The sequence below is a fragment of the Mesorhizobium sp. WSM4310 genome (assembly GCF_007003935.1).
Taxonomy (GTDB): domain Bacteria; phylum Pseudomonadota; class Alphaproteobacteria; order Rhizobiales; family Rhizobiaceae; genus Mesorhizobium.
Window position 1 is genome coordinate 112961 of record NZ_VFTA01000008.1, and the last position, 100816, is coordinate 213776.

The following is a 100816-nucleotide window of genomic DNA, read 5'->3' on the forward strand; positions in this document are numbered from 1 at the left end:
AGCCAGTCGGCCTTGTTCCAGCCGGTTCGGCGGCCAAGATGGGTGATCTGGATCATCACCTTGCAGTCATGCTCGTGGCAGGCATCGGCGAGTTCGGCCAGCCACGGCACGATGCGGTCATCATAGACATGCAGATTGCCGAAGGCCGCTGGACTGTCGCGCGAAACGATGGCCGAGCCGGCGGTCATGGTCAGCGCCATGCCACCCCTGGCCTTCTCGGCATGGTAGAGCCGATAGCGTTGTTTCGGCATACCGTCCTCGGAATAGGCCGGCTCGTGGCTGGTCGACATCACCCGGTTCTTCAGCGTCAAATGCTTGAGCTGGTAGGGCTGAAGAAGCGGGTCGTTGCTGGTCATCGTCTTCCTGCGGTTTCAAATTGCGCTGGAGCAGGTGCTGCAGCATTCCCTAATTTAAGCATCGGATTCGTCTGAAAACCGCTGCGCATGTTTCGGTCCGATGCTAATGAGCGGAAAATTCGAAGGAACCCTGCCCATGATCGATACCAAAACCCTTACCCAGCTCGGCGCGCACGTCGAGACGCCACAGAGCCCCGAAGCAGCGGTCCTGGAAACCGTGCCGTTTTCGCGCGGCGACGGCCCGCCGGCGATCGTGCGCTTCACCTGCCCGGAGTTCACCTCGCTGTGCCCGGTGACCGGCCAGCCGGATTTCGCCCATATCGTCATCGACTACGCACCCGATGCGGCTTTGGTGGAATCGAAGTCGCTGAAGCTGTTCATGACCTCGTTTCGCAACCACGGTGCCTTCCATGAGGATTGTACCGTCATGATCGGCCGCCGCATCGTGGCAGCAACCAAGCCGCTGTGGTTGCGCATAGGCGGCTATTGGTATCCGCGCGGCGGCATTCCGATCGACGTTTTCTGGCAGACCGGCACTCCACCTGAAGGCGCCTGGCTGCCGGACACGGGCGTCGCCCCCTATCGCGGGCGCGGCTGAGCCCCTCATTCGCACTGATATTGGCTGAGCGCCCATTCGCCGGTCACCGACAGAAGATCGGAAATCTTCCAGTCACCGGCTACCTTCTTGAGCTTCCATTCGAGACGGTGCTGGTGACCTTCGACAACGAACGCGACGACCACCTTGGCCTCGTCGTCGTTGACGGCCTCGACCGTACGCAGACTCCGGTCGACGGCGAGCTTGTCGTAGTCGGCGTTGTCGAGTGCCATGTTGGGGTCGAGGCATTCGCCCTCACCCGAAGCGCGCAGCGCGTCACTCTTGTCGAGCACGGTTTTCGCTGGATCGATGAAGTTCTTGCGTTGGGCTGGATCGAGTTCCAGCCCGGGATGTTCGTAAAAGGGCTTCACCACTGCCGTCGGCGATCCCGGCAGAACGGGCGCCGCCGGCGGCAACTCGACCGGCTTTTCCTGCGGCGCCGGCGTTGCGGCAGGAGGCGTAGCGGTGCTGTCTGGAGGCTGGCCGCCGGCGGACGGCGCGTTCGGCGGCGGTGAGCCGAACAGACCTTGAGCGGCTGCGGCGCAGGTCAAAACGCACACGATCACCAGGGCCATAAGACGGGCCATCGCATCACTCCAGGCTTCGAAAGGTCATGCGTTCAGGCCGGCGGAATGTCCAGCCTTTGGTCGTCGAAACCTAGTCACAAAGATGCAGAATTTGAGGAAGCCAACAAGCACTTCGAGGCGAACGGTTCGCGCGGCTGCCCGCGCCAACCGTTCAAGAACAATCGTTTCAGCGGAACTATCGGCAGATCATCGGCGAATCATCGGCAACGCAAACGACGCCAATGCCTGCCGGCACCAAGAAACCTACAGCCATGTCTGGCTGGCGGGTTTGCGTATATTGTGCCAGTACCCTTGCAGGTTCCGTCAACAAGGAAGACCGTCTCTTGAACTATCTAGACGCCTTGGGGCTAACCCATGAAACGCTTCGGCCGGCCAACTATTGCGAGATCGGCTGCAGACTGGGCTATAGCCTGGCTCTGTCAAGAGTTCCGGCCATAGGCATAGATCCCGACTACGAGATCAAGGTCGCGTTGACCGCCCCCACGCGGTTGTTCAACACCACCAGCGACAGTTTCTTCGCACGCGACGACGTGGCGCAAATTCTCGGGGCACCCATCGATTTGGCGTTCATCGACGGGTTGCATCTTGTCGAATTCGCACTGCGCGATTTCATGAATCTGGAGAAGCATGCCAGCCCAGACAGCGTCATTGTCATTAATGACCTGCTGCCGCAGCACATGGATTACGCGTCACGGCAACGCAATACAACGATCTGGACTGGCGATGTCTATCGCCTGATACCTATTCTTCGCCACTACCGGCCCGATCTGGACATTCGGGTTTATGATGTCGACATGAAGGGTTTCGGCCTGGTGACCCGGCTCGATCCGTCGTCGGACGTGCTCACCGCCAACTATGGCGCCATCGAAGCCGACATACTGGCTGGGAAGTGGTCATTTCCTAGCGTCGCAGCCATCCGCGACCACATGCAACCACGCGCCACGGATCTGTTGGCTAACGATCTTGGGATCATCGCGGCACTGCGCGCGACCAAGGCTTCGATGCAATCGGACCGGCGCGTGGTGCCAGCATTGTCGCAGCGCAGGCCGCGCCTCTCGGTCATCATCTGTGCCTACGAGATGGCGCGCGAGGCACCCCGCACGATCCTGTCCGCGACCGCTCCCTATCAGAAGGGACTGAGGTCGGATGAATACGAAGTCATCGTCGTCGACAACGGCTCAAGCACGCCGCTCACATACGAAAATCTGCCACCAAATGCGCAAATCGTAAGAGCACCAGACCCCAGGCAATCCCCGGTGTTTGCTCTGAATTGGGCTGCGCGCGAAATCGCCAAGGGGGAGATTTTGTTGTTTGCCATCGATGGTGCCCGCATATTCTCCGAACGACTGATCGATGAGAGTGTAAAAGCTCATGGCAGGATGGAGGATGCCTTTGTGTTCTCGCTGTCCTGGCACATTGGTCCCAAGGTGCAGATGCAGTCGGTGCCGGAAGGATATGGGGCGGAGATCGAAGATGGATTGATCCGTGCCGTGCGCTGGCCCGACGAGTCGGACGGGCTGTTCGGGATTTCGGTATTTGCCGGCTCCTCAAGCAGTGGTTTCTTCGGCGGCATCACGGAAAGCAATTCTTTCTCGATAAGCCGCACATTGTTCGACCGACATGGCGGCTTCGACGAACGTTTCACGTCCCCAGGCGGCGGCTTGGCAAATCTCGAGATATTTCGTCGCTACGTGACGCGCCCTGACGCGCGCAATGTCTGCCTGCTCAGCGAGGGGACGTTTCACCAGGTCCATGATTCCGTGGCGACCTCGGGCAAAAACAGGTGGGAGGCTTTTGCCAGCGAATACGAGGCAATCTTTGGCGGTCCCTATCTCAGGCCTTCATATCATTGCTTTTATCAGGGAAAGCCGCGCGCCGGTATGGTTCCATTTATCCTGCAATCGCTTCAGGGTTGATTGCCGGTCGCCGGCGAAACGCGATCGATCGGGTTTCAAGATGTTGCTTGCGGCCAGGCAGCCTGAAGGCTGCCAGCGCGGCGCCATGCAACACCGACACCGCGTGGCTAGCTGAAGCACGCCCAAAGTCCGTGGAAAGCTTGGTCTTCAGGTCTTACTGCATTCCACCGGACAGCGAGCACGGCCCGGTGGAATGGTGTGTCATGCAACAGAGCGCTTATTGCAGCGGTGCGCCTCCAGGTCCAGGGAATGCCGTCAGCGGCGTGCCATCCGAGACATTTCCGGAAATCATGTTGTTCTTGAAAGACTGCACCACACCCGATCCGCTAGAGCCGACACCGGTCACGTTGGCGAACACGGTCGATCCGCCAAGAGTGACGATCGAACTGCCGGCGCCGCTGGCAGCCGCACCATTGGCATTCACGCCCACGCCGGCATTGGACGACACCGTCGTATTTGTTACCGTGGCGCGGACCTGGGAGGCTGCGGCAACCGTCTTCACGGTCACGCCGTTGCCGCCGTTCCCGCTGACCAGGCTCGCTGTCAACGCCATATTTATGGCCAGGGTGTCACCCGTGCCATCGACGGTGATGCCGGCGCCGTTGTTTGTGACCTCCGTTCGCGTGAACGCAGCATTTATCCCAACGGCGCCAGTCGTCTTGATCAGGATGCCATTCGTGGCTGCCTCGGATATCCGGGTATTGCTGATATAGATTTCGGTGGGTCCGTTCGGCGCGACTTCCACGCCCTGGCCAGTGACCCGCTGGATGATCGAATCCTCGATATGCAGTTGGCCCTGACCAAGGAAGCGTACGCCATTTAGGCCTGTGCCTACGCCATCGATATCCAGCCCCCTGAGATGCACAACGCTTCCAGCCGGAGCGTTGACAATGACACCATTGGTTCCGGCGGAGAGAACCCCGCCTTCCGTATAGACACAGTCGATCGTAATCGACTTGGTGATTGTCACCGTACCGAAGCCACCGGGATCGAGGCAGTTGATCTCCCCGCTGACGGCCGTCTTCGAGATCGCGCCGGCAAAGGTCTTGCAAGGCGCCGTGCGGCTGCACGGATTGGCGTCGTCGCCGACGCCGGAAACCCAGGTCCGGGTCGCTTGAGCGGAAGCCGGCGTGGCGATCACCGCCGTCGCCAAGGCGAGAAACAGCGAAGATAATAGGTAGCCCAGAATTTTCATGATCATTCCCCCTAAATGGAACAAGAGATTCGTTCACAACCAAGCGGAGGAAGTCTAGCGCTTCGCCTCGTCAAAAGCAACGTGACGTCAAAACCGGATTGCTGATTTGAATTTCTCGTGCGCGTGGCGATCCGCCAAGCTACACGACCGCCATCATGCCATTGTTACATCGCCTTCACACTACATTCGAAGCGCTTGGCGTTCCACGAAATTTAGAAAACTTCACGCCCCGGGGATGCCGAGCGGCGACACGAAACCGTCGATTCGACACCCGCAGGAACGGCCAAGGCCCATGGCATCACTCCGGATCTTGGCCCGCCATGCATTCGAGCTGGCTCAGCGTCCAGTCGCTGGTCTTCGAAGCAATGTCCGATACCTTCCACTTGCCGTCGACCTTCTGCAATGACCAGCGCATTTCGCGTTGCGAATCGTCACCGTCCGAAAACAGCCTGAAGCTTGCCACCACTTGTGCCGTGTCGCCATCCACCGTTTCGGACAATTTCAGGGTCTTGGAGACCGTCTTCTGGTCGAAATCCTGCGCATCAAGACCGGGATCGAAGTCGATGCAGGCGACCTGGTCGGGATTCTTCCTGGTCGCCTGGTCGTTGAGATCGAACAGTCTCGTCACCGGCGCGGTGAAGCGATCCCGATATTGTGCATCGGCCTCGAATTTGACCGCCGGAACATAGAAGAACTTCACGGCGTCCGACGCCGGTCCGGCGAAGGCGGCCGCGGGTAAGGCTATCGCGAGGGCGGCAAGGAGCACTGTCCGTCTCATGCAGAATCTCCGGCTTTTGATGGCTTGACGCAATCAACACCAAGCATCCTGCATACCGGCTTTTTTGCCGCTCATGAAGCCCCTGCCCGGCCTCCTTTCAGCCGTCGAGCCAGACGTTCTGGAGGTCCATCTCGAAGGTCTGGTGGACGCCGTAGTTCTTCACCTTCTTGCTGGTGTGGCTGTAGAGCTTCTGCCAGAACGGCTGGATGATGACTCCGGAGTCCTGCAGGATCTGCTCGACATCCTTCATTACCTCCTTGCGCTTGGCGACGTCGATCAGCGAGAGCGCCTGTTTGAGCTTGGCGTCGAAATCGGGATTGGAATAGGCCGACTCATTCCACGCCTCGCCGCTGCGATAACCCAGCGCCAGCACCTGGACGCCGAGCGGACGCATGTACCAGATGGTCATCGAATAAGGATATTTCGTCCAGTCGTTCCAGAAGGTCGACCCCGGCAGCACCGTGCGCTTCACCTTGATGCCGGCATCGCGCAATTGACCGGCGATCGCGTCGCCGGTGTTCTTCTGCCAATCGTCCTCGATGGTGATCAGTTCGTGCTCGAAGTCGGCCTGACCGGCTTCCGCCATCAGTTTCTTGGCACCGGCGGCGTCACGTTCCTTTTTTGGCAGGGGATAATATTCCGGATGGATCTGGCTGACATGATGGTTCTCGCCGACCGTGCCGCGCCCGGCATAGCCGAGCTGCAAGACGGCATTGTTGTCGACGGCCATCTGCAGAGCGTTGCGCACCCGCTTGTCGTCATAGGGCTTGTGCGTGATGTTGGTGCGGGCAACTAGTGTCGTTGCCGTCGCAACCTCGGATTTCTGCAGGCCCATCTTGTCGAGAATGTCGATGAAATCGGCCGGGCTCTCGAAATTGAGGTCGATCTCGCCGGAATCGAAAGCGTTCACCGTGGCATTGAAGTCGGTGCCGTAGTCGACGAATTCGACGCCGTCGAGAGGCGCCTCGCCACCCCACCATTTGCCGTTCTCGCGGCGCTTCACCACCGCCTTCTGGCCGACATCGTAAGAGACGAGTTCGAACGGACCCGTGCCGATCGGCTTCTTGACCGGATCGGCGCCGTCGCCATCGAAGTTGCGGTGGACGACGAGCGCGGGATAATCGGTGAAGTTCGGGATCAGCGAAATGTCGGGTTCGCTAAGCTTCAGCTTGATGGTGTGGTCGTCGACCTTGGTGATCGCGCCGTCCCTCGCCTTGCCGGTTTTTGCGTCGATCAGCGCGCCGACGCGTGCGGCCATCGAATTGCCGGCGACGCCTTTCTCGCACCAGCGCGCCAGATTGTGGGCGACGTCATCGGCATTGAAGGCATCGCCATTGTTCCAGGTGATGTCCTTGCGCACATGCAGGACATATTCGGTGGCGTCGTCGTTGATATCCCAGCTTTCGAGCAGCACCGGCTCGAAGGTGAATTGCCTGGTGTAGCGCACCAGCGGCTCCAGCCAGCTGCGCGAAATGTTGGCCAGTTCCACCCAGTCGTAGGTGCGCGGGTCCTTCTGCGCCTTGACCGACATCGAGACGCGCAGCGTGCCGCCCTTCTTCGGCTCCTCGGCCTGGGCCTGTCGCGGCACGGCAAGACCGATCATGCCATAGGCGAGAGCCGTCGACGCACCGAAGGCGCTTGCCAGCGCCAGGAACTCACGCCGGTCCATGCGGCCGGCACGCGCCTCCTGCGCCATGGCCTCGATAGCGCTGGGGACGCGATCGCCGTTGCTTGTGAAAAGTGTCATTTTCTTCCTCCCTTATGGTCCCCGTCGGGTCTTCGCCCTTTGCGTCAACTCACCGTATCCGGCAGTTTCTCCTCGCGCCGCGCGATCAAATCCCTGAGACCCTCGGCAATGCCCTCGTCGAGCTTCGGCTCCTCGTAATCGGCGAGCATGTTGCGCGCCTTCTCGCGGCCGCGCGTGTCGTGGTCCTTCGCCCCTTCGGCATTCCATTGTTCGTAGGAGTTGAAGTCCATGATCGAGGGCATGAAGAAGGCGGACTCGAAATGTTCGAGCGTGTGCTGGGTGCCGAGGAAATGGCCTTGCGGTCCGACCTCGCGGATCGCCGCCATGGCCTCCTTGAAATCGTCGAAGGACACCCCCCCGGCGTATTTGTACCAACCGACGAGCTGCTCGCAGTCCGTCGCGAATTTCGAATAGCCGCAAGTCAGGCCGGCTTCCAGCCAGCCGGCGGAATGCCAGATGTAGTTGGCGCCGGACAGGATGGCGGCATGCATGAGCATGTTCGATTCGTAACCCGCCTGAGCGTCGTTCAGCTTCGAGCCGACATGGAATCCCGAGGTGCGCCACGGCAGCCGGTATTTCCGAGCCAGCGCGCCCATAAGATACATCATCTGGGCGGCCTCCGGGGTGCCGCCCATCGGCGCGCCGGTCTTCATGTCGACCGTGACCATGAACTGGCCGTATATTTGCGGCGAGCCTGGGCGGATGAGCTGGGTCAGCGCCACGCCGGCAAGCGCCTCGGCATTGACCTGCGCCACCGCGCCGACGGCAGAAGCCGAGGTCGAAGCGCCGCACAGCGCGAAAGGCGCCAGGATCAGCGGCTGGTTGTGGCTCGCGTAGACCCGCATGGCGTCGATCATGGTGGCGTCCCATACCAGCGGCGAATTGCAGTTGGTGATTGCCACCAGCACAGGGTTGTCGCGTACGAACGCCTCGCCGAAGACGATGCCAGCCATCGCCATCGTATCCTCGGCGCGCTCCTTCGACGTCACTATGCCCATGAACGGCTTGTCGGAATGCTTCAGCGCCGAGTGGATGATGTGCAGATGCCGTTTCGGCACCGCGATTTCCATCGGCTCGCAGATGACCGAGCTCGAGGAATGCAGCGCCGGCGCCATGTAGGCCATTTTGTGGAAATTGTTGAGGTCGGCGAGCGTGCCATAGCGCCTGACATTGTCGAGGTCGCGGACGTAGGGCGCGCCATACATCGGCACGAAAATCGAGTTCTTGCCGCCGACGCGCACGGTGCGCTCGGGGTTGCGTGCATTGAGCGTGAACTCCGACGGAACCTTCGAGACGAGCTCCATCAGCAGCGCGCGGTCGATGCGGACACGCGTCTCCCTGACGTCGGCACCGGCCGCCTTCCAGAGTTCGATCGCGCCGTCGTCGCGGAATTCGCAGCCCACCTCCTCGAGGATCTTGAGCGATTCCTCGTGGATCAGTTCCACCGCCTCGTCAGGCACAATCTCATAGACGGGGATGTTGCGCACCAAGGTCGGAAAGGAAGCGATCGGCGCGCTTCTGAGCGCCTTGCGGCCAACACGGCCACCGCCGCGGCGGTGGGTCTGTTCGGTCAATTCGACGGCCGGTACGTTCATGGAGCCTCCTTCTTCCGGCCACCACGTTAGCGACCCGAAATATGGCTGTGACGCTGGAAAATCCTGATCTTCTGTATAAGCTGTGCTTATGCGAAGCCTGCGCCACCTCCTGCCCTCCGCCGGCAGCCTGATCGTCTTCGAGGCGGCCGGCCGGCTGTCGAGCTTCACCGCCGCCGGGCGCGAGCTCGGCATGACGCAGGCAGCCGTCTCCTACGCGGTGCGGGGGCTGGAAGAGCAGCTCGGCGCCAAGCTGTTCCAGCGCCGCCACCGGCAGGTCAGCCTGACCGAAGCCGGCGAACGCTTCCACGCCGATGTCTCGCTGGGGCTGTCGCATATCCGCAAGTCGGCCGAGGATCTGCGCCTGCAGGCGACCGGCGGCCACGTGACGCTCGCCGCATCGACCGCCTTCGGCTCGTTCTGGATGATGCCGCGCCTGCAGCAGTTCCGTGACGAATTGCCGGGCATCGACCTGCGCATCCAGACCGCCGACCGCGACCTCGACATCATCGCCGAAGGCATCCCGCTCGCCGTGCGCGGCGGCGAGCCCCGGGACTGGCCGGACTACCATTCGTTGCCGCTTGCCGATGAGGAGATCTTCCCCGTCGCCGGCACCAGCTACCTGGCCAAGTTCGGCATGCCGAAGACCGTCGGGGAATTGGCCAAGCACCGTCTCATCCATCTGGAGGAGCCGTATCGCGAGGCGGCGAGTTGGGACGAATGGTTCCAGTCGGCCGGCGGCAGCCTCGGCGACGCCGCGCGCGGCCTGCGCATCAATGATTATGGCCTGGTCATCCAGGGCGTGATGGAGGGGCAAGGCATTGCGCTCGGCTGGCGGCACCTTGCCGAGCGGCTGCTGGCGACGGGACTTCTGGTGCAGGTGACGGACCACGTGCTCAAGACCGGCAAGGCGTTCTACGTCGTGTGGCCGAAGAACCGGGAGCTCAGCGACAATGTCCGCAAGGTAAGAGACTGGCTGGCGGCGCAGGCATAAAGCCGTTTCACCGTTCCACCGCAGTTCGCCCTCGCCCGCACGACACGAATCCTCCTATACTGTCGCCATGCCCATTCGCCAGCTTTCCGAAACGATGATCAACCAGATCGCCGCCGGCGAAGTCATCGAGCGTCCGGCGAGCGTGGTCAAGGAACTGGTCGAGAATGCGCTCGATGCTGGCGCATCACGCATCGAAATCGTCACCTCAGCTGGCGGGCTGAACCTGATCCGCGTCACTGATGACGGTTCCGGCATCCCCGAGCCGGAGCTTTCGCTGGCGATCGCGCGCCACTGCACCTCCAAACTCGCCGAGGATATCAACGACATCCGCTCGCTCGGCTTTCGCGGCGAGGCGCTGCCGTCGATCGGCTCGGTATCGCGGCTGTCGATCCGCTCGCGCACGGCTTTGGGCGACAGCGCCGCCGAGATCGGCATAGAGGGCGGCCGCGTGCTGCCCGTCAGACCGGCGGCAGCCAACCGCGGCACAACCGTCGAGGTGCGCGATCTGTTCTTCGCCACGCCGGCGCGGCTCAAATTCATGAAGGGCGAGCGGGCTGAAAGCTCGGCGACCAGCGATGTCGTCAAACGCATCGCCATCGCCTTTCCGGCCGTGCGGTTCACGCTCGCCGGTTCCGACCGCTCGACCCTGGAATTGCCGGCGACCGATGACAGTCCGGAAGGCAGCCTGCGCCGCGTCGCCCAGGTGATGGGGGCGGAATTTCCCGACAATTCCATCGCCATCGACGCGATGCGCGAAGGCGTGCACCTGACCGGCCATGTGTCGATCCCGTCCTTCACCCGCGCCAACGCGCTGCAGCAATATGCCTATGTCAATGGCAGGCCGGTGCGTGACAAGCTGATCGCGGGCGCCATCCGCGGCGCCTTCGCCGATGTGCTGCCGCGCGACCGCCACGCGGTGACGGTGCTGTTTCTTTCGCTCGATCCGGCCATCGTCGACGTCAATGTCCACCCGGCCAAGGCCGATGTGCGCTTCCGCGATCCGGGCCTGGTGCGCGGGCTGATCGTCGGCGCCATCCGCCAGGCCCTGGCCGATGCCGGCATCCGCTCGGCCACGACGGGAGCCGCGGGCATGGTGGCGGCGTTCCGGCCCGGTGCCGCGCCTTACAATCATGGCGGCCCGGCCAATGGCCATCGCAGCTACGAAGCAGCATTCCATGCATCCGGCTCCGGTTTCGATCCCTCGCGCTCGCCGCAGCGGCCGCTGGACATGCAATTCGAAGGTGCGGGCTTCGAGCGCGCCGGCGAAAGGCATGGCGGGTTTGGCGAACCCGATCAGGCGGCGTTCGATACCGGCGCGCTTGCCAGTGCCGACGCGCGCGCCGGGCAGAGCGAGGCGGCCGAGACGCTGCTCGGCACGGTGCTCGGAGCGGCACGCGCGCAGGTGCATGAGAATTACATCGTTGCCCAGACCAGGGATTCGCTCGTCATCGTCGATCAGCACGCGGCGCATGAGCGGCTGGTTTACGAAGCGCTGAAGAACGCCCTGCATTCGCGCCCCGTGCCCTCGCAGATGCTGCTCCTGCCTGAGATCATCGACCTGCCGGAAGAGGATGCCGAGCGGTTGGCCATGCATGCCGAAACGCTCGCCCGCTTCGGCCTCGGCATCGAGCGTTTCGGTCCGGGTGCTGTTGCCGTGCGCGAGACGCCGTCGATGCTGGGCGAGACCAATGTCCGGCAATTGGTGCGCGATCTCGCCGACGAGATCGCCGACAACGACACCGTCGAGACACTCAAGGAAAGGCTGGACAAGATCGCCGCCACCATGGCCTGCCATGGCTCGGTGCGTTCAGGACGCCTGCTCAAGGCCGAGGAGATGAACGCGCTGCTGCGCCAGATGGAAGCGACGCCGGGATCCGGCACCTGCAACCATGGCCGCCCGACCTATATCGAGCTCAAGCTGGCGGATATCGAGCGGCTGTTCGGGCGGCGGTGATGAACACCAGGGACTCACTGCAGCAATTTGGCCTCGTGCCGAAAGATGAGGATTTGCCTCGCATTCGCGATCTCTTAGCGCATGAAGCCGATCGCGAGCGCAAAGGCGATGGACGGGAAGATGACTTGGCATTGCTCTGTTGTGTTCAGCTCTTCAGCAAAGCAATGGACGAAGACGTCCTGCGAATTTGGGACGCCAAGTCATCAGGTTTCGATCTGTTCAGCTCCCTGGATGTCCAATTTCTTTGCGGCAATGGTCTGCAAAACACCAAGAATTTCCTGATGAAGCAGTCTGGCGAGGTTGCCACAAAGGCGCTTGCCTATTTGAAAGAATGCGAGGCTGCCGGCGACTTCGAGGAATTTTCCGCGGCGGCTCACCTGGAGCACTATCGTGCTTACTTCGGAGTACCCGAGTGAGCGGTTTCCCAGTGGCGGTGAGTCTGTGAGCGGCGAGTTGACGGTCCGGTTCCAGGTCGAAGCCGTGGTGATCCACTGGAGGGGCCCTTCGCCATACTTCTTCGCGCCAATACCCGAGCAGCATGGGGAAGAGATCAAAAAAGTCGCGAAGTTCGCGACCTATGGCTGGGGGGTGATACCTGTCGAGGCGACCATTGACGACTTCATGTTCGGCACATCTCTGTTTCCCAAGGACGGAAGCTATCTTTTACCCCTGAAGGATGACGTCCGGCGCAAGTGCAATCTAACGGCAGGCGATTCGATTTCCGTCTCCATCACAATACGCCTTCGCGGCCGATAACGCGGCCCCGTGGGCCATCTTGTTGATGGGAACCGTCTCATGTCCTCGGGCGGTACTTCTCGGCCTTGCGGTCAAAGACATAACCTCCTCATACGCCGCACGGCCATCGCGGAAACTCACGGAGATGATATCCCTGCCCCGCTCCGTTTCTTCTGCACATTCCAGTAGATCGGCGTCATCAGCCTATGACGCGAGGCTCTCGTCCTGATTCGGGAAAGACAGCCAACCTTTGGTCTAGCGCTTCAAATTCACCACGATGACGCCGCCGAGTGCCAGCGCGCCGCCGAGGATGCCGAGCAGTGTCGGCACTTCGCCCAGCCAGAAGAAGCCGATCAGGGCAGACATCGGCGAAACCAGATAGAGGAAGTTCGAGGCTCGTGCGGCCGGCAGACGCGATAGCGCTGTTGCCCAGGCGGCATAGGCGATCAGGCTGGGCACGATGCCAAGAAAGATGACGGCGCCGAGACCGGCGGTGTTGGCGACGGCTGCCTGCGCAAAGCCGCTCGGCAGAAAGGGGGACAGACAAAGCGCTCCGAGCACCATGTTGGAGGCCGAGATGGTCAGCGGGTGATGGCGGGCAAATAGCGGCTTCTGGACGATGGTGTTGACGGCCGAACAGAGCGCGGAGCCAAGCACGAGCAGTGCGCCAGCATTGAAATGCAAGCCTTGTCCGTCTGCCATTGCTATGACGCCGATGCCGGCGAAGGATATCGCCGTGCCAGCCCAGGCCCACCTTGAAAAGCGTTCGCCCAGAAGCGCCATCGCCATGATGGCGGTGAAGATCGGGCTGACATTGATGATGAAGCCGGCGGCTCCAGCCGAGACGGTCAGCTCGCCGAAATTGAGCATGGCGGTGTAGAGCGCGACGAAAATTGCCCCGCCAAAGACGAGGCGCCACAACTCGTCGAGCCTGGGCAGCGCCGGACGCTTGACTGCAAGGAAGATCGCCGCCGGCACCGCGGCGATGGCAAAGCGCAGGGAGCCCAGTTCCAGCGGCCCGAAGGCGGCAAGGCCGGCGCGGATGGCCGGAAAAGCAGAGGCCCAGCCGACCACCGTCAGCGCCACGGCGATGGCGGCCGTGGTGTCCATCCGCTGTGTCTGATTCAACGTGCCCGTCATCGCGCTCATCTCACCGTCCTCATGCTGTTCCCGTCCTGGAGGCCACAAAACGCCTTTTCCCGCCTGTTGACAAACGACCAAATCGAGGATCACCTGTGACTATGGATCACAGCTCAGACACAATGGTGCCGCTCGAAACCCTGCGTGCCTTCGACGCGGCGGCACGAACCGGCAGTTTTTCCGCGGCCGCCGAAAAGCTCAACATCACCCACGGGGCCATCAGCCGTCAGATCGCCAAGCTCGAGGACTGGCTGGGCCTGAAAGTGTTCGATCGCGGCGCGCGCGGCGTGACGCTGACGATCGAAGGCAACCGGCTGCATCTGCGCACGTCGGAGGCTTTCGCGCTGATTTCGAGCCATTCCGACCGCTGGGTCGAGCCGCGCGGCACGGCGGTGGTGCGGCTGACCTCGATCCCCTCGGTCAGCGGGCTGTGGCTGATGCCGCGCATGGCGGCACTGGAGAACAATCCGACCAAGCTGCGCATCGTGCTCGATGTCGACATCCGCCAGGCCGACCTTGCCGATGAAGGCATCGATCTGTCGATCCGCTGTGGCCGTGGAGTCATTCCGGGCCGTGTTTCGGTGCAGCTGTTCGAGGAACATGTCTTCCCTGTCGCATCGACCGAGCTGGCACGGGACATCGGCCGCGGCGACCCGGCCCGGCTGCTCAAATTCCCGCTGATCAACGATTCCGACGCTTCCGGCTGGCGCGCCTGGTTCGCCGCGCAGGGCATGGACTATCGCCCGCGCCCGCAGGATCGCCGCTTCGAGGACTACAATCTGGTGCTCGATGCCGCCGCCTACGGGCTCGGCATTGCGCTGGCGCGTCCGCCGCTGACCGGACATCAGTTGCAGTCGGGCCGGATCACCGCGGTCGACGAGCGTACCGCGCTCAACCCGGTTTCCTATTGGCTCGACCGGCCGCTGGGGCGGCCGCGCACGGCGGCGGCCGACCTTGCCCGCCGCATCGCGCGGCAGGCCGGATTGGCGCCGGACAAGATCGAGGCGTTCATCGAAGCGGAGCGATAGGTCTCCCGGCCTATCTTCGATTCGTTCAGCGAAGCAGCAGCAGAACGAACCCGAACATCATTGTTGCCAGCAAACCGGTCATGATCGAAACAAAGCCGATTCTCACCAGCAGGCCCTCGGGATTGGGTACGGCGGCGGCGTGAGATTGATTGGCTGGCCTTCGCCGTCCCGACGACATCCCCATGGCGGCGTTTTGCGGCACCGGAACCTGCGACGGGATAAACGACAACAAGGACACCCCGGCAGCCCTGGCGGGCGCGTTGTCATTGGCCGTTGCCGAAGGCGGCACGGCGCCGCGCTGCGTTTCGGCTTCGGGCGCCGTTCTCCTCGCTACGGTCGTTGCCAACACCGCCTCGTCCCGTGTGTCGAGCTGGGCCTGATAGGCCTCGACGATGCCGGAAGAAGCAATCTGCTGCGATTTGACGGCCATCGGCGCCGCCGGCATCGCCAGCAAAGCGGGCGCCGTGCGTTGCGCGAACAAAGAGGGCGCGGCGGGCTGGACCAGTTCCCTGACCAGCGCCGTCCTGACCGGATCGGCCTTCGCCGACGGCACGGGTTGCGGCGTCATCGCCTCCTTGAGCAAGGAAGCCAGGCGGGCGGAAGAAATATCCATCATGCCCCCGATAAAAGCGCTTTTCGCACCTGTCCTAGTGCCTCAGCATTGTCCGAGGCTTGTCGCAAGCTTGACCCGGCCGCGGATTTGTGGCGATGAAATCTGTATGACACTTGGCACCACCGCATGATGAACCGTTTCGAAGGCCCGGGCGGCAAGGAAGCCCGCATCCGCTATCTCGATGGCGATTTCCAGGTCACCAGTCCCGGCTCGTTCGTGCGCTGTGCGGTGACCGGGGAAAACATCCCCCTGGACGAGCTGAAATACTGGAGCGTCGCCAGGCAGGAGCCCTACGTCAACGCCACCGCTTCGCTGCGCCGCGAAATCGAGATGCATCCGGAGCTGCGCAAGCGTAGCTAGCTTCTCAGCCTGCGCTGCCGCCAGGCATCGAGCGTTTCCTCGATGATGCGCTCGGGCACATGGTCGAGATCGAAAACCGTGTCGATTTCCAGCACCTCGAGCCTGTCGAGAAAGTCCTGCGAGGCGCCGTGGCGCAACCGGGCGGCGTCCTTGGCCGTGGTGATGAGCCCCAGCCCTTCGGCGCGCGCCGTCACCGCCAGTTCGCCGAGTTCGTCCTCGGCGTAGAAATGATGGTCCGGAAAGGGTTTTGAGAGGACCACCTCACCGCCGGCCTCGCGCACCGTGTCGAAGAATTTGTCGGGATGGCCGATGCCGGCGAAGGCCAGGAACCGCTTGCCGGCAAGCCCGGTCTTGCTGCGGGGCTCCGTGTGCGCCTCGAAGATTGGCCGGCCGGCACGCGCCGCCTGGCGCACCACGGCATCGGCGGCGGTGCCCTCGCCCATCTTCAACAGCCCGCTGGTGAAGACCAGTTGGTCAACGATCTTTGCCCTGAGCGGGCCGCCCGGAATGACGCGGCCATTGCCGATGCCGTAGCGGGCGTCGACGACGATCAGCGCATAGTCGATATGGATGCGCGCGCTCTGAAAGCCATCATCCATGATCAGGAAATCGCAGCCATGCTTTGCCAAGAGCAGCCGGGCGCCGGCGGCGCGGTTCGGCGTCACCGCGACCGGGGCGTGTTCGGCCAGCAGCAGCGGCTCGTCGCCGACATGCTTGGCGGCATCGTGATTGATATCGACGACATGCGGTTCGGCGAACGAACCGCCATGGCCGCGCGACAGGAAGCCGGGCTTCAGCCGCATGCGCTTGGCCTGTTGGGCGAGCGCGATGGCGACCGGTGTCTTGCCGGTGCCGCCAACGGTGAAATTGCCGACGCACAGGACCGGTGCCTCGATCTTCTCACGCCTGGCCCGCCGCATGCCGCGGCCGGCAACGAGCGCATAGACGGCCGACAGCGGCGACAGCGCCAGGACTTTCCAGTCCGGCTCTTCCCACCAGAATGGTGGTGCTTCGGAGGCCACGCTAGCGCCCGTTGGCGCCCTTCAGGCGCGACTTGACGACCAGCGGCTGGATATAGGGTTCGAGCGATTTCAGCGTGCGCGCCAGCGCGCCGCGCATCTCGTCGACGGTCGCCACACCGGCCGCCATCATCTCATGGCGCGCCACTTCGTTGGTCAAAAGGAAGTTGACGGCCCCGGCCAGCATGTCGCGATCGCGCACCAGCTTGGCGCCGCCGCTGTCGATCAGGCGCTGATAGGCCTCGCGGAAATTCTGCACATTGCGGCCGGCCAGAACCGCTGTGTCGAGCATGGCCGGCTCGAGCGGATTCTGCCCGCCCTCGGAGGTCAGCGAGCGGCCGACGAAAGCGATTTCGGTCAACCGGAGATAGAGCCCCATCTCGCCGATCGTGTCGCCGAGCAGGATATCGGTGTCGGGCCCGATACGGTCGCCCTTGCTGCGGCGCGCGACCTTCAGCCCCATGCCGGAAATCTGCGCGGCAAGGCTTTCGGCGCGATCAGGATGGCGCGGAACGACGATCGTCAACAGACCATGGTGACGCTTGTGCAGCATCGCATGGACTTCCGCTGCCACCACTTCCTCGCCGTCATGGGTCGAGATCGCCGCCCAGGTCGGGCGGCCGCCGACCTGCCGCTGCAAGCCGGCCAGCACCCGTTCGTCGACGGGCGGCGGGTTGGTGTCGACCTTGAGGTTGCCCGACACCGTGACCGGCCGGGCGCCAAGCACGCGAAAACGCTCGCCGTCGACATCGGACTGGGCAACGACATGGGCGAGATTCTCGAACAGCGCCTCGGCGATGTTGGCGCGCTTCTTCCACGAGGTGAAAGAGCGGTCGGACAGCCTGCCATTGACCAGCACCTGCGGCACGTGGCGCGCGCCAAGCTCGAGGATGGTCATCGGCCAGATCTCGGATTCAGCGATGATCGCAAGGTCCGGCTGCCAGTGATCGAGGAACCGGCTGACCGCCGGCTTGAGGTCGAGCGGCACATATTGGTGGATGATGCGGTCGCCGAGCCGCTCGTCGGCGACCTGGGCCGATGTCACCGTGCCGGTCGTCAGCACGATGTTGACGCCATAATCGAGAATGCTCTCGACCAGCGGCACCACGGCCAGGGTCTCGCCGACGCTCGCGGCGTGGATCCAGATCACGGGCCCTTCGGGGCGCGGGCGGCCGGCGACGCCATAGCGCTCGCGGCGACGGTGGCGGTCTTCCTTGCCGCGCGAGGTGCGCCAGGCGACATAGGGCCCGACCAGCGGATAGGCCGCGGCACCGGCGAAACGGTATGCGGTCAGCATGGCGCGCGCCCAGCGACCGCTCATCGCCGGCCATCCACGAGACGATAAGCCTCTGCCGTCGCGGCATTGAGCGCGGTGGTGATTTCCTGGCGCTTGCGCTCCATTTCGGCGTCATCGGCGTCGGCCGCGACAAAGATCGGCGCGCCGATGGTCACGGCGGACCGGCCGAAAGGCAGGTTGATGGTGGTCTTGTCCCAGCTCTTTTCCAGCACCTTGCGGCGGCTGGTGGCGATGGCGACAGGCAGCAGCGGCCGGCCCGAGAGGCGCGCCAGGAGAACGATACCGAGCCCTGCGTCGCGCGGCGTGCCATGCGGAATGTCTGCGATCATGGCGACGTTCTTGCCGGCGGTGAGCGACTTTTTGAGGGCAATCAGGGCCTTGGCGCCACCCTTGTCGAGATGGCGGGCATTGTCGCGCCCGCCGGACCCGCGCACCGCCTCGATGCCGAATTTCTCCAGCATCAGCGCGTTGAGCTCGGCATCGGCGCTGCGCGACACCATGGCGACCAGCGGCTTGCGCTTGGGGTAGTAGGCCGGCGTCAAAAGATGCTGGCCGTGCCACAGGGCGATGATGCCGGGCTCGAATTCGGCATAGGCGCCGCCCGCAAAGCGCGCCGATCCGGCGACCAGGGGGCTGGTCAGGCGAACCAGCCGTACGAACTGCGCGAGCAGGCTGGCAATGGCGTTCTTGACGAATCGTGACTGCGCGAGCGGTTCGCGCACCTTGCGCCAGAACGTTTTGGTCGCGCGGCTGCCGCCCCTGCGAGTCGGCGCGGTGTCGCTGGCTGGCCCTTTCGCCAGGTCATGCTCCATCGAAGTCAACCGGCAGCCTTGTTGTCGGGGTCAAGCAGACGGTGCAGATGAACGACGAAATAACGCATATGGGCATTGTCCACGCTGGCTTGCGCCTTGGCCTTCCACGCCGTGTGCGCGGATTGATAATCGGGATAGATACCGACAATGTCGAGCCCGTCGAGATCGCGGAACTCGGTGCTCCCAAGCTTCTTCAGTTCGCCGCCGAACACCAGATGCAAAAGCTGTTTCTTCCCGTCTTCCGCGGTCATGTCGGTCCTTCACATATTGTGAGTTTGTGACAGGTCTAGACCAAAGCCGCCGACTTTGGAACCTGCGAATGTGCTTTCACGCATCCAGCCCGGCGATGACATCGACGAGCACCCCCAGCAATTCTCCGCTGCCGGCGGCGAGCGCGCCGTGACGGGTCACCTCGCCGGCATAGAGCGGCGCGCGGCCAAGCGGGTCGAGCAACAGCCCGCCGGCCTCGCGCAGGATGAGATCGGCGGCGGCGATGTCCCAGTCATGCGCATTCGGCTTGACGAAGGTGGCGTCGAGCGCGCCGTTGGCGATCATCGCCAGGCGGTAGGCGAGCGAAGGGCTGTAGGGCGCGCGCACCAGCCGCTTCTGCCAGCCGGCCGGCACCAGCTCGATCAGCTGCTTCAATCCTGAAATCTCGGCCTTGTCGCCAAGCGTGCGCACGCCAATGCGCTTGCCGTTGCGGAACGCGCCCTGGCCGGGCAGCGCCCAGTAGGTCTCGTCCATCGCCGGGCATTCGAGCACGCCGGCAAGCGTGCGGCCCGCTTCGACCACAGCGACGCTGACGCACCAAGTGCGCTGTCCCTCGAGGAAGCCGCGCGTGCCGTCGATCGGATCGACGACGAAGGTGCGGCGCGCCGAAAGCCGCGCTGGATCGTCGACCGTCTCTTCCGACAGCCAGCCATAGTCCGGCCGCGCCGCCAGCAGCGTGCGGCGCAGATAAGCGTCCGCGGCATGATCCGCTTCGCTGACCGGCGAGGTGCCGCCCTTCATCCAGACTTGTGGGCTGTTGCCGAAGTACTGCATGGCGATCAGACCGGCCTCGCGGGCGGCGTCGCGCAGCAACGGCAGATCGCCAATGGCGCCGGAAGAGGCAGCGGTCAGTTCAGGCTCCGGCAAGGGTCATGCCTTCGATCAGGAGCGTCGGCGCGGCGGTGCCGAAATTGCGGTCGAGGTCATCAGCCGGCACCATGTTGAGGAACATGGTCTTCAGGTTCGAGGCAATGGTGACTTCGGCGATCGGATAGGCAAGTTCGCCGTTCTCGATCCAGAAACCCGAGGCGCCGCGGCTGTATTCACCGGTCACCATGTCGACGCCCTGGCCGAACACTTCGGTGACATAGAAGCCGCTCTTGAGCGACTTGATCAAATCCTCCGGCGAGCGTTCGCCCGGTTCGATGGCGAGATTGGTGGAGGATGGCGACACGGAGGAGCCGCTGCGCGATCCGCGGCCGTTGGTGATCAATCCCAGTTCCCGCGCGGCCGAGGTCGACAGGAACCAGTGGTTGAGCACGCCCTTTTCGACCATGAGAAGCTTTTCGCCCTCGACGCCCTCGCCATCGAACGGGCGCGAGGCCTGGCCACGCGGCCTGAGCGGGTCGTCGGTGACGGTGACTGCGGACGCGGCCACCTGCTTGCCCATCATGTCGCGCAGGAACGAGGTCTTGCGGGCGACGGACGCGCCGTTGATGGCGCCGGCAAGATGGCCGGCGATGCCGCGCGCGACGCGCGGGTCGAACACCACGTCGACCGGCCCCGTCGCCGCCTTGCGCGCGCCGATGCGGCGCACGGCGCGTTCGCCGGCCTTGCGGCCGATATCCTCCGGCGCGTCGAGATCGGCAAAGTGCTGACGCGAGGAGAATTCATAGTCGCGCTCCATGCCGGTGCCCTCGCCGGCGATGACGCTGGCGGAGCGCGAGAAGCGCGAGCCGACATAGTGGCCGATGAAGCCGTGCGAGGTGGCCAGCACGATACCGCCCAGCCCGGCACTGGCGCCGCTGCCGGCCGAATTGGTCACACCCTTGACGGCAAGTGCCGCCGCTTCGGCCGCAAGGGCTGCTTCCTTCAACTGGTCGGCCGACACGTCGGTGGCGTCGAACAGGTCGAGATCGCGTGTCTGTTTGGCCAGCAGCGCGGGATCGGCGAGACCCTGATAGGGATCCTCGGGCGAGACTTTCGCCATGGCGACGGCGCGCTCGGCCAGTGAGCGCGGGTCGGATGCGGCAGTGGCCGAGACGCTCGCCACTTTCCGGCCGACGAAGACGCGCAGCGAGACATCCTCGGCCTCCGACGATTCGGTGGCCTCGACCTTGCCGAGCCGCACCGACACACCGGTGGAGCGGCCGCGCACAGCGACCGCGTCGGCGGCATCGGCGCCGGCCTTCTTGGCGGCCTCGACCAGCGCCGCGACGCGGTCGGTCAGTTTTTTAGCGTCTGATGTGTCGGCCATGCCTGTGATCCTGGTTGTCGCGGCCAGCTTGCGGCCGCGCCCACCCATCTATTGTTCCGGTCCGGCTTGTGCAATGGCATAGGCTTCAATCAAAATGCATCACTACATGGTTCCCATCGCGAACCCTGTGACGCAAAAACAGGCCGCAGCCCGCACGGAGCATCCTTCATGACGCCTTTCCATCTCGCCTTCCCGGTCCGTGATCTCGATGAAACCCGCACTTTCTATGGCGAAGTGCTGGGCTGCGCGATCGGCCGCTCGTCGGCGACCTGGGTGGACTTCGATCTTTACGGCCACCAGATGTCGGCGCATTTGCGGCCGCAGGCCGCGCAAGCCGCCAGCGACGGCAAGGTCGACGGCATTCTGGTGCCGATCCCGCATTTCGGCGCCGTGCTGCTGATGGATGACTGGCAGCGCCTGGCGACCCGGCTGGAAGCGCGCGACGATATAGACTGGCTGGAACGGCCGATGGTCCGCTTCAAGGGTGAGCCCGGCGAACAGGCGACGCTGTTCATCCGCGATCCCTCCGGAAACGCCCTGGAATTCAAGGGTTTTCGCTCGCTGGAGCAGGTTTTCGCGCACTAAGACGGGGCACCACGACGCCTGTGGCTCAAGAGCCGGCGACCGGCGTCCAGATCACGTCCTCTATTTTCTGCGCGCCAGTGGCCAGCATAGCCAGCCGGTCGAAGCCGAGCGCGATGCCGCTGGCTTGCGGCATGATGGCAAGCGCGGCGAGAAAATCCTCGTCCAGAGGATAACGCTCGCCATAGATGCGCTCTTTCTCGTCCATTTCGACCATGAAGCGCCGGCGCTGCTCCTCGGCATCGGTGAGTTCGCCAAAGCCGTTGGCGAGTTCGACGCCGCAGCAATAGAGCTCGAAGCGCTCGGCGACGCGCGGGTCGCGCGGGCTTGGCCGGGCAAGCGCCGCCTCGGCGACCGGATATTCGCAAAGAATGGTGGCGCGGCCGAGGCCGAGATTGGGCTCGATCTTTTCCACCATCACCCGACTGAACAGGTCGGCCCAGCTATCGTCGGGCGCAGTACGCAGGCCGGCTCGACCCAGCGCGGCGTAGAGCGCGTCCCGGTCGGTGCCGCCATCGGCGGCGACCGTGGCCAGCAGATCGATGCCGGCATGGCGCAAGAAGGCATCCGCCACCGTCAGCCGTTCCGGCTCACCGAACGGATCGCAGTCGCGGCCCCGAAAGGAAAAGCGCGTGGCCCCTGCCCTCGTCGCGGCCAGCGCCAGCAGGTCGGCGCAATCGCGCATCAGGCTCTCATAGGTCTCGCCCACCCGGTACCATTCGAGCATGGTGAATTCGGGATGGTGCAAGGGGCCGCGCTCGCGGTTGCGCCAGACGGCGCCGAGGCTGAAAATCCTGTTCTCGCCGGCGGCGAGCAGCTTCTTGCAGGCGAATTCCGGCGAGGTGTGGAGATAGAGTGGCGCGCGCGCGCCATCCGGCCCGACCGCTTCCGTGGCGAAAGCCGCCAGATGCGCCTCGTTGCCGGGCGAGACCTGCAGCGTCGCGGTTTCCACCTCGACAAAATCGTGACGAGCGAACCACTCGCGCAAGGCTGACGTGAGCCCATTGCGCAGCATCAGGCGCGGGCGGCGGTCGGCATGGACATGCGGCGTCCACCAGGGCGAAGCGGCGGTCATGGGCGATTTGAAGGCGTGCCGAGGCACCTGGGGGGCTGGCGGTTCGCGCCAAGATGCGCTAGGCCCCCATCCAGCGCCGCACAAGCCGGCAAACGCCCACTAACTCTCGCAGGATTTAAAACCGTGGTGAAAGTCATCGCCAGTTCGCTCCGCAAAGGCAATGTCGTCGACAAGGACGGCAAGCTTTATGTGATCCTCTTTGCCGAAAACATCCACCCAGGCAAGGGCACACCCGTGACCCAGCTCGACATGCGCCGCATCGGCGACGGGGTGAAGGTTTCGGAGCGCTACCGCACCACCGAGCAGGTGGAGCGTGCCTATGTCGAGGAGCGCGAGCACACCTTCCTCTACGCCGACGGCGAAGGTTTTCACTTCATGAACCCGGAAACCTACGACCAGGTGGCGGTGAGCGAAGCCGTGGTCGGCGACGCGGCACCCTATCTGCAGGAAGGCATGCCGGTGCAGGTTTCCCAGTTCAACGGCATCGCGATTTCCCTGGTCCTGCCGCAGCGCGCCACTTTCGAAGTGGTCGAGACCGAGCCGACGACCAAGGGCCAGACGGCATCGTCCTCCTACAAGCCCGCCGTGCTTTCCAACGGCGTGCGCACCGCAGTGCCGCCGCACATCGCGCCCGGCACCCGCGTGGTGGTGATGACGGCCGATGGGTCCTATGTGGAGCGCGCGAAGGACTGAGGGGGACTCTCCAGTCTGCCAGCCCAGGCCGGCAACTACTCGTCACCTCACTGCTTGAAGCAGTGCTCGCGGTGCCATCGCAGGAAATGAGGATGCGGGCGTTCGAGCTGTCGGCGAGGCGGAAGCGCGCGGCGGGTCTTGTTTATGAACCCTTGCACGCTCTCGAGGTCATTGACCTGCCGCGAGATCAGGATTTCCAGATCGTCGGAGAGGCTGATCAATCCACGATCGAACATCCAATGCGCCGTACCTGATAGTGCGAGCCCATTGTTGACGACATCGGGCCCGTTCGCTTCGACGGGTCTAATATGTGCAGCGGCAACTTCCGCCCGACCACCGCCATTTATCAATTTGAGTCCCGTGATCGCGCAACGCTCGTCATAGGCGCGCAAGACGATGCGACGGAAAATGCGGTCCCGCACGATTCGCGATCCGATGTAACTTATGCGGTCGCGGCTGTGCTCGAACTGGAATGGCGCCTCTTCATCCTGAAACCCGGATGAAATGCCGATTTCATCGACGCGTGGCAGCAGTGGCTCACGAGCGTCAAGGCCCAGATCGAGAATGCGGTTAAAGTCGCTCGGACTGATCGGTCGGACGGCCGATTGAGCGCGACCAGAAATCCGTCCTTGGTCGTTAAGCAAACCTCGCTCAGCGAGCCCGTCCATCCCATTGAATGGAACGGGATTGGCGAAATCGAGGTATGATCCCGGCTCGATCAAAGCGAGATACATACCAGGCGCCACGGGATCAGGGATAACCTGCTGGACTTTCGCCAGGGCGAAATAGCCACGAGTATCTTCTACCTTGCTAGGTTCATAGTAGATGATCCAATCGCCGACACATGCTTCCACACGGCGCAGATACTGGCTGGGGAACTGATATCGCTCAGCGGGGCTGTCATCGTAGATCGAATCAGAGCGGTGGACGAATACCCCGAATCCCATGATCTTCCTGCAGCTTTGGGAATATCGGCTGAGATGTAGCACCAAAATTCGACTTTGGAGCCTGGTTTAGGCTTGGGAAACTCCTTCTGTGACAAACCACCCGCGATTTTTCCAGAGCATGTAGCAAAAGGCCCATGCGGTTCGTCCTTTGAGCGAAGCAGGAGAATGCCATGCGAAAACTCATCGTCACCGAATTCATCAGCGTCGATGGCATTGCCGAGGTCGAAAAACTGCCTGGCGTGACCTGGAATGACGAGATGAACAGGTTCAAGGAGGATGAACTCGCCGACAGCGGCGCCATGCTTCTGGGGCGCACGACCTATGAGATCTTTGCCGGCTCATGGCCCAAGGAAACCGGGGATTTTGCCGACCGGTTCAACGCGCTGCCGAAATACGTCGCCTCGACCAGCCTGAAGGCGCTCGACTGGAAACCGGCCGAATTGCTCACAGGCTCGCTGCCGGACGCGGTGAGGACGCTGAAGCAAGGCAGCGGCGGCAACATCTATGTGCATGGCAGCCTCAGCGTGGCGCAGGACTTACTGCGCCACGGGCTGGTCGACCGCGTCAGGCTGCTCAGCTATCCCGGCGCTGTCGGCCAGGGCAAGCCGCTGTTCCCGCCGGGCGAACAAGTGCCGCTCGAGCTGATTTCGGCCACGCCCTTCAGCAACGGCGTTGTTGCGCTGGAGTATGCGCCGGTGACGGCGAAGTCATAGCGGGCTTTCCAGGCTGGATGACACAGAGTTCGACACAGGACTGCCAATTGCGGCGTCCCGTCACTCAACCGGCCTTTTTCCCTCGCCTCCCCTTGATGGCAGCGCCATTGCGCGCCTCAACCACCCTCGCCACTTCGCGCTTCAGCTGATCCTTGATGTCCGCCGTCTCGTTCATCAGGGCGTCGATCTTCAGGAAATCGAGCACGCGGTATTTCGAGACCGCTGGGCGGACCAGGATGTCGGGCTGGCACTGTTTCAGCTTGTTGGCGATGATCGACTGCATCATCAGCTGGGTGGCGCCGAACATCAGGTCGACGGAGGTGGGATGCTTGCGGTCGGCCTCTTCCGGCGCGCCGACGACGTCAACGCCGATGATGATGTCGGCGTCGTTCTCGATGAGATCGAACGGCACGGGGTTGTAGATGCCGCCGTCGATCAGCAGCCTGCCGTCGCGCGTCACCGGGCGGAACACGGCGGGGATAGCGGCCGAGGCGGCCAGGGCCGAGTGCAGATCGCCTTCATCGAACACGGCGAGCTTGTGGCCGAAATAATCGGTCGCGGTCACCTTCAGCGGGATTTTCAGATCGGCGAAGGTTTCGGGAATGGCCTCGGGCAGGAACGCCTTCAGGATGCGCTCGACATTGAACTGGCTGACCCGGATGCCATTCTGCATGGCCTCCGCGATCGTGCCAGGCCGCGCGCGCCACATGCGGCTCGCCACTTCGGCGCGGCGGCCGAGGATCGAGCGGGCATAGTCGTGGATCTCCTTGCCGGTCATGCCCGCGGCCATGCCGGCGCCCATGATGGCGCCGATCGACGAGCCGGCGATCGCCACCGGCTTGATGCCGAGTTCGTCCAGCGCCTCGATGACATGGATATGCGCCAGGCCGCGCGCGCCGCCGCCGCCAAAAGCTATGCCGAAGGTTGGGCTCATCCCTTGCCGGCTCCGGCCAGCGGCGGCCCGACCACCATGATGGTCGGCTCGGCCGTCAGCAGCTTTTTGGCCGCCGCCTTGACCTGGTCGAGCGTCACCGCGTTGATGTAACCGGCACGGCGCTGCATGTAGTCGATGCCGAGATCGTCGAGCTGCAATTCGACCAGCGTCGCGGCGATGGAACTCGAAGAGTCCAGATTGGTGATGGCATAAGCGCCGATCAAATATTTCTTGGTCGCCGCCAGTTCAGCCTCGGTCGGACCATCCTCAGCCAACCGCCTGGCGACATCGCGCACGATGCCGAGCGTCTCGGCCGCGCGGTCGGAGCGCGTGCCGGTGGTGACGATCAGCGCATTGGCATGGTCCTGGTTTACCAGCGAGGAATTGACGCTGTAGGCCAGCCCGCGCTTTTCGCGCACCTCCTCGAACAGGCGCGAGGTGAAGGTGCCACCGCCAAGAATCTCGTTCATCAGCACGGCGGGGAAGAAATCCGCCGACTTGCGCTTCACGCCCGGCCAGGCGAGCTGAAGCGAGGTCTGCGGCAGGTCGTAATTGACCTCGACGCGCTGCGCCAGCTTCGGCTCGACATCGGCGACCGGGGCGAGCGCCTGGGTCTGCGGCAGGTCGCCGAACACCATGTCCAGCTTCTTCTTCAGCGTCTGCGCGTCGATGGCACCGACCACGGCGACATGCAGGCCGCCGCGCGCGAACACCGCCTTGTGCAGGGCCTTCAGATCGGCCTGCGTGATGGCGGCGATGCTCTGCCTGGTGCCCTGGTCGGAGCGCGAATAGGGATGGTCGCCATAGATGGCGCGCGCCCATTTGTTCTGCGCCACGGTGTCGGGATCGTTCTCGTTGGCGATGATGCCGGACAGGATCTGGGCGCGGATGCGGTCGATTGGCGCCTGGTCGAAGCGCGGCTCGTTGACCGCCAGCCGCAACAGATCGAAGGCCTCGTCGCGCTGTTCGGCCAGCATGCGCATGGAGCCATAGACGCCGTCGCGGGTCTCTTCGAAGCTCATCTCGGCGCCGGCATCGTCGAGCCTGACCTGGAAGGCTTCCGAATCGAGGGGGCCGGCGCCCTCGTCGAACAGGCCGGTCATCAGATTGGCGACGCCCTCCTTGCCCACCGGATCCTGCGTCGAACCGCCGCCGAAGACGAAACGGACGGCGACGATCGGTACGGAATAATCCTCGACCAGCCAGGCGGTGATGCCTTTGGAGGAGGTCACCTGCTGGATGTCCATGGCGCGGGCGGCCAGTGCGGGCAGGATCAGGAAGAGGATGGAGAGGAAGAGGGTTGCGAGGGCGTGCAGGGCCTTCCCCTCTCCCCTTGTGAGAGAAGGTGGATCGGCGCGCAGCGCCGAGACGGTCGAGGGGTCGGTGAAGGATCGCCGTTCTTGCCAAGCTGGAACACCCCTCATCCGACCTCGCTTCGCGAGGCCACCGCCCTGGGGCGAGCCACGGGTCTCACCCCGGCCTTCGGACCGCACGAGGGGAGAAGGGACAGAGACGCGGTGCTGGTTCGTCATCATCAATTCCCCGCCTGTTGCTGCGGCAAGAGATAGCCGGTCGTCGAACGGGACAACACCAGATAGCGCGCGGCGACGGCCTTGACCTCGTCCGTCGTGACCTTGCGGATGCGGTCCGGCCATTGCTGGACATCCTGCACATTGCCGCCGGTGGCCAGCGTCGAGCCATAGATTTCGGCCATGGAGTCCTGCTTGTCGCGGGCAAAGACCATCGACCTGATGTAGCGGTCCTTGGCCTTTTCCAGCTCATCCGGCGTGACGCCGCCGCTGGCGACGCGCGCCACCTCCGCATCGACCGCGGCCTCGACGTCGGCCAGCCTGGCGTCGCCGCGCGGCGCGCCATAGACGGTGAAATTGGTGTCGTCGAGCATGGTGCCCTGGAAATACGCGCCGGCGTTGGAAGCGATGCCTTGCTTGACCACCAGCGCCTGGTAGAGCCGGCTGCGATTGCCGCCGCCGAGGATCTCGGCCAAGAGGTCGAGCGCCTCTGCCTCGCCCGGCCTGGCTGTGTGATAGGACGGCACCACCCATTGCGTCGAGAAACTCGGCACGCTGACGCGGGCGTCGGTGAGGGTGACCGTGCGCTTGGTGTTCTGCTCCGGCTCGACGGGGCGGATGCGCGGCGGCAGGTCGGGCCCGCGCGCCACCTTGCCATAGGTCTTTTCGGCCAGCGCCTTGACCGTCTCCGGCTCGACATCGCCGGCCACGATCAGCACCGCGTTGTTGGGCCGGTAGTATTTGTCATAGAAAGCGACGGCGTCGGTACGGTTGAGCTGCTCCATCTCCTGCATCCAGCCGATGACCGGAATGCGATAGGGCTGGTTCTGCCACAGCGTGGCATCGACTTCCTCGTCGAGCACGGCCTGCGGATTGTTGTCGATGCGCGAGCGGCGCTCCTCGAGGATCACATCGCGCTCGGTCTTGATGACGTCATCGGTGAGGATGAGGTTGCGCATGCGGTCGGCCTCGAAGCCCATCATCTGCTCGAGCGCCGAGGGCGCCACCGTCTCGTGGAAAGCGGTGTAGTCGTAGGAGGTGAAGGCGTTGTTGGAGCCGCCAATGTCGGAGACGGCGCGGTCGAACTCGCCGGCGGCGTGATTTGTCGTCGCCTTGAACATCAGATGTTCGAAGAAATGGGCGATGCCGGATTTGCCGGGCGGCTCGTCGGCGCTGCCGATCTTGTACCAGACCATATGGGTGACGATCGGCGCGCGATGGTCGGGGATGACGACCACCTCCATGCCGTTGTCGAGCAGGAAATCCGTCACCTTGAACTCGGCCGGCTTCGTGTTAGGCGACGCGGCGCTGTCGGCCAGCGTCGGGCCGGTGAGCGTGAAGACCAGCGAGGTTGCCAGCAGTGTCGTCCGCAGCCATTCAGCCCTGGATGTCATCAATGGCTCCGGTTTTCTCTTCAAGACGATAGGCAAGGTGCTTGCGACAAGCAAAGTGAATTGTTGTTGCCGGCAAAGGCGGCGGCAAAGAGGCCACCGATGAACGCAGGCGATCAGGCGGCTTCGATGAAGCGGATGATGGTTTCGCCGTAGTTGCGCTCGTCCAGCACCGAAAAGCCGGGGCCTGGCTCGAAGGGAACCGCCGCCGCCTCCTCGACCACGCAGAGCGCGCCGGGGCGCAGCCAGCCGCCGGCTTTCGCCGATTGCAGGGCGCGCTCGCCCAGCCCCTTGCCGTAGGGCGGATCGGCGAAGACCAGGCCGAACGGCGCCAGCGTGCCCGCCTCGCCAAGGCCGGTGGCGTCGCGGCGAAAGATCTTGGTGCGCCCGGTCAGGCCGAAGGCCTCGACATTGTCGCGGATCAGGCCGCGGCCTTCGGCCGATTCCTCGATGAAGACGCCGTAGGACGCGCCGCGCGACAACGCCTCCAGACCAAGCGCGCCGGTGCCGGCGAACAGATCCAGCACGCGCGCGCCGTCCAGCTGTTCGGCAAAGCGATGCGCCAGCACATTGAAGACGGCCTCGCGGGTGCGGTCGGTCGTCGGACGGATGGCGCTACCGCGGGGCGTCGCCAGCGGGCGCCCACGAAACTCACCGCCGACGATCCTCATCTTGTGCGGGGACCCTTGGGGCCGCCACGCGGCCGTTCACCGCCAGCCGGACGCTCGCCACGCGGCTTGCCGAAAGGCTTTGCGCCGCCCGGTTTGCCAGCAGGCTTGCCATAGGCCGGCTTGAACGAGGCCTTGCGCGCCTTGGCCTCCGCCGCCTTGGCGGCGTCGGCTTCCGCCCTGCCCTTGCCGATCGGCCGGGCTCCTGGCGCCATCCAGACATTGGCCTTGCGCTGGCCGGGCGGCTCGATCGGCCGCTGCTCGCGCTCGGATTTCTTACCGCCAAAACCACCACGCGGCTTGTCGCCGAAGCCACCACGCGGCTTGTCGCCGAAACTGCCACGTGGCTTGTCGCCGAAGCCGCCGCGTTCGGGCCGAGGCCCGCGTTCGCCGAAGCTCTTTTCCGGGCGCTCGCCTCTGTCGGGACTGGTCGACAGCTTGCCCAATGCCTCGTCGCGGCTGCCTTCCCGGCGCTTGCGATTCTTGATCAGCCCGCCCTCGCCGATCGGCCGGCGCTCGCCGTCGCGCGTGAATTTCGGCCGCTCGGGTTCCGCTTCGCGAACTTCGGTGCGCCGCACCGGCTTGTTGGAGAAGGGTTTTGCTATCTCGGCGTCGAAGTTGGCGCCGGATTCCTCCACCAGGCGCTCGCCCAGCTGATCGCGCAGCACGCGACCCTTGATCTCCAGTACGTGGCCCTCGGGGAGATCCTCGAGTTGGAACGGGCCATAAGAAATGCGGATCAGCCGGGTCACGTCGAGGCCGAGCGCGCCGAGGATGTTCTTCACTTCGCGGTTCTTGCCTTCGCGCAGGCCGATCGTCAGCCAGGCATTGGAGCCCTGCTCGCGGTCGAGGCTGGCTTCGATGGCACCGTAGAAGACGCCGTCGACGGCAATGCCTTCGCGCAGGCCCGCAAGCGCGCTTTCCTCGACCTTGCCGTGGACGCGCACGCGGTAGCGGCGCAGCCAGCCTGTGGCCGGCAGTTCGAGCACGCGCGACAGGCCGCCATCATTGGTGAGCAGCAGCAGGCCTTCGGTGTTGATATCGAGGCGGCCAATGGTCATCAGCCGCGGCAATTCGGCCGGCAGCACGTCGAAGACGGTCTTGCGGCCTTCGGGATCACGGTTGGTGGTGACGACGCCGGCCGGCTTGTGGAACAGGAACAGGCGCGTGCGCTCGATCGGCGGGATCTCCATGCCGTCGAGATGGATGATGTCGCCTGGCATGACGTTGAAGGCCGGCGAAGTCAGGGCGCGGCCGTTGACCTTGACGCGGCCGGCGGCGATCAACTCCTCGGCGTCGCGGCGCGAGGCAAGCCCGGCGCGCGCCAGCCGCTTGGCGATGCGTTCGCCGGCCTCTTCCGTGGCCTCCGTCGGACGCGGGCGCGGCTTGAAGCCGGCCGATGCCCCTTGGGGCCGATCGCTGAAATCACGCTTGGGGCGGTCACCGCCAAAGTCGCGCTTGGGACGGTCGGCAAAGTCGCGCTTCGGGCGATCGCCGAAATCACGCTTGGGACGGTCGAAACGCTTACCGCCGCCCTCCGCCGACGCGGCAACCGGCCGGTCGCCGCGCGGCGCATAGGGTTTGCGTGGCCCTTCGCGCTTCTCATACGGCTTGCGTTCGCCTTCGGCCGCCGTCGGACGGTCTCCCCTTGGCGCGTAGGGTTTGCGTGGCCCTTCGCGCTTCTCGTAGGCCTTGCCCGCAGCGCGTGGCCCCTTGCTGAATGGCTTGTCGCCCTTGAAGTCGCGCTTCGGCCGTTCGCCCTCGGCGGCCATCGGCCGATCGCCGCGCGGCGCATAGGGTTTCTTGGCGCCGAAGGATGGCTTCCTGTCGCCTCGCGGAGCCGCAGGTTTCTTGCCCGGTCCTTTTTGGCGCGGAGATTTCTTGTCGTTGTCGTCCATGTGGCCTTTGTCCGTTTGCGCTGCTACAGCGTGGCGCATCCTTTCGGGCGCGCAACGAACGCTGTAGCACTTTGATTTGGCGCATGATCTTTTGCGAAAATCGAGTCCGATTTTCGGGTTGATGCGCTCCATAACAGGATCACGCCTGAGTGGCGAGGAGATAATCGGAATGGAAACCGCGTGAAGCGGCCGGATTTCATGGCGGTGGCGCTCAAGGAGGCCGAGGCGGCAGCCTTGCGTGGCGAAGTGCCGGTCGGCGCCGTCATCGCCAACGGCGGCACGGTCGTTGCGAAAGCCGGCAACCGCGCCCGCGAGCTTGCCGACCCGACGGCGCATGCCGAGATGCTTGTCATTCGCGAAGCCTGCGGGAAACTCTCAAGCGAGCGGCTGACCGGCCACGATCTCTATGTGACGCTGGAACCTTGCGCCATGTGCGCCGGCGCCATCTCCTTCGCCAGGCTACGCCGTGTCTACTTCGGCGCCGCCGACGAAAAGGGCGGCGCGGTGGTCAATGGAGTACGCTTCTTCGCCTCGCCGACCTGCCACCACACGCCCGACATCTATCCGGGCATGGGCGAGACGGAGGCTGCGCTGCTGCTGAAGGATTTTTTCAAGGAACGTCGCGACTGAACCGCGATGTGCCGCCCGAAAGGGCAGCGCGGGCGTTCTTACAGGGACGGCAACCAGTCGAACCAGCCGGACTTCTTGCCTTCCGCCTCCTTCTTCAGGCGGCGTTCCTTCTTGTATTCGTCCTCGCCGAGTTCGTTCTGCGGCGCCGTGCCGGCCGCGACGCGATAGGCCAATGGCGGCTCGCTCAGATATCTGCGGGTGTTGGGGTCGCCCTGCTTGCTCGCGGCAAGACGATGCTGGATCTCGGCGGCGCGGCCCTTGTCGGAATCAGCGGGTGTCCAGGCCGGCGGGTGGCTGGAGCCTGAATCCGCCATCGCCTTCTTGACCGAGGCCGGATCGGTCTGCACGTCGTCGACGACCTCAGCCTGATAGCCCGGATCATTTTGATGGGCGGTGGCGTCGGCGCGCAGGCGCGCGCGGCGCTGTTCAGGCGATTCGGGCCATTCGGCGCTTGCCGTCTGGATGCTTTCCTGCGGTGCGGGCAGCGCTTCCTTCTGTCCGGGAGCGGGCTTCACCAAGGTGGGGCGCGGCTTGTAGTCGATCGGATCCTTGCGCTTCGGCGCGAAGGAAACGGCGCCCGAGAGATCGCCGGCCAGCTGTTCGGCAGCGGTCTTGTCGGTGCCATAGGTCGGAGAGCCCATGCAGCCGGATAGAGCGAGGCCCGATGCGACAAGCGGCGCCAGCAGCGCAAGGCGCGCCTTATATCTCTCGGTCATGCCAAAAAGTCCCACTCTAGACAGCCTCTCGATCGCCACCGGTCCTGTGACCGGTCCCCATCGTCCAAGCACTTGCGACGGAAATCCGGCGACAATTTGTCTTCCGGAGTTTCGCGTGTTTACCTCAACCGCTCTTTAAGGGCAACGCACGGGCGGATTTGCACCGCCCGGCGTGGCATTTGTGCACTGTTGATCGGGTGCACGTCGTTTCCCAGAACCGCGGCACGCTCTTCGGCGACGTCGACCTAAACCCGACCGAGCGCCTTCAGCTCATGCAGAACGGCGGCATCTCGTGCGGAGACATCGGGAAATGCGGGATCCTGCCCGACATCGGCCGTGTAACGCCAGGAACGCGCGCATTTGGTGAGGCCGCGGTCCTCGGCTTTCTCGACCACTACGGCGACGCCCTTGACATCGTCGAGGGTGAAGGCGCCTTCAGGCGCCTGGCCATGGGCAATGACGAGGTCGCTGGTGATCGCCATCTCGGCCATGTCGACGTCCGATATCGCCGCCTCGAGCGCTGCGTCGTTGATGGTGACGACCGGCACCGCTTCCAGCGAGGAGCCGATCACCTTCTGGGCACGCGCGATCTCGAGCGCGCCGGTGACGACGCGGCGCACCTGCCGCACCTTGCGCCACTTTTCCGCCAGCGCTTCGTTCTTCCAATCCGCCGGGATTTCCGGGAACTGGTCCAGATGCAGCGAAACGGCATCGGGATGACGGTCGAGCCAGGCCTCTTCCATGGTGAAGGGCAGCATCGGCGCCAGCCATTTCACCAGGCAGTCGAAAAGATGGCGCACCACCTGCACCGAGGCCTTGCGCTTCACGCTCGACGGTGCGTCGCAGTAGAGCGCGTCCTTGCGGATGTCGAAATAGAAGGCCGACAGCTCGACCACCATGAAATCGACGAGCGCGCGGGTGATGCGCTTGAACTCGAAGGCGTCGTAGCCCTGGCGCACCACCTCGTCGAGCTCGGCCAGCCGATGCAGCATCAGCCGTTCCAGCTCCGGCATCGCTTCCAGCGGTACGGTCTCGCCATCGTCATGGGCGAGCGTGCCCAGCATCCAGCGGATGGTGTTGCGCAGCTTGCGGTAGGCGTCGATATTGGTCTGCAGCACGTTCTTGCCGAGCCGCTGGTCTTCCCAATAATCCGTCGTCACCACCCACAGGCGCAGGATATCGGCACCGGATTGCTTGATGACGTCCTGCGGCACCACCGTGTTGCCGAGCGATTTCGACATCTTGCGTCCGTCCTCATCCATGGTGAAGCCATGGGTGACGACGGTGTCGTAAGGCGCCCTGCCCCTGGTGCCGCAGCTTTCGAGCAGCGAGGAGTGGAACCAGCCGCGATGCTGGTCGGACCCTTCGAGATAGACGTCGGCCGGCCATTTCAGGTCTGGGCGATCCTCCAGCGTAAAGACATGCGTCGAGCCCGAATCGAACCAGACGTCGAGGATGTCCATCACCTGCTTCCATTTGGACGCATCGTGGTTGCCGAGGAAGCGTTCCTTGGCGCCGGCGGCGAACCAGGCGTCGGCGCCCTCTTCCTCGAAGGCGTCCATGATGCGCTGGTTGACCGCCGCGTCCATCAGCACGTTGCCGTCCTCATCGGCGAAAACGGCGATCGGCACGCCCCAGGCGCGCTGACGCGACAACACCCAGTCGGGGCGCTCCTCGATCATGGCGCGGATGCGGTTCTGGCCGGCAGCCGGCACAAAGCGCGTGTCGTCGATGGCCTTCAGGGCGCGGCTGCGCAGTGTCGTGCCGTCGCCGAGGTCCTTGTCCATGTAGACGAACCATTGCGGCGTGTTGCGGAAGATCACCGGCTTCTTCGACCGCCAGGAATGCGGGTAGCTGTGCTTCAGGCGGCCGCGCGCGAAGAGCGCGTTGCGCTTGATCAGCTCGTCGATGACAGCCTGGTTGGCGTTGCCCTTCTTGCCATTGTCGTCAATGACACGCGCAGCTCCACCCTCGCGATCCGGGCCGAAGCCTGGCGCGTCCCTGGTGAAGAAGCCGGCATCGTCGACCGTGAAGGGGATCACCGTGTCGATGCCACGTGCGCGCAGCTGCGGCGCGGCGTCCATCCAGGCGTCAAAATCCTCGCGGCCATGGCCAGGCGCGGTGTGGACGAAGCCGGTGCCGGCATCGTCGGTCACATGATCGCCCGCAACCATCGGCACGGGGAACTCGTAACCGCCACCGAGACCCTTGAATGGGTGTGAAAGCACTAGGTTTCCAAGTTGTTCGGTGCTGACGCCGTGAAGGCGCTTCAAGGTGACCTTTGCCTTGGCCTGGCTTTCCTCGGCCAGCGCGTCGGCGAAGATCAGCTTCTCACCCGGCTGCGGGCCAAAGGCATTCTCGGCCGCCGTCACCTCGTAGAGCCCGTAGGCGACGCGCGGCGAATAGCTGACGGCGCGGTTGCCCGGAATGGTCCACGGCGTCGTCGTCCAGATGACGACATGGGCGTCCAGCAGATCCAGCGACCGCCCGCTCAGGTCCGGATTGAGTTCCGCCGGCTGCCCGTCCACGATATTGGCGACGACAAGATTGGCCACCGGAAACTTCGCCCAGATCGTGTCCGACTCATAGTCCTGATACTCGATTTCGGCCTCGGCCAATGCAGTGCGCTCGACGACGCTCCACATCACCGGCTTCGAGCCGCGATAGAGCTGACCCGACATGGCGAATTTCAGCAATTCGCCGGCGATGCGCGACTCGGCATGGAAAGCCATCGTCGTATAGGGATTCTTGAAGTCGCCGATGACGCCAAGCCGCTGGAACTCACCGCCCTGCACCGTGATCCAGTGCGCCGCGAACTCACGGCATTCCTTGCGGAACTCGTTGACCGGCACCTCGTCCTTGTTCTTGCCCTTGGCGCGATACTGCTCCTCGATCTTCCACTCGATCGGCAGGCCGTGGCAGTCCCAGCCAGGCACATAGTTCGAATCGTAGCCGCGCATCTGGAACGAGCGGGTGATGACGTCCTTGAGGATCTTGTTCAGCGCATGGCCGATATGGATATTGCCGTTGGCGTAGGGCGGACCGTCATGCAGCACATATTTCGTACGGCCGGCGGCACTCTCGCGCAGCTTGGCGTAGAGGTCCATGTCCTGCCAGCGCTTGACCAGCACCGGCTCCTTCTCGGGCAAGCCGGCGCGCATCGGGAAATCCGTCTGCGGCAAATAAAGCGTCTTGGAATAGTCGATCGTTTCAACAGTGTCGGTCATTGATCTGCCATCTGCGTAGCCCGTCGGCACAAAGCCCGGGCGTTGAGGTCTTTGATTGGCGCATATCGTTTTCCCAAAACCGGATCCCACCTTTGGGCGATATGCGTCGATGTTCTGAAAAAAGCGCGAGGGCGCGCGCGAAACTCCCGGCGGTTCCGGCGGCGCTCAGGCCACCCGGAACACCGGGCCAGTAATTCGTATCGCGATCGCGAAAAGGCGCGAAAAGCTCATCATGGCGTGGCTTTTAGCGGAGATGGACGCAGGAATAAAGCGTCTCGTTCAATTCGCCTACATCTTGAAGTCGAAGCGATAGGTGGTCGACACACCGACCATGAACTGGTTGCGGTCGCCGCGCTCCCTGACCAGGCTGGAATCGGCTGCCGGCCCCTTCAGGCGCGAATATTCGCCGAACAGGCTGGCGGTCATCGGATCGGTCACCTTCCAGGTCACCGCGCCGCCGAGGCCGACGGATTTCAGTCCGCCACCGGGATTGTACTGGCTCAGGCCGGAGGCCACCGCCTCCTGCGCATTGACGCCATAGTAGGCGTCGAAATAGTTCGCCGAAGCAAAGGACACGCGCGGGCCGCCCGAAATCCTGACGGTTGGCGTCACATCGTAGAAAGCGTCGGCGGCGATATCGGCGACAAAGCCGTTATGGGCACGGATGCCGTGGCGCAATTCGGCGCGCGCGCGCATCCAGTCCGTCGGATAGAATTCGAAGAAGCCGCCGACTTCGCCGCCCCAGCGCACCGGATCGAGACCCTTGAGCTCGTCGGCATCGCTGTCATCGCGCGAGAACAGGAACTTGCCGGTCAGGCCGGCGCGAACGCCGCCATCATCGACCAGCGCCAGCGAAATATTGTCGTTGCGCGAGGTGAAGCGAGCCTGGGGACCGACCTTGCCCAGGGAGATGATGGGCTGGGCGCTGAGCATGTATTTCTTGCCGCCCTCGAAATTCGGCGCGACCATGCCCGTGGCGCCAACCGTCAGGTACCAGTCGCCGGACAGCCAGCCGAAAGGGCCGTCGCCGGCCTCGGCCGCGGAAGCGCCCAGCAAGGAGGCGGTCAGAAGCAGCGGAATCGCCCGGACAATACGCATCGATACCCCATACGCGAAACACGCCGGAACAAACACCCGGCATCGCTCAAGCCATGGCGCCAGTTCGGTAAAATTTGACTTAACATCGGTAACAGTTGAGTCGGCCAACTTAGTGTCCGGCCGCGCCGGATCAGGCGCGGCGCGGCGCGGTCGGCAGGTCCAGCAGCCCTCTCACGGCCTTGCTGCCCTTGCCGGCAATGCGCGCCGATCCGTCGTCACCCACCTCCACCGTTGCACCGTTGGCAAAGCTTAGCGACCAGCCGTCGCCCTTGGCGTTACGGCGGCGGTCGGTAAGCTCGATGCCGGCAGCGGTGACAAGGGCGACGATCCCGTCAGCGTTCATCGTTTTCCTACGGACACGGGCCTTCAATTGAGGTCGAGCCCGGCGGTAAGATCGCCGAGCGGCGGTTCGCCATGCGCGGCGACGGCCCGGTCGCGAACCACGATGCCGTGCAGCACCGGCAGTTCGAAGCGCTCGGTGATGAAGCGCAGGATCGAAGTCGTATCATAGGGCGTCTGATCGACATAGCCGTGCTTGGCGAAGGGCGAAACGATGATGGCGGGGACGCGTGTGCCCGGCCCCCAGCGGTCGCCCTTGGGCGGAGGGACGTGATCCCAGATGCCGCCATTCTCGTCATAGGTGACGACGACCAGCATATGCGGCCATTGCGGGCTTTTCTCCAGATGGGCGACGACGTCGGCGACATGGCGATCTCCAGCCTCGATGTCGGCATAGCCGGAATGCTCGTTGAGATTGCCCTGCGGCTTGTAGAACGCGACCTGTGGCAGGGCGCCGTCGTCAATCGCCTGGATGAAGCTAACGCCGCCCAGCCCACCGTCGCGCAAATGTTCGCGCCTGGCTTCGGTGCCCGGCGCGTAATTGGCATAATAGTTGAACGGTTGGTGGTGATACTGGAAATTCGGAACCGGCGAGTTGTTGCCGTGGTCGAGCGTGTACTGCCAGGCGCCCGAATACCATGCCCAGGTGATGTGCTTGAGGCTAAGCATGTCGCCGATGGTCGGCTCCGTCTGGGGCGGCAGCGTGGTGGGCTTGGCCGGATCCGCGAGGAGCGGATCGCCGCCAGGCGCCGGATCGTTGCCGCTTGGTTGGTAAGGCGGCTGCATCGTGTTCACCGCGTGGAAGTCCGGCGTCAGATTGCCATCGGAGACAAATTTCGGAATGCCGTCGCGCGCCGATTTCGGCGAATTGTCGGCGATCTTCAGCGCTGTGCCGCTCTCATCCGTCACCGAAATCGACGGTTTGGCTGGGCTCTTGTCGGCATCGGCGTAGTAAGGCGCGCAAGCGCAGATCAGCCATTGGTGGTTGAAAAACGAGCCGCCGAACCCACCCATGAAGAAATGATCGGCCAGCACGTATTTCTGCGCGATCGCCCACATGTCGGTCTTGGAAACGTCCCAGTTGCTCATCGGCATGGCGCCTGAATCGGCCCAGGCAACGAACATGTCGTTCTTGCCGCCGTTGATCTGCATCTGGTTCTGGTAGTAGCGATGCCAGAGATCGTGCGTTGTGACGCTGAGCGGCACGTTGAAACCCTTCGCGTCGTTCACGGTGAACGGCGCGTTTGGAAGGTGCTCGGTCATCGCCTGCGTCACCGGCGGCGTGACGCCCTTGGCGGTCAGCCCGTCCCACACCGGCGGCAGTTCGGACAGCACCGAGCCGTCACGGTCGCGCTGCTGCAAGCTTTCCTGGCTGGCTTTGTCGATGCCTTCGGCACCGGGAAAATGGCCATAGAGATTGTCGAAGGCGCGGTTCTCGGCGAAGATGACGACCACCGTTTCTATCTTGGTGATGCCATCCGGCGGATCGCCGGGCTGCGCTGCGAATGCGGAAGCCGCATTGGCAGCGAACAGGGCGAGAGTTGAGGAAAACAGGGCGAGCCCATGGGATCGCTTCATTGTCACACCTCCCTGAGGCAAAGCGGGATGACACCAGCTTCGCCGCGCGTTTGCAATAGCCACCGCGCTGGACGGGTAGTGCCATTGGGATTACCTTCCTTCAACCGCAGGATGCGCGGCCAGATGTGGAGGGAGATGGATCATGACCTTGCACGGCGATACTCTGAAGAACGCGATCGGCCAGACGCGGGAAAAATGGGGATGGTTTGTCGGCCTGGGCGTGGTGCTGCTGATCCTCGGCGGCATTGCTTTCGGCAATCTGTTCATCGCCACCGTGGCTTCCGTCTATGTCGTCGGCTGGCTGATGCTGGTGGCCGGCATCATCGAGATCATGCATGCTTTCGGGGTCAAGACCTGGAGCCGCTTCTTCTACTGGCTGCTCAGCGGGCTGCTTTACGCGGTCGCCGGATTTTTCGCCTTCGACAATCCGCTGCTGGCCTCGGCGGTGCTGACCTTCCTGCTGGCCGTCGCGCTCGTCGCCTCCGGCGCGCTGCGGGCCTGGGTCGGCTACAGCCACCGTCCGGAACAGGGTTGGGGCTGGATCGTCGCGGCAGGCCTCATCAGCGTGCTTGCCGGCCTGATCATCGCCATGGGTTGGCCGGTCAACAGCCTGTGGGTGCTCGGACTGTTCCTGGCGATCGACCTGATCTTCCAGGGCTGGACCTTCATCGCGGTCGGCCTGGCGCTGAAAAAGTAGCGTCTTGCCGAGCATGATCTCTGGGCAAGCGGAAACCGTTTGTCCGAGAAAACCGGTATCCGCTTTTCGGGATCATGCCTTAGAACGCAATGGCCGCGTCGAGCTGTGACAGCGGCTTGACGCCGGCGAGCAGCGCCCGGGCCTCGGCTTCATCGCGCTTCATCTGCACCACCAATGCATCGAGGCCGTCGAATTTGATCTCGCTGCGCAGGAAGCCGAAGAATGAGACCTCGCAGGTCTCGCCGTAGAGATCGCCGGAAAAATCGAAGACGAAGGTTTCCAGAAGCGGTGCGCCATTGTCGTCGACGGTCGGGCGGCGGCCGAAGCTGGCGACGCCGTCATGCAGCGTGCCGTCGGCGCGGCGGAAGCGGACGGCATAAATCCCTTCCTTCAGGGTCGCTTCCGGTGAAAGCCTCATATTGGCGGTGGGAAAGCCCAGTGTGCGGCCGAGTTGCTGCCCGCCGATCACTTCGGCCTCGACCGTGAAGCGATAGCCGAGCAGACCGGCGGCCTCGACTACCTCGCCATCGCAGAGCAGAGCCCGGATCCGGCTCGACGAAACCACCTCGGCGCCCTCGTCGCGAAACGCGTCGACGAGCGTGACACCAAAGCCATGGCGTTCGCCGGCTGCCATCAGATAGGCCGGTCCGCCCTGGCGGTCCTTGCCGAAATGGAAATCGAAACCAGTCACGGCGTGGGTGATGCCGAGCGTCCTCTCCAGCACGTCGGTGACGAAAGCTTCCGCCGACAGCGAAGCGAAGTCGCGCGTGAACGGCTGCTCGACGAGCGCGGCAAAACCCAGCAAGGACAAGAGCCGCGCCTTCATCGGCGGCGGCGTCAGCACGAACAGCGGCATGTCGGGCCTGAACACCTTTCGCGGGTGCGGTTCGAAGCTCAGCACCAAGGCCGGCACATCACGCCGCAGAGCCTCGGCCAACGCCCGTTCGAGCACCGCTTGATGGCCACGGTGGACGCCATCGAAATTGCCGATCGCGACAACGCCGCCACGCAGATCGGCGGGCAGCGGCGCGGTCGCGGTGAGATGCTGGAAGCCTACCATCGCCACCTACTGCAGTCTGACCATGACGGCCACCGGACGATAGCCGTGCCGCTCCAGAAAGAGCCCGAGCTTGGCCGGATCCGGCCGGGATGCATTGCCATAGTCGCGGGCATGGATGCCGCCGGAGACATAGAGAACGTCGAAACCATTGTCGGCCGCGCCCTTCACATCGGTCATCATCCCGTCGCCGATGGCCAATACCCGAGAACGCTCGACCGGCCGGCCAAGCACCTCGGCCACCTCCTTCATCGCAAGGTCGTAGATCGGCGCATAGGGCTTTCCCGCAATCAGCGTACGGCCGCCGAGCTGGGCATAGTCGCGCGCCAGCGCGCCGGCGCACCAGATGATGCGTTCGCCGCGCTCCACCATGATATCGGGATTGGCGCAGATGAATGGCAGGTTCCTGGCACGCAATCGCCGCAGAAGGTCGATATAATCCTGAGGCTTCTCGACCTCGTCATCGAACAGCCCGGTGCATACGACGCCGGTGGCCTCGAATTCCTCGACGAGGTCGACATCGAGGCCGTCATAGAGGGTCAGATCGCGGTCGGCGCCGATATGGAAGATCTTGCGTGGGCCTTCCGCGATCAGGTCGCGGGTCACGTCGCCCGAGGTCACCACACGGTCGTAAGCTGACGGCGGAACGCCGATCACACTCATCTGGGCCACGACATCGGCGCTGCGGCGGGGCGAATTGGTGATGAGAACAACGGGAATGCCGGCTGCCCTTGCCCTGGCCAGCGCCACCGCGGCCGCCGGGAAATGCCATTCGCCATTGTGCACCACGCCCCAGACATCGCAAAGAATTGCCGAATAGGCTTTTGAGACGTCTTCGAGCGAGCCGACGATGTCAGGCGAATCCGCCATGCCGTTTCCTTCAATATGAGCGTTGCGAGTGCCGCGGCCGACGGTTCGCCGCAGCGGATTCGAATTATCCGAACCGATCCACGCTGTCACCAGCTTTCACCTGGAGATCGACGCGAAGGCGCCCCTATGCGCGCAAACGGCGCTATCTGTTGGCGCCCGAGCCACCACTGGACAGCGTTTGGTTAACGCGCGTTGAAAGGGCGGCTCGACCTTGCAGGTATTACGGCAATGTGAAATTTAACGATTTATGACACGATCCCCACCGATTATCGATTTGGCGGGGGAATTTTGAAGCAATGATCCGGAGATTCGGAAGCGATCGGCGTGGCAATTACGCGCTCATGACCGTCGTCGCCATGGTACCGCTCATGGGTGGCCTGGCAATCGGCGTTGACTATACGGAAATGACGCGGCAGCGACAAACCACCTTGAACGCGCTGGACGCTGCCGGCGTCGCCACTGCCCAGCAGATCGTTGCCGGCGCCAGCGATGCCGATGCCAAGGCCTACGCCAAGAATTTCTTCGAAGCCAATCTCGCACATGTCGATCCGGCCAACACCATGCTGGCCGTGACGCTGCCCAACAATAATACCGGCGGCGGCACCTTGAAGCTCTGTAGCACCTTGACCTACAAGCCCTACTTCCTGCCAACGGCAAAAATGCTGATAGGCGGAAGCGCCGCCAACAGCGACATCAGCTTCGATGCCTGCTCGGAAGTCCGCCTGAAGAATACGCTGGAAGTATCGCTGGTGCTCGACAATTCCGGCTCGATGACGGAACTCGGCCACGGGTCCAACAAGGTGCGGTTCGACCTCCTCAAGAGTGCCGCGAAGCAGCTGGTCGACCAGTTGGCCGGCCAGGCGCAGATGATGAAGCAGGTTACCAAACCGGTCCAGTTCAGCCTGGTTCCCTTCGCCGCCTCGGTCAATGTCGGCTCGGGCAATGCCTCGGCGGCATGGATGGACACGACCGGCATCTCGCCGATCCATCATGAGAATTTCGACTGGACGACCATGAGCTCTTCCTATTCGTCCACCAAATATGCCCAGAACATCGCCGGCGTCTGGTATGCGAAAGGCAATGGTTGGGACGCAACCCAGAAAGACCTGCCGTTGACACGGTTTTCGCTCTATAAGCAGATGAAACGGGTTTCGGCGTGCAGTTCGAAGAACTGGGACGGCAGTTGCGCTTCGAACGCGACATATACCTATGACACCGTCGCCAACTGGGGCGGTTGCGTCGAGTCCCGTCCCTACCCCTACAATATCCAGGATACGCCAGCTTCGACCGGAACGCCCGCAACCCTGTTCGTGCCGATGTTCGCACCTGATGAAACCGACCTCACCGACACCAGCAGCCGTCCCGCCAACAACAATTGGCGTACCGACACCACGCCCGGCAACAGCACCAGCGCGGAACGTCAGCGCTACATGCCGAAATATTTCGCCTCTCCGGGCAACACGGTTACGCCGGCCTATGGCATGGATGCCGGCCCCAATACGAGCTGCAGCACCACGGCGATCACGCCGCTGACCGATGTTTCCACGACAGCCGGCGCGACGTCGGTGAAGGCGGCTGTGGACGCCATGGCCGCCGACGGCGCCACCAATGTGCCGGAAGGCATGGCCTGGGGCTGGCGAACCCTTTCCAGCACCGCTCCCTTCACCGATGGGCGGCCCGAGACGGAACGAGGCAACGACAAGGTTCTGATCGTCCTAACCGATGGTGCGAACACCTATTACACACCAACTTCGGTGACGGCCCAGACCTACTCAGGAACCAATTGGGCCTATGGCGGCAACGACCTGGCGGGCAGCAAAGCGATCTATTCGTCGCTCGGCTATATCTTGCCTTTCAGCAGCGGTTACACATATGGCCGGCTGTTCCTCGGTACCAGCAGCAGCATAAGCAAGACAGACTATTCCAATTCGAACTACAGCAAGGCGATGAACGAGCATTTCACCACGCTTTGCAACAACGCAAAGACGGCTGGCGTCATGGTCATGACGATCGCGCTCGACCTGGATTCTAGCAATACGGCGGAAAAAACACAGATGGATGCGCTGAAGGCCTGTTCGTCGGATTCCCGCTTCAGCAAGGATCCGACCGATCCGAGCAAGCCGATGAAACTGTTCTGGAATTCGACCGGAGCGACACTCTCCGACGATTTCAAGGCGATCGGCAACGAACTGTCCAACCTGCGCATCGTCAGCTGATCGCCAGGCCGCGAACGCCCTCCCCGATGGGCGTTCGCCTTAGATCGGATCGGGGCCGCAGGCCTGCATTGGTTAGCGGTTGGTGAAGCGCCGACCAAGCAATAGAGCGGTTTCCCAAATCCGTCCTTCAGCGTTTTGTGAAAAGCTGGCGTCAATCGAGAATCCGCAGGCGGGGGCCGCTGCAAGTCATGCATGAACTTTGGCGTCAGTTCCGCCGCGACAGGCGCGGCAACTATGCTCTTATGACTGTTGTGGCGATGGTGCCGCTGATGGGTGGCCTGGCGATCGCGGTCGACTTCACGGAAATGAACCGCGAAAAGCAGATGGTGACGAATGCGCTCGACGCCGCCAACTTCGCTACGGCGCGCCGGCTGACGGAAGGCGCGACCGATGACCAGCTGAGAGCCTATGCGCTCGACTTCTTCAATGCCAATCTGAACGATATCGATCCGGCCAGCGCGACGCTCAACGTCACCTTGCCCAGCAACACCAGCGGCGGCGGCCTGCTCACTATGACGGCGCAGCTGGCCTACAAGCCCTATTTTTACCCTGCCTTCGCCCAGCTCGTCGGCAAATCGGCAACCGATGCGAACCAGAAGATCAACTTCAGCGTCACCTCTCAGGTCAGGCTGAAGAACACGCTGGAAGTTGCCCTGGTGCTCGACAATTCCGGATCGATGACCACGCTCGGCACGGGCTCGGGGCAAAAGCGCATCGACCTTCTCAAGACCGCGGCCAAACAACTGGTCGACACGCTGGCCCAACAGGCGGTCATGATCAAGCAGGTCGACAAGCCGGTGCAGTTCGGCCTCGTGCCCTTTGCCGCTTCGGTCAATGTCGGCCCCGCCAATGGCAACGCCTCGTGGATGGACACGGAGGGCCTGTCGCCGGTGTCGAACGAGAATTTCGACTGGTCGACCCTGAACGCGGCCAACAAATATGCCCAGCAGACCAACGGCATCTGGTACAAACGTGGCACCGGCTGGGGCAGCGAGGAAGGGCAGATGCTGACCCGGTTTTCACTCTACCGGGACATGAAGGTCGTCACCAACCACGAGCGTGTCGTCAACAGCAAGCGGGTGGTTTGCGACGAGTACAATTCGAACAACACCTGCAAACGCAGCCACGACGAATATGACTACATCGATTCCTACGGTCCGTTCGCCAGCTGGCAAGGCTGCGTGGAGGCCCGGCCCTATCCCTACAATGTCAACGACGCTTCGCCGTCCGGCGGCTCGGCCAACACAGGCATAGGTGTCGGCGATCCGGCAACGATGTTCGTGCCGATGTTCGCTCCGGACGAACCCGGCAACCACTGGAAGCTCACGCAGGATCCCGACGAGGCCGCCCCGGTGACCTACGGCTCGGTGAACAGCTGGTGGAACGACAATCCTACGAGCAGCACCGGTCAAGCGCGGCTGCGAAACATGGCCAAATATTTCCAGCCGCGGCCGATCGATGCGCCGGCGCTGCCCGCCGGCAACGGCCCGAACTACAGCTGCACCACCAATCCGATCACACCACTGACCGATGTGAGCGTCGCCGATGGGGCCACCGCGATCAAGGCGGCTATCGACCTGATGCAGCCGAATGGCGGCACCAATGTTCCCGAGGGCATGGCGTGGGGCTGGCGGGTGGTCTCAAGCGGCGAACCGTTCACGCAAGGGCGCCAGGAAACGGAAAAAGGCAATGACAAGGTGGTGATCGTGCTGACCGACGGCGCCAACACGTACTACACGCCGTCCTCGCTTGGCTATTCGGACCCCGCCGACTCGAAATCGACCTATGCGTCCTACGGCTATCTCAACCCCGGCTACAACGGCACCTCGGTCGGCCGCATGTTCATGGGCACGTCGGGCGCCATCGGTCAGTTCGACTATTCGAATGGCAACTACACCAATGCGCTCAACGAGCAGATGGCAACGCTTTGCAACAACGCCAAGGCGGCCAACATCATGGTGATGACGGTAGCGCTCGACCTGTCGACGACCAAGGCCAGCGACAAGCTGGCGATCGATGCGCTGAAATCCTGCTCGTCGGACTCGCGCTTCCGCAAGGACCCGACGGATCCGAGCAAACCGGCGAAGCTGTTCTGGAATGCGACCGGCGCCAGCCTGTCGAACGACTTCAAGGAAATCGGCAACGAACTGTCTAACCTGCGGGTGGTCGGCTAAGGCGCCGCGTCGAACGGCGCTTTGGGTCCTTCTTCATGCATGTCGTTGTCCCGAAACCGGAGGCACTTGAAACGACATGCAGCAACCGCTTCTCTGGCGTAACGCCTGATGCCGGCAAGCCCTTGCGGGCGCCTGCCGTGACAGGCAGATATTGGCTGCTCGCGGGATGGCACATCGATCGCGGGCGTGCTTGGGGACGAACAATGCCGGATACCGCCAACCATATCGCCTTCGCGCTGGTCTGCCTCGGCATGGTGCTGACGCCAGGCCCGAACATGATCTACCTGATCTCGCGCTCGCTGTCGCAAGGGCCGAAGGCTGGACTGATCTCGCTTGGCGGGGTCGCGGTCGGTTTCCTGTTCTATGTGCTGTCGGCGGCGTTCGGCATCACCGCGCTGCTGCTCGCCGTGCCCTATGCCTACGACGCGCTGCGCTTTGCCGGCGTGCTCTATCTCCTGTGGCTTGCCTGGCAAGCGGTGAAGCCGGGCGGACGTTCCCCGTTCCAGGTGCGCGATCTGCCGAAAGACCGGCCGCGCAAGCTGTTCGCCATGGGGCTGATGACCAATCTGCTCAACCCCAAGGTGGCCGTTCTCTATCTGTCGCTGCTGCCGCAATTCATCAGCATCGGCAAAGGCCATGTGCTGTCGCAGCTATTGGTTCTGGGCGCGACGCAGATCTCAATCAGCCTGACCGTCAATGCCATCATCGCGGTGACGGCCGGTTCGATCGCCACCTTCCTTGCCGGACGGCCATTGTGGCTGGTCATCCAGCGTTGGATGATGGGAGGCGTGCTGACGGCGCTGGCGTTGAAGATGGCGACCGACGCACAGCGCTGATATCCAGGCGCCGGGCCTCGTTCCTAGCCGCTGAAGGCTTTTTTCAAAAAAGCACGAACGTCGTTTATGGATCGATCGGCCGCGGCCGCGTTGTACTCCACCCGATGGCCGTAGGCCTCGGTTCCGACCTTGAACTCCGGGGCATCAAATGCATGGCGAGCCCCCTCGTAGACGTTCAGAAGGACCGGGCTTCCCTTGCCGTTGCGCCGAGCCATCATCTCTCGGCACTTCTCGGCGGGGCTGAAATCGTCAAGCTCACCGGCCAGAATCAAGGTCGGGACCGCCATGTCGCCATTTGCTACGGAACAATTTGGATAGTAGGCAATCGCCGCCTTGAATTTGCGTTCCGCCAGCCGCTCGGCGCCACCAAGTTGCACGGCCTCGAGCGTTGCTATCCCGCCAGCGGAGAATCCCAGCAAGGCTATACGCCGCGGATCGACAAAACTGTGTTTCGACAGGAACTCCTCGGCCCCGTAGGCATCGTAGACACGATCAGCAAGCACGCCGCGATCACACGTCTCGTGAATGCCGCGCGTGCTGAAACTGTCGACAACGAGTACGACGTAACCCCAGGAGGACAGTCGGTCAGGCCAAGTTTGCCTGTCATTCGAGAGCACACCCGCGCAGCCGTGGAGAAGTACTATCGCAGGAAACGGTCCATTACCCTGAGGTTGCGTCAAATACCCCCTAAGCGGCGTGCCGGGAACAGCTTCCAGGACCTTGCCGCTTGCCTGGGCATTGCGCACCTGAAAAGGCGTTGGCGTTATCGCGGCACTTTCAAATTGCACCATCTGGCTGGCATCCGCATGCGCGGCGTTGTGCCCTGCGATGCCGAAGCAGGCCAGCCAAACGATTCTTTTCACAAGCCCCAGCATCTTGCGTGCCATCGGCAGACTCCGGCCATTGGGTGCCAGCGACGCCCTTGGCCGACGTTACAGACTTGGGCGTCCGCCTGGTTGCCGGAGATATGGTTTCCTACATCGGCCGGCGGATCGGCCGGATCTGCGCCGGCTCGACTACCTTGCGGTAGAGGTGCCAGGTGGCATGGCCCAGGATCGGCATGACCACGGCCAGACCGGCAAACAACGGGATGGAGCCGATCACCAGAAGCACGGCAACCAGCAGGCCCCACAGCGCCATCTGCAACGGGTTTGCCATCACCGCCCGGGCCGAGGTTTCGATTGCCGAGACGGCACCGACATCACGGTCGAGCAGCAACGGGAAAGCGATCACCGTTGTGGCCAGCACCACCACGGCAAAGACAAACCCGGCCGCATTGCCAAGCAAGATCAGGGTCCAGCCCTTGCCCGTCGTCAGCACGTCGCGGACAAAGGCGCCGATCGAGGCCGGCGGCTGGTCGCCGAACAGGCCGGTGTAGATCGATTGCGCGGTGTACAGCCACAATAGAAACAGCGCAAACAGCATGACGCCGATGACCGCGATCGACGGCAATGCCGGCGAACGGCGCACATCCAGCGCATGGCGCCAATTCGTGTTCATGCCGAGTTCGCGCCGGCGGCTGATTTCGTAGAGCCCGATCGCCGCGAAGGGCCCGACCAGGGCAAAGCCCGACATCAGGGGATAGACGAGCTGAATGGCGTTGGAACCCGAGCTCCACTGGGTAAGGATCAGGCCGACGATCGGGTAGATCAAACACAGGAACACGTAGTGGGACGGTTTTGCCCAGAAATCCCCGGCGCCGAGCCTGAGCGCGTCCCAGAGATCCGCCGTGGTGATGCGGCGCACCGCGGGCTGCACATGCATCCCGTGGGCGTCCGCCATGACATGAAAGCCGGCCATAACCATCCTCCCGTGTGTCGGGGGCGGTCACCGCCGTGATGGCCGCCCGCAGCTGCCACTAGTAGATGTGGCAGCATAGCCGATTTGCCAGGGGTTGTCGCCGAATCGATGATCTTGGTCGGGCCCTCACGGGATTGTCATCGCCTGCCGGCAAAAGCCGGCCGCGCGGAACCTACTGCCGCGCGTTGAAGACCGCCTCGATATGATGGCCGTCCGGGTCGACGACGAAGGCGGCATAATAATGCGGACCATAATCAGGCCGCAGGCCCGGGGCGCCGTTGTCACGGCCGCCAAGAGCAAGTGCCGCCGCATGAAATTGCGCGATGCTTTGACGATCCGGGGCGGCGAAGGCCAGATGAAAACCCGGACCAGGCGGGCGCTGCCCTTTCGGGCGAAGTTTTATCGCCAGCTTGTCGCCGCCGCCAGGAATCCCGTAGCCCACCGCCTGGTCGGGCTCGCCGGGCCTCAAATCATCCCAGACCCTGACATAGCCGAATGGCGTCAGCACGGCGTCGTAGAAGGCCGCCGAGCGCTCGATGTTGGAGACGCCGAAAGAGACGTGGTGCAGCATGTCCTGGAAAATCCTTGTCCTTGGCTGCTGTCGACCGCTTCGTTTGTGGCGGCAGCCAGTGCTCAATTCACGGAACGTGTTCAACCAGACGGCCGAACATCCGGAAATCATGGTGCCCTTGAGGGCCACGTTTGGCGAGCCGCCTCGCCTCATTTTAGAACCCATGCATTTTAGTAATTGCTTAAATTACTCTTAGATATCCCGAGCGTATCACCTGGGCATTGCAAACCTTGGCGGCGGACGATGTTCACATTGAGAGGCTTCTGGCTTTCGAAGCGCGGCAACTTTGCCATGGCGACAGCCATAGCGATGCTGCCGATAATGGTTGTGGTGGCCGGCGCGATCGATCTGACAGGCACGAGTGACGACGCCGCGCAATTGCAAAACTCGCTGGACGCGGCTGGACTTGCCGTCGGCACGAAGTACCTGCCCAGCATGGCCGCGAGTGATGTCGAGGCACTTGGGTCGACATTCTTTGCGGCCAATTTGAGCCTCGCCGACCAGCAGGAATACGCAGACAGCGTCTCGGCTTTTTCGGCAACCGCCAGCGGCGACCCGAGCGCCTATTACATCTCGCTTTCGTCCAGCATCAACCGTCCGAGCTTCATCAATGGCGCGGCCCCGTGGCCAGCTCACCGCTCGGCCACGGTCAAGATGAATCCCGGTGCGCAGGCCTGCGTTCTGGCGCTCGATCCACATGCGTCGGCCGCGGTAAGCCTACAGGGCTCGACCGATGTCTCCATGAGCAGTTGCGTCATCGCGGCAAACTCGGATGCGTCCGACGCTGTCAGCAGGGGCGGTTCCGCGCAGATTTCGGCGGGCTGCGTCTCGACCGTCGGCGGCACTTACGGGCTTTCGCCGCCCAGCGCCAATCTCACCTGCGGAGCCCCGCTCGAACATCAATATGCATCTTTCGATCCTCTGGCGGACGTTGTTCCTCCCCCTTACACATTGTGCCTGCCGGTCCCGAACGGCAGAACCTATACGCTGTCGCCTGGAACCTATTGCGACAAGACGTTGTCGGGAAACATCACGCTCAATCCGGGCGTCTACATCTTCCGAGGCGTCACCCTAAAACCCGGCGGCAATGGCAGCCTGACCGGTCAGGGCGTGACCTTATTCCTCGTGGAGGGCTCACAGATCATCATAAATGCCAATGAACAGGTGAACCTGTCCCCGCCCACCAGCGGTCCCTACGCCGGCATCACCATTTTCGAGAACAGCGGCAACACCTCGGCCCTGACGCTGAATGGCGGTGCAAATTCCGCGATCAGCGGGTTCGTCTATGCGCCGGACGCGGCGATATCCTTTGTCGGCAACTCGGATATGAGCGGTCAGGGCGATTGTCTGAGGCTTGTTGGCTCCACCGTGCAGATGACCGGAAACTCATCCATCAAAACCGACTGCACCGCCGTGTTTGGAAATCGCGAGATGTATGCCAGCCGCCTCATCACGCTTGTGAAATGAGAGGCCAACCTGCATTTCCATCTCGGATTTTACGGCCCTGCCCGGCAAAAGCCATGATCGCCATTATGTCAGGTGGGCATGATAATCGCGAAAACTGCAAACTCCCCAATCCCGCATCCGAACTGGCGCACGTTGCTCAAGGTCGCCGGCCTTGCAGCCATTGCCGCGCTTTCCGCCTGCAGCACCGTCTCTGTACCGACGGGCGAAAGTGCCGGCGTCTCTTCCTCCGCCACGGCTACTCTGTCGGGCTTGCGCGCCTCAGCCGGGCTCGGCCCGCTGACGCCGGACGCCCAGCTCGAACAGGCGGCGCTGCAGCAGGCCGGCTATATGGCGTCGCGCGAGCGCATGAGCCACACCACGGGCTGGGGCAAGGATTTCGCATCGCGGATGAAGGACAATGGCGTGCGGGGCGCTGCGGCCGAGAACATCGCCGAAGGCCGCTTCGACCAGCAAAAACTGTTCGACATCTGGATGCATTCGCAGGGCCACCGGCGCAACATGCTCGATCAGGATTTCAGCCGCTTCGGGCTCGCCTATGTCCGCGACGGACGTGATCCCAACCTGCGCTATTGGTCGCTGGTGCTCGGCAGGTAGCGTCTTGCCAAGGCCGCTTCGGCTATTTCGCCAGCACCAACCGGCACGCCAATCCCAGTCCATCTAGACGGCAGGCGGACCGCCCGCCCACGGCTCAGTCCATATGCGCTGCAGGTGCGCCGCCGGCCGGACCAGCCTTTGGCTTGCGCAGCAGGAAGACGAACGGGATGGCGGCCAGCGTCATCACCATCAGTATTTTGAAGTCATTGACGTAGGAGATCATCATAGCCTGGAGATTGACCATGCGATCGACCTCCGACAGCGCCATCGGATCGCCGCCCGCGGCGGCCGGCGAGACGGCCCAGAGATTGGGATTGAACGGACTGATGAAGGCCGAAAGCTCGGCGTGGTTGATTTGCGTGTTGCGCACCAAGAGCACCGTCACGACCGAGACGCCGATCGACGAGCCGAGATTGCGCACCAGGCTGAAGAGCGCGGTTGCGTCGGTGCGGTAGCGCGCGTCGAGCGTGGCGAAGGCGACCGTCGACAGCGGCACGAACACCATTCCCATGCCCAGGCCCTGGATCACGCCGGAGCTGATGATAAGCCAGTTATCCATCTGCGGGGTGAAGCTCGCCATGGTGTAGAGCGACTGCGCGGTCAGCAGAAAACCGATGACGACGAGAATCCTGGCGTCGATCTTTCCCATGATGCGCCCGACGACGAGCATCGAGATCATCGTGCCGATACCGCGCGGACCGATGACGATGCCGATGGTGATGGTCGGATAGCCGAAGATGGTCGACAGCATCGGTGGCAGCAGCGACATCGAGGCCAGGATGAGCACACCCATGACGAAGATGAACGCCAGCCCGGTCACGAAATTCTGGTCGAGGAAAATCTTCGGATCGATGAAAGGATGCTCCGCGGTCATCGTGTGAATGATGAACACCCAGAAGCCGGTGATGGCCAAGCCGAGTTCGATCCATATCTCGACCGAGGAAAACCAGTCGACCTCGCCGCCGCGATCCAGCATCAGCTGCAGCGCGCCGACGCCGAGCGATATCATGGCAAAGCCGAAGAAGTCGAAGCTGCGCACCCGCCGGGCAATGGCCGGTAGATAGGCCGCCATGCCAAGGAAGGCGACGATGCCGACCGGCAGGTTGATGAAGAACACCCAGCGCCAGTTGAAATTCTCGGTCAGCCAGCCGCCCAACGTCGGGCCCAGGATCGGCCCCAGCATGATGCCGGCGCCCCAGATCGCCATTGCCTGGCCGTGGCGCTCCTTGGGATTGATGTCGAGCAGGAATGTCTGCGACAGCGGTACGATGGCGGCGCCGAACACGCCTTGCATCAGCCGGAACAGCACAATGGTTTCAAGGCTCCATGCCAGGCCGCACAGCATGGAGAAGATGGTGAAGCCGACCACCGCCGTCAGGAACAATTCCTTGCGGCCGAAGCGGTCGGCGAGCCAGCCGGTGACCGGCGTCATGATGGCGGCGGCGACGATATAGGAGGTCAGCACCCAGTTGATGTTGTCCGGGGAGGCGCCGAGGTCGCCTGTCATGGTCGGCAGCGCGACATTGGCGATGGTGGTGTCGAGCGCCTGCATGATCGTCGCCAGCATGAGCGCAACCGTGATCAGGCCGCGATGCGGCACTTCTCGAAATGGCTCTGGCGTGCTCATGATGCGGAACTTCCAGCAGGTAACAAAACCGTGTACACAGGGGTTTCCGGGCGGCAAAAGCCTTCCGTTGAGAGACCTTCATCGCGGTGGGACGCGATTATCGATGTGGGGGTTACATCGACCGAAAGTCTCTGATGAGCGGATGCCTGCCGCCCGGAAACACGAGGACCGAAGGGTCCGTGTCGAAGAATTCAGATTTCAGCCAGGCCGCGACGCGGCTTGAACCGAACGCTGATCCTTCTCACTCCTCCCCTCAGACCAATCCTTGGCTGTCCGCTTCACCTGCCTGGCGCCGTGGACTTCCGCCGACTTACTGCACGACCTCGCCAGCCGTGGCGTGGCCGAATATGGCGGGAAAGCCGCGGGCAACGCCGGTATCGACGGTGACCGAGGCGCTCATGCCGGTCCGCAGCGCCATCTTGGCGTCGGGATCGGTCAGTTCCAGTCGCACCGGGATGCGTTGCGTGACCTTGACCCAGTTGCCGGTGGCGTTCTGGGCTGGCAGCAGCGAGAATTCTGCCCCCGTTCCCGCACCGATCGCCTTGACCGTCGCCTCGAACGTCTTGCCCGGATAGGTATCGACGACGATCTCAGCCTTCTGGCCCGGCTTCATGTTGGTGAGCTGGGTTTCCTTGAAATTGGCATCGATCCAAGTGTCGTTGGTCTCGACCAGCGAAAACAGCGGCGTGCCGGAGCCGACGAACTGGCCGACCTTGAAGGACGAGGCCTGGGAGATGACGCCATCGGCGGGCGCCTTCACCGTGGTCCGCGCCAGGTCGTAGGCGGCCTTGTCGCGAGCGGCGAGCGCGGCCATCACGGTCGGATGCTTGTCGGTTTCGATATCGGGGTTGCCGCCGAGCGCGGCCTTGGCGCTGATGATGCCCTGCTGGGCGACGGCGACCTGCTGCTTTGCCTTGTCGAGGTCGTTGCGGGCCTCGTCCAGAGACGATTTGGCGTTGATGCCCTTCTGCGCGAGATCGGCGGCGCGGTCATACTGCGACTGGGCGTAGTCGACCTCGCTGCCGGCGGACTTCTCCTGTGCCATCGACTGGCTGTAGGCGGCGCGCAGCTGCTCGACATTGAGCCGCGCGGCGGCAACCGCGGCGTCGGCCTGGGCAAGCGCGATCCGGTAAGGCTCGGGATCGATGGTGAACAGAAGGTCGCCCTGCTTGACCATCTGATGGTCTGATATGGCAACCTGGACGATGCGGCCGGCCGTGTCCGAGGCGATCGACACCTTGGCCTGCTGCAGATTGGCGTTCTCCGTCCCCTGATAGCGGCCGCCGGTCACCCAGACATAACCACCACCGATGACCAGCGCCGCCGGCAAGACAAGCATCAGGAGGAAGCGGCCCATGCGGCGCTTCTTCTTCGGCGCCGGAACCGACTCCGCGGGCGGAGCTACCGCGACGGGAGCGGCGGCCGGCTGGGCCGGGGCTTCCATCTCGACCTTGGCGGCGTTTTCGTCGACTTTGGCTACCGCGTTCATGCTGCTGCGCCTTTCGTAGGCTCGATTTTTTCCGAGGTATCGCCGTCGGCGAGGTTCTGCGCCATCGCATCGAGCGCCCTGATCAGGACGCGACGGTCCTCCGGCGAAACGCCTACGAGCGATTCCTCATAGACCTCGCCGGCCAGGCTCTTGACCTCGGCATAGGCGGCGCTCGCCTTGGCCGTCGGAAAGATCATGCGTACGCGGCGGTCGGCGGCGTCGGCGCGGCGCTCGATCCAGCCGCCCTCCTCCATCCGGTCGACGAGGCGCGAGACACTGATCGGCTCGATTTCGAGCAACTCCGCGAGCCGGGCCTGGGTAACGCCCTCTTCCTTGGCGACGCGCACCATCAGGCGCCATTGCGCCGACGACAGGCCGAGCCCGCTGGCACGCGTCTCGAAACGCTTGCGCATCAGGCGCTGCACGTCGTGGATCAAAAAACCCAATCTGTCGATGCCGTCGGAAACCATGAGCGGTATATATAATAAGCGTGCTCACTATTCAAGCACCACGTCGTTCAAAAGCCGGCGAATGTGCATGCCCATCGTGACCGTTCGACGATTGGTCGACGCCTCAGCAACCGATGCGCGGCAGCCGGGCGGCGAGAGTCGCTGTTTTGGGCGCTGCAGCCGCTGGTCGCATATGACATATTGATGTACAACCGCAGGTCAGGATCGGGGGATCGACGCCATGCCGACGCTTTACGCGCTCAAGCCGGCTTTCCAGGGAAGACTGCGGCCGTTGGTCAACCAGCTGGCGGCGAACGGCGTCACCGCAAACAGCATCACCATCCTGGCGGCCCTGATGTCGATCGTGGCTGGAGCGGCCATCGCGACCCTGCACGAATGGCGCTGGCTGCTGCTGCTCATTCCCGTGGTGCTGTTCGTGCGCATGGCGCTCAATGCGGTGGATGGCATGCTGGCACGCGAACATGGCCAGGCTTCGACGCTCGGCATGTATCTGAACGAGATTTGCGATGTCGTTTCGGACCTGGCACTCACCCTGCCTTTCGCGGCCTTTGCGCAGTTCAGCGCATGGGGCGTCATCGCCTTCGCCATCGCCGCGGTGCTGGCCGAGTTCGCCGGCGTGCTCGGCATCGCCGCCGGGATCGGACGCAACTATGCCGGTCCGTTCGGCAAGAGCGACAGGGCGCTGGCGCTGGGCGTGGTGGCGGTCCTGTGCGCTGCCGGGCTGTGGCCGGTATCCATCGTGCCTTTTGTGTTTCCGGCCATGGCAACGCTTTCGCTGCTGACCGCCATAAACCGGATACGCGCCGGTCTTATTGGCAGCGCCAGCTGAGCACCGGGGGCTCGCAATGCCGCCAGAGGGGAAGACGATGATGCACGGACCAATTGCAGCGGTTGCGGAGAGCCCTGGGCGGCAGGCACAAGAGCGTGTCTTCCACAGCCATGACGGAACGGAAATCTTCTACCGGTTCTGGCCGGCGGCCTCCGCCGACGCCAAGGGCGCGGTGGTGCTCTTCCATCGCGGCCATGAACATGGCGGCCGCATGGCCCATCTCGTCGACGAACTGCAGATGCCGGATCATGCCTTCTATGCCTGGGATGCCCGCGGCAATGGCCGTTCGGCCGGCGAACGCGGCTATGCTCCGTCCTTCTCGGCGCTGGTGCGCGACATCGACTGCTTCATGCGCGAGATCGCCGCCAGGGATGGCTTCGCCACGCAGGACATCGCGCTGATCGCGCAGTCCTTCGGCGCCGTGCTTGCCGCCGCCTGGGTGCACGACTATGCGCCGAAACTGCGCGCCATGGTGCTGGCCTCGCCGGCCTTTTCGGTCAAGCTCTACGTGCCCTTCGCCAAGGAGGGCATCGCGCTCTGGCAAAAGCTCAAGGGCCGTTTTTTCGTCAACTCCTACGTCAAGGCGAAATTCCTGACCCACGATCCCGTGCGCATCGCCTCCTTCGAGAGCGATCCACTGATCACGCGGCCGATCGCCTCCAACATCCTGGTCGAACTCTACCAGCATGCCGCCCGCATCGTTTCGGACGCCCGCGCCATCACCGTGCCGACGCAACTTCTGCTTTCGGGAAGTGACTGGGTGGTGCGCCACGCCCCGCAGCACGAATTCTTCGTCAATCTCGGCAGCCGGACCAAGGAGCGCCACGTGCTGCCGGGTTTCTTCCACGACACGCTGGGCGAGCGCGACCGGGCGCAGGCCCTCGACCTGATCCGGCCGTTCCTGGCCAGGCAGTTCACGGCGCGCGATGCACCGGTTGACCTGAAGCAGGCTGACATCGCCGGCTACACGCGCGACGAGGCCGACAAGCTTGCATCGCCACTGGATCTGTTGTCGCCCAGGGGCTTCTATTGGGCATTCAGCCGCGCCTCCATCCGCATGGGCGCCTGGGTCTCGTCGGGCATGAAGGCCGGCGTCAGCACCGGCTTCGATTCCGGCTCAACGCTGGACTATGTCTACGAGAACAACGCGCGAGGGCTGACGCCGCTTGGCCGCTTCGTGGACCGCATCTTCCTGGAGGCCATCGGCTGGCGCGGCATCCGTCAGCGCAAGCTGCATCTGGAAGAACTGATCGGCACCGCGCTGTCGACACTCAAGGCCGCCGGCCGCGCCGCCCACATTCTCGACATCGCCGCCGGCCACGGCCGCTATGTTCTCGATGCGATCGTGAAGAGCCCCGACCAGCCGGCAAGCGTGCGCCTGCAGGATTATTCCGACCTAAATGTCGGGCTTGGCCGCAAGCTGATCGCCGAGCGGCAATTGCCGGCCAGCATCTCGTTCCAGCGCGCCGACGCTTTCGATGCCGACATGCTCGCCGCTATCGATCCGGCGCCGGACCTCGCCATCGTTTCGGGCCTTTACGAACTGTTCTCCGACAATGCCATGATCGCGCGCTCGCTTGGCGGACTGGCCCGCGCCATGCAGCGGGGCAGCCTGCTCATCTACACCAACCAGCCCTGGCATCCGCAGCTCGAGATGATCGCGCGCAGCCTGACGTCCCATCGCGGCGGACAGGCATGGGTCATGCGCCGGCGCACGCAAGGCGAAATGGACCAGCTCGTCGAAGCCGCCGGTTTCGAGAAGCTCGACCAGCGCATCGACCAATGGGGCATCTTCACCGTCTCGGTCGCACGGCGCCTGTAGGACCAGCCGAGGCATGCCGACTAACCCCGACGCTTCGCAACCCGCAGCCATCCTCGCCGCCGAACCCTATGGCCGTGTGGTCGTCAGGGCTGCATTGTGGCTGGCGTTCCTGGCGCCGTTCTTCTACCTGAGCTATGGCTTCGCCAACTGGCTGGCGTCGCGGCGCGACGATGTCGGCAGCATCGTGTTCTCCTGGGAACACAGCATCCCGTTCGTCGCCTGGACCATCCTGCCCTACTGGTCGATCAACCTGTTCTACGGCCTGTCGCTGCTGCTTAACGACAACCGGCAAGGGGTCGACCGCCTGGCCGGCCGCTATCTCACAGCGCAACTCGTCGCCGTCACCTGCTTCATCCTGTTCCCGCTGACCGCGACGTTCGTGCGGCCGGAAACGACCGGCCTGCCGGGCTTCATGTTTGCCGTGCTTGGCGGCTTCGACAAACCGTTCAACCAGGCGCCCTCGCTGCACATCGCCCTGCTGGTGATCATCTGGGACCATTGGCGCCACCGGCTCGGTCGCCTTCTCCTGCCGCTCTGGCACGGCTGGTGCTTCCTGATCGGTGCCTCGGTGCTGACGACGTGGCAGCATCATTTCATCGACATCCCGACTGGTGCGCTGCTCGGTCTTTTCGCGCTCTGGCTGTTTCCGCGCAACGGCGAATTGCCGTTTTCAGATGCCCGGCTGACCAACGATGGGAAAGCCCGCCGGCTGGCACTGTTCTATGCACTGGGCGCCGTCCTTGCGCTGGCTGCCGCCGCGTTCGGCGCGCTCTTTTCAGCCGTCGCGCTCTTCCTGCTTTGGCCAGCCTTGGCGCTGGCCATCGTCGCGCTTGCCTATGCCGGGGCCGGCCCGAAAGTGTTCCAGAAATCCGCGGATGGCAGCATCACGCTCGCAAGCCGCATCCTGCTCTTGCCGTACCGACTTGGCGCCAGAATAAACATTCGGGCCTGGACGCGTAATCTTGCTCCGCAGGTGGCGGTTGCCGACGGCGTCTTTCTCGGGCGTTTTCCCACGGCAAGCGAGGCCAACGGCTTCGGCACGGTCATCGACCTCGCCGCCGAACTTGAAAGGCCGGCGGGAGCGACTTGCCGCTGGATCGCCTTTCCGATGGTCGACCTGTTGCCGCCGCCGTTGATGATGCAGCAGCAGGCAGCCGGCGCGCTGGAGAAAGCGCGCCGCGACGGCACGGTGCTTGTCTGCTGCGCGCTCGGTTTCCAGCGCAGCGCCGGCGTCGTTGCCGAATGGCTGGTGGCGAGCGGCAGGGCCAGGACACCGGCCCTGGCCCGCGAGATGCTGAGCGACGCCGGCCGGCCGGTCCATCTTGTCGGGGCAACGGAGCGGGCGGCATCATGACCGGCAATGCCTATCAGCAAAGCACCGATCGCTTCGCCCACCTGTTGATGCGGCAGGCCGCGTGGCCGGCCGCACTCGTTCTGGCCGCGAACATGCTGGCGCCCTTGGCCGCCCGGGCGCGCGGCGCCTTCGAGACCTTGCCCGCGGCCGTGGCGCTGTCGCTCGCTGCCGTCAGCGCGGTTGCGGTGCTGGCGCTGTCGGCCCTGCTGGCATTCGACGCGCTGCTGTTCCGGCTGATGGCCAGCCATGACGACGAGGCTTCCGCCGGCGCCGCGGTGGATGACATGTTGGCGCGCATGCGCCTGAAGCCGCTGCCGCCTTCCGCACGTTCGCTCGACGAACGCATGGCCGGCACGCGCCGGCTGCTGACCAGGCAACGCATAGCCCTTGGCCTGTTCGTGGCGATGCTTCTGGCGGCCGGATTTTGGGCGCCGCGATGAACAAGCTCTCGCTCAAGACCTTCACCCTGCTGCAGACGGCGACCTCCGTCGGCCTCTCGGCGCTTGCCTGGGTGGTGACCGGGGTGCGTCCGATCTGGAATGGCAGTCTGCCGTCGGACAAGCAGCGCATCTATTTCGCCAACCACACGAGCCATGGCGACTTCATCCTTTTGTCGGCGTGCCTCAACGAAAAGGAGCGCGCGATCACCCATGCCGTGGCTGCCGGCGAATATTGGGGAAAATCGCGGCTGCGCCGCTTCATCGCCGAAGACATGCTGTCGTCCGTGCTCATCAACCGGCAATGGACGAAGCCCGAGGAAAACCCGATCGAGATCATGCTGTCGGTTCTCGACCAGGGCCATTCGCTCATCCTGTTTCCCGAGGGCACCCGCAACATGACCGACGAGCCGCTGCTGCCTTTCCGCTCCGGGCTCTACAATTTGTCGATGGCACGGCCGCAGGTCGAGTTGATCCCGTGCTGGATCGAGAACATGTCGCGCGTGCTGCCCAAGGGCCAGTTCCTGCCGGTCCCGCTTTTATGCCGCGTCGTCTTCGGCGCGCCGGTGGCGATTGCCCCCGGCGAAGAGCGGCGCGCCTTTCTCGAGCGAGCCCACGCCACGCTTCTGGCGCTCAACCCGCGTCCCGAACGAGACGATTGATGCGCCACGACATCTCCATCCTGATCATCGGCCTGCTGGCGGTGCTGACGACCGCCAGCATCGTGGCCGCGATACTTTCGGCACGGGCGCCGAAGCCACTCAGCTCGACTCTGGTCAATCTCACCCAGCGTATCAATGCCTGGTGGGTGATGGTCGCACTGATGACGGTCGCCTTCTTCTTCGGCCGGTACGGCCTGACCATCCTGTTCGCGCTGATTTCCTTCGCCTCGCTGCGCGAATTCGTGACGCTGACGCACACGAGCCGGAGCGACCATTGGGTGCTGCTCGGCATGTTCGGTATCATCATCCCGTTTCAGTACTGGCTGGTCTGGACCGCCTGGTACGGGCTCTTCGTCATCTTCATTCCGGTCTATTGCTTCCTGCTGATGCCGGCCATCACCGCGTTGCATGGCGACACCGAACGCTTTCTCGAGCGGATCGCCGCGCAGCAATGGGCGGTGATGATCTCCGTCTATTGCGTCAGCCATGTTCCAGCGCTGCTGACGCTCGACGTGCCGGGCTTCGAAGGCCGCAATTTGTTGCTGATCGCCTTCCTGGTCATCGTCGTGCAAGGCAGCGACGTGCTGCAATACATCTTCGGCAAGCTGTTCGGAAAACACCGGTTTTCGCCGACCGTATCGCCGTCGAAAACCTGGGAGGGCCTGATCGGCGGAGTGGTGTCGGCGAGCCTGCTCGGCGCTCTGCTGTCGTTCGTGACGCCATTCACGCCCCTGCAGGCGGCGTGTGTCGCCTTCGTCGTCTGTTCGATGGGGTTTCTGGGAGGGCTGGTCGCCTCGGCCATCAAGCGCGACCAGGGCGTCAAGGACTGGGGCCATCTGATAGAAGGCCATGGCGGCATGATGGACCGTACCGACAGCCTGATCTTCGCTGCCCCCATCTTCTTTCACATCGTGCGCTATTTCTGGACGGTCTGAGACGGCAAGCTCTGGCCTCTTTGTTTTAACGCAATTCCGGACGGAAAACCGCTTCACACTTTTCCTGAAATTGCTCTTGCGGTCAGAGCCGGTTTCTCACGACCAGCGTGACGACGAAGAGGGCGCCGAGCGAGCTGGTGATGATGCCGATCGGCAGTTCCTGCGGCGGCAGCAGGGTCCGCGCCAGAAGATCGCTTGCCAGCAGTAGCACCGCCCCGAACAGCGCACAGCTGGCGATCAGGCGCAGATGCAAGGGACCGACCAGCGGCCGCGACAGATGCGGGATCATAAGCCCGACAAAGCCGATGACGCCGGCAACCGAGACGAGAATTGCCGTCGAAAAGGCGGCGACGAGAAACGTCGCCCTGCGCATCCGCGCCACCGGCACGCCAAGGCTTTCGGCGGCACTTTCACCCGCAAGGAAGGCGTCCAGCCTGCGGTGGTTCCACAGCCCGTAGGCTGCAATCGTGCCGGCGCCCAAGGCGCCTAGCCAGACATTGTCCCAGCGCGCCAGCCCGAGCCCGCCCATCGTCCAGAACAGCACCGAATGGGCGGCGCGCTGGTCACCGGCAAAAACCAGATAGTTGGTCAAGGCCGTGAACAGGAAGGAGACGGCAAGGCCGGCGAGGATCAGCCGTTCGGGTCCCTGCCCCCTCACCCGCGCGACCAGCAGCAGGACGATGCAGGCGGCCAGTATGCCGCCGGTGAAGGCAGCGACCGGCAAGGTCCAGATGCCGAAAGTGTCACCAAAGACGGTGATGACGGAAACGGCACCGGCCGCCGCCCCCGACGACAGGCCGAACAGGAAGGGATCGGCAAGATCGTTGCGGGTCACCGTCTGCAGCAACGCGCCTGTTATGCCGAGGCCGCCGCCGACACACACCGCCAGGATCGTGCGCGGCAGCCTGAGATCGACGACGATCTTGCCGACCGGGCCAGACACCTGGTGTTCGTTCAATCCAACGGCCTGGCCAAGCGAGGCGATGACGTCGGTGAGTGGGATCAGCGTCGAACCATAGGCGATCGACAGCAGCACGAGGGCGACGATCGCCATCGTGCCCGCCACCATCGCTAGCGCGAATGCCTTGTGTCCCGAAAGCGCGCCGGATTTATGCCCAGGGGCAACAAGCATCAGAACGCTTCCGGATGCATCGCCCTGGCGATCTTGCCGATCGCCTCGATGTTTGCCGGCCCGGGCGTCAGTTCGGCATAGCGCAGCGCCACGAAGCGCTCGTTCTTGACCGCGTCCGTCTCCTTCATCGCCGGATGCGCCTTCAAGAAATCGAGCAGTTTCTTGTAGCCGCCGCCATCCTGGTAATCGAGCAGGATGAGGAACTGCGGATTGCGCGACGCCACGGTTTCCCAGTCCGTGTTGCCCCAGCTGGTGTCCATGTCGGCCATGATGTTGTCGCCACCCGCCGCCGCGATCATGGCGCTCGGAATGGCGAATTTGCCTGATGTGAACGGCTTGTCCTCGCCGGAATCATAGAGGAATACCCGCGTCCCCTTGCGGTCGCCAACCTTGGCGATGATTTCCGCGAGTTGCGCCTTCCAGCCGGAGACAAGCTTCTCCGCGTCCGCGTCCTTGCCGAAGATCTTGCCCAGCTTTTCGACATCGCCATAGAGCAGGTCCATCGAGGCGGCCGGACGGTTCTTGTCGAGATGGACGCAGCTTTCGGTCAGCACCAGGGTCTTGATGCCGTGCGGGGCGAGCGTGTCGGGCGTCACGTCGCCACCCGGCTTCATGCCATAGTACCAGCCGGCGAAGAAGAAATCGGGCTCGACGGCGACGAGGTTTTCGAGCGTCGGGTATTTGGGCGCCAGTTCCGGGATGGAACCCTGCTCGGCCTTGAACTCGGGGCCGACCTTGTACCATCCGGTGATGCCGGTCAGGCCGACGATCGACGGCTGCAGCTTCAGCGCGAAGGCCATTTCGGCCATGTTGAGATCATGGATGACGGCGCGCTTGGGCGGCGCGTCGAAGGTCAGCGGCTTGCCGCAGCTGTCGACGGTGACCGGGAAGGCGAAGGCTGCCGGGGCCAGCAGCAAGAAGACGAGCGACAGGGCGAGGCGTTTCACGGATTTTGCTCCTTGGCTGAACAGTGTCGGATGAGGGATGGGCTCGATCAGGATGGCGGCGCGGCGCGGTTCGGAACATCGAACACCGTGAGTTCGCGGTCTTCGGTCGGATGGCGCAGGCGAAACACGTCGACGCCGAAAATCTCGCGGATCAGCTTTTGCGTCAGCGCTTCGCGGGGTGCCGCCAGCGCATGCAGCCGCGCCTCGTTCATCACCGCGACCCTGGTGGCGAAGGGCGCCACCAGAGCCAGATCGTGCAGCACGGCGATCACCGTCATGCCGAAGCCGGCCACGAGCTCGAGCAGCTCGCCGCGGGCGCGCGGATCGAGATGGTTGGTCGGCTCGTCGAGGAACAGCACTTTCGGTTGCTGCGCGATGGCGCGCGCCAGTTGGGCGCGCTGGCGTTCGCCGCCCGACAGCGAGCCGATGGTGCGGCCAAGCAGCGGCAACAGGCCGGTCCGGCGCAACGCGTCGACGACGATGTCGCGCTCCTCGCTCCTGCGTCTCAGGCCGGCATGCGGGACGCGGCCGAGCTCGACATAGTCGATCACCGCCAGCCGCGGGTCCGGCTGGTCGGTCTGGCCGACGACGGCGATATGCAGGGCCCGCTCGGCGGTCGCGATACGGTCCAGGCGGCGCCCGCCAAGCTTCACCTCGCCCGCACTTGGCCTGAGCATGCCCGACAGCATGCGCAGCAGCGTGGTCTTGCCGGCGCCATTGGGGCCGATGATGGCAAGGCGATCGCCCGAGGCCACCGACAGGCTGACGGCGTGGACCAGATGCCGGCCATTGACCATGGCGCTGAGGTCGCGCGCTTCGAGGAGTGGCATTGTCATCGGCTGTTGCCCGGAAACTTGGCCGGCCCGGGAATGCGGGCCAGTGTCTTGCCGGCCAGTCGCGGCGGACGTTGTCCGGAATTGCACCAGCCGTCGGCGAGCGAGGCGTAAAGTCGGGCAAATCGCAGGAGATCGCCGGCGTCGGCCTCGGCGTCGATGGAGCCGAAGAGATAGGAGGCCTTGCCCGGCGCCTGGAAGGCCACCGTCAGCGGCCGCGCGCAGCCCGCCATGCATTCGACGCCTTCGACCGTGAAGCCATGCGCCACGGCGGGTTCATGGCAGGCTGCGAGCCGGGAGCGCAAATCGACGCACAGGCTTTCGCCCGACCTGATGCCGGTCGGAACGTCGCGGCAAAGCGTGCACACGATGATACGATGATCGATGGCGCCGTCCAACTTTCCGTCACTTTCAAAACTGGCGACGGAAGGATGTTGGCGAGCCGGCCGACAAGACCGACGTCCACGCCTCCTCCCGGCACACCCCGTCCGGTCAACTCAGTTGATGGCAGGTCTCCTGGCTCGCGGGTCTCGGCGCAATCCAGCCTTCCCAGCCTTGCCGGCCAGTGGCATGTCGGATCTTGCTCACCGCTTACAGTTGCGGGGGCAGCCACGGCCTCGACCTTTTGAGGTCTCACCGTGTTCCCTTTTCACCCCTTGCCTTTCGGCGCGGGGACCATCACGCACCCACCGTAGATTTCCGTCGATCGCATCGCAATGAGTTTTTTGCGACGCCGTCGCCACATGCTCCATATGTAATAACATTACGTTTGAAGCGATGTTTCGCGGCGATGTCAACCCCTGTCGTCGCGCAATGCGGCTTCGGCGCGGCTGCGGTTTTCAGCCGCGAGCGGTCACCAGGCAGGAGGCATGACACCTGGCCGCGGTCGCCGAGGAACCGGCCTATAGCTTTCTGAAAAAGCCTGACAGAATATTCGGACCCGCTTCGCCCGGCCGCAGTCTGATCCCGTCTTCAAAGCAATTCAGCGTCACGCATTCGAAGCCGTAATGCTCGAGGAGCGCCACCAGCGAGTCACGGTCGAAATGGTGCAGGTGCTCGTTAGGCAGACGCATGCGCCACGTCCGAAACCACGCTTCGCCGTCGGCGCCGAGTTCACGCCAGCGGCAGTAAGGGACGGCGATGGCCAGGTGGCGGCTCTGAAGGCGGGCGAGGAAACCCAGATCCGGAATGTGCTCGAGCACGTCGAACATGGCGACGAGATCCCACGAGCCGGCGAGCGCCTCGTCCCAATCGACAAAGCGGACGCCCTCGGGCAGCGGAAATCTGGTGATGTCGCAGCCGGCACAGTCGGCAACCCCGGTAATTTTGGCGGCCTCGACAAAGGTGCCGGTGCCATAACCAATCTCCAGCACGGATCGAGGTATCTCACCGGTGACCCCCAGCACCCAGCCAAGCCGCTGATAGCCGAGCTTGATGGTCCGGTCGCTCAGATCCTCGTAATAGGAAATGTACTGCTTGTCGTATTTGATCGGTGTGACGTCGATCTGGTGAATCACGCCAAACCGGTCGGCCTCGTAATTATCCAGCATTCGCGCCCCCTTGGGATTACGGATCCTTACATGACGGGGCTAAACGCAAAGTAAGCGACTGGGGTGGCGGGCCGAAGCTGGCACGAGCACGACCAGATCTAGCAATAGCAAAAAAGCAAGGCCCCGCGCGGGGCCCTGCTGTCTCAACCTCAGCGCCGAGCTCTAATCGCCCTTCACTTCCCCATCAGCTGCTTGGCATTCTCCGCCGTGATCGCCGTCGTCTCGACCGTTACCGTCGGCTCCACCGAGGTCGAGCAGTCGAGCAGGATCTTCTTCGACATCTCGATCGCTTCCTTCGCACCCGTCGGGTAGGTGAAGGTTGCCGCCCAGTCGCCCTTGGCGACGGCCTCGATGCCGCCGGCCGGTCCAGGCAGGCCGTCGGTGCCGATGATCTTGACGTCCTTGCTGGCTCCCTTGGCGGCAAGCAGCGCGCCGGCCGCCATCATGTCGTTGGAGGCATAGAGCACCTTGATGTCGGGATGCGCCTGCAGCATGGCGGCAAAGGCGGTCTGGGCTTTGTCCGGCACCCAGTCAGCGGCCTGCTCGGCGACGACCTGGATCTTGGCATTCCCCTTGACGCCGTCCTTGAAGCCGTTCAGCCGCTCCACCGCCGGCGTCGAGCTCGGCAAGCCTTCCAGCACCGCCGCCTCGCCGCCATCCGGCAGCAAGGTCTTGGCGGTGTATTTGCCGGCCTCGAGCGCAATCTTGTAATTGTCGCCGCCGATGAAGGCGGTGTAGTCCTTGCCGGGATCGCCGACCGTCTTGCGGTCGAGCTCGATGACCGGGATGCCGGCATCCATGGCGCGCTTCACCGCCGGCGTCAGCGGTGCCGCCTCGAAGGGCGAGATCAGCAGCAGATCGACTTTCTGGGTGATGAAATTGTCGACCTGCGAGGTCTGCGTGTTGACGTTGCCGGCGCCGTCGGCGATCTGCAGCGTGAAGCCCGGCACGGCCTTGGCCGCCGCCGTCAGTTCGTCATTGACATGCTGGCGATAGGGTTCGGCGTTGTTGGCCTGCGAGAAGCCGATGATGAACTGGCCGTCCTTGGCGCAGGCCTTGACCATCGGGTCGGCGGCCTGGGCGGCTCCTGCAATGCACAGGCCCGCGCCTGCCAGAAGCACGGCATGAAGCGTGTTCCTCGTTCCTTGTCTTGTGGTTTTCATACTCGCTCTCCTCCTCGTCGGGCCGGGGGGCCAGACCTTGGTTTGACTTCGACTTTGTTGCCGCCTTCCTCCTAACGACCCAACCCCTCGCGGCGGCGAACGAGGGATTGAAGCACCGCCGCCAGCACGATGATCGCGGCGGTCGCGAGCAACTGCATGGCGGGCGTGATGTTGTTCAGCTGCAGGATGTTGGCGAGCGCGCCGAGCATGATGGTGCCGGCAACGGTGCCGACCATCGAGCCGGCGCCGCCAAACAGGCTTGTGCCGCCGATGACCACGGCGGCGATCGCGGTGAGCTCGTAGCCCATGCCGTCATTGGCGCTGCCGAAATTGAACTGGCCGGCATGGACGATGCCGGCAAGGGCCGAGGCAAAACCGGTGATGGCATAGACCGAGATCTTCACCGTCGAAACGGGCACGCCCGAAATTCGCGCCGCGCGCTCATTGCCGCCAACGGCAAAGACATAGCGGCCGAAGCGCGTCGTGTTGAGCACGATCGTTGCGATCGCGGCAAAGACGATAAAGACGATGGTGGCGACCGGCACGGTGTTGTTGAACAACCGCTCGCCGAGGATCGCGAACACCGGCGGTGCCAGGCCCGGTCCGTCGCCATAGGAAATGTTGATGTACTGGTTGCCCGAGACGACCAGCGCCAGGCCGCGCGCCGCCTGCAGGCCGGCGAGCGTGACGATGAACGGTTCCAGCCGGAAGCGGGTGGAGATGGTGCCCTGGATGGCGCCGAAGACGATGCCCATGATAAGCACGGCGAGGATGGTGGGAATGAGCCCGACGCCACCCGAGATCATCATCGACGCGGTGACGACGCTGGACAGCCCGAGCACCGCGCCAACCGACAGGTCGATGCCGGCGGTGATGATGACGAAAGTCATGCCGATGGCGATGATGCCGGTCTCCGAGACGGCGCGCACGATGTTGGCGATGTTGTCGGGATCGAGGAACAGGATCTGGCCGTGCCGGCGCGGCGAGAAGATGATGCCGCCGATCGCCACCACCACCAGGCCGATCAGGCTCTGGAAGCGCACCACAAGGGCGAGCGGATCGCGATGCTTTGGCGCTGCCGCCGGCACAGCCGGGCTCGCTGCCACCGAAATCTTCTGTTCAGACATCAGGCCTCCCTGCCATTTGCCGCGTCAAGCACTGTGTGCTCGTCGACGCCGCCGATGAATTCCGCCACGTTGCGCCCCTGGCGCAGCACCACGATCCGGTCGCACAGGCCGATGAGCTCCGGCATCTCGCTGGACGCGACCAATATGCCGAGCCCCTGCGCCGCCAACTGCCTCAGCCGCGCGTAGATCTCGCCCTTGGCGCCGACATCGACGCCGCGAGTCGGCTCGTCGAGCAGCAGCAGACGGGGATTGCCGAGGATCTCCTTGGCCAGCACCACCTTCTGCTGGTTGCCGCCGGAAAGCGCGCCGACGGCGATGTCGGGATTCTTCGGCCTGATATCGAACTGGCCGAAGGACTGCTTTACCGCATCCGCCTGGCGGCGCTGCGACATCAGGCCGAGGGGCGAGATGCGGCGGATCACCGACATCACCAGGTTGAGGCCCACCGCCATTCTGAGCATCAGCCCGCTGCCGCGCCGGTCGTCGGTGACGAAGGCGATGCCGGCCGCGCGGGCCGCCCTGATCGAATCCAGCCTTACAGGCCGGCCATCGATGGCGACCTCGCCTTCCCAGCGGCCGGACAGGCCGGTGCCATAGAGCGCGCTGAGCAATTCGGTGCGCCCAGCCCCCATGATGCCGGCCAACCCGACGATCTCGCCCGCCTTGACGTCGAGCGAGACGCCGCTCGGCGGCTGCCAGCCGGCGCTTTCATGGGCGAGCCTGAAGCTGGCATCGCGCAAGCTGAGCAGCGTCTTGCCGGCCTTCGTCGACCGCTCGGGATAAAGCTCATCCAGCGGCCGGCCGACCAGAAGCCGGACCAGTTCGGCCTGCGGCGCGTGCGGCTCGGTGACGCCGGCGACGCGACCGTCGCGCATGACCGTCACCCGGTCGGCGATCTGCGGTACCTCCTCTAGGCGATGCGAGATGTAGACGATGCCGACGCCGCTGGCGGCGAGCTTTCGCATGATGTCGAACAGCCTGTCGACCTCACCTACCGTGAGTGCCGCCGTCGGCTCGTCCATGATCAGCACGCGCGAGGCGTAGGACAGCGCCTTGACGATCGCCACGACCTGGCGCTGGCCGATCGACAGGTTCGCCACCATGCTGGCCGGATCGATGGCCAATTCGATGGCTTCGAGACGCTTGCGCGCTTCGCTGCGCATTGCCGGCACGTCGAGGAAACCACCCGGCCGCATCAACTCGCGGCCAAGGAAAAGGTTGGCGGCGACGTCGAGCGTCGGCACCAGGTCGAGTTCCTGGAAGATCGTGGCGATGCCGGCCGCCTGCGCCTCGCGCGGGTTGTTGAAGGCTACCTGCTTGCCGTCGATGTGGATGGTGCCCTCGTCCGGCGTGTAGACGCCCGACAACAGGTTCATCAGCGTCGATTTGCCGGCGCCGTTTTCGCCAAGCAGGGCATGGATCTCGCCCGCCTTGAGGTCGAAGTCGACGCCGCGCAGCGCCTGGACGCCGCCGAAGCGCTTGACCGCGCCGGTGACGGAAAGCAGCGGCGCGCTCATGCCGACCTCATGGGGCTGACCTCATGGGAGGCCGGCCTCGCGCAGGACTCTCGCACCTGCAGCGCCGCCCGCAACCGCACCGCCTGCGGCTCCAGGTCGGTCGATGCGATGCGAGCGCACAGCAGGGCGGCCGCCTGCCGTCCGATCTCGGTGCAGGGTTGCGCGACCAGTGTCAGCCGCGGCTCGAAACAATCGGCCCATTCGAAGTCGTCGAAGCCGGCTAGCGAGAGGTCGCCGGGGATGGAGAGCCCCCTCTCGCGGATGGAGCGAACTGCCCCGATGGTCGTCATGTTGTTGCCCGTGACCAGTGCGGTGGGCGGCGACGGCAGAGACAGGATCGCATGGGTCGATGCGGTCGCGCTCGCCGTGTCGACATTCTCCGGCGAGACATAGTGCGGCAGGCATTCAAGTCCATTGGCGACCAGCGAGGCGCGAAAGGCCTCGACGCGTTCGCGCGTCGTCGCCAGGCCCGGCTGGCCGGCGATATAGCCGATGCGCTTGTGGCCGAAGGCGGCGACATGGTCGATCAGCGCGCGCATCGATGACTGGTTCTCGACGCCGATCTGGTCGAAGCGCTCGTCGGCGAAACGGTCGATGAGCACGCAGGGCAGCCTCTTCTCGGCCAGGTAATCGATGGCGCGCTGCGGCGCGCCCGACGGCGCCAGGATGACACCGTCGACGCGACGCTGGTGGAACGCGCGCACCACCGAAAGCTCGCGGTCGGGGTCCTCCTGCGTGTCGGAGAGGAAGACCATGAGGCCGAGGCGCGCGCATTCGGCCTCCACCGCGCAGATGATGTCGGTGAAATAAGGGTTGGAAATCGCCGAGATCGCCAGGCCGACGCTGTTGGTCGAGGCCACTTTCAGTGACCGCGCCAGCTCGTTGGGCTGGTAGCCCATCGCGGCGATCGCGTCATTGATGAGCCGCGCCTTCTCCGGCGAGACAAAGCGGGTGCGGTTGATGACATGCGAGACGGTCGAAACCGATACGCCGGCGCGGCGCGCGACCTCAGCCATTGTCGGCATGGCGGCTCAAATGGAGTGCTGGCAAGCGCTCCTCCCTGATGATGCGTTCCAGTCCGCTCTCATTGGCTTTGGCGGATTTCGGCAGAGCATATTGTCATCGAAACGTTTGCGCAATCGATTCGATGACTTTGTTCGACGAAATTCGCGCGCTGCGCAATTTCGATCAAATTGCCACGGAAGAAAGCGGCAAGATGGTCCGACCCAATGCGAGAAGCCCATGAACCCGACCGAGAAAGCGCTGTGGTTTGTCGAAAGCCATCTGCCGGAGGCGATTTCGCTCGACGACGTCGCTCAAAGCAGCGGTGTATCGCGCTTTCATGTGACGCGCGCCTTCGGTGCCGCCACCGGCCGCTCTGTCATGGGCTATATGCGCGCGCGCCGGCTGACTGAGGCGGCACGCAGGCTCGCCGACGGGGCGCCCGACATCCTCTCGGTGGCGCTCGATGCCGGCTACAACTCGCATGAGGCCTTCACCCGGGCCTTCCGCGACCAGTTCGGCACGACGCCGGAACTGGTGCGAGCGCAAGGCTCGACAAAGACCCTCGACCTCGTGGAGCCGATCCTGATGGACCAGTCCTTTCTTGCCAAGCTCGAACCGCCACGCTTCGAGACCAGCCGGCCGTTCCTCATCGCGGGGCTCGGCGAGCGCTACAGCTGCGAGACCAGCGCCGCCATTCCGATGCAATGGCAACTCTTCGGCCCCTTTATTGGCAACATTCCGGGCGAGACCGGTGACTTCGCCTATGGCGTCTGCGTCAACGGCGACGATGCCGGCAATTTCGACTACATCGCCGGCGTCGAGGTCTCGGACTTTTCCGACCTTCCCGGGGAATTCAGCCGCGTGCGCATACCGGCTCAGAAATATGCGGTGTTTTCGCATCGCGAGCACATTTCGACCATCCGCCGCACCGTCAACACGATCTGGAACAAATGGCTGCCGACCTCCGGACACGAAATAGCGGACGCGCCGGAATTCGAACGCTATGGCCCGGAGTTCGATCCGCGCAGCGGCAATGGCGGACTGGAGATCTGGATACCGATCAAGGGTTGATCGGCGCTATAATTCCAAATCCCATGTCTGCCCGACCAGATCCTTGCCGAAGGAATGGTGGCGCTCTTCGTCGATCAGCTTGAAGCCAGCCGCCTGATAGATGCGGCGCGCCGAGCCCAGTATATCGTTGGTCCAAAGCGTCAGCGTCTTGTAACCTTTGGCTCGCGCGAAGGCGATGCACTCGTCGACCAAGCGCCCGCCGATGCCAAGGCCGCGTGCCGAAGGCTCGACATAAAGCAATCTGAGCTTCGCCACCTCGGGCGACTTGCGCACGACGAAGACCGAACCGACGACCTCGCCATCGCGCTCGGCGATCCAGCTGCGCTCCCATTTCGGGTCGAAGGATTTGACGAAGGCCGCGAGGATTTCGGCGACCAGCGCCTCGTAGGTTTCGTCCCAGCCATAATCCTGCGCGTAGAGCATCCCTTGCCGGCGGGTGATCCAGCCGATGTCGCCGATCTGCAGCGGCCGCAGCAGATAGGGAATTTTCGGCTCTGCGCTTTCGTCCAGCAGTGCCTGGATAGTCCGCATGGACTTCACCAGCCGGTCCTGTTCCGAAACAGGCAGCCGATCGAGCAAGGCCGCGACCTGGTCATGCGAATCCTTGTTCAACGGCGCAAATGCATTCCTGCCCGCCGGCGTCAGCGCAATCGAGGATTGCCTGGCATCCGAAACCAGCGTCGACCTGGAGATGAGGTCATGGCGTTCGAACTTCTTCAGCAAACGGCTGACATAGCCGGCGTCGAGACCGAGATCGCGCCCAAGGTCGGTCGCGGTCAAACCGTCGCGGTGCGCCAGCTCGTAAAGCACGCGCGCCTCGGTCAGTGAGAAGGCGCTTTTCAGCAACCCTTCGTCGAGCAGGCCGATCTGGCGGGTGTAGAAGCGGTTGAAAGCCCGCACCGCATCGATCAGCTGCTTGTTCGGCGCTTCGTTCTTGGGGTGATGGTGAATCGTCATGGTCATCTCCTGCCTTCACAGGATCAACCATTTACTTGACTTAGTCAACTATATCGACCTACCTGACGCGATCACATCATCGGCAACACCGGCCAACGATCAACGATCCTGCCCTGGGAAAGCACCGCGATCGGCCCGAATTGCTGCAGCACGGCCTCGCTCTGCGTCGGCCGCAGGAACGCGTAGTCGCCTGGTTTGGCGACGCTATCGGCAGGCAGGCCCATGAATTGCTGGTTGGAAGACAGGCCGAGCAGGCGATTCGTCCTCATGCCCTCGGGAAAGACCGGTTCGGCCATCCATTTGCCGCCATAGAGATAGCAGCCCTTGCGGGGGAACCGGCCGAGCGCCTGCAGCAGGCGGGAAACAGCCGGCGGACCCGGCAGCATCGGCTCGGCCATCTTCAGGATCGGCGTCGCGATGAAGGCCGCCGGCTGGAAACCGTCGAGGCCAGGCGTGTCGAAATCGCTGGGCAGCACGAAGGCCGACCCCATCGACACTTCATTGGCAATGCTGCCGTGATGCAGCAGCGCGGTCTTGCTGCCGCCAATGTTCAGGATGCGGCGCCGGTCCGGGCCGAGGCGCGCCACGAAAGCGGCGGCCCGCTCCGAAGCCTGCGCCAACGCCTTGGCCGGCCCGCCGAACAGGCCGGGAATATGCGGCGCGTGCGCCTCATAGGCCATGACGCCTTCGCAGCGCAGTCGTTTGTGGGCCGCCATGGCGCTTAACGCTTTCGACAAGGCCTCCGGGTTGGCGAAGCCGCCGCGATGCAGCCCGACATCGATCTCGAAGGCGATGCGCAGTTCGATATCGAGTTCGATCGCGAGAGCGCCGTATTCCGCCAGTCTTTCGTCACTGTCGATCAGCAAGCAGACGCGCGACCAGTCGGCGCCACCCTTCACCAGTGCCGCCCTGGCCGCCCCGATCGGCATCGGCTTGCCGAACAGGAGACCCGCATCCGGAAACGCCTCCAGCACCGCCTCACTGATCGGTGGATGAAAGGTCATGAAGCGGCCGGTTCCGAGCGTCTTGCCGATATGCGCAAGCAGCGGCAGGCAAGCGAGCGACTTGTCGACCAGCCGCACGGCAAGACTCGGGTCAAGCCTGGCCTTGACCAGCGCAATGTTGCCATCCAGCCGGTCGAGGTCGAGCAGCAGGCAGGGCTGGAAGATGCCGGCGGTCTTCAGTGCTTCGGAGAGCGCGGCAAAGTAGGCACTCATCGTTCGATGCCAAAAGGACTGGGTTCGATGCCAAAAGGACTGGGTTCGATGCCAAAAGGACTGGGTTCAATGCCGAACAGCCCTGCCATGTAGGGCGAGACGAATCGGTTTTGCGGATCGATGTCGCGGCGAACCGCCATGGCGTCGTCCCAACGGGGATAGAGCTTCTTGAAATCCGCCGCCTTCAGGCTGTGCATCTTGCCCCAATGCGGCCGGCCGCCATACCTGCGGAAGATCGGCTCGGCCGCCTGCATGAAGGGCAACGGATCGCTCGCCGCGTCGTGGTGGACGGCGATCGAACAGGTCGGCCTGTTGTAGAAGGGCGAGAGCCAGAACCGATCAGCCGCGACGCTGCGCACCTCCATTGGGAAATAGACTTCGGGAAAGTGCTTTTCGGTGAGCGCGATGATCTCGGCCAGCGCCTTCGGCCCCTCCTCGAAGGGAAGGTGATATTCCATCTCGTTGAACTTGGTCTGGCGGTCGCTGGCATAGACGTTGAGCCAGTCCTGCACATAATCCTCGGCCGGCACTTTCGCGACGGCACCGAGGATCAGGCGGCGGCGCAGTGACGGCAGCCAGGCGAGCCCGGTGCGCAACCGGCGCAGCGTGCGCAAGGAGCCTTCGTCATCGTCGGTCGGGCGCGTGGTGGTCGCCTCGGTGCTGAAGTCGCTGGCGATGAACTGCGCGTAGCCGGAAAACGGAATGTAGTAGAATTCGGCCGAGCGGTGCGCGGTCATCATCTTTTCGAAATCGCGCAGCATGTCGCCGATCGGCAGCACCCATTTGCGGCGGCGCAGCCGGTAGGTCGCGATGTTGTTCAGCGTCACTTCGCTCAGGACACCGAAGGCACCCAGCGCGACGCCGATGGCGTGGATCATGTCCTGATCCCCTGCCCGGGTGAAGTCGCGGACCTTGCCAAGCCCGTCGACGATCTGCACCGTCTCCAATTGCGTGTGATAGGCGCCGAGCGTCGGCCCCGAGCCATGGGTGGCGGTTCCCAGCGCGCCGCCGATTGCCTGGCGGTCGATGTCGCCCATATTGGGCAGGCCCTGGCCGATGCCGTGCAGGATGTGCATAAGCGGACCAAGCCGCGTCCCTGCCTTCACGCGTGCCTGATGCTTTTCAGCGTCATGCGAGACCAGCCCTTCCAGCTTATCCAGAGACAGGATCGTGCCCTCGGATTTCACCAGTGGGGTGAAGGAGTGACCGGCACCGACGACACGGACCGGGCCGGGTGCGTTGCGAACGAGGTCACCAACTTCGCCGGCATCGGCGGGGCTGGCGATCAGCCGCGGCGCGGCAGTGACAAAACCGGACCAGTTGCTCCAGATGTTCGACATGGCGCTCACGCAACAACCCGGCGACGCCGCGCCACGAGGATGAACAGGCCGAGCAACAGCACACTGGCCAAGGCACTGCCGGCAGCGAATTCCGGAACCGGGCGGAAATCCTTGCCGTCGATGAGCAGCGACGCCGCAACCGGCCCGATCGCCAGGCCGAAGAGCTGCGCGGCCGGCACCAGGAGCACGGCGGTGCGGGTGTCATCGGCCGTGATCGCCAGGCGGATCTGGTAGGGCACGATGAACAGGAGAATGAAACCCATGACCAGGGCGGCGACCCAGAAGGTGGTGAGGCCAGGTCCGCTGGCCAGCACGAGCGAGGCGACAAGCGCGACAGTGCCAATGAGTGCGATGGCAACCCGATAATCGATGCGCGCCTCGAACACGGTCGCCGTCATCGCGCCCAGGACCTGAACCGCCAGGCTGGCCGAGACGATCAGGCCGACTGTGCGGCCGTCAATGCCGAATTGGGCGCCAACCGGTTCCAGAAACGCCCAGACCGAGCCGAAGAACATGAAATAACAGAAGACGCACAACAGGGCGGTAATCGAAGGAATCGTCAGCACATTGGCGAGGTTCTCGTCCTTGGGCAGAATGGCGTAATCGGTGGGGACGACGAAGGCGACGATGAGCGACAGGACGCAGACGACCGCGAGAATGAGGAAGCCGCCGGCCGATCCGGCGGCCGGGATGACATAGAGCGCCAGCAGCAGGGCAAGCGCGCATTGCGCCAGCGTCTGCATGGTGACGAAAAAGCCGCCGATGCGTTCGGCGCGCCGCGAACGGGCGATCAGCTCGGTGGCGACCGCGACAAGCCCGCCTTCGGCAAGGCCGGCCAAGGCGCGTGCCGCCATCAATGCATTGGCCCCGGCGGCATAGGCCGTCCAGACATTCGCCAGCGCCAGCAGGAGCAGCAGCACCGCACTTTTCCAGCGCATGTTGCGGGCCGATAGCAGCATCGCGACGATCGCCGAACCGATGGCAATGGCGATCATCTCGGCGGTGGCGACCAGCGCCAGTTCGTCGCCGCTGACATGGCCCTCCGTGTAGAGAGCGCCGAGCAGCACTGGCTGCAGGCCGAGAATGAGCAGGCCGACCGAGCCGATCCACAGCGCCGAGGCAAGCTGCCCGCCGGTCGGATTGCCGACCAGCCAGTCGCCGCTTCCGGCATGCGCGTCACCAGATGCCAAAGCCGCCTCCCAACGTCCCTTGTCGCACGGCAAAAAAGCTGACAATCTGTCAGTATTTTAGAAACTGATACTTGATCATATTTTTTGTCAACCAGAATTTGGCAATTCGTGCGAAAGACCGGTGTATGGTGGAAGCAAGGCGAACAGCGACCGAACCGAGGCGCAAGCCCAAGCAGGAGCGCAGCCGCGAGCGCATCGATGCCATCTTGTCGACGACCATGCGGCTGATCGGCGAGAAGGGCATCGACGCCGTCACCATGAAGGAAGTCGGCGCGTTGGCGGGCGGACCAATCGCCACCGTCTATCACTACTTCCCCAACAAGTCGGCGATCCTGGCGATGCTCTATGAGCGGTTTTCGGAGGTGAGCCGCGCGCGATTGACTGATATCCTCGCCGATGTCCGCGAAGCCAAGGACGTCATCGCCGCCGCCGACCGGTTGCTTGACGACTACCTCGGCCGCGTCGCCGGCGATCCGGCCATCCAGGACCTGCAGAACGCCATCCAGGCCGACAAGGCGCTGAAGAATCTCGACATCGCCGAAACCCGGCATCAGGCCAGGATGTTCTGCGACCAGGTCACCACCTTGATCGAGCCGGGCAAGCATGAGCAGTTCGAACGCATGGTCCTGTTGATCTTCCAGCTCGCCGGTGGCGTGGTGCGCCTGGCGCTCGCGCAGGGCCAGCCGGAAGGCCGCCGGACCATCGAGGATTACCGGTCGATCATCCACACGCAGTTGCGGTTGTTTCTCTAAGCCGCAATCCGTGGAAAAAATTACCGCCTTTCGAGGCTGCCGCGCGCCTTGACTCTCGCAGGTCGGCGGCCTATTTCAGCGCCACGTTAGCACTCGCCCTTGGTGAGTGCTAACTATATGTCCGGCTTCGCCGGACGGAGGAACTGTTTCTCACCGTTCTCATTCGAGGAAGAAAAAATGGCAAAGTCGAAGTTCCGCCCGCTTCATGACCGCGTGGTCGTTCGCCGGGTCGAATCCGAATCCAAGACCGCCGGCGGGATCATCATCCCGGATACGGCCAAGGAAAAGCCGCAGGAAGGCGAGATCATCGCCGTCGGCTCCGGCGCGCGCGACGAAAGCGGCAAGCTGGTCCCCCTGGACGTCAAGGCTGGCGACCGCATCCTGTTCGGCAAGTGGTCGGGCACCGAAGTCAAGCTCAATGGCGAAGACCTTCTGATCATGAAGGAATCCGACATCATGGGCATCATCGGCTGATCATCGGCCTCACCGTCAACTGAATTCCGGGCTTTATCGCAAGCCCCTGCCAGGAGCTAAAAATGGCTGCTAAAGACGTAAAATTCTCCCGTGATGCCCGTGAGCGCATGCTGCGTGGCGTCAACATCCTCGCCGATGCGGTGAAGGTCACGCTCGGCCCCAAGGGCCGCAACGTCGTCATCGACAAGTCGTTCGGCGCCCCGCGCATCACCAAGGACGGCGTCACCGTCGCCAAGGAAATCGAGCTTGAGGACAAGTTCGAGAACATGGGCGCGCAGATGGTCCGCGAAGTTGCTTCGAAGACCAACGACATCGCCGGCGACGGCACCACGACCGCGACCGTTCTGGCGCAGTCGATCGTCCAGGAAGGCCACAAGTCGGTTGCCGCCGGCATGAACCCGATGGACCTGAAGCGCGGCATCGACCTGGCCGTCACCGAGGTCGTCGCGGCGCTCGGCAAGGCCGCCAAGAAGATCAAGACCTCCGAGGAAGTCGCCCAGGTCGGCACCATCTCGGCCAATGGCGACGAGTCGGTCGGCAAGATGATCGCGGAAGCGATGCAGAAGGTCGGCAACGAAGGCGTCATCACCGTCGAGGAAGCCAAGACCGCCGAGACCGAACTCGAAGTCGTAGAGGGCATGCAGTTCGACCGCGGCTATCTCTCGCCCTACTTCGTCACCAACGCCGACAAGATGGTCGCTGATCTCGAGGACGCCTACATCCTCCTCCACGAGAAGAAGCTCTCCAACCTGCAGGCAATGCTGCCGGTTCTCGAAGCCGTCGTGCAGACCTCCAAGCCGCTGCTCATCATCTCGGAAGACGTCGAAGGCGAGGCCCTGGCCACGCTGGTCGTCAACAAGCTGCGTGGCGGCCTGAAGATCGCCGCCGTCAAGGCTCCGGGCTTCGGTGATCGGCGCAAGGCCATGCTGGAAGACATCGCCATCCTCACCGGTGGCCAGGTCATCTCGGAAGACCTCGGCATCAAGCTTGAGAATGTCGGCCTCAACATGCTCGGCCGCGCCAAGAAGGTGTCGATCTCCAAGGAGAACACCACCATCGTCGACGGCGCCGGCAAGAAGGCCGAGATCCAGGGCCGCGTTGCCCAGATCAAGCAGCAGATCGAAGAGACCACTTCGGACTACGACAAGGAGAAGCTGCAGGAACGTCTCGCCAAGCTGGCGGGCGGCGTTGCGGTGATCCGCGTCGGCGGTGCGACGGAAGTCGAAGTCAAGGAAAAGAAGGACCGCGTTGACGATGCGCTGAACGCGACCCGCGCGGCCGTGGAAGAAGGCATCGTTGCCGGCGGTGGCGTGGCCCTGCTGCGCGCTTCGGCCAACATCAAGGCTGCCGGCGCCAATGCCGACCAGGCCGCTGGCATCAACATCGTGCGTCGCGCTCTGCAGGCTCCGGCCCGCCAGATCGCCTCTAACGCCGGTGCGGAAGCCTCGATCGTTGCCGGCAAGATCCTTGAGAACAAGGGCGCGACCTTCGGCTACAACGCCCAGACCGGCGAATATGGCGACATGATCGCCATGGGTATCGTCGATCCGGTCAAGGTTGTCCGCACGGCTCTCCAGGACGCGGCCTCGGTCGCCGGCCTGCTCGTCACCACCGAAGCCATGATCGCGGAGGCTCCGAAGAAGGAGTCGGCTGGCGGCGGCATGCCTGGCGGCATGGGCGGCGGTGGCATGGGCGGCATGGGCGGCATGGACTTCTAAGAAGTCCATAAAGCACGCCCATCAACTTACATTGCTCGAGCCCGCAAGCGGGCTCGAGTGGCGGCATGGACTTCTAATCCAAGCCACCTGGCTTATGCATACGAAAGGGCGGCAGCGATGCCGCCCTTTTTCTTTGCCTCCTGCAACGGTAGCGACCATCGAGGTCTGCACCACTCGACGGGGCACTCGCCCCTTTCTTGAGCAGTTTTCCAGCAAAATCAGAGGTTTCGACTAAGCTTTGACGGCGCTAGATGAATTTGTCAGACAATATTTTTTAACACATTCGCGATTACTAAAGGGCGGGAGCATGGCGAGGTTGCTCCGCGTGCGGCGTGTCGGGTAACCATCGATGCAATTTTTCCGGCGATTTTTGCGAAACCGTGACGGCAACGTGCTGATCATCTCGGCACTGGTGATGCCGGTCCTGATCGGCACGGCCGCCCTGGTGACCGAATATGGCGCAGCCCTCGTCGAGCGCGCCGACAATCAGCGCGTGGCCGACCTGTCGGCCTATGCGGGCGCCCTCGCCTACAATGTGAACAAGTCCACCTCGCAGATGACTGCTACCGCCGTCGGCGTCGCGGTGCTCAACGGCGTTCCCGCCGCCAATGTACAGGTGAGCCTGGTCGCCTCCCCGAAAACGACCGGCGTCAACGCGGTTTCGGTGTCGATCAACACCTACAGGACGCTGTTCCTGGCACGCGTCCTGAACGATCGCCAGCAATTGCAGATCTATGCCAATTCGGTGGCCGAGCTTGGTGCGCAGCCGCAAACGCCCGGATGCATGCTCGCGCTCGACGGCACGCAGACCGGCCTGACGCTGAGCGGCGGTACCTCGATCTCGGCGCAGAAATGCACCGTCTCTTCCAACAACACGGTGACCGTCCCCTGCGGCACCAGCATTTCGGCGCTCGGCGTCAACTACAATTCCGCCGCTGCCCCGAGCCAGCCTTGCAACGGCATCACCGGCCCAGGCGGGGCGACCGCGGTGATCACCAAGAAATCCACCCCCGACCCGCTGGCCGGCAATGCCGCGGTCACGGCCGCCGTGGCCCGTATTGCAACGGTTGCGGCGCTTTCGACGACAGCCGCGCCAACAGCGCCAACCACTCCCAACGGCAACAACATCGACTTCGGCTGGAACACAGGCCCCACCCAAGGCCAGGCGAACGCGCTCGGCTGCACCGCCAGCTGGGCATCGTCGTCATCGACCTGGACGCTGGACTGCGGCGGCAAAACCACGGTCAACCTGGGCACCGTCACCATCGGCGGCGGCATCAACCTCAACTTCGCTACAAGCGGCGCGGCAACGACAGTTTACAATATCGCCGGCGATCTCACGACCAGTGCCACCACCAATTTTGGGCCAGGCACCTACAACTTCGCCAAGACCCTCACCACGGCCGGAACCACGACGTTCGGGGCCGGCACCTACAATTTCGGCAAGCAGGTGACCGCCGCCGGCACAACGACCTTTGGCGCCGGCACGTTCAACTTCGCCAAGGGGCTGACCACCGGCTACGGCACCACCACCTTCGGCGCCGGCACCTACAAGATCGGCCGCAGCGACACTGCCTGCAACGGCTCGGGACAGGTCAGCATCTGCAACGCGTCCGCCTTGACCTTTGGTGGACCGAGCACTTTCGAGCTCCCCGGCGGCTATACCAACACCGGAACGCTCACCTTCGGCTCGGGCACGACCAATTCCTACAAGATCGGGCCAGGCAGCAATGGCGACGCGATCACGCTCGGCGGCGGTTCGACAACGATCATGGCCGATGCGACGGGCGCCAGCAGCGTTTTCCAGGTCGTCGGCAATGTGAACGGCGGCGGCGGCGGCAGCTGCTTTGTGGTCCCGGTCGCGGCGCAGCACGACATCGCCGGCAACTTCATCGGCTCGGGCGCCATTTTGCTCGGCGCCGGCGTCTACACCGTGGACGGCTATTTCGCGCTGGGCGGCAATGGCGGCGGCAGCGCCAACTGCAACGGCAGCACGATCAGCGTCAGCGGCGCCAATGTGACGCTTGTCCTGTCAGGCAAGGCCAAATCCAGTTCGGGAAGTTGTAACGGCTATGTTTTCTGCGTGGCCGCCGGCTATAGCAACATCGCGCTCACCGCACCCCAGTCGGGAGCGACGGCGAAGCTGGCGGTGATCGGCCCCACGGGCAGTTCCAACACCGGCGGCGCGACCTTCGCCGAAGGCGGCTCCAACGCCCAGATATCGGGCGCATTCTATTTTCCCTATGGCCCGATCATCATGAATGGCGGCTCGAGCGTGCTGGGATCGAACACCGACCCGAGCAAGTGCCTGCAGATGATCGGCTCACGCATCACGCTATCGGGCGGCACCACAGCCGCATCGGAATGCATCGCGGCCTCGAGTGCCGGTGGCAGCAGCAAGGTGAGCCTCGTGCAATGAGCAAGCAGTCACGCCCAAGCCGCGGCTTGTCGGCCAGCCGGCGTTTCGCGTTCACAGACTTCTTGCGGCGCCAGAAAACCGGCGTGTCGGCGGTCGAGTTCGCTTTGGTCAGCCCCGTTCTGCTGGTCATCCTGGCCGGAACCGTCGACATAGGCGGCTCATTGAAGGCCAAATTCGAACTGAGCTCGGCGGTTTCGGCTGGTTCGAACTATGCGCTGCTCAATGGCGACAAGGTCAATTCCACCGGCGGCGGCGCGCTGGCCGGCAACATTGCGACGGTGGTCACCAGCGGTCTGAGCGGCAATGGCGGCAGCATTCAGGTCGTCATCAACAACGGTGCGGCACTTGCCTACAATGCCACCACATCCACGGCCACCCAGAGCGGCACCGTCGCCAATGCCGATCTCTGCTATTGCCCGGGCAGTTCCGGGGCCGTGGCCTGGAGCACCCCGATGGCATGCGGCAGCATCTGCAGTGGCGGCGGCATTGCGGGGAAATTCGTAACGATCACGGCCAGCAAACCCTATACGCCGCTTTTCGGCGGCTTCGGCATCGTCAGCAACGGCAACATCACGGTCAAGTCGGTGGCGCAGCCGCAATGAGCCGCCGCCGATCCTTCCTGCGCGACAGATCCGGTGCCAACGCCGTCGAGTTCGCCTTGCTGTCAGTGCCGTTGCTGCTCGTGCTGATGGGCACGTTCGAGTTCGGCCGCATGTACTGGGCCCAGCATGTGCTGAATGAAATCGCCGCGGCAGGGGCGCGTTGCGTCGGCGTGCTGCAGAGCGGATGCGCGCAGAACGGCGTCTACGATGCCGCCAGCGCCATCAGCTATATCAGCAGTCGGGCGGCAACCGACGGCATCGTGCTCAGCAACGCCAACATCACCGTCAGCAACAACACCACTTGCTCGGGCCTGTCCGGCTTTTCGAGCGTCCAGGTTTCCTACAAATTCACGACCGTGCTGCCGGCCTTCCTGACGTCGCTGGCTAACGGCCCGAACCTCAGCGCCAGCGCCTGCTTCCCGAACCAGGGGGCTTGACTTCAGACACCGGCCTCCGCGCGTCGCTGAACCTCGCCGGCAAGCACCGCGGCTTCGATCAGCGCCGCGACCTCGTCCGCCACCGCCTGTAGCGGGGCGCGGTCCCGGGTGGCGCGGGCGATCACCATCAGCCCTTCCAGCGACGATTCGACCAGCAGCGCCAGAGCGTGGGCGCGGCGTTCGGGCACTCCGGCCCTGACGAAGGCCTCACGCAACAGCCCTATCCACTGCTCGAAGGCCGCGCGGCACAAATCCGCCAGCTCCGGCACGTCGGTCGGTGAGTCCAGCACGACGGGCGCGATCGGACAGCCGAGCGAAAACTGGTTGTCTTCCAGCATGCGCCCCACCGCCTGGTAGATATGATGGACCGCCACCGCAGGATCCCTTTCGGCGGCCAGCGCTTCGCCCAGTCTCGCCGTCACCCCGGCAACGCTGTCACGCGTCACCTCGATCACCAGTTGGTCCTTGCCGCCCGGAAAATGGAAGTAGAGCGAACCGCGCGGCGCGCCGCTGGCGCTCAATATGTCGTTGAGCGATGTGCCGTGATAGCCGCGCTGCCGGAGCAGCAGCGCGGTCGTGTCGAGTATGCGGGTGCGGGTGTCGTTCGCCATGTCAACCTCTGTCAGCAGCAATCATTATAGGCCTTGCGCAGAATATGACAATCGGTCTACATAATATGTAGATCAGTCTACATATTGGAGGCAACACCATGCGCAGCTATCGTCTTGACGGGTCGGGCGGGACCGAATGCCTGGTGATGCGCGACGAGCCACAGCCTCAGCCAAAACCGCACGAAATCGTGGTGCGCGTCCGTGCCGCCTCGCTCAACCGCCGCGACACGATGATCCTCAACGGCACCTATCCGCTGCAGCCGCGCCAGGGTGTCGTTCCATTGAGCGACGGGGCTGGCGACGTTGTCGCCATCGGCGATGCCGTCACCCGCTTCGCCGTCGGTGACCGTGTCACCGGCAGCTATTTCGCCCGCTGGATCGACGGCCGCATCAACGCCGGTCTCATCGACCAGCTCGGTTGCACGCTGGACGGCATGCTGGCGGAATACGCGGTTCTCGACGAACAATGGGCGGTGCGCCTGCCCGATCATCTCGAATGGCGTGAGGCGGCGACGCTGACCTGCGCCGGCGTGACCGCCTGGAACGCGGTGACGAGTGCCAGAATTCCAAAGCCAGGCCAATGGGTTCTAGTCATCGGTTCAGGCGGCGTCTCGCTCTTTGCGCTGCAGTTCGCCAAGCTGCTCGGCTGCCGCGTCGCCGCCGTCACCTCGCGCGCAGAGAAGGCCGACAGGCTACGGATGCTGGGCGCCGATCTTGTGATCTCGACGTCGGACATGCCCGAATGGGGTGCGGCCGTCCGCGACCAGACCGGCGGCATCGATCTCGTCGTCGAGACCGGTGGCCCGGCGACCTTCGCGCAGTCGCTGATCGCCAGCACGCTTTACGGACACATCGTGCTGCTCACGCTGCAGGATGCGAAAGGCGGATCGATCCAGATCCCGGCGGCAGTCTACCAGCGCAGCCTCGCCACCATCAGCCGCCTCTTCGTCGGCAACCGGAGCAATCTCGAAGCTATGCTGCGCGCTGTTTCGCAGCACCGCCTGTCGCCCGTCATCGACAAGGTCTTTGCCTTCAGCGAGGCCCGCAATGCCTATCGCTATTTCCAGCAGGGCGACGTCTTCGGAAAGGTGGTCGTCGACGGCGCCTGACCCATCGATGCCTCAAACCAAAGGAGAACGACAATGACAATTCGCGAAGCCCAGGCGAGGTGGCAAGGGACGCTGAAAGAGGGTTCGGGCAAGGTGAAGCTCGGCAGCGGGGTCTTCGAAGGCGCCTATTCCTTCCCGTCGCGTTTCGAAAACGGTCCGGGCACCAACCCGGAAGAGCTGATCGCCGCGGCGCATGCCGGCTGCTTTTCTATGGCCCTGAGCGCCATACTGGGCACAGCCCACCACATACCGACAAGCATCAGCACCGTCGCCAAGGTGCATCTCGGCGCAGCCGCCGCGGGACCGACGATCACCCGCATCGAGCTTGAGACGCAAGCCGAGATTCCGGGGCTTGCTCCGGATGAATTCCAGAACCTCGCGGAGAGGGCGAAAACGACATGCCTCGTTTCGCGCGCCCTGGCCGGCGTGGCCTCCATCACGCTCAAGGCCGAGCTCCTCGCAACCACCACCACGGCACACTGACATCAGGAGCACGAGATGAAACAGGACAGCATTATCACTCTCAACCCAGACGACCGCTCCGGACAGACGGCCGAGATCATGCGGCGCTTCAACGACGTGTTCCAGCTGCACGACCCGTCCGCACTTCCCGAACTGATTGCCGAAGAATGCGTCATCGAAAACACCGTGCCGGCGCCTGATGGCGCGCGTCATGCGGGGCGGCAAGCATGCGTCCAGCTGTGGTCGGCGATCGCCACCCAGCCAGGCACGCGCTTCGACCTCGAGGAGACCTTTGTCGCCGGCGACCGGGCGACCATCCGCTGGCGCTACTGGATGGCCGACGGTAACTCCGTCCGTGGCGTCAATCTCATGCGTGTAGAGGACGGACGCATCGTCGAGGCGATGGGCTATGTGAAGGGATAGCTGGCCGGTCGCCGCTACCGGTCAGCCAATGCCAGCTTGGCGCCGAGCATGACAAACGCACCGGCGAAGGTTCGGCGCATCCAGGTCAGCACCATCGGCCGCGAGGCGACATGGCGGCGGATCGAAGCGGCGAAGATGCCGTAGCCGACGAAAACCACGAAGGTCAAAAGCATGAAGACGGAGCTGAGCTCCAGCATCTTCGACAGCGCATTGGGCTCGGTGGTGCTGACGAACTGCGGCAGGAAGGCGAAGAAGAAGATCGACAGTTTCGGGTTGAGCACGTTGACGAGGATGCCGGTGGCAATCACCTTGCCGGCCGAGCGCGGCGCGACATTATCCTCGACACTGAGGCCGCCCTTCTCCTTCAGCGTGTTCCAGGCCATGTAGATGAGATAGGCGACGCCGAGATATTTCAGCGTCTCGAAGGCGACCGCGCTGGTGTGCAGCAGCGCCGCAAGGCCGGTGATGGCAGCGGCCATATGCGGGATGATGCCGAGCGTGCAGCCGAAGGCGGCAATGATCGAAGCCCGCGCACCGCGCGAAAGTCCCGCACTCAGCGTGTAGAGAACGCCGGTGCCGGGCGAGGCAACGACGATCAGCGACGTCAACAGAAACTCGATGCTCATGATTTCCTCCACGGCCCTGCCCGGCAAGGAAGCTATCGGGTGGTGCAAGTCGAGGCAAGCGACGGCGATTGGTGTTTTCCTTGCGCCGCAAAGCGGGGGATGGAACTACCCCACCGCCAGCCCGTGCGTGGCCCTTGCCATCAGGCACTCCTCGTCGCCAGGCATGCAGGCACGGCAGACATCCGGGCGCGTTTCATAGATGCCGCAAGCGGTCGACTTGCCGACTTCGCCGGTCAGGGCCGAACAGCGCACGCCCTCGCAGCGCATGCCGGACAGGTCGAGGGCAACATATTTTTCAGGAATGCGTTCGAGCTGCGCGTCATCCTCGGTGGAGAAACGCGGCCACTCGGCCGAATAGGAACAGCACGCGCCGCAGCTCTGGCAGTCGAAGAGCGGCGAGGCGTCACGTTGTGAGGAAAGGCTTGCGGCAGCGGCCAGGGCGGGCAGCCCCGGCGCGGCAGGATTGCGATCGGCGTCCCGCGGCAAGGTGCTATTTCTTCTTGCCTGTCTTGCGCGCCGGCGCTTCGACCGGTGACTTGAACAGATCGGTCGCGGGGTCGGCAGATTCGCTGGCCTTCGCGGCGGCCGGCTTGGCGGGCTTTGCTGCGGGAGCCGGCGCCGCCGGCTGGTCCTTGGCGGAGAATTTTATGGCCATGTCAGTCCTCGTCGGCGAAACGCGATGATGGGGCGCGTGGATTGCGCAAGCGGCCGATCAGCGCCGAAACCGCCGTGATGTTCATTTCCTCTGGCGACCAGTTCCTGGCTTCCGCGATGTGATGCGGCGCCAGTTCGCGATGGGTGCTGCCGCTATAGGCGGCATCCTGATAGGTGACCCGCTCCAGGGTCTTCTTGTCCTCGCGAACGTATTCTATCAGGTAGTTCGGGGCTTCGGCGCGGCCGCGCACGCCGACGCGCACCTGGGCATCGCCATGGGCGCGCTTGCAGCGCTCGAGTTTTTCCAGCACGCGCCGGACATATTCGACCGGCTTGTCCAGGGTTTCGACCATGTCGGCGATGGTCGCATCGGCCGCGATCGGCGTTGGCGGTACGCGCTTGGTGGCCATCAGCGTTTTCCGGCTCTTTTCGGGCGCGCCGCAAGTGCGGCGGCCGCCGCCATCTCTTCGGCTTCCTTTTCCAGGCGCAGCTCGCGCAAGCGGGCCGTCTTGGCTTCCCGCGCCTCGCTGACGGCGTCGCGCTCGGATAGGATGCGGTTGAGCGACATCGACTGGGTTTGCGTCTTGCTGAACAGCGACACCGCCGGATCGGCGGCGGTCTTCGAATGGTCGGTCAAAATCTTTCTCCTGTCAGGAGCCTGGTGCCGGTAGGGCGAGACCGGGTCGTCGGTCGGGACCACGCACAAAGCAACACGGCATCGGGGCAATACGGCGGCGGATTCAAATTGCCAAGCCGTCCCTTAGCACGTTCAGCCCGATGCGCAGCGCATTTTCGGCGGCAGCAGGCGTAATATGAAAAAGGCCAGGCACCGCCTGACCTTCCCTGGGGAGTACCGCGCATCCAGTGACATCCAGAAGAATGCACAGGGCTGGATCCGCAGGAAACGCTCCTCTCATGCGCATGATGCGCCTTGGAAACTCAGGTTTCCAGGGCCACGCGTCGGAATTCGCCCTGCACCGGTGCCAGTACATCCGTGGTCACCGGGAGGGCTGAATTCGTTCTTCAGGCCGCCTTCAACTGGTCGGCGGACATCTTGCCCGACTTGTTGTCGCGGACCATCTCGTAGCCAAGCTTCTGGCCCTCGACGATGTCGCGCATGCCGGCGCGCTCTACGGCCGAGATGTGGACGAAAACGTCGGCCGAGCCGTCGTCAGGCTGAATAAAACCAAAACCTTTGGTGGCGTTGAACCATTTAACTGTGCCGATGCTCATAAACGAACCCTTTCCATGGCAAATATTCGTTAATCGCGGTGCGACTGCACAGCGATTTTTGTCTCGATTTTTGATGGGGAAGTTCGTCAAAGGCGCGCATGCGTGCGCGGATAACAAAAGTCGGTCAAACAAATATCGACATAGTTCTTTTAGACTGCTTTTGCCGCCGAGTCAATTTCTGGTTTTCCAAAAGCCCGGCTTCAATTTCAGGTTGTCACACGAATAGAGCCTCAACCGATGAACGGCAGAAAGGCCAGGCTCCTCCCAAAAAAATCACACCACCCCCGGAACCAATCCCCTGCCAGCGCATTTCATTGGGGTCAGCAGTTTCAGAGAGCGATCTCAGGAGTGCTGACAAAAGGACGCCTCCCGCACAATAACCGGTGCGAGGGGCGTTCTTATTTGTGTCAGGCCCTCTCCCGGATCACGGTGGCGGCCGAGCGGGGCTCGCACGCTGGAGGCGCTGTGGCCGGAGCCGGACCGTTAGCTTTCGGTGTCGCCCTACATGATCGTGCTGATCATCGGCAGGATCTCGTAGCGGAAGCCGCGGCCTGACCTTGCCACTGGATCGCCATCGGTTATCGCCTTTGCGTCGGCCTCGCTGCCGGCACGCAGGATCAGCAGGCCCCAAGGACCGGCCGGATCGGCGACCGGGCCAGCCAAGATCATGGTGCCCTCGCGCAGCTTGGCGCGCAGGTAGTCGGCATGCCGGCTCATCAGCTCCCTTTCCTCGTCCGTCATGGTAAAGGCGAAGTCCGGCCGCGGCGGGATCAGCCGGCAATGGAAGATCCTTGTCGTCGCAGCTTCACGTGGTGCTTCGTTGCTGGCCATCGGTCCTCCTCCAGGAGCGAAACCTGATTGCTGTCCGTCGTTCGGTCTATTCGTCCGGCCCCGGCTCCGGCCATGGCTCTTTCGCCGCCTCCGCATACCAGTGCCGCATCGCCGGCATTGCCAGCACGGCGTCGACATAGGCCCTGGTCTCGGGCGCGAGCTCGCCGCCATAGGTGTCGAAGCGGGTGACGACCGGTGCATACATGGCATCGGCCGCGGTGAAATGGCCAAACAGGAACGGACCGCCCTTGCCGTATTTCTCGCGGCATTCGCGCCATAGCGCCTCGATGCGTGCCCGCTGCACCTCCCCTTCGGCGTCGAGCGGCTTGTGCACCTTCGGCCGCCGCAAATTCATCGGCCAGCCATAGCGCACCTCGCGAAAACCGGAATGCATCTCGGTCGCCGCCGCGCGCGCCAAGGCACGGGCGCCGATACCGGTCGGCCAGAGCTTTTTCTCGGGAAACAGGTCAGCGAGATACTCAAGAATGGCAAGGGTTTCCCAGACGATCCTGCTCCCTCCCTGCAACGGCTTGTGATTCAGGACGGGCACCTGACCGGTCGGCGACACTTTCGCCAGATTGGCAAAGGTCTCGGGCGTACGCAGCCGCACAAAACCTTCCTCGAATGGTATCTCCAGATGCCTCATCGCCACCCATGGCCGGAGCGACCACGAGGAGAAGCATTTGTTGCCGATGTAGAGCGTGAACTCCGCCATTTTTCTCTCCATGCGCGCGGTGCGTCCGCGCAACCTATCCCGCCAGCCTTGCCACCGGAAGCGGGTCGCGCAGTCATCCTATTCCGCAACAGCGCCTGGATTTTAATCGACGGCGGCCCGTTTGTTCGCGGCGGACGAATTCCCCCGAATTCAAACTTCCAGGAGATGCGGAACATGGTGAACAAGGATCAGGTCGCCGTCTGGCCAAGCAGGTCAAGGGCGCGGTCAAACAGGCCGCCGGCAAGGCGACCGGCAACCGACGGACCCAGGCCGAGGGCATGGCCGACAAGGTCGCCGGCAAGGTGCAGAAGGCCTATGGCGACGTGAAGGACAAAGTCAGGAAGGCACTTTGATCCCGCATCGAGACATGTCGTGGCAATCGGAAAGGCGGCCGCCAGGGCCGCTTTTTTCAAGTGCTCCAGCCCTTGCTGAAAGCGTTGGTGAAGGTGACCTCGCCATGGTCGTCGGTCGCCTCGCCCAGCGCCACGTCCATGCCATCGCTGGTCACCCGGGCCACGGCGAACCCTCCCATATAAGCGGCCTTCGGCTTGAACAGGTCGAGCCCGTCACGGTGGTAGATCAGCGGGGTGTCATGCTGATGGCCGTGGAAGATGCCGACGACATTGTAGCCCTTCAGCGCCGCCAGCAGCGCCTGTCTGTCGGCCTCGCCCCACCAGTGCGGCGCACCGGCGCCGTCATCGTCATAGGTGCGCTTGGCAGGATCCCACCGCTCCGTCGAAAAAATGTCCCAGCCATAGTGCTGGAACAGGATGACGGGGCGGCCATCCGCCGCGTAGGTCGCGAGATCCTGCTTGAGCCAAGGCAGGCTCGAATCGGCGCCATGACCGATGTCGCCGGTGAAACGATGCGTCTGGACAAGGTGCAGGCCGCCCCAGTCCCATGAATAGCAGTCGGTGTCGACATCGTAGCTGGTGGCCGGCACAGGTGGTTTGAAGAACACGCCGGGGCGGTGGTTGACCTCGACGTAGTCGCGCAGTTCACGCCGGTACCAATCGACATGATGCGGCGGACCGTTCTGGTCGAGATCATGATTGCCGAGCCCGACATAGACCGGCATGTGGACACGATCCGGGCCAACGCCTTGGCTATAGCGCTGGCTGAACTGCAGCAGCTGCGTGCCCTCGCTCGGCTGGGTGATCTGGCCGCCGCCATCGTCGGTGATGTCGCCGCCGACGACAAGACCGAGCGGCATGCCGATCCGGTTGCCGGCCGAACGCAAGCCGGTGGCGACGCCGTTGATCTCGGCCGGCCAGTGCTTGTCATTGACGGCATTCAGCGCCGCGACATTGCGCAGCAGCGCGACGTCGGTCTTGCCCTCCTGCCGGCAGTTGGGGCTGAGGCCGCTCGCCATCCGGCAGGCATGGACATCGGCGATGAACAGGAAGGTGGCATCGATGGGCTGGATGCGCTGCCCGGTCTGTCCGAGCGCCGGGCGTGAAAGCGCGCCGGCCGCGACAAGACCCGCGGCCTGCATCAGAAAGCTGCGTCGTGAAAGCAATTGTGGCGCCCAGTGATTCATCATCGGCGGAATTTCAGCACAGGCGACGTCCGTCCGTCCAGTTTCGGCAATACCGTCACTGCCTTGACCATCGACATCGCCATGAACGTCTGTCAATTTCTACCTGCACTTGTATTCGCACGAAACGGAGGAGCGTCATGAAGCGCGCGCTTATCGGCATGGCATTGGCGGTTCTGCTGCCGGCGAGTGTTGCGTTTGCCGGTCCATGCGTCGATGCGAAGTCCGCGAAAAACGGGTTCATTCTGGCGAGGCCAGGCATCCAAAGCGAGTTTCGGCCCGCCGCGGGCGGGATGATCTCCGTCGCCAACAGCTATGAGTCGCAATCACCGCAAAAGCAGTTCCTGTATGCCGGCCTGATCGAGGTTTTTCGCGACAGCAACACCGGCCGGCTGGCAATGATCCCGTTTTCCGACCTGCGAAAACTGTTTCCGCTAAAGGCGGGAGCCAAGAGCACGATCGAGTTCGTCGAGCTGTCGCCGGACAAGCAGCCGAAGGCCACCAAGACGCTGATCCTGGTCGTCAAGGGCAAGGAAACCTTCAGCCTCGGCGGCTGCAAATACAACGTCCTGGCGGTCAAGGAGACCTTCAAGAACGGAGCCGGCGAGACGCTCGACACGTTCACCGCGCTCTATGCGCCCGATCTGCAAGCCTCCCTTGCCCGGCGCTATGATGAAGGCACCAGCGCGGAATCGGTCAACGGCTACGAGACGATCAAGCCGCTGGCCGAGTAGAGGTCCATGGCGCGCAGGAAGCCTTTGGACGGGTCTGATCAAAAGCGGCTTGGGCGGAAGTTCGCAAGCAGCGGATGCTCAATGCCGCCCGCGATCTCGCCGGCAAGCAACTCGCCCGCGATCAGGCCAAGCGTTGCGCCGCTATGGCTGAAGGCAACATAATACCCCTGGATGTCCTTCAACTGGCCGAAGACCGGCTCGCCGTCTCCTGGGATCGGCTTGGGTCCGACACCGTAGCTTTGCAGTTCCAACTTTGGATGTCCCTCGATGACATTCGAGGCCTCGTTGAGAAGCCCTGAATGGTCGAAGCCTTTACGCTATAGGTGCCGTCCGAATTGACCATCACCTCTTCTTCAGACCAGGCGGAATCGAGCGCGAGGGCTCCGTCGCGGAATTGCTCATCCGGCGATTGAAGGGAGATCAGCGACGGGCCGAAAGGCTCATTTTGCCAACATCGATCTTCGAGCGCGGCTCGGTAGGTCCGCCCCCGAACGCCATCATCAAGCGCGCCTAGCTGCGGCTCAGGCTTGGCCGAGTGCCGCCAGACAGTCGCGCAGCATGGTCGCGTCCTGCGCCGTCTTGGCCATCGACATGGCGCCGGAATAGCTGGCGACGGCAAGTGCCGCAAAATGCTGGGGATCGGTGCCTTGCTCCCCGCCCTCCTGCTGGTCGGCTCTGATCTTGTCGGCGATCGCCTGGCGCCATGCCGCAAAGATGCCGGCAAGGGCAGTTCGAAAATCCGGATCGGCGAGCGACAGTTCATGCGCCAGATTGTTGAGCGGGCAGCCGCGCACGAAACCCTGCTGTTCCAGTTCCGCCGCGACAGCCTCGAACACAGCCCGCACTCCTTCGCGTGCCGAAACCGCTGCCACTATCGGCGCGATCCATGTCTCCTCGACCGCTGCCGCCACACGCTCTTCGATCACCGCCAGGGCCAGCGCCTTCTTGGTCGGGAAGTGATGATGCAATGCGCCGCCGCTGACCCCTGCCGCTGTCATGAGATCGCCGAAGCTGGTCGCGTGATAGCCGCGCGCCTGGAACGCGACCTCGGCGACGTCGAGCACTTTGCAGCGCATGCCCTCGGGGTCGTTGACGCGCTTTCGTGGCCTTGGGCCAGATCGAATGGTCGTCTCTGCTGACATAGCCAGAGAATAGCATGTTGACAAAACAGGACAACCGGTTTGTTTATAAACAGGATGATCACCCTGTTTTTTGGAGACTTCCGATGAACCTGCCCCTGAACGCCGCTCCGCAGGCTGCAATGCTTGCCTCGCCCGTCGTCGAATTGCGGCAGTACACGTTGAGGCCCGGGCAGCGCGAAACATTGATTGCCCTGTTTGACCGCGAGTTCATCGAAAGCCAGGAGGCGGCTGGAATGACCATCATCGGCCAGTTCCGCGATCTGGACCGTCCGGACATGTTCGTCTGGCTGCGCGGCTTCGACAGCATGGACACACGCAAGGAGGCGCTGGCCGCCTTCTACGACGGCACGATCTGGGCGGCGCACCGCGACGCGGCCAATGCGACGATGATCGATTCGGACGATGTGCTGCTGCTGAAGCCGGCATGGCCGAGCGCCGGCTTCGACCTGTCAGGACTTCAGCGGCCGCTTTCTGCCGAGCACGAAAACTCCAGCAATGAGAACCGTTTGGGCGGCATTGTTGTCGTCCGAATTCACCACTTGCGATCAGGAGCTGAGGCCGAATTCGCCAGTCGGTTCGCGGCGGAGGCGGCGCCCTTGATGAAGGCGCCCGGCGTGCGCCTCCTCGCCGCCTTTGTCACCGAACATGCCGAAAACAGTTTTCCGCGGCTGCCGGTGCGGGCCAGCGAGAACGTCTTCGTTTCCGTCGCCCGGTTCGACAGCGCCGAGGCGCATGCAAGCCAGGAAGCCGCCCTCGCCGCCGCGCCGGCATGGCAGCGCTTTTTGCGGGCAGTTCAGCTTGATCTGACCAAACCAACCGAGACCTTGCGGCTGTCGCCCACGTCGCGATCCCTGGTTGGGCGCTAGGCGTCGAATGCCCCGGTGATGGCCCGCGCGACAAAGGCCGGGTCCTCCCAATGCGGATTGTGGCCGCACGCCTCGGCACGCACGAGGCGTGCCTCCGACAGGCAACGCGAAAGCGCCTGTTGGTGCTGATCGCCGAACAGCGGGTCGCACGCGCCGGCGATGATCAGTGTTTGGGTTCGCACTCCCTGTGCCGCAGTTGTCAGGTCGGCGCGGCGGATCTCGTCCACGATGGCGCGCCAGCGCGCCGCGGGCATGGCCGATGCGTCTTTCGCCAGGCAGGCGAGAAATGGCTGGGGCACGCCGGGCCGGCAGTCATGCCACCAGTCATAGAACGGGTCGGTCGGCGATATCGGATCGCGCAGAGCCTGCACCCCCGCGACCAGGGGATGATCCGATGCGAAATCGGGTTTCAACGTGCCGGCCATCACCACCATTCCGGCGATGAGGTCGTTGTGCCGCGCAGCCAAGGCGACGGCCGCCATGGCGCCCAGCGAATGGCCGACCACAACGGGCCGATCGAGGTGCAAATGCCGGATCAGGCCCGCAATGTCATCGGCAAAGTCGGCGATGCCGAAGCCCTTGCCCGCCGGCGAGGCGCCATGGCCGCGCAGGTCGGGCATGATCAGCCGGCGGCCGGCCAGATGCGGCGCCAGGAGCGAAAAGCTGCGGCTGGTGTCGGTGAAGCCGTGCACAAGAACCAGCGCCGGTTCGGCGCCTGATATCTCGACGTAGGCCATCTCGAGGCCGCCGCAATTGATGAATTGCTTGCGGCCGGCCCAGGCATTCTGCTCCGCGCAGGGATCCGAGGCCGCTTCCAGCGTGACCGATGTCAAAGGCCGAGTTTCTCCTTGACGGCTGCAAGGCCGGGCTTGCCGTCGAAGGTGGTGACGCCGGCGAGCCAGGCGTCGAGGCGGCTCTTGTTCGCCGTGATCGCCTTCAGCGCCCCGTCCTCCGGCTTCATGCCGTCATTGATGAGATAGCCCATGCCGACATTCTCGAAATCGATGTCGAAGGCGAGATTCCTGAGGAACTGCGCTACATTGGGGCATTGCTGCAGATAGCCCTTGCGGACCTGCGTCGTCACCGTTGCCGCGCCAAAATTCGGACCGAAGAACTTGTCGCCGCCAGTCAGATATTTGAAATCGTACATGGTGTTCATCGGATGCGGGGCCCAGCCCTGGAAGACGATGAACTGCTTTTCCTTGATCTCATAGCCGACCTCGGAAAGCATTCCGGCCTCGCTCGACTCGACCACGTGCCAGCCATCAAGACCGAGCGACGGGTCGGCGATGGCATCCATCATCAACTGGTTGGAACCGGGCTCGATGCCGTACATCTTCTTGCCGAACTTGTCGGCGAATTTGTGCAGGTCGGCAAAATCCTTGACGCCGGCATCCCAGACATAGGTCGGAACGGCGAAGGTGTATTTGGCGCCTTCGAGATTGACGCGGACGTTCTCGACCGAGCCATCCTTCTTGTAGGGTTCGTAGTAGGTGACCATGGCGGGGTCCCAATAGCCGAGGAACAAGTCCAGGTCGTTGTTCTTCATGCCTTCGTAGATGACGTTGATGCCCAGCACCGAGCTTTGCGGCTGGTAGCCGAGCGCATCGAGCAGGACGTTGGCGACGCCGGTGGTGAAGGCAAGATCGTTCCAGCCCGGTTCGGCCATGCGGACCACCCTGCACTGCTCGGCCTCGGCCGCCTGAGCCGTATGAACGCACAACATCAGGGCTGCAAGACAGATGCCATTTGCAAGCATGCGGACCATTTCGATTCTCCTCGTCATCACGGTCGTCATCGTTGGATTGACCAATTGGTCTTTTTATTGTCCCACTGGTCAATTGTTGATCTGAGCGGACGAAAATGTCAACATGGATTCGCAACACCTGGATGGAAGCCGTGAAACTCAAGCGCCTCAGCGACATACGCCGCAAGGAGTTGCGGCAGGCTGCCTTCGCGGTGCTGGAGCGCGAAGGCATTGCGGGTGCTACTCTGGAAAAGGTGGCCGCCCACGCCGGCGCCTCCAAGGGCATCGTGCTGCACTATTTCCGCAACAAGCAGGAATTGTTCGAGCATGCGATGCGGGAGGCCAACGCCGTGCTGCGCGACGCCGTCGTCGCCCGGCTTCGCCAGGCGCGCACGCCGATGGAGCGGCTCGACGCGGTGATCGACGGCAATTTCGAGCAACATCTGTTCCTGCCGCCGCTTTGCCATGCCTGGCTTTCGCTGTGCGCCGAGGTGCCGCGCGACGAGAAGCTGGCGCGTATCCAGAAGGTGCTGCACGCGCGCATGCGTTCGAACCTGTTGTCCGGCCTGCACGGCCTTGCCTCGCCCGGCGATGCCGGCGACATCGCGCTTGGCGTCACCGCGCTGATCGACGGGCTTTGGCTGCGGCTCGGCCTGGAACCAGGCAGCGTCTCGCGCGAACAGGCGATCCGCCAGGTCAAGGATTTCGTTGCCGCGCGCCTGGCCATGCACCAACCTGCAACCGTCGGCGCGTAGACTTGCCCTGGCCTGCCAGCTGGGCGCACTGTCCCATCCGAGCATCGGCAACCTGCGAAGTTCATACCGTGGGATAGGCCGGCTGCTTGACCAGGGCCGCGACTATGCAGTGCTCTGGCATTGGCCAAGGCGACCTCGGAGTGCCCAATGAGACTTCTGGACAAGCGCACGCTGGTGACCGGCGGCTCGGACGGCATCGGCCTGGCAATCGCCGAGGCGTTCCTGCGCGAGGGCGCCGATGTCCTGATCGCCGGCCGCGACGCCGGCAAGCTCGACGCCGCGCGTCAGAAGCTGACAGCTCTCGGCTCGCCCGGCGCGGTGGAGACGCGATCCGCAGATCTTGCCGCCAGCTCCGGCATCGCAACTCTTGTCGAACACGTGAAAGGGACCGGCCAGCCGCTCGACGTTCTCGTCAACAATGCCGCTGTCGCCTACCTCCTGCCGTTCGAGAGCGTCAGCGAGGCGCAGTTCCAGCACTCCTTCGCGCTCAATGTGACGGCGCCGTTCTTCCTCACCCAGGGGCTGCTGCCGCATTTCGGCGCCGGTGCATCCATCATCAACATCTCTTCCTATTTCGCCAGCAAGATGATCCCGAAGCGGCCATCGAGCCTCTATTCCCTGTCCAAGGGCGCGTTGAACTCGCTGAGCAAATCGCTGGCCTTCGAGCTCGGCCCGCGCGGCATCCGCGTCAACGCCATCGCGCCTGGCACGGTCCACACCGCCATGCGGCGCAGGACCGTCGACAACCTGCCAGCGGAGGCAAAGGCCGAGCTGAAGGCCTATGTCGAACGCAGCTATCCGCTGGGCCGCATCGGCCGCCCGAACGACCTCGCCGGGATGGCGGTTTACCTCGCCAGCGCCGAGGCGGCCTGGACGAGCGGCGGGATCTTCGCGATCGACGGCGGCTACACGGCGGGCTGAGTGCCCGGCCGCTAGGCGCCGACAATTTCAGTGGCGACGCTTGCCAGAAATCCAAGAGCACCGATCGCCTCCAGGATCTGGTTGCGAACCCAGCGATGAGGTGGCTCGTCGTCGTGGCGGGCGTGCCAGTACATCCTGACTTCAGGAACCGCAATGGGAAGTGGCGGTTCAAAGATGACGAGGGGCAAAGTCTTCGCGGCCCAAACCGCGAACTGCGTGGGAACCGCGGCGAGGTAGTTTCCGTTAGCCACTGCCAATGCGACAGCCTGAAAGTGCGGCAGTGCCAGGCTTACACGACGCGTTCGCCCGATCTTGCGAAGCGCCTCGTCGGTGGAGCCCGACATCGAGCCATCGATAGAGCGAAGGACGTGGGGCAACTCGCAGAAAAGCTCGATCGGCAGAGGCTTGCCTTCCGCGATCCCCGCCTGCCTGATAGCAGCGTTGTCGTGCGCGGCGATGATGGCGAATGGTGAATGGAACAGGGGCGTGCTTGAGACCCAGTCGGAGACCTCCAGCGGACGCTCGAGCGCTGCGTCGATTTCATCGTCCTGAAGCAGCCGCGAAACGTCGCCGCGTGCACTGTCCAGAAAGCGGAACGACACGCGAGGCGCTATCGCAGCGATGCGTGCCGCCAGAAACGGCATCAGCAGCATGGAGAAGAAGTCCGCCCCCATGAGCGTGAAAGTTCGGTCGAGCTCCGCCGGTTCGAAGTTTTTTGAGGACTGGAAGACACGTTCGATTTCGCGAAGTGCCGCGCGTAACGGCTCCGCAAGGCTCTCGGCGCGCGGCGTCGGCATCATTTCATTGCCACGTCGCACGAACAACTGGTCGTTGAGGATATACCGCAAGCGATTGAGCGCAGCGCTGACGGCTGGCTGGCTGAGGCCGATCTGCTCGCCGGCACGCGTAACGCTTCTTTCCCGCAGGAGTGCGTCGAAAACCTTGACGAGATTGAGGTCGAGCGCGTTCAAATTCATCAGATCAATTCGCCCCATATGATCATTCGATTTCCGTTGCCGGCATGTCTTTGGTTAGGTCGTCGTCGGCACAGCCCAGTCGGCACAGGCAACAGAAGGATCAGACAGCCATGACAATGACCCCCGGGACGATCACAGGCAAGGAACTCCTCTGGTTCAACAACACGCTTGTGGCGATCCACGTCGCATCGACCGCAGGAGAAGACGGCATCTGCGTCGTCGAGCATCGCATGCCTTACGGCGACTCTCCGCCGCTGCATGTACATCGCCGGGAAGACGAAGTGTTTCACATACTGGACGGAAGATTGCGCTTTCAGATCGACGGCCGCGAACGCATCGCGGACGCCGGCGAAACCGTCATCGCACCGAAAGGCCTGCCGCACACCTACCGGGTTGAGTCGCGCGAAGGGGCGAACACCCTGACCATCACACGCGGTACGGATTTCGAAACACTTCTGCGCCAGGCGGGCCGCCGCGCCGATCGGCCGGAGCTGCCGCCGCAAATGGAACCGACGCCGGAACTCATCGCGGCACTGGTGCAACTCTGCGCAAAGAATGGCATCGACGTTGTTGGTCCGCCGCTAGAGCCGGATGATTTCAGGTCGAATCGACCTGAAATCTGAATCCGCCTCTAACTCAAAGGAATAGAGCATGATGTCATCCGAAAACCGCGTCACACTTTTCGACATCATGCCCTAGCCTGATTGGTCGTTCAGGACATTCGCCTCGGCAAACCGACGCGCGCCTCCGCACTCTTTCCTTACGGGAGAAGGCGGAGGTGTTCCTTCAACCGATTTGCATCCGGCCCACCCGCAATCTTCGCTTGAAGCCATTTGTGCAACGCGATACGCCGTTGCCGACTTCGACAAGGAGAGACCCGTGACCGCTGCAAAGACCAGAACCGAAACCGATACGTTCGGCCCCATCGAGGTTGCCGCCGACCGTTATTGGGGCGCGCAGGCGCAGCGTTCCCTGGGCAATTTCAAGATCGGCTGGGAAAAGCAGCCGGCATCGATCGTGCGTGCGCTGGGCATCGTCAAGCGGGCGGCGGCGGAAGCCAATATGGAGTTGAAGCGGCTCGATCCGGCGATCGGCAAGTCGATCATCGCGGCCGCGCAAGAGGTTATCGACGGCAAGCTCAACGACCATTTCCCACTGGTTGTCTGGCAAACCGGCTCGGGCACGCAGTCCAACATGAACGCCAATGAGGTGATCTCCAACCGGGCGATCGAGATGCTGGGCGGCGCCATGGGCTCGAAGAAGCCGGTGCATCCCAACGACCACGTCAATATGAGCCAGTCGTCGAACGACACCTATCCAACGGCCATGCACATCGCCTGCGCCGAGCGCATCGTGCACGATTTGCTGCCAGCTCTGAAGCACCTGCACAAGGCGCTGGACGCCAAGGCCCGGGCCTTCAACCACATCATCAAGATCGGCCGCACCCACACGCAGGACGCCACGCCGCTGACGCTGGGCCAGGAATTTTCCGGCTATGCCGCGCAGGTCGCCTCCTCGATCAAGCGCATCGAAATGACACTGCCCGGCCTGCAGGAACTGGCGCAAGGCGGCACCGCCGTCGGCACCGGCCTCAACGCACCGGTCGGCTTCGCCGAGCGGGTGGCCGATCGCATCGCCGCCATCACCGGCATCGCCTTCGTCACCGCGCCGAACAAGTTCGAGGCGCTCGCGGCACATGATTCCATGGTGTTCTCGCACGGCGCCATCAACGCCGCGGCGGCAGCACTCTTCAAGATCGCCAACGACATCCGCTTCCTCGGTTCAGGCCCGCGCTCGGGCCTTGGCGAATTGTCGCTGCCGGAAAACGAACCCGGCTCGTCGATCATGCCGGGCAAGGTCAATCCGACGCAGTGCGAGGCGATGACGCAGGTTTGCGTGCAGGTGTTCGGCAACAATGCGGCGCTGACCTTCGCCGGCAGCCAGGGCCATTTCGAGCTCAATGTCTACAATCCGCTGATGGCCTACAACTTCCTGCAGTCGGTGCAGTTGCTTGCCGATGCGTCGGTCTCCTTCACCGACAATTGCGTCGTCGGCATCGAGGCCCGTGAGGACAACATCAAGGCGGCGCTCGACCGCTCGCTGATGCTGGTGACGGCGCTTGCGCCCACCATCGGTTACGACAACGCCGCCAAGATCGCCAAGACGGCGCACAAGAACGGCACCACGCTACGCGAGGAAGCGCTGGCCACCGGGCTGGTGAGCGAGGCCGATTATGACCGGCTGGTGCGGCCGGAGGACATGACGCATCCGGGGTAAGGTGCTTTTCGGCGGGAGAATTTGCTCCCGCCTCCGCATCACCCGACACGAATTTCGCGCCTTTTCGCCGTTCACGGAAATGTATAGCCTGTGAACAATGTGTCGCCGCATCGGCGGCTTTGGTGAACAGTCGCTATCGTCTATCTGAGGGTCATTCAACCCATTCGGAGAGACACCATGTCCATCAACACTTCCGCCGCCGGCGCCGGCACCGCGTCCAACAGCTCTGTCACCATCCTGCTCGGCCGCATCCTGCTCGCGATCATTTTCCTGCTTTCCGGTTTCGGCAAGCTCACCGCCATTTCTGGCACTGCTGCCTACTTTGGCGGCCTCGGCCTGCCCGTTCCGACCGTAACGGCTGTGGTCGTCGGCTTGATTGAACTACTCGGCGGCCTCGCCATCCTCGTCGGTTTCCAGACCCGTGTCGCCGCCTGGGTGCTCGCGATCTTCACCGTCGCCACCGGGCTGGTCGCCCATACCGGCTGGGCCGACCAGATGCAGATGATCCAGTTCCTCAAGAACCTCGCCATCACCGGCGGCTTCCTGCTGCTGGCTTCATCGGGCGCCGGCGCCTATTCGATCGACGCCAAGCGCGGCTGAACCTCCCTCCCAGGCCTCGACAGAAGCGGGGGGGG

102 protein-coding genes, 2 pseudogenes and 1 riboswitch (1 of these 105 only partly in view) are annotated in these 100816 nt (G+C 63.5%); of the genes and pseudogenes, 42 read left to right on the forward strand and 62 right to left on the reverse strand.

Annotated elements, in window-relative coordinates; all coding sequences use genetic code 11:
* Positions 1-356, reverse strand: partial view of an NADH:flavin oxidoreductase gene (locus FJV80_RS11575; protein WP_142876412.1) — the 5' end (the start) only. It extends 1690 nt beyond the left edge of the window; 356 of the gene's 2046 nt are visible here — the first part of the coding sequence; the start codon lies at positions 354-356; its stop codon lies beyond the left edge, outside the window.
* A 136-nt stretch (positions 357-492) separates the two neighbouring features.
* Between FJV80_RS11575 and queF the strand changes: the two genes are divergently transcribed.
* Positions 493-954: a preQ(1) synthase gene (gene queF, locus FJV80_RS11580; RefSeq protein WP_095770908.1), complete on the forward strand. Its 462-nt coding sequence runs from the start codon at positions 493-495 to the stop codon at positions 952-954.
* A gap of 5 nt (positions 955-959) precedes the next feature.
* On the opposite strand, the gene FJV80_RS11585 is transcribed toward queF, so the two are convergent.
* Complete coding sequence (locus tag FJV80_RS11585; protein WP_095770516.1) at positions 960-1538, reverse strand: hypothetical protein; 579 nt, start codon at positions 1536-1538, stop codon at positions 960-962.
* Between the two features lie 323 nt (positions 1539-1861).
* Between FJV80_RS11585 and FJV80_RS11590 the strand changes: the two genes are divergently transcribed.
* Positions 1862-3454 (forward strand): class I SAM-dependent methyltransferase, encoded by a 1593-nt coding sequence (locus FJV80_RS11590; protein ID WP_179301004.1) that lies wholly within the window; start codon positions 1862-1864, stop codon positions 3452-3454.
* A 217-nt stretch (positions 3455-3671) separates the two neighbouring features.
* On the opposite strand, the gene FJV80_RS11595 is transcribed toward FJV80_RS11590, so the two are convergent.
* From FJV80_RS11595 to FJV80_RS11610, 4 genes are all read right to left on the reverse strand, one after another.
* Positions 3672-4655: a right-handed parallel beta-helix repeat-containing protein gene (locus FJV80_RS11595; protein ID WP_179296316.1), complete on the reverse strand. Its 984-nt coding sequence runs from the start codon at positions 4653-4655 to the stop codon at positions 3672-3674.
* Positions 4656-4947: 292 nt separating this feature from the next.
* Positions 4948-5427, reverse strand: a complete 480-nt coding sequence (locus tag FJV80_RS11600; RefSeq protein ID WP_095770518.1) for a DUF3828 domain-containing protein — start codon at positions 5425-5427, stop codon at positions 4948-4950.
* A gap of 97 nt (positions 5428-5524) precedes the next feature.
* Positions 5525-7174 (reverse strand): ABC transporter substrate-binding protein, encoded by a 1650-nt coding sequence (locus FJV80_RS11605; protein ID WP_142876414.1) that lies wholly within the window; start codon positions 7172-7174, stop codon positions 5525-5527.
* A gap of 44 nt (positions 7175-7218) precedes the next feature.
* The gene (locus FJV80_RS11610; RefSeq protein ID WP_095770520.1) at positions 7219-8769 is read right to left on the reverse strand and encodes a trimethylamine methyltransferase family protein; all 1551 of its coding nucleotides are present in this window, start codon (positions 8767-8769) and stop codon (positions 7219-7221) included.
* A gap of 88 nt (positions 8770-8857) precedes the next feature.
* On the opposite strand from FJV80_RS11610, the gene FJV80_RS11615 reads away from it, so the two are divergent.
* From FJV80_RS11615 to FJV80_RS11630, 4 genes are all read left to right on the forward strand, one after another.
* The gene (locus FJV80_RS11615) at positions 8858-9760 is read left to right on the forward strand and encodes a LysR substrate-binding domain-containing protein (protein ID WP_095788381.1); all 903 of its coding nucleotides are present in this window, start codon (positions 8858-8860) and stop codon (positions 9758-9760) included.
* 67 nt (positions 9761-9827) lie between these two features.
* The gene (gene mutL / locus FJV80_RS11620; protein WP_142876415.1) at positions 9828-11714 is read left to right on the forward strand and encodes a DNA mismatch repair endonuclease MutL; all 1887 of its coding nucleotides are present in this window, start codon (positions 9828-9830) and stop codon (positions 11712-11714) included.
* A complete protein-coding gene (locus FJV80_RS11625; RefSeq protein ID WP_142876416.1) occupies positions 11714-12130 on the forward strand; it encodes a hypothetical protein in 417 nt (138 codons plus the stop codon). The genes mutL and FJV80_RS11625 overlap by 1 nt, the downstream gene beginning before the upstream one ends.
* Positions 12131-12155: 25 nt before the next feature.
* On the forward strand, positions 12156-12470 hold the full coding sequence (locus FJV80_RS11630; RefSeq protein ID WP_142876417.1) for a DUF1905 domain-containing protein: 315 nt from the start codon (positions 12156-12158) through the stop codon (positions 12468-12470).
* Positions 12471-12704: 234 nt separating this feature from the next.
* On the opposite strand, the gene FJV80_RS11635 is transcribed toward FJV80_RS11630, so the two are convergent.
* On the reverse strand, positions 12705-13598 hold the full coding sequence (locus FJV80_RS11635) for a DMT family transporter (RefSeq protein WP_095770524.1): 894 nt from the start codon (positions 13596-13598) through the stop codon (positions 12705-12707).
* 92 nt (positions 13599-13690) lie between these two features.
* On the opposite strand from FJV80_RS11635, the gene FJV80_RS11640 reads away from it, so the two are divergent.
* A complete protein-coding gene (locus FJV80_RS11640; RefSeq protein ID WP_142876418.1) occupies positions 13691-14617 on the forward strand; it encodes a LysR family transcriptional regulator in 927 nt (308 codons plus the stop codon).
* Between the two features lie 25 nt (positions 14618-14642).
* Here the strand turns inward: FJV80_RS11640 and FJV80_RS11645 are convergent, their stop codons facing one another.
* Positions 14643-15185, reverse strand: coding sequence for a hypothetical protein (locus tag FJV80_RS11645; RefSeq protein WP_246688947.1), 543 nt, complete (start codon positions 15183-15185; stop codon positions 14643-14645).
* Positions 15186-15356: 171 nt separating this feature from the next.
* Here FJV80_RS11645 and FJV80_RS11650 point away from each other — a divergent pair, with 171 nt between their 5' ends.
* A complete protein-coding gene (locus FJV80_RS11650) occupies positions 15357-15590 on the forward strand; it encodes a DUF2093 domain-containing protein (protein ID WP_095770527.1) in 234 nt (77 codons plus the stop codon).
* Here the strand turns inward: FJV80_RS11650 and lpxK are convergent.
* The 6 genes from lpxK to FJV80_RS11680 all read right to left on the reverse strand — a co-directional run bounded on the left by lpxK (position 15587) and on the right by FJV80_RS11680 (position 21185).
* On the reverse strand, positions 15587-16612 hold the full coding sequence (gene lpxK, locus FJV80_RS11655; protein WP_142876420.1) for a tetraacyldisaccharide 4'-kinase: 1026 nt from the start codon (positions 16610-16612) through the stop codon (positions 15587-15589). The genes FJV80_RS11650 and lpxK overlap by 4 nt on opposite strands.
* A 1-nt stretch (position 16613) precedes the next feature.
* Complete coding sequence (waaA, locus tag FJV80_RS11660; RefSeq protein WP_095770529.1) at positions 16614-17930, reverse strand: lipid IV(A) 3-deoxy-D-manno-octulosonic acid transferase; 1317 nt, start codon at positions 17928-17930, stop codon at positions 16614-16616.
* Positions 17927-18718, reverse strand: coding sequence for a lysophospholipid acyltransferase family protein (locus tag FJV80_RS11665; protein ID WP_095770530.1), 792 nt, complete (start codon positions 18716-18718; stop codon positions 17927-17929). The genes waaA and FJV80_RS11665 overlap by 4 nt, the downstream gene beginning before the upstream one ends.
* Before the next feature lie 5 nt (positions 18719-18723).
* Complete coding sequence (locus FJV80_RS11670) at positions 18724-18969, reverse strand: DUF4170 domain-containing protein (protein ID WP_095770531.1); 246 nt, start codon at positions 18967-18969, stop codon at positions 18724-18726.
* 76 nt (positions 18970-19045) lie between these two features.
* Positions 19046-19855, reverse strand: a complete 810-nt coding sequence (locus FJV80_RS11675; RefSeq protein WP_095791654.1) for a 3'(2'),5'-bisphosphate nucleotidase CysQ — start codon at positions 19853-19855, stop codon at positions 19046-19048.
* Positions 19842-21185 carry a TldD/PmbA family protein gene (locus FJV80_RS11680; RefSeq protein WP_142876421.1) on the reverse strand — a complete coding sequence of 448 codons (1344 nt, stop codon included), beginning with the start codon at positions 21183-21185 and terminating at the stop codon, positions 19842-19844. Before FJV80_RS11680 ends, FJV80_RS11675 begins: the two co-directional genes overlap by 14 nt.
* A gap of 168 nt (positions 21186-21353) precedes the next feature.
* On the opposite strand from FJV80_RS11680, the gene FJV80_RS11685 reads away from it, so the two are divergent.
* On the forward strand, positions 21354-21770 hold the full coding sequence (locus tag FJV80_RS11685) for a VOC family protein (protein WP_027042200.1): 417 nt from the start codon (positions 21354-21356) through the stop codon (positions 21768-21770).
* Positions 21771-21795: 25 nt separating this feature from the next.
* Here FJV80_RS11685 and epmA read toward each other — a convergent pair whose 3' ends face one another.
* Positions 21796-22842: an EF-P lysine aminoacylase EpmA gene (gene epmA, locus FJV80_RS11690; RefSeq protein WP_142876422.1), complete on the reverse strand. Its 1047-nt coding sequence runs from the start codon at positions 22840-22842 to the stop codon at positions 21796-21798.
* Between the two features lie 123 nt (positions 22843-22965).
* Here epmA and efp point away from each other — a divergent pair, with 123 nt between their 5' ends.
* The gene (efp, locus tag FJV80_RS11695; RefSeq protein ID WP_010915481.1) at positions 22966-23535 is read left to right on the forward strand and encodes an elongation factor P; all 570 of its coding nucleotides are present in this window, start codon (positions 22966-22968) and stop codon (positions 23533-23535) included.
* 47 nt (positions 23536-23582) lie between these two features.
* Here efp and FJV80_RS11700 read toward each other — a convergent pair whose 3' ends face one another.
* Positions 23583-24482 (reverse strand): HNH endonuclease, encoded by a 900-nt coding sequence (locus tag FJV80_RS11700; protein WP_142876423.1) that lies wholly within the window; start codon positions 24480-24482, stop codon positions 23583-23585.
* A gap of 170 nt (positions 24483-24652) precedes the next feature.
* Here FJV80_RS11700 and FJV80_RS11705 point away from each other — a divergent pair, with 170 nt between their 5' ends.
* Positions 24653-25195, forward strand: a complete 543-nt coding sequence (locus FJV80_RS11705) for a dihydrofolate reductase family protein (RefSeq protein WP_095788374.1) — start codon at positions 24653-24655, stop codon at positions 25193-25195.
* Positions 25196-25259: 64 nt separating this feature from the next.
* Here FJV80_RS11705 and FJV80_RS11710 read toward each other — a convergent pair whose 3' ends face one another.
* The 5 genes from FJV80_RS11710 to FJV80_RS11730 form a co-directional block, all read right to left on the reverse strand.
* Entirely contained in the window at positions 25260-26129 is an 870-nt protein-coding gene (locus FJV80_RS11710; protein WP_142876424.1) for a patatin-like phospholipase family protein, read from the reverse strand.
* Entirely contained in the window at positions 26126-27553 is a 1428-nt protein-coding gene (locus tag FJV80_RS11715) for a pitrilysin family protein (protein WP_095770538.1), read from the reverse strand. Before FJV80_RS11715 ends, FJV80_RS11710 begins: the two co-directional genes overlap by 4 nt.
* A gap of 110 nt (positions 27554-27663) precedes the next feature.
* On the reverse strand, positions 27664-29052 hold the full coding sequence (locus FJV80_RS11720; protein WP_142876425.1) for a pitrilysin family protein: 1389 nt from the start codon (positions 29050-29052) through the stop codon (positions 27664-27666).
* Positions 29053-29165: 113 nt separating this feature from the next.
* Positions 29166-29720 carry a 16S rRNA (guanine(966)-N(2))-methyltransferase RsmD gene (gene rsmD, locus FJV80_RS11725; RefSeq protein WP_095788371.1) on the reverse strand — a complete coding sequence of 185 codons (555 nt, stop codon included), beginning with the start codon at positions 29718-29720 and terminating at the stop codon, positions 29166-29168.
* Positions 29717-31615, reverse strand: a complete 1899-nt coding sequence (locus FJV80_RS11730) for a pseudouridine synthase (protein WP_142876426.1) — start codon at positions 31613-31615, stop codon at positions 29717-29719. The genes rsmD and FJV80_RS11730 overlap by 4 nt, the downstream gene beginning before the upstream one ends.
* A 180-nt stretch (positions 31616-31795) precedes the next feature.
* Here FJV80_RS11730 and FJV80_RS11735 point away from each other — a divergent pair, with 180 nt between their 5' ends.
* On the forward strand, positions 31796-32245 hold the full coding sequence (locus tag FJV80_RS11735; protein WP_142876427.1) for a nucleoside deaminase: 450 nt from the start codon (positions 31796-31798) through the stop codon (positions 32243-32245).
* 38 nt (positions 32246-32283) lie between these two features.
* On the opposite strand, the gene FJV80_RS11740 is transcribed toward FJV80_RS11735, so the two are convergent.
* From FJV80_RS11740 to FJV80_RS11760, 5 genes are all read right to left on the reverse strand, one after another.
* The gene (locus tag FJV80_RS11740) at positions 32284-32961 is read right to left on the reverse strand and encodes a hypothetical protein (RefSeq protein WP_142876428.1); all 678 of its coding nucleotides are present in this window, start codon (positions 32959-32961) and stop codon (positions 32284-32286) included.
* A gap of 245 nt (positions 32962-33206) precedes the next feature.
* Complete coding sequence (ileS, locus tag FJV80_RS11745) at positions 33207-36188, reverse strand: isoleucine--tRNA ligase (protein ID WP_142876429.1); 2982 nt, start codon at positions 36186-36188, stop codon at positions 33207-33209.
* A 288-nt stretch (positions 36189-36476) separates the two neighbouring features.
* Complete coding sequence (locus FJV80_RS11750; protein WP_142876430.1) at positions 36477-37286, reverse strand: MipA/OmpV family protein; 810 nt, start codon at positions 37284-37286, stop codon at positions 36477-36479.
* Positions 37287-37416: 130 nt separating this feature from the next.
* Complete coding sequence (locus FJV80_RS11755) at positions 37417-37629, reverse strand: hypothetical protein (RefSeq protein WP_095770545.1); 213 nt, start codon at positions 37627-37629, stop codon at positions 37417-37419.
* 23 nt (positions 37630-37652) lie between these two features.
* The gene (locus tag FJV80_RS11760; protein ID WP_246688948.1) at positions 37653-39203 is read right to left on the reverse strand and encodes an acid phosphatase; all 1551 of its coding nucleotides are present in this window, start codon (positions 39201-39203) and stop codon (positions 37653-37655) included.
* Positions 39204-39345: 142 nt separating this feature from the next.
* Between FJV80_RS11760 and FJV80_RS11765 the strand changes: the two genes are divergently transcribed.
* Positions 39346-39900, forward strand: a complete 555-nt coding sequence (locus tag FJV80_RS11765; protein WP_142876432.1) for an HdeD family acid-resistance protein — start codon at positions 39346-39348, stop codon at positions 39898-39900.
* A gap of 79 nt (positions 39901-39979) precedes the next feature.
* Here the strand turns inward: FJV80_RS11765 and FJV80_RS11770 are convergent, their stop codons facing one another.
* Together FJV80_RS11770 and FJV80_RS11775 are read right to left on the reverse strand one after the other, a co-directional pair.
* Positions 39980-40960, reverse strand: coding sequence for a bifunctional riboflavin kinase/FAD synthetase (locus FJV80_RS11770; protein WP_142876433.1), 981 nt, complete (start codon positions 40958-40960; stop codon positions 39980-39982).
* A 6-nt stretch (positions 40961-40966) separates the two neighbouring features.
* Positions 40967-41827, reverse strand: coding sequence for a TIGR01459 family HAD-type hydrolase (locus FJV80_RS11775; RefSeq protein WP_095791851.1), 861 nt, complete (start codon positions 41825-41827; stop codon positions 40967-40969).
* Positions 41828-42123: 296 nt separating this feature from the next.
* On the opposite strand from FJV80_RS11775, the gene FJV80_RS11780 reads away from it, so the two are divergent.
* The 3 genes from FJV80_RS11780 (at position 42124) to FJV80_RS11790 (ending at position 47053) form a co-directional block, all read left to right on the forward strand.
* The gene (locus FJV80_RS11780) at positions 42124-44043 is read left to right on the forward strand and encodes a TadE/TadG family type IV pilus assembly protein (protein ID WP_095788366.1); all 1920 of its coding nucleotides are present in this window, start codon (positions 42124-42126) and stop codon (positions 44041-44043) included.
* A 188-nt stretch (positions 44044-44231) separates the two neighbouring features.
* Positions 44232-46217 (forward strand): TadE/TadG family type IV pilus assembly protein, encoded by a 1986-nt coding sequence (locus FJV80_RS11785; RefSeq protein ID WP_185975185.1) that lies wholly within the window; start codon positions 44232-44234, stop codon positions 46215-46217.
* Between the two features lie 203 nt (positions 46218-46420).
* The gene (locus FJV80_RS11790; protein ID WP_032929773.1) at positions 46421-47053 is read left to right on the forward strand and encodes a LysE family translocator; all 633 of its coding nucleotides are present in this window, start codon (positions 46421-46423) and stop codon (positions 47051-47053) included.
* A gap of 23 nt (positions 47054-47076) precedes the next feature.
* Here FJV80_RS11790 and FJV80_RS11795 read toward each other — a convergent pair whose 3' ends face one another.
* The 3 genes from FJV80_RS11795 to FJV80_RS11805 all read right to left on the reverse strand — a co-directional run bounded on the left by FJV80_RS11795 (position 47077) and on the right by FJV80_RS11805 (position 49424).
* Entirely contained in the window at positions 47077-47940 is an 864-nt protein-coding gene (locus FJV80_RS11795) for a dienelactone hydrolase family protein (RefSeq protein ID WP_245438037.1), read from the reverse strand.
* An 88-nt stretch (positions 47941-48028) separates the two neighbouring features.
* Positions 48029-48853 (reverse strand): DUF2189 domain-containing protein, encoded by an 825-nt coding sequence (locus FJV80_RS11800; RefSeq protein WP_095770552.1) that lies wholly within the window; start codon positions 48851-48853, stop codon positions 48029-48031.
* A gap of 172 nt (positions 48854-49025) precedes the next feature.
* The gene (locus tag FJV80_RS11805) at positions 49026-49424 is read right to left on the reverse strand and encodes a VOC family protein (RefSeq protein WP_142876434.1); all 399 of its coding nucleotides are present in this window, start codon (positions 49422-49424) and stop codon (positions 49026-49028) included.
* Between the two features lie 243 nt (positions 49425-49667).
* On the opposite strand from FJV80_RS11805, the gene FJV80_RS11810 reads away from it, so the two are divergent.
* Positions 49668-50891: a TadE/TadG family type IV pilus assembly protein gene (locus FJV80_RS11810; protein ID WP_095770554.1), complete on the forward strand. Its 1224-nt coding sequence runs from the start codon at positions 49668-49670 to the stop codon at positions 50889-50891.
* A gap of 78 nt (positions 50892-50969) precedes the next feature.
* Positions 50970-51485, forward strand: coding sequence for a CAP domain-containing protein (locus FJV80_RS11815; RefSeq protein WP_142876435.1), 516 nt, complete (start codon positions 50970-50972; stop codon positions 51483-51485).
* Between the two features lie 94 nt (positions 51486-51579).
* On the opposite strand, the gene FJV80_RS11820 is transcribed toward FJV80_RS11815, so the two are convergent.
* The 3 genes from FJV80_RS11820 to FJV80_RS11830 form a co-directional block, all read right to left on the reverse strand.
* Positions 51580-53112 (reverse strand): DHA2 family efflux MFS transporter permease subunit, encoded by a 1533-nt coding sequence (locus FJV80_RS11820; protein WP_095788363.1) that lies wholly within the window; start codon positions 53110-53112, stop codon positions 51580-51582.
* Positions 53113-53422: 310 nt separating this feature from the next.
* The gene (locus tag FJV80_RS11825) at positions 53423-54601 is read right to left on the reverse strand and encodes an HlyD family secretion protein (RefSeq protein ID WP_095770557.1); all 1179 of its coding nucleotides are present in this window, start codon (positions 54599-54601) and stop codon (positions 53423-53425) included.
* On the reverse strand, positions 54598-55071 hold the full coding sequence (locus tag FJV80_RS11830; protein WP_095770558.1) for a MarR family transcriptional regulator: 474 nt from the start codon (positions 55069-55071) through the stop codon (positions 54598-54600). The genes FJV80_RS11825 and FJV80_RS11830 overlap by 4 nt, the downstream gene beginning before the upstream one ends.
* Positions 55072-55291: 220 nt before the next feature.
* Here FJV80_RS11830 and FJV80_RS11835 point away from each other — a divergent pair, with 220 nt between their 5' ends.
* From FJV80_RS11835 to FJV80_RS11860, 6 genes are read left to right on the forward strand one after another with little or no spacing between them, the layout of a single operon-like run.
* The gene (locus tag FJV80_RS11835; protein WP_142876436.1) at positions 55292-55900 is read left to right on the forward strand and encodes a CDP-alcohol phosphatidyltransferase family protein; all 609 of its coding nucleotides are present in this window, start codon (positions 55292-55294) and stop codon (positions 55898-55900) included.
* Between the two features lie 40 nt (positions 55901-55940).
* On the forward strand, positions 55941-57722 hold the full coding sequence (locus FJV80_RS11840; RefSeq protein WP_185975190.1) for a bifunctional alpha/beta hydrolase/class I SAM-dependent methyltransferase: 1782 nt from the start codon (positions 55941-55943) through the stop codon (positions 57720-57722).
* 13 nt (positions 57723-57735) lie between these two features.
* A complete protein-coding gene (locus FJV80_RS11845) occupies positions 57736-59076 on the forward strand; it encodes a phosphatase PAP2/dual specificity phosphatase family protein (RefSeq protein WP_142876438.1) in 1341 nt (446 codons plus the stop codon).
* Positions 59073-59516 carry a hypothetical protein gene (locus tag FJV80_RS11850; RefSeq protein ID WP_095788359.1) on the forward strand — a complete coding sequence of 148 codons (444 nt, stop codon included), beginning with the start codon at positions 59073-59075 and terminating at the stop codon, positions 59514-59516. Before FJV80_RS11845 ends, FJV80_RS11850 begins: the two co-directional genes overlap by 4 nt.
* On the forward strand, positions 59513-60175 hold the full coding sequence (locus tag FJV80_RS11855) for a lysophospholipid acyltransferase family protein (protein WP_095770563.1): 663 nt from the start codon (positions 59513-59515) through the stop codon (positions 60173-60175). Before FJV80_RS11850 ends, FJV80_RS11855 begins: the two co-directional genes overlap by 4 nt.
* Positions 60175-61110, forward strand: a complete 936-nt coding sequence (locus FJV80_RS11860) for a phosphatidate cytidylyltransferase (protein ID WP_095770564.1) — start codon at positions 60175-60177, stop codon at positions 61108-61110. The genes FJV80_RS11855 and FJV80_RS11860 overlap by 1 nt, the downstream gene beginning before the upstream one ends.
* A gap of 82 nt (positions 61111-61192) precedes the next feature.
* Here FJV80_RS11860 and FJV80_RS11865 read toward each other — a convergent pair whose 3' ends face one another.
* The 9 genes from FJV80_RS11865 to FJV80_RS11905 all read right to left on the reverse strand — a co-directional run bounded on the left by FJV80_RS11865 (position 61193) and on the right by FJV80_RS11905 (position 70404).
* Entirely contained in the window at positions 61193-62242 is a 1050-nt protein-coding gene (locus FJV80_RS11865) for an iron ABC transporter permease (RefSeq protein WP_185975186.1), read from the reverse strand.
* Positions 62242-63189 carry an ABC transporter substrate-binding protein gene (locus tag FJV80_RS11870; protein ID WP_142876439.1) on the reverse strand — a complete coding sequence of 316 codons (948 nt, stop codon included), beginning with the start codon at positions 63187-63189 and terminating at the stop codon, positions 62242-62244. The genes FJV80_RS11865 and FJV80_RS11870 overlap by 1 nt, the downstream gene beginning before the upstream one ends.
* Before the next feature lie 47 nt (positions 63190-63236).
* The gene (locus FJV80_RS11875; protein ID WP_095788356.1) at positions 63237-64025 is read right to left on the reverse strand and encodes an ABC transporter ATP-binding protein; all 789 of its coding nucleotides are present in this window, start codon (positions 64023-64025) and stop codon (positions 63237-63239) included.
* Positions 64022-64420 carry a DUF1636 family protein gene (locus FJV80_RS11880; RefSeq protein ID WP_095770568.1) on the reverse strand — a complete coding sequence of 133 codons (399 nt, stop codon included), beginning with the start codon at positions 64418-64420 and terminating at the stop codon, positions 64022-64024. The genes FJV80_RS11875 and FJV80_RS11880 overlap by 4 nt, the downstream gene beginning before the upstream one ends.
* Before the next feature lie 90 nt (positions 64421-64510).
* A riboswitch (cobalamin riboswitch) is annotated at positions 64511-64717 on the reverse strand.
* A 207-nt stretch (positions 64718-64924) separates the two neighbouring features.
* Entirely contained in the window at positions 64925-65572 is a 648-nt protein-coding gene (locus FJV80_RS11885; protein WP_142876440.1) for a class I SAM-dependent methyltransferase, read from the reverse strand.
* A 173-nt stretch (positions 65573-65745) separates the two neighbouring features.
* Positions 65746-66735, reverse strand: coding sequence for a substrate-binding domain-containing protein (locus FJV80_RS11890; protein WP_142876441.1), 990 nt, complete (start codon positions 66733-66735; stop codon positions 65746-65748).
* 71 nt (positions 66736-66806) lie between these two features.
* Positions 66807-67862 carry an ABC transporter permease gene (locus tag FJV80_RS11895; RefSeq protein WP_142876442.1) on the reverse strand — a complete coding sequence of 352 codons (1056 nt, stop codon included), beginning with the start codon at positions 67860-67862 and terminating at the stop codon, positions 66807-66809.
* The gene (locus FJV80_RS11900) at positions 67862-69379 is read right to left on the reverse strand and encodes a sugar ABC transporter ATP-binding protein (protein WP_095770572.1); all 1518 of its coding nucleotides are present in this window, start codon (positions 69377-69379) and stop codon (positions 67862-67864) included. Before FJV80_RS11900 ends, FJV80_RS11895 begins: the two co-directional genes overlap by 1 nt.
* A complete protein-coding gene (locus FJV80_RS11905; RefSeq protein ID WP_142876443.1) occupies positions 69376-70404 on the reverse strand; it encodes a LacI family DNA-binding transcriptional regulator in 1029 nt (342 codons plus the stop codon). Before FJV80_RS11905 ends, FJV80_RS11900 begins: the two co-directional genes overlap by 4 nt.
* A 217-nt stretch (positions 70405-70621) precedes the next feature.
* Between FJV80_RS11905 and FJV80_RS11910 the strand changes: the two genes are divergently transcribed.
* Positions 70622-71455, forward strand: a complete 834-nt coding sequence (locus FJV80_RS11910) for an AraC family transcriptional regulator (protein WP_142876444.1) — start codon at positions 70622-70624, stop codon at positions 71453-71455.
* A gap of 6 nt (positions 71456-71461) precedes the next feature.
* Here the strand turns inward: FJV80_RS11910 and FJV80_RS11915 are convergent, their stop codons facing one another.
* The 4 genes from FJV80_RS11915 to FJV80_RS11930 all read right to left on the reverse strand — a co-directional run bounded on the left by FJV80_RS11915 (position 71462) and on the right by FJV80_RS11930 (position 76159).
* Positions 71462-72412, reverse strand: coding sequence for a bifunctional helix-turn-helix transcriptional regulator/GNAT family N-acetyltransferase (locus FJV80_RS11915; protein ID WP_095791852.1), 951 nt, complete (start codon positions 72410-72412; stop codon positions 71462-71464).
* A gap of 71 nt (positions 72413-72483) precedes the next feature.
* Positions 72484-73629 (reverse strand): alanine racemase, encoded by a 1146-nt coding sequence (locus tag FJV80_RS11920; RefSeq protein WP_142876445.1) that lies wholly within the window; start codon positions 73627-73629, stop codon positions 72484-72486.
* Positions 73626-74969: a D-arabinono-1,4-lactone oxidase gene (locus FJV80_RS11925; protein ID WP_142876465.1), complete on the reverse strand. Its 1344-nt coding sequence runs from the start codon at positions 74967-74969 to the stop codon at positions 73626-73628. Before FJV80_RS11925 ends, FJV80_RS11920 begins: the two co-directional genes overlap by 4 nt.
* Before the next feature lie 5 nt (positions 74970-74974).
* A complete protein-coding gene (locus FJV80_RS11930) occupies positions 74975-76159 on the reverse strand; it encodes an MFS transporter (protein WP_142876446.1) in 1185 nt (394 codons plus the stop codon).
* A gap of 125 nt (positions 76160-76284) precedes the next feature.
* Here FJV80_RS11930 and FJV80_RS11935 point away from each other — a divergent pair, with 125 nt between their 5' ends.
* The 6 genes from FJV80_RS11935 (at position 76285) to FJV80_RS11960 (ending at position 82561) form a co-directional block, all read left to right on the forward strand.
* On the forward strand, positions 76285-76911 hold the full coding sequence (locus FJV80_RS11935; protein ID WP_142876447.1) for a TetR/AcrR family transcriptional regulator: 627 nt from the start codon (positions 76285-76287) through the stop codon (positions 76909-76911).
* Between the two features lie 177 nt (positions 76912-77088).
* Positions 77089-77385, forward strand: a complete 297-nt coding sequence (groES, locus tag FJV80_RS11940) for a co-chaperone GroES (protein ID WP_010915433.1) — start codon at positions 77089-77091, stop codon at positions 77383-77385.
* Positions 77386-77447: 62 nt separating this feature from the next.
* Positions 77448-79103, forward strand: coding sequence for a chaperonin GroEL (gene groL, locus FJV80_RS11945; RefSeq protein ID WP_095770579.1), 1656 nt, complete (start codon positions 77448-77450; stop codon positions 79101-79103).
* Positions 79104-79452: 349 nt separating this feature from the next.
* Positions 79453-81522 (forward strand): TadE/TadG family type IV pilus assembly protein, encoded by a 2070-nt coding sequence (locus tag FJV80_RS11950; RefSeq protein WP_246688949.1) that lies wholly within the window; start codon positions 79453-79455, stop codon positions 81520-81522.
* Positions 81519-82124 carry a TadE/TadG family type IV pilus assembly protein gene (locus FJV80_RS11955; RefSeq protein ID WP_246688950.1) on the forward strand — a complete coding sequence of 202 codons (606 nt, stop codon included), beginning with the start codon at positions 81519-81521 and terminating at the stop codon, positions 82122-82124. The genes FJV80_RS11950 and FJV80_RS11955 overlap by 4 nt, the downstream gene beginning before the upstream one ends.
* Positions 82121-82561, forward strand: coding sequence for a TadE/TadG family type IV pilus assembly protein (locus FJV80_RS11960; RefSeq protein WP_095791682.1), 441 nt, complete (start codon positions 82121-82123; stop codon positions 82559-82561). Before FJV80_RS11955 ends, FJV80_RS11960 begins: the two co-directional genes overlap by 4 nt.
* 2 nt (positions 82562-82563) lie before the next feature.
* Here the strand turns inward: FJV80_RS11960 and FJV80_RS11965 are convergent, their stop codons facing one another.
* The gene (locus FJV80_RS11965) at positions 82564-83172 is read right to left on the reverse strand and encodes a TetR/AcrR family transcriptional regulator (RefSeq protein ID WP_095770915.1); all 609 of its coding nucleotides are present in this window, start codon (positions 83170-83172) and stop codon (positions 82564-82566) included.
* A 98-nt stretch (positions 83173-83270) separates the two neighbouring features.
* Between FJV80_RS11965 and FJV80_RS11970 the strand changes: the two genes are divergently transcribed.
* Genes FJV80_RS11970 through FJV80_RS11980 form a run of 3 tightly spaced genes read left to right on the forward strand, consistent with a single transcriptional unit; the run spans position 83271 to position 85166 of the window.
* Positions 83271-84281, forward strand: coding sequence for an NAD(P)-dependent alcohol dehydrogenase (locus FJV80_RS11970; RefSeq protein WP_142876448.1), 1011 nt, complete (start codon positions 83271-83273; stop codon positions 84279-84281).
* 33 nt (positions 84282-84314) lie between these two features.
* Positions 84315-84764: an OsmC family protein gene (locus FJV80_RS11975; RefSeq protein WP_142876449.1), complete on the forward strand. Its 450-nt coding sequence runs from the start codon at positions 84315-84317 to the stop codon at positions 84762-84764.
* A 15-nt stretch (positions 84765-84779) separates the two neighbouring features.
* Positions 84780-85166 (forward strand): nuclear transport factor 2 family protein, encoded by a 387-nt coding sequence (locus tag FJV80_RS11980; protein ID WP_095770585.1) that lies wholly within the window; start codon positions 84780-84782, stop codon positions 85164-85166.
* Positions 85167-85180: 14 nt separating this feature from the next.
* Here the strand turns inward: FJV80_RS11980 and FJV80_RS11985 are convergent, their stop codons facing one another.
* The 8 genes from FJV80_RS11985 to FJV80_RS12015 all read right to left on the reverse strand — a co-directional run bounded on the left by FJV80_RS11985 (position 85181) and on the right by FJV80_RS12015 (position 89225).
* Positions 85181-85792, reverse strand: coding sequence for a LysE family translocator (locus FJV80_RS11985; protein WP_095770916.1), 612 nt, complete (start codon positions 85790-85792; stop codon positions 85181-85183).
* A 105-nt stretch (positions 85793-85897) separates the two neighbouring features.
* Positions 85898-86278: a YkgJ family cysteine cluster protein gene (locus tag FJV80_RS11990; protein ID WP_142876450.1), complete on the reverse strand. Its 381-nt coding sequence runs from the start codon at positions 86276-86278 to the stop codon at positions 85898-85900.
* A 4-nt stretch (positions 86279-86282) separates the two neighbouring features.
* On the reverse strand, positions 86283-86447 hold the full coding sequence (locus tag FJV80_RS34505) for a hypothetical protein (RefSeq protein ID WP_181167851.1): 165 nt from the start codon (positions 86445-86447) through the stop codon (positions 86283-86285).
* Between the two features lies 1 nt (position 86448).
* The gene (locus FJV80_RS11995) at positions 86449-86856 is read right to left on the reverse strand and encodes a hypothetical protein (RefSeq protein ID WP_010915422.1); all 408 of its coding nucleotides are present in this window, start codon (positions 86854-86856) and stop codon (positions 86449-86451) included.
* The gene (locus FJV80_RS12000) at positions 86856-87083 is read right to left on the reverse strand and encodes a hypothetical protein (protein ID WP_095770917.1); all 228 of its coding nucleotides are present in this window, start codon (positions 87081-87083) and stop codon (positions 86856-86858) included. The genes FJV80_RS11995 and FJV80_RS12000 overlap by 1 nt, the downstream gene beginning before the upstream one ends.
* Before the next feature lie 386 nt (positions 87084-87469).
* The gene (locus FJV80_RS12005) at positions 87470-87679 is read right to left on the reverse strand and encodes a cold-shock protein (protein ID WP_142876451.1); all 210 of its coding nucleotides are present in this window, start codon (positions 87677-87679) and stop codon (positions 87470-87472) included.
* A 501-nt stretch (positions 87680-88180) separates the two neighbouring features.
* Entirely contained in the window at positions 88181-88510 is a 330-nt protein-coding gene (locus tag FJV80_RS12010) for a YciI family protein (protein ID WP_245437705.1), read from the reverse strand.
* A gap of 46 nt (positions 88511-88556) precedes the next feature.
* Positions 88557-89225: a glutathione S-transferase family protein gene (locus FJV80_RS12015; RefSeq protein WP_185975187.1), complete on the reverse strand. Its 669-nt coding sequence runs from the start codon at positions 89223-89225 to the stop codon at positions 88557-88559.
* A 165-nt stretch (positions 89226-89390) separates the two neighbouring features.
* Here FJV80_RS12015 and FJV80_RS12020 point away from each other — a divergent pair.
* A pseudogene (locus FJV80_RS12020) lies at positions 89391-89578 on the forward strand (CsbD family protein).
* Between the two features lie 56 nt (positions 89579-89634).
* Here the strand turns inward: FJV80_RS12020 and FJV80_RS12025 are convergent.
* Complete coding sequence (locus FJV80_RS12025) at positions 89635-90768, reverse strand: metallophosphoesterase (protein WP_095770590.1); 1134 nt, start codon at positions 90766-90768, stop codon at positions 89635-89637.
* A gap of 134 nt (positions 90769-90902) precedes the next feature.
* Here FJV80_RS12025 and FJV80_RS12030 point away from each other — a divergent pair, with 134 nt between their 5' ends.
* Positions 90903-91496: a hypothetical protein gene (locus FJV80_RS12030; protein WP_142876452.1), complete on the forward strand. Its 594-nt coding sequence runs from the start codon at positions 90903-90905 to the stop codon at positions 91494-91496.
* Positions 91497-91534: 38 nt separating this feature from the next.
* On the opposite strand, the pseudogene FJV80_RS12035 reads toward FJV80_RS12030, so the two are convergent.
* Positions 91535-91884: pseudogene (locus FJV80_RS12035) on the reverse strand (D-amino-acid oxidase); the annotation flags it as partial.
* A gap of 133 nt (positions 91885-92017) precedes the next feature.
* Positions 92018-92572 carry a TetR/AcrR family transcriptional regulator gene (locus tag FJV80_RS12045; protein ID WP_185973420.1) on the reverse strand — a complete coding sequence of 185 codons (555 nt, stop codon included), beginning with the start codon at positions 92570-92572 and terminating at the stop codon, positions 92018-92020.
* 80 nt (positions 92573-92652) lie between these two features.
* Between FJV80_RS12045 and FJV80_RS12050 the strand changes: the two genes are divergently transcribed.
* A complete protein-coding gene (locus tag FJV80_RS12050; protein WP_348643960.1) occupies positions 92653-93504 on the forward strand; it encodes an NIPSNAP family protein in 852 nt (283 codons plus the stop codon).
* Here the strand turns inward: FJV80_RS12050 and FJV80_RS12055 are convergent.
* Positions 93501-94337, reverse strand: a complete 837-nt coding sequence (locus tag FJV80_RS12055) for an alpha/beta hydrolase (RefSeq protein WP_142876454.1) — start codon at positions 94335-94337, stop codon at positions 93501-93503. The two genes, FJV80_RS12050 and FJV80_RS12055, sit on opposite strands and share 4 nt — an antisense overlap.
* Positions 94334-95272: a choline ABC transporter substrate-binding protein gene (gene choX, locus FJV80_RS12060; RefSeq protein ID WP_142876455.1), complete on the reverse strand. Its 939-nt coding sequence runs from the start codon at positions 95270-95272 to the stop codon at positions 94334-94336. The genes FJV80_RS12055 and choX overlap by 4 nt, the downstream gene beginning before the upstream one ends.
* A 95-nt stretch (positions 95273-95367) precedes the next feature.
* On the opposite strand from choX, the gene betI reads away from it, so the two are divergent.
* The gene (gene betI / locus FJV80_RS12065) at positions 95368-96006 is read left to right on the forward strand and encodes a transcriptional regulator BetI (protein WP_095788337.1); all 639 of its coding nucleotides are present in this window, start codon (positions 95368-95370) and stop codon (positions 96004-96006) included.
* A gap of 147 nt (positions 96007-96153) precedes the next feature.
* A complete protein-coding gene (locus FJV80_RS12070) occupies positions 96154-96927 on the forward strand; it encodes an SDR family oxidoreductase (protein ID WP_142876456.1) in 774 nt (257 codons plus the stop codon).
* A gap of 11 nt (positions 96928-96938) precedes the next feature.
* On the opposite strand, the gene FJV80_RS12075 is transcribed toward FJV80_RS12070, so the two are convergent.
* Complete coding sequence (locus FJV80_RS12075; protein ID WP_142876457.1) at positions 96939-97904, reverse strand: LysR family transcriptional regulator; 966 nt, start codon at positions 97902-97904, stop codon at positions 96939-96941.
* 110 nt (positions 97905-98014) lie between these two features.
* Between FJV80_RS12075 and FJV80_RS12080 the strand changes: the two genes are divergently transcribed.
* The 3 genes from FJV80_RS12080 (at position 98015) to FJV80_RS12090 (ending at position 100781) form a co-directional block, all read left to right on the forward strand.
* On the forward strand, positions 98015-98527 hold the full coding sequence (locus tag FJV80_RS12080) for a cupin domain-containing protein (RefSeq protein ID WP_142876458.1): 513 nt from the start codon (positions 98015-98017) through the stop codon (positions 98525-98527).
* Positions 98528-98783: 256 nt separating this feature from the next.
* Positions 98784-100181 carry a class II fumarate hydratase gene (fumC, locus tag FJV80_RS12085; protein WP_095770919.1) on the forward strand — a complete coding sequence of 466 codons (1398 nt, stop codon included), beginning with the start codon at positions 98784-98786 and terminating at the stop codon, positions 100179-100181.
* Between the two features lie 177 nt (positions 100182-100358).
* Positions 100359-100781, forward strand: a complete 423-nt coding sequence (locus tag FJV80_RS12090; protein WP_142876459.1) for a DoxX family protein — start codon at positions 100359-100361, stop codon at positions 100779-100781.
* Positions 100782-100816: the final 35 nt, after the last annotated feature.

Excerpts from the sequence above, each read along its gene's own strand:
- queF (WP_095770908.1), top strand. The coding sequence starts at position 493 with ATGATCGATACCAAAACCCTTACCCAGCTCGGCGCGCACGTCGAGACG.
- FJV80_RS11585 (WP_095770516.1), bottom strand. The coding sequence starts at position 1,538 with ATGGCCCGTCTTATGGCCCTGGTGATCGTGTGCGTTTTGACCTGCGCC.
- FJV80_RS11595 (WP_179296316.1), bottom strand. The coding sequence starts at position 4,655 with ATGATCATGAAAATTCTGGGCTACCTATTATCTTCGCTGTTTCTCGCC.
- FJV80_RS11600 (WP_095770518.1), bottom strand. The coding sequence starts at position 5,427 with ATGAGACGGACAGTGCTCCTTGCCGCCCTCGCGATAGCCTTACCCGCG.
- FJV80_RS11605 (WP_142876414.1), bottom strand. The coding sequence starts at position 7,174 with ATGACACTTTTCACAAGCAACGGCGATCGCGTCCCCAGCGCTATCGAG.
- FJV80_RS11610 (WP_095770520.1), bottom strand. The coding sequence starts at position 8,769 with ATGAACGTACCGGCCGTCGAATTGACCGAACAGACCCACCGCCGCGGC.
- FJV80_RS11615 (WP_095788381.1), top strand. The coding sequence starts at position 8,858 with ATGCGAAGCCTGCGCCACCTCCTGCCCTCCGCCGGCAGCCTGATCGTC.
- mutL (WP_142876415.1), top strand. The coding sequence starts at position 9,828 with ATGCCCATTCGCCAGCTTTCCGAAACGATGATCAACCAGATCGCCGCC.
- FJV80_RS11625 (WP_142876416.1), top strand. The coding sequence starts at position 11,714 with ATGAACACCAGGGACTCACTGCAGCAATTTGGCCTCGTGCCGAAAGAT.
- FJV80_RS11635 (WP_095770524.1), bottom strand. The coding sequence starts at position 13,598 with ATGAGCGCGATGACGGGCACGTTGAATCAGACACAGCGGATGGACACC.
- FJV80_RS11640 (WP_142876418.1), top strand. The coding sequence starts at position 13,691 with ATGGATCACAGCTCAGACACAATGGTGCCGCTCGAAACCCTGCGTGCC.
- FJV80_RS11645 (WP_246688947.1), bottom strand. The coding sequence starts at position 15,185 with ATGACGCCGCAACCCGTGCCGTCGGCGAAGGCCGATCCGGTCAGGACG.
- FJV80_RS11650 (WP_095770527.1), top strand. The coding sequence starts at position 15,357 with ATGATGAACCGTTTCGAAGGCCCGGGCGGCAAGGAAGCCCGCATCCGC.
- waaA (WP_095770529.1), bottom strand. The coding sequence starts at position 17,930 with ATGAGCGGTCGCTGGGCGCGCGCCATGCTGACCGCATACCGTTTCGCC.
- FJV80_RS11665 (WP_095770530.1), bottom strand. The coding sequence starts at position 18,718 with ATGGAGCATGACCTGGCGAAAGGGCCAGCCAGCGACACCGCGCCGACT.
- FJV80_RS11670 (WP_095770531.1), bottom strand. The coding sequence starts at position 18,969 with ATGACCGCGGAAGACGGGAAGAAACAGCTTTTGCATCTGGTGTTCGGC.
- FJV80_RS11680 (WP_142876421.1), bottom strand. The coding sequence starts at position 21,185 with ATGGCCGACACATCAGACGCTAAAAAACTGACCGACCGCGTCGCGGCG.
- FJV80_RS11685 (WP_027042200.1), top strand. The coding sequence starts at position 21,354 with ATGACGCCTTTCCATCTCGCCTTCCCGGTCCGTGATCTCGATGAAACC.
- epmA (WP_142876422.1), bottom strand. The coding sequence starts at position 22,842 with ATGACCGCCGCTTCGCCCTGGTGGACGCCGCATGTCCATGCCGACCGC.
- FJV80_RS11700 (WP_142876423.1), bottom strand. The coding sequence starts at position 24,482 with ATGGGATTCGGGGTATTCGTCCACCGCTCTGATTCGATCTACGATGAC.
- FJV80_RS11705 (WP_095788374.1), top strand. The coding sequence starts at position 24,653 with ATGCGAAAACTCATCGTCACCGAATTCATCAGCGTCGATGGCATTGCC.
- FJV80_RS11710 (WP_142876424.1), bottom strand. The coding sequence starts at position 26,129 with ATGAGCCCAACCTTCGGCATAGCTTTTGGCGGCGGCGGCGCGCGCGGC.
- FJV80_RS11715 (WP_095770538.1), bottom strand. The coding sequence starts at position 27,553 with ATGAGGGGTGTTCCAGCTTGGCAAGAACGGCGATCCTTCACCGACCCC.
- FJV80_RS11720 (WP_142876425.1), bottom strand. The coding sequence starts at position 29,052 with ATGACATCCAGGGCTGAATGGCTGCGGACGACACTGCTGGCAACCTCG.
- rsmD (WP_095788371.1), bottom strand. The coding sequence starts at position 29,720 with ATGAGGATCGTCGGCGGTGAGTTTCGTGGGCGCCCGCTGGCGACGCCC.
- FJV80_RS11730 (WP_142876426.1), bottom strand. The coding sequence starts at position 31,615 with ATGGACGACAACGACAAGAAATCTCCGCGCCAAAAAGGACCGGGCAAG.
- FJV80_RS11740 (WP_142876428.1), bottom strand. The coding sequence starts at position 32,961 with ATGACCGAGAGATATAAGGCGCGCCTTGCGCTGCTGGCGCCGCTTGTC.
- ileS (WP_142876429.1), bottom strand. The coding sequence starts at position 36,188 with ATGACCGACACTGTTGAAACGATCGACTATTCCAAGACGCTTTATTTG.
- FJV80_RS11750 (WP_142876430.1), bottom strand. The coding sequence starts at position 37,286 with ATGCGTATTGTCCGGGCGATTCCGCTGCTTCTGACCGCCTCCTTGCTG.
- FJV80_RS11755 (WP_095770545.1), bottom strand. The coding sequence starts at position 37,629 with ATGAACGCTGACGGGATCGTCGCCCTTGTCACCGCTGCCGGCATCGAG.
- FJV80_RS11760 (WP_246688948.1), bottom strand. The coding sequence starts at position 39,203 with ATGAAGCGATCCCATGGGCTCGCCCTGTTTTCCTCAACTCTCGCCCTG.
- FJV80_RS11765 (WP_142876432.1), top strand. The coding sequence starts at position 39,346 with ATGACCTTGCACGGCGATACTCTGAAGAACGCGATCGGCCAGACGCGG.
- FJV80_RS11770 (WP_142876433.1), bottom strand. The coding sequence starts at position 40,960 with ATGGTAGGCTTCCAGCATCTCACCGCGACCGCGCCGCTGCCCGCCGAT.
- FJV80_RS11775 (WP_095791851.1), bottom strand. The coding sequence starts at position 41,827 with ATGGCGGATTCGCCTGACATCGTCGGCTCGCTCGAAGACGTCTCAAAA.
- FJV80_RS11780 (WP_095788366.1), top strand. The coding sequence starts at position 42,124 with ATGATCCGGAGATTCGGAAGCGATCGGCGTGGCAATTACGCGCTCATG.
- FJV80_RS11785 (WP_185975185.1), top strand. The coding sequence starts at position 44,232 with ATGCATGAACTTTGGCGTCAGTTCCGCCGCGACAGGCGCGGCAACTAT.
- FJV80_RS11790 (WP_032929773.1), top strand. The coding sequence starts at position 46,421 with ATGCCGGATACCGCCAACCATATCGCCTTCGCGCTGGTCTGCCTCGGC.
- FJV80_RS11795 (WP_245438037.1), bottom strand. The coding sequence starts at position 47,940 with ATGGCACGCAAGATGCTGGGGCTTGTGAAAAGAATCGTTTGGCTGGCC.
- FJV80_RS11800 (WP_095770552.1), bottom strand. The coding sequence starts at position 48,853 with ATGGCCGGCTTTCATGTCATGGCGGACGCCCACGGGATGCATGTGCAG.
- FJV80_RS11805 (WP_142876434.1), bottom strand. The coding sequence starts at position 49,424 with ATGCTGCACCACGTCTCTTTCGGCGTCTCCAACATCGAGCGCTCGGCG.
- FJV80_RS11810 (WP_095770554.1), top strand. The coding sequence starts at position 49,668 with ATGTTCACATTGAGAGGCTTCTGGCTTTCGAAGCGCGGCAACTTTGCC.
- FJV80_RS11815 (WP_142876435.1), top strand. The coding sequence starts at position 50,970 with ATGATAATCGCGAAAACTGCAAACTCCCCAATCCCGCATCCGAACTGG.
- FJV80_RS11820 (WP_095788363.1), bottom strand. The coding sequence starts at position 53,112 with ATGAGCACGCCAGAGCCATTTCGAGAAGTGCCGCATCGCGGCCTGATC.
- FJV80_RS11825 (WP_095770557.1), bottom strand. The coding sequence starts at position 54,601 with ATGAACGCGGTAGCCAAAGTCGACGAAAACGCCGCCAAGGTCGAGATG.
- FJV80_RS11830 (WP_095770558.1), bottom strand. The coding sequence starts at position 55,071 with ATGGTTTCCGACGGCATCGACAGATTGGGTTTTTTGATCCACGACGTG.
- FJV80_RS11835 (WP_142876436.1), top strand. The coding sequence starts at position 55,292 with ATGCCGACGCTTTACGCGCTCAAGCCGGCTTTCCAGGGAAGACTGCGG.
- FJV80_RS11840 (WP_185975190.1), top strand. The coding sequence starts at position 55,941 with ATGCACGGACCAATTGCAGCGGTTGCGGAGAGCCCTGGGCGGCAGGCA.
- FJV80_RS11845 (WP_142876438.1), top strand. The coding sequence starts at position 57,736 with ATGCCGACTAACCCCGACGCTTCGCAACCCGCAGCCATCCTCGCCGCC.
- FJV80_RS11850 (WP_095788359.1), top strand. The coding sequence starts at position 59,073 with ATGACCGGCAATGCCTATCAGCAAAGCACCGATCGCTTCGCCCACCTG.
- FJV80_RS11855 (WP_095770563.1), top strand. The coding sequence starts at position 59,513 with ATGAACAAGCTCTCGCTCAAGACCTTCACCCTGCTGCAGACGGCGACC.
- FJV80_RS11860 (WP_095770564.1), top strand. The coding sequence starts at position 60,175 with ATGCGCCACGACATCTCCATCCTGATCATCGGCCTGCTGGCGGTGCTG.
- FJV80_RS11865 (WP_185975186.1), bottom strand. The coding sequence starts at position 62,242 with ATGCTTGTTGCCCCTGGGCATAAATCCGGCGCGCTTTCGGGACACAAG.
- FJV80_RS11875 (WP_095788356.1), bottom strand. The coding sequence starts at position 64,025 with ATGACAATGCCACTCCTCGAAGCGCGCGACCTCAGCGCCATGGTCAAT.
- FJV80_RS11885 (WP_142876440.1), bottom strand. The coding sequence starts at position 65,572 with ATGCTGGATAATTACGAGGCCGACCGGTTTGGCGTGATTCACCAGATC.
- FJV80_RS11890 (WP_142876441.1), bottom strand. The coding sequence starts at position 66,735 with ATGAAAACCACAAGACAAGGAACGAGGAACACGCTTCATGCCGTGCTT.
- FJV80_RS11895 (WP_142876442.1), bottom strand. The coding sequence starts at position 67,862 with ATGTCTGAACAGAAGATTTCGGTGGCAGCGAGCCCGGCTGTGCCGGCG.
- FJV80_RS11900 (WP_095770572.1), bottom strand. The coding sequence starts at position 69,379 with ATGAGCGCGCCGCTGCTTTCCGTCACCGGCGCGGTCAAGCGCTTCGGC.
- FJV80_RS11905 (WP_142876443.1), bottom strand. The coding sequence starts at position 70,404 with ATGCCGACAATGGCTGAGGTCGCGCGCCGCGCCGGCGTATCGGTTTCG.
- FJV80_RS11910 (WP_142876444.1), top strand. The coding sequence starts at position 70,622 with ATGAACCCGACCGAGAAAGCGCTGTGGTTTGTCGAAAGCCATCTGCCG.
- FJV80_RS11915 (WP_095791852.1), bottom strand. The coding sequence starts at position 72,412 with ATGACGATTCACCATCACCCCAAGAACGAAGCGCCGAACAAGCAGCTG.
- FJV80_RS11920 (WP_142876445.1), bottom strand. The coding sequence starts at position 73,629 with ATGAGTGCCTACTTTGCCGCGCTCTCCGAAGCACTGAAGACCGCCGGC.
- FJV80_RS11925 (WP_142876465.1), bottom strand. The coding sequence starts at position 74,969 with ATGTCGAACATCTGGAGCAACTGGTCCGGTTTTGTCACTGCCGCGCCG.
- FJV80_RS11935 (WP_142876447.1), top strand. The coding sequence starts at position 76,285 with ATGGTGGAAGCAAGGCGAACAGCGACCGAACCGAGGCGCAAGCCCAAG.
- groES (WP_010915433.1), top strand. The coding sequence starts at position 77,089 with ATGGCAAAGTCGAAGTTCCGCCCGCTTCATGACCGCGTGGTCGTTCGC.
- groL (WP_095770579.1), top strand. The coding sequence starts at position 77,448 with ATGGCTGCTAAAGACGTAAAATTCTCCCGTGATGCCCGTGAGCGCATG.
- FJV80_RS11950 (WP_246688949.1), top strand. The coding sequence starts at position 79,453 with ATGCAATTTTTCCGGCGATTTTTGCGAAACCGTGACGGCAACGTGCTG.
- FJV80_RS11955 (WP_246688950.1), top strand. The coding sequence starts at position 81,519 with ATGAGCAAGCAGTCACGCCCAAGCCGCGGCTTGTCGGCCAGCCGGCGT.
- FJV80_RS11960 (WP_095791682.1), top strand. The coding sequence starts at position 82,121 with ATGAGCCGCCGCCGATCCTTCCTGCGCGACAGATCCGGTGCCAACGCC.
- FJV80_RS11965 (WP_095770915.1), bottom strand. The coding sequence starts at position 83,172 with ATGGCGAACGACACCCGCACCCGCATACTCGACACGACCGCGCTGCTG.
- FJV80_RS11970 (WP_142876448.1), top strand. The coding sequence starts at position 83,271 with ATGCGCAGCTATCGTCTTGACGGGTCGGGCGGGACCGAATGCCTGGTG.
- FJV80_RS11975 (WP_142876449.1), top strand. The coding sequence starts at position 84,315 with ATGACAATTCGCGAAGCCCAGGCGAGGTGGCAAGGGACGCTGAAAGAG.
- FJV80_RS11980 (WP_095770585.1), top strand. The coding sequence starts at position 84,780 with ATGAAACAGGACAGCATTATCACTCTCAACCCAGACGACCGCTCCGGA.
- FJV80_RS11985 (WP_095770916.1), bottom strand. The coding sequence starts at position 85,792 with ATGAGCATCGAGTTTCTGTTGACGTCGCTGATCGTCGTTGCCTCGCCC.
- FJV80_RS34505 (WP_181167851.1), bottom strand. The coding sequence starts at position 86,447 with ATGGCCATAAAATTCTCCGCCAAGGACCAGCCGGCGGCGCCGGCTCCC.
- FJV80_RS11995 (WP_010915422.1), bottom strand. The coding sequence starts at position 86,856 with ATGGCCACCAAGCGCGTACCGCCAACGCCGATCGCGGCCGATGCGACC.
- FJV80_RS12005 (WP_142876451.1), bottom strand. The coding sequence starts at position 87,679 with ATGAGCATCGGCACAGTTAAATGGTTCAACGCCACCAAAGGTTTTGGT.
- FJV80_RS12010 (WP_245437705.1), bottom strand. The coding sequence starts at position 88,510 with ATGGCCAGCAACGAAGCACCACGTGAAGCTGCGACGACAAGGATCTTC.
- FJV80_RS12015 (WP_185975187.1), bottom strand. The coding sequence starts at position 89,225 with ATGGCGGAGTTCACGCTCTACATCGGCAACAAATGCTTCTCCTCGTGG.
- FJV80_RS12025 (WP_095770590.1), bottom strand. The coding sequence starts at position 90,768 with ATGATGAATCACTGGGCGCCACAATTGCTTTCACGACGCAGCTTTCTG.
- FJV80_RS12030 (WP_142876452.1), top strand. The coding sequence starts at position 90,903 with ATGAAGCGCGCGCTTATCGGCATGGCATTGGCGGTTCTGCTGCCGGCG.
- FJV80_RS12045 (WP_185973420.1), bottom strand. The coding sequence starts at position 92,572 with ATGCGCTGCAAAGTGCTCGACGTCGCCGAGGTCGCGTTCCAGGCGCGC.
- FJV80_RS12050 (WP_348643960.1), top strand. The coding sequence starts at position 92,653 with ATGTTGACAAAACAGGACAACCGGTTTGTTTATAAACAGGATGATCAC.
- choX (WP_142876455.1), bottom strand. The coding sequence starts at position 95,272 with ATGGTCCGCATGCTTGCAAATGGCATCTGTCTTGCAGCCCTGATGTTG.
- betI (WP_095788337.1), top strand. The coding sequence starts at position 95,368 with ATGTCAACATGGATTCGCAACACCTGGATGGAAGCCGTGAAACTCAAG.
- FJV80_RS12070 (WP_142876456.1), top strand. The coding sequence starts at position 96,154 with ATGAGACTTCTGGACAAGCGCACGCTGGTGACCGGCGGCTCGGACGGC.
- FJV80_RS12075 (WP_142876457.1), bottom strand. The coding sequence starts at position 97,904 with ATGAATTTGAACGCGCTCGACCTCAATCTCGTCAAGGTTTTCGACGCA.
- FJV80_RS12080 (WP_142876458.1), top strand. The coding sequence starts at position 98,015 with ATGACAATGACCCCCGGGACGATCACAGGCAAGGAACTCCTCTGGTTC.
- FJV80_RS12090 (WP_142876459.1), top strand. The coding sequence starts at position 100,359 with ATGTCCATCAACACTTCCGCCGCCGGCGCCGGCACCGCGTCCAACAGC.